General features: G+C 58.4%; 115 protein-coding genes and 1 tRNA gene (2 of these 116 cut by a window edge). 30 read left to right on the top strand and 86 right to left on the bottom strand.

The window, feature by feature from the left end; genetic code table 11:
- The 3 genes from DHN10_RS13575 to DHN10_RS13565 form a co-directional block, all read right to left on the bottom strand.
- Positions 1-186 carry the 5' portion of a sarcosine oxidase subunit delta gene (locus tag DHN10_RS13575; protein WP_108815885.1) on the bottom strand. 144 nt of this gene lie to the left of the window's left edge, so only the first 186 of its 330 coding nucleotides appear in the window; it begins with the start codon at positions 184-186; its stop codon lies beyond the left edge, outside the window.
- Positions 187-327: 141 nt separating this feature from the next.
- Positions 328-552: a hypothetical protein gene (locus tag DHN10_RS13570; protein WP_108815884.1), complete on the bottom strand. Its 225-nt coding sequence runs from the start codon at positions 550-552 to the stop codon at positions 328-330.
- 313 nt (positions 553-865) lie between these two features.
- The gene (locus DHN10_RS13565; protein ID WP_108815883.1) at positions 866-2,110 is read right to left on the bottom strand and encodes a sarcosine oxidase subunit beta family protein; all 1,245 of its coding nucleotides are present in this window, start codon (positions 2,108-2,110) and stop codon (positions 866-868) included.
- A gap of 203 nt (positions 2,111-2,313) precedes the next feature.
- Between DHN10_RS13565 and ccmI the strand changes: the two genes are divergently transcribed.
- From ccmI to DHN10_RS13550, 3 genes are read left to right on the top strand one after another with little or no spacing between them, the layout of a single operon-like run.
- Entirely contained in the window at positions 2,314-3,510 is a 1,197-nt protein-coding gene (gene ccmI / locus DHN10_RS13560) for a c-type cytochrome biogenesis protein CcmI (RefSeq protein ID WP_108815882.1), read from the top strand.
- A complete protein-coding gene (gene ruvX, locus DHN10_RS13555) occupies positions 3,507-3,983 on the top strand; it encodes a Holliday junction resolvase RuvX (protein WP_108815881.1) in 477 nt (158 codons plus the stop codon). The genes ccmI and ruvX overlap by 4 nt, the downstream gene beginning before the upstream one ends.
- Positions 3,980-4,222 carry a DUF1289 domain-containing protein gene (locus DHN10_RS13550; RefSeq protein WP_108815880.1) on the top strand — a complete coding sequence of 81 codons (243 nt, stop codon included), beginning with the start codon at positions 3,980-3,982 and terminating at the stop codon, positions 4,220-4,222. The genes ruvX and DHN10_RS13550 overlap by 4 nt, the downstream gene beginning before the upstream one ends.
- Before the next feature lie 30 nt (positions 4,223-4,252).
- Here the strand turns inward: DHN10_RS13550 and epsE are convergent, their stop codons facing one another.
- The 4 genes from epsE to DHN10_RS13530 form a co-directional block, all read right to left on the bottom strand.
- The gene (gene epsE / locus DHN10_RS13545; RefSeq protein ID WP_234417131.1) at positions 4,253-5,455 is read right to left on the bottom strand and encodes an exopolysaccharide biosynthesis GT4 family glycosyltransferase EpsE; all 1,203 of its coding nucleotides are present in this window, start codon (positions 5,453-5,455) and stop codon (positions 4,253-4,255) included.
- 147 nt (positions 5,456-5,602) lie between these two features.
- Positions 5,603-6,673, bottom strand: a complete 1,071-nt coding sequence (locus DHN10_RS13540) for an ABC transporter ATP-binding protein (protein WP_108815879.1) — start codon at positions 6,671-6,673, stop codon at positions 5,603-5,605.
- Between the two features lie 72 nt (positions 6,674-6,745).
- Complete coding sequence (locus tag DHN10_RS13535) at positions 6,746-7,864, bottom strand: hypothetical protein (protein WP_108815878.1); 1,119 nt, start codon at positions 7,862-7,864, stop codon at positions 6,746-6,748.
- Positions 7,864-8,643: an SDR family oxidoreductase gene (locus tag DHN10_RS13530; RefSeq protein WP_108815877.1), complete on the bottom strand. Its 780-nt coding sequence runs from the start codon at positions 8,641-8,643 to the stop codon at positions 7,864-7,866. The genes DHN10_RS13535 and DHN10_RS13530 overlap by 1 nt, the downstream gene beginning before the upstream one ends.
- Before the next feature lie 124 nt (positions 8,644-8,767).
- Here DHN10_RS13530 and DHN10_RS13525 point away from each other — a divergent pair, with 124 nt between their 5' ends.
- Entirely contained in the window at positions 8,768-9,730 is a 963-nt protein-coding gene (locus DHN10_RS13525; protein ID WP_108816070.1) for a Hint domain-containing protein, read from the top strand.
- A 19-nt stretch (positions 9,731-9,749) separates the two neighbouring features.
- Here DHN10_RS13525 and DHN10_RS13520 read toward each other — a convergent pair whose 3' ends face one another.
- Positions 9,750-10,358 (bottom strand): hypothetical protein, encoded by a 609-nt coding sequence (locus tag DHN10_RS13520; protein ID WP_159087001.1) that lies wholly within the window; start codon positions 10,356-10,358, stop codon positions 9,750-9,752.
- 99 nt (positions 10,359-10,457) lie between these two features.
- Here DHN10_RS13520 and DHN10_RS13515 point away from each other — a divergent pair, with 99 nt between their 5' ends.
- From DHN10_RS13515 to DHN10_RS13495, 5 genes are all read left to right on the top strand, one after another.
- Positions 10,458-12,053 (top strand): peptide chain release factor 3, encoded by a 1,596-nt coding sequence (locus DHN10_RS13515; protein WP_108815875.1) that lies wholly within the window; start codon positions 10,458-10,460, stop codon positions 12,051-12,053.
- Positions 12,054-12,140: 87 nt separating this feature from the next.
- On the top strand, positions 12,141-12,587 hold the full coding sequence (locus DHN10_RS13510; RefSeq protein WP_108815874.1) for a hypothetical protein: 447 nt from the start codon (positions 12,141-12,143) through the stop codon (positions 12,585-12,587).
- Positions 12,565-13,209 carry a hypothetical protein gene (locus DHN10_RS13505; protein WP_234417130.1) on the top strand — a complete coding sequence of 215 codons (645 nt, stop codon included), beginning with the start codon at positions 12,565-12,567 and terminating at the stop codon, positions 13,207-13,209. Before DHN10_RS13510 ends, DHN10_RS13505 begins: the two co-directional genes overlap by 23 nt.
- Positions 13,210-13,262: 53 nt before the next feature.
- A complete protein-coding gene (locus DHN10_RS13500) occupies positions 13,263-13,994 on the top strand; it encodes a hypothetical protein (RefSeq protein ID WP_108815873.1) in 732 nt (243 codons plus the stop codon).
- A gap of 144 nt (positions 13,995-14,138) precedes the next feature.
- Entirely contained in the window at positions 14,139-15,593 is a 1,455-nt protein-coding gene (locus DHN10_RS13495; RefSeq protein WP_108815872.1) for a DEAD/DEAH box helicase, read from the top strand.
- Positions 15,594-15,779: 186 nt separating this feature from the next.
- Here the strand turns inward: DHN10_RS13495 and DHN10_RS13490 are convergent, their stop codons facing one another.
- The 43 genes from DHN10_RS13490 to DHN10_RS13280 all read right to left on the bottom strand — a co-directional run bounded on the left by DHN10_RS13490 (position 15,780) and on the right by DHN10_RS13280 (position 51,841).
- Complete coding sequence (locus DHN10_RS13490) at positions 15,780-16,133, bottom strand: hypothetical protein (protein ID WP_199910681.1); 354 nt, start codon at positions 16,131-16,133, stop codon at positions 15,780-15,782.
- Between the two features lie 147 nt (positions 16,134-16,280).
- Positions 16,281-17,945, bottom strand: coding sequence for a ribonuclease J (locus tag DHN10_RS13485; RefSeq protein ID WP_108815871.1), 1,665 nt, complete (start codon positions 17,943-17,945; stop codon positions 16,281-16,283).
- On the bottom strand, positions 17,942-18,715 hold the full coding sequence (locus DHN10_RS13480; protein WP_108815870.1) for a type III pantothenate kinase: 774 nt from the start codon (positions 18,713-18,715) through the stop codon (positions 17,942-17,944). Before DHN10_RS13480 ends, DHN10_RS13485 begins: the two co-directional genes overlap by 4 nt.
- A gap of 17 nt (positions 18,716-18,732) precedes the next feature.
- Entirely contained in the window at positions 18,733-19,494 is a 762-nt protein-coding gene (locus tag DHN10_RS13475; protein WP_108815869.1) for a biotin--[acetyl-CoA-carboxylase] ligase, read from the bottom strand.
- Positions 19,484-20,920, bottom strand: a complete 1,437-nt coding sequence (gene nuoN, locus DHN10_RS13470) for an NADH-quinone oxidoreductase subunit NuoN (RefSeq protein WP_108815868.1) — start codon at positions 20,918-20,920, stop codon at positions 19,484-19,486. Before nuoN ends, DHN10_RS13475 begins: the two co-directional genes overlap by 11 nt.
- Before the next feature lie 12 nt (positions 20,921-20,932).
- Entirely contained in the window at positions 20,933-22,474 is a 1,542-nt protein-coding gene (locus DHN10_RS13465) for an NADH-quinone oxidoreductase subunit M (RefSeq protein WP_108815867.1), read from the bottom strand.
- Positions 22,474-24,612 (bottom strand): NADH-quinone oxidoreductase subunit L, encoded by a 2,139-nt coding sequence (gene nuoL / locus DHN10_RS13460; protein WP_108815866.1) that lies wholly within the window; start codon positions 24,610-24,612, stop codon positions 22,474-22,476. Before nuoL ends, DHN10_RS13465 begins: the two co-directional genes overlap by 1 nt.
- A 4-nt stretch (positions 24,613-24,616) precedes the next feature.
- Positions 24,617-24,922, bottom strand: a complete 306-nt coding sequence (gene nuoK / locus DHN10_RS13455; RefSeq protein WP_008235370.1) for an NADH-quinone oxidoreductase subunit NuoK — start codon at positions 24,920-24,922, stop codon at positions 24,617-24,619.
- Positions 24,923-24,973: 51 nt separating this feature from the next.
- Positions 24,974-25,411 carry a hypothetical protein gene (locus DHN10_RS13450; RefSeq protein ID WP_234417129.1) on the bottom strand — a complete coding sequence of 146 codons (438 nt, stop codon included), beginning with the start codon at positions 25,409-25,411 and terminating at the stop codon, positions 24,974-24,976.
- A 35-nt stretch (positions 25,412-25,446) separates the two neighbouring features.
- Complete coding sequence (locus DHN10_RS13445; protein WP_108815864.1) at positions 25,447-26,052, bottom strand: NADH-quinone oxidoreductase subunit J; 606 nt, start codon at positions 26,050-26,052, stop codon at positions 25,447-25,449.
- A complete protein-coding gene (locus tag DHN10_RS13440) occupies positions 26,049-26,447 on the bottom strand; it encodes a carboxymuconolactone decarboxylase family protein (protein WP_108815863.1) in 399 nt (132 codons plus the stop codon). Before DHN10_RS13440 ends, DHN10_RS13445 begins: the two co-directional genes overlap by 4 nt.
- Positions 26,444-26,938, bottom strand: a complete 495-nt coding sequence (gene nuoI, locus DHN10_RS13435) for an NADH-quinone oxidoreductase subunit NuoI (RefSeq protein WP_108815862.1) — start codon at positions 26,936-26,938, stop codon at positions 26,444-26,446. The genes DHN10_RS13440 and nuoI overlap by 4 nt, the downstream gene beginning before the upstream one ends.
- On the bottom strand, positions 26,939-27,235 hold the full coding sequence (locus DHN10_RS13430; protein ID WP_108815861.1) for a hypothetical protein: 297 nt from the start codon (positions 27,233-27,235) through the stop codon (positions 26,939-26,941).
- Entirely contained in the window at positions 27,235-28,275 is a 1,041-nt protein-coding gene (nuoH, locus tag DHN10_RS13425) for an NADH-quinone oxidoreductase subunit NuoH (protein WP_108815860.1), read from the bottom strand. Before nuoH ends, DHN10_RS13430 begins: the two co-directional genes overlap by 1 nt.
- A gap of 11 nt (positions 28,276-28,286) precedes the next feature.
- Entirely contained in the window at positions 28,287-30,308 is a 2,022-nt protein-coding gene (gene nuoG / locus DHN10_RS13420) for an NADH-quinone oxidoreductase subunit NuoG (protein ID WP_108815859.1), read from the bottom strand.
- A gap of 137 nt (positions 30,309-30,445) precedes the next feature.
- A complete protein-coding gene (locus DHN10_RS13415; protein ID WP_108815858.1) occupies positions 30,446-30,850 on the bottom strand; it encodes a DUF5333 domain-containing protein in 405 nt (134 codons plus the stop codon).
- A gap of 104 nt (positions 30,851-30,954) precedes the next feature.
- On the bottom strand, positions 30,955-31,398 hold the full coding sequence (locus tag DHN10_RS13410; protein WP_159087000.1) for a DUF3291 domain-containing protein: 444 nt from the start codon (positions 31,396-31,398) through the stop codon (positions 30,955-30,957).
- A gap of 73 nt (positions 31,399-31,471) precedes the next feature.
- On the bottom strand, positions 31,472-31,876 hold the full coding sequence (locus DHN10_RS13405) for a hypothetical protein (RefSeq protein ID WP_108815856.1): 405 nt from the start codon (positions 31,874-31,876) through the stop codon (positions 31,472-31,474).
- 117 nt (positions 31,877-31,993) lie between these two features.
- Positions 31,994-32,227, bottom strand: coding sequence for a hypothetical protein (locus DHN10_RS13400; protein WP_108815855.1), 234 nt, complete (start codon positions 32,225-32,227; stop codon positions 31,994-31,996).
- A gap of 9 nt (positions 32,228-32,236) precedes the next feature.
- Positions 32,237-32,641, bottom strand: a complete 405-nt coding sequence (locus tag DHN10_RS13395; protein ID WP_108815854.1) for a hypothetical protein — start codon at positions 32,639-32,641, stop codon at positions 32,237-32,239.
- Entirely contained in the window at positions 32,638-33,924 is a 1,287-nt protein-coding gene (gene nuoF, locus DHN10_RS13390; RefSeq protein ID WP_108815853.1) for an NADH-quinone oxidoreductase subunit NuoF, read from the bottom strand. Before nuoF ends, DHN10_RS13395 begins: the two co-directional genes overlap by 4 nt.
- Positions 33,924-34,154 (bottom strand): DUF5337 domain-containing protein, encoded by a 231-nt coding sequence (locus DHN10_RS13385; protein WP_108815852.1) that lies wholly within the window; start codon positions 34,152-34,154, stop codon positions 33,924-33,926. The genes nuoF and DHN10_RS13385 overlap by 1 nt, the downstream gene beginning before the upstream one ends.
- 15 nt (positions 34,155-34,169) lie before the next feature.
- A complete protein-coding gene (locus tag DHN10_RS13380; RefSeq protein WP_108815851.1) occupies positions 34,170-34,832 on the bottom strand; it encodes an NADH:ubiquinone oxidoreductase in 663 nt (220 codons plus the stop codon).
- 187 nt (positions 34,833-35,019) lie between these two features.
- On the bottom strand, positions 35,020-36,090 hold the full coding sequence (gene nuoE, locus DHN10_RS13375; RefSeq protein ID WP_108815850.1) for an NADH-quinone oxidoreductase subunit NuoE: 1,071 nt from the start codon (positions 36,088-36,090) through the stop codon (positions 35,020-35,022).
- A 120-nt stretch (positions 36,091-36,210) separates the two neighbouring features.
- The gene (locus DHN10_RS13370; RefSeq protein WP_108815849.1) at positions 36,211-36,519 is read right to left on the bottom strand and encodes a hypothetical protein; all 309 of its coding nucleotides are present in this window, start codon (positions 36,517-36,519) and stop codon (positions 36,211-36,213) included.
- 43 nt (positions 36,520-36,562) lie between these two features.
- Positions 36,563-36,769 (bottom strand): hypothetical protein, encoded by a 207-nt coding sequence (locus DHN10_RS13365; protein WP_108815848.1) that lies wholly within the window; start codon positions 36,767-36,769, stop codon positions 36,563-36,565.
- Positions 36,766-38,004, bottom strand: coding sequence for an NADH-quinone oxidoreductase subunit D (locus DHN10_RS13360; RefSeq protein WP_108815847.1), 1,239 nt, complete (start codon positions 38,002-38,004; stop codon positions 36,766-36,768). Before DHN10_RS13360 ends, DHN10_RS13365 begins: the two co-directional genes overlap by 4 nt.
- A gap of 4 nt (positions 38,005-38,008) precedes the next feature.
- Positions 38,009-38,902, bottom strand: coding sequence for a sulfotransferase (locus DHN10_RS13355; RefSeq protein WP_108815846.1), 894 nt, complete (start codon positions 38,900-38,902; stop codon positions 38,009-38,011).
- Positions 38,903-38,950: 48 nt separating this feature from the next.
- Positions 38,951-39,385: a GFA family protein gene (locus DHN10_RS13350; RefSeq protein WP_108815845.1), complete on the bottom strand. Its 435-nt coding sequence runs from the start codon at positions 39,383-39,385 to the stop codon at positions 38,951-38,953.
- Positions 39,385-39,996, bottom strand: a complete 612-nt coding sequence (locus DHN10_RS13345) for an NADH-quinone oxidoreductase subunit C (RefSeq protein ID WP_108815844.1) — start codon at positions 39,994-39,996, stop codon at positions 39,385-39,387. The genes DHN10_RS13350 and DHN10_RS13345 overlap by 1 nt, the downstream gene beginning before the upstream one ends.
- Positions 39,993-40,523, bottom strand: coding sequence for a NuoB/complex I 20 kDa subunit family protein (locus DHN10_RS13340; protein WP_055293137.1), 531 nt, complete (start codon positions 40,521-40,523; stop codon positions 39,993-39,995). The genes DHN10_RS13345 and DHN10_RS13340 overlap by 4 nt, the downstream gene beginning before the upstream one ends.
- Positions 40,514-40,879 carry an NADH-quinone oxidoreductase subunit A gene (locus DHN10_RS13335; protein WP_108815842.1) on the bottom strand — a complete coding sequence of 122 codons (366 nt, stop codon included), beginning with the start codon at positions 40,877-40,879 and terminating at the stop codon, positions 40,514-40,516. Before DHN10_RS13335 ends, DHN10_RS13340 begins: the two co-directional genes overlap by 10 nt.
- Positions 40,880-41,000: 121 nt before the next feature.
- Positions 41,001-41,942: a hypothetical protein gene (locus tag DHN10_RS13330; protein WP_108815841.1), complete on the bottom strand. Its 942-nt coding sequence runs from the start codon at positions 41,940-41,942 to the stop codon at positions 41,001-41,003.
- A gap of 82 nt (positions 41,943-42,024) precedes the next feature.
- A complete protein-coding gene (locus tag DHN10_RS13325; protein ID WP_108815840.1) occupies positions 42,025-42,795 on the bottom strand; it encodes a crotonase/enoyl-CoA hydratase family protein in 771 nt (256 codons plus the stop codon).
- Complete coding sequence (locus DHN10_RS13320; protein ID WP_108815839.1) at positions 42,792-43,652, bottom strand: hydroxymethylglutaryl-CoA lyase; 861 nt, start codon at positions 43,650-43,652, stop codon at positions 42,792-42,794. Before DHN10_RS13320 ends, DHN10_RS13325 begins: the two co-directional genes overlap by 4 nt.
- 76 nt (positions 43,653-43,728) lie before the next feature.
- Positions 43,729-44,376 (bottom strand): glutathione S-transferase family protein, encoded by a 648-nt coding sequence (locus tag DHN10_RS13315; RefSeq protein WP_108815838.1) that lies wholly within the window; start codon positions 44,374-44,376, stop codon positions 43,729-43,731.
- Positions 44,373-46,283: an acetyl/propionyl/methylcrotonyl-CoA carboxylase subunit alpha gene (locus tag DHN10_RS13310; RefSeq protein ID WP_108816067.1), complete on the bottom strand. Its 1,911-nt coding sequence runs from the start codon at positions 46,281-46,283 to the stop codon at positions 44,373-44,375. Before DHN10_RS13310 ends, DHN10_RS13315 begins: the two co-directional genes overlap by 4 nt.
- 5 nt (positions 46,284-46,288) lie before the next feature.
- A complete protein-coding gene (locus DHN10_RS13305; RefSeq protein WP_108815837.1) occupies positions 46,289-47,851 on the bottom strand; it encodes a carboxyl transferase domain-containing protein in 1,563 nt (520 codons plus the stop codon).
- A complete protein-coding gene (locus DHN10_RS13300; protein ID WP_108815836.1) occupies positions 47,848-48,141 on the bottom strand; it encodes a hypothetical protein in 294 nt (97 codons plus the stop codon). Before DHN10_RS13300 ends, DHN10_RS13305 begins: the two co-directional genes overlap by 4 nt.
- A complete protein-coding gene (locus DHN10_RS13295; RefSeq protein WP_108815835.1) occupies positions 48,138-48,662 on the bottom strand; it encodes a hypothetical protein in 525 nt (174 codons plus the stop codon). Before DHN10_RS13295 ends, DHN10_RS13300 begins: the two co-directional genes overlap by 4 nt.
- Positions 48,659-49,822: an isovaleryl-CoA dehydrogenase gene (locus DHN10_RS13290; protein WP_108815834.1), complete on the bottom strand. Its 1,164-nt coding sequence runs from the start codon at positions 49,820-49,822 to the stop codon at positions 48,659-48,661. Before DHN10_RS13290 ends, DHN10_RS13295 begins: the two co-directional genes overlap by 4 nt.
- Before the next feature lie 82 nt (positions 49,823-49,904).
- A complete protein-coding gene (locus DHN10_RS13285; RefSeq protein WP_108815833.1) occupies positions 49,905-51,110 on the bottom strand; it encodes a DegT/DnrJ/EryC1/StrS family aminotransferase in 1,206 nt (401 codons plus the stop codon).
- 65 nt (positions 51,111-51,175) lie between these two features.
- Positions 51,176-51,841 (bottom strand): HAD-IA family hydrolase, encoded by a 666-nt coding sequence (locus DHN10_RS13280; protein WP_108815832.1) that lies wholly within the window; start codon positions 51,839-51,841, stop codon positions 51,176-51,178.
- Positions 51,842-51,968: 127 nt separating this feature from the next.
- Between DHN10_RS13280 and glmU the strand changes: the two genes are divergently transcribed.
- From glmU to DHN10_RS13265, 3 genes are read left to right on the top strand one after another with little or no spacing between them, the layout of a single operon-like run.
- Positions 51,969-53,312 carry a bifunctional UDP-N-acetylglucosamine diphosphorylase/glucosamine-1-phosphate N-acetyltransferase GlmU gene (glmU, locus tag DHN10_RS13275; RefSeq protein WP_108815831.1) on the top strand — a complete coding sequence of 448 codons (1,344 nt, stop codon included), beginning with the start codon at positions 51,969-51,971 and terminating at the stop codon, positions 53,310-53,312.
- A 3-nt stretch (positions 53,313-53,315) separates the two neighbouring features.
- Positions 53,316-55,139, top strand: coding sequence for a glutamine--fructose-6-phosphate transaminase (isomerizing) (gene glmS / locus DHN10_RS13270; RefSeq protein WP_108815830.1), 1,824 nt, complete (start codon positions 53,316-53,318; stop codon positions 55,137-55,139).
- Positions 55,136-55,819, top strand: coding sequence for a DNA alkylation repair protein (locus DHN10_RS13265; protein ID WP_108815829.1), 684 nt, complete (start codon positions 55,136-55,138; stop codon positions 55,817-55,819). The genes glmS and DHN10_RS13265 overlap by 4 nt, the downstream gene beginning before the upstream one ends.
- Here DHN10_RS13265 and DHN10_RS13260 read toward each other — a convergent pair.
- Positions 55,816-56,295 (bottom strand): D-galactarate dehydratase, encoded by a 480-nt coding sequence (locus tag DHN10_RS13260; protein WP_108815828.1) that lies wholly within the window; start codon positions 56,293-56,295, stop codon positions 55,816-55,818. The genes DHN10_RS13265 and DHN10_RS13260 overlap by 4 nt on opposite strands.
- Before the next feature lie 86 nt (positions 56,296-56,381).
- Here DHN10_RS13260 and moaA point away from each other — a divergent pair, with 86 nt between their 5' ends.
- Positions 56,382-57,386, top strand: a complete 1,005-nt coding sequence (gene moaA, locus DHN10_RS13255; protein WP_108815827.1) for a GTP 3',8-cyclase MoaA — start codon at positions 56,382-56,384, stop codon at positions 57,384-57,386.
- Positions 57,387-57,481: 95 nt separating this feature from the next.
- Complete coding sequence (locus DHN10_RS13250; RefSeq protein WP_108815826.1) at positions 57,482-57,898, top strand: VOC family protein; 417 nt, start codon at positions 57,482-57,484, stop codon at positions 57,896-57,898.
- Between the two features lie 72 nt (positions 57,899-57,970).
- On the opposite strand, the gene DHN10_RS13245 is transcribed toward DHN10_RS13250, so the two are convergent.
- The 5 genes from DHN10_RS13245 to argE form a co-directional block, all read right to left on the bottom strand.
- Positions 57,971-58,156, bottom strand: a complete 186-nt coding sequence (locus DHN10_RS13245; RefSeq protein WP_108815825.1) for a hypothetical protein — start codon at positions 58,154-58,156, stop codon at positions 57,971-57,973.
- On the bottom strand, positions 58,146-58,340 hold the full coding sequence (locus tag DHN10_RS13240) for a hypothetical protein (protein ID WP_108815824.1): 195 nt from the start codon (positions 58,338-58,340) through the stop codon (positions 58,146-58,148). The genes DHN10_RS13245 and DHN10_RS13240 overlap by 11 nt, the downstream gene beginning before the upstream one ends.
- Before the next feature lie 168 nt (positions 58,341-58,508).
- The gene (locus DHN10_RS13235) at positions 58,509-59,672 is read right to left on the bottom strand and encodes a M20 aminoacylase family protein (RefSeq protein ID WP_108815823.1); all 1,164 of its coding nucleotides are present in this window, start codon (positions 59,670-59,672) and stop codon (positions 58,509-58,511) included.
- Positions 59,673-59,729: 57 nt separating this feature from the next.
- Positions 59,730-61,070 (bottom strand): NAD(P)/FAD-dependent oxidoreductase, encoded by a 1,341-nt coding sequence (locus DHN10_RS13230; RefSeq protein WP_108815822.1) that lies wholly within the window; start codon positions 61,068-61,070, stop codon positions 59,730-59,732.
- Positions 61,067-62,254, bottom strand: a complete 1,188-nt coding sequence (gene argE, locus DHN10_RS13225) for an acetylornithine deacetylase (protein ID WP_199910679.1) — start codon at positions 62,252-62,254, stop codon at positions 61,067-61,069. Before argE ends, DHN10_RS13230 begins: the two co-directional genes overlap by 4 nt.
- A 190-nt stretch (positions 62,255-62,444) precedes the next feature.
- On the opposite strand from argE, the gene DHN10_RS13220 reads away from it, so the two are divergent.
- From DHN10_RS13220 to DHN10_RS13200, 5 genes are all read left to right on the top strand, one after another.
- Entirely contained in the window at positions 62,445-63,449 is a 1,005-nt protein-coding gene (locus DHN10_RS13220) for an ABC transporter ATP-binding protein (RefSeq protein ID WP_108815820.1), read from the top strand.
- Positions 63,442-64,500 carry an ABC transporter ATP-binding protein gene (locus DHN10_RS13215; protein WP_108816066.1) on the top strand — a complete coding sequence of 353 codons (1,059 nt, stop codon included), beginning with the start codon at positions 63,442-63,444 and terminating at the stop codon, positions 64,498-64,500. The genes DHN10_RS13220 and DHN10_RS13215 overlap by 8 nt, the downstream gene beginning before the upstream one ends.
- The gene (locus tag DHN10_RS13210) at positions 64,497-66,218 is read left to right on the top strand and encodes a peptide ABC transporter substrate-binding protein (RefSeq protein ID WP_108815819.1); all 1,722 of its coding nucleotides are present in this window, start codon (positions 64,497-64,499) and stop codon (positions 66,216-66,218) included. The genes DHN10_RS13215 and DHN10_RS13210 overlap by 4 nt, the downstream gene beginning before the upstream one ends.
- 78 nt (positions 66,219-66,296) lie before the next feature.
- Positions 66,297-67,304 (top strand): ABC transporter permease, encoded by a 1,008-nt coding sequence (locus tag DHN10_RS13205; protein WP_108815818.1) that lies wholly within the window; start codon positions 66,297-66,299, stop codon positions 67,302-67,304.
- Positions 67,297-68,259 (top strand): ABC transporter permease, encoded by a 963-nt coding sequence (locus tag DHN10_RS13200; protein WP_108815817.1) that lies wholly within the window; start codon positions 67,297-67,299, stop codon positions 68,257-68,259. The genes DHN10_RS13205 and DHN10_RS13200 overlap by 8 nt, the downstream gene beginning before the upstream one ends.
- Positions 68,260-68,333: 74 nt before the next feature.
- On the opposite strand, the gene DHN10_RS13195 is transcribed toward DHN10_RS13200, so the two are convergent.
- The 3 genes from DHN10_RS13195 to DHN10_RS13185 form a co-directional block, all read right to left on the bottom strand.
- Positions 68,334-69,851 (bottom strand): NAD(P)(+) transhydrogenase (Re/Si-specific) subunit beta, encoded by a 1,518-nt coding sequence (locus tag DHN10_RS13195; RefSeq protein ID WP_108815816.1) that lies wholly within the window; start codon positions 69,849-69,851, stop codon positions 68,334-68,336.
- 12 nt (positions 69,852-69,863) lie between these two features.
- Positions 69,864-71,444 carry a Re/Si-specific NAD(P)(+) transhydrogenase subunit alpha gene (locus DHN10_RS13190; protein WP_108816065.1) on the bottom strand — a complete coding sequence of 527 codons (1,581 nt, stop codon included), beginning with the start codon at positions 71,442-71,444 and terminating at the stop codon, positions 69,864-69,866.
- A gap of 103 nt (positions 71,445-71,547) precedes the next feature.
- Positions 71,548-71,997, bottom strand: a complete 450-nt coding sequence (locus tag DHN10_RS13185; RefSeq protein ID WP_108815815.1) for a methyltransferase family protein — start codon at positions 71,995-71,997, stop codon at positions 71,548-71,550.
- A gap of 80 nt (positions 71,998-72,077) precedes the next feature.
- On the opposite strand from DHN10_RS13185, the gene DHN10_RS13180 reads away from it, so the two are divergent.
- From DHN10_RS13180 to kynU, 3 genes are read left to right on the top strand one after another with little or no spacing between them, the layout of a single operon-like run.
- On the top strand, positions 72,078-72,836 hold the full coding sequence (locus DHN10_RS13180) for an SDR family NAD(P)-dependent oxidoreductase (protein ID WP_108815814.1): 759 nt from the start codon (positions 72,078-72,080) through the stop codon (positions 72,834-72,836).
- Positions 72,836-73,189: a DUF1304 domain-containing protein gene (locus DHN10_RS13175; RefSeq protein ID WP_108815813.1), complete on the top strand. Its 354-nt coding sequence runs from the start codon at positions 72,836-72,838 to the stop codon at positions 73,187-73,189. The genes DHN10_RS13180 and DHN10_RS13175 overlap by 1 nt, the downstream gene beginning before the upstream one ends.
- 9 nt (positions 73,190-73,198) lie before the next feature.
- Positions 73,199-74,392, top strand: a complete 1,194-nt coding sequence (kynU, locus tag DHN10_RS13170; protein ID WP_108815812.1) for a kynureninase — start codon at positions 73,199-73,201, stop codon at positions 74,390-74,392.
- Here the strand turns inward: kynU and DHN10_RS13165 are convergent.
- Positions 74,389-75,255 carry a YihY/virulence factor BrkB family protein gene (locus DHN10_RS13165; RefSeq protein WP_108815811.1) on the bottom strand — a complete coding sequence of 289 codons (867 nt, stop codon included), beginning with the start codon at positions 75,253-75,255 and terminating at the stop codon, positions 74,389-74,391. The two genes, kynU and DHN10_RS13165, sit on opposite strands and share 4 nt — an antisense overlap.
- A 199-nt stretch (positions 75,256-75,454) precedes the next feature.
- Here DHN10_RS13165 and DHN10_RS13160 point away from each other — a divergent pair, with 199 nt between their 5' ends.
- Complete coding sequence (locus tag DHN10_RS13160) at positions 75,455-76,093, top strand: nucleoside/nucleotide kinase family protein (RefSeq protein WP_108815810.1); 639 nt, start codon at positions 75,455-75,457, stop codon at positions 76,091-76,093.
- On the opposite strand, the gene DHN10_RS13155 is transcribed toward DHN10_RS13160, so the two are convergent.
- From DHN10_RS13155 to DHN10_RS13140, 4 genes are all read right to left on the bottom strand, one after another.
- On the bottom strand, positions 76,086-77,396 hold the full coding sequence (locus DHN10_RS13155; protein WP_108815809.1) for a TRAP transporter large permease: 1,311 nt from the start codon (positions 77,394-77,396) through the stop codon (positions 76,086-76,088). The two genes, DHN10_RS13160 and DHN10_RS13155, sit on opposite strands and share 8 nt — an antisense overlap.
- The gene (locus DHN10_RS13150) at positions 77,393-77,932 is read right to left on the bottom strand and encodes a TRAP transporter small permease (RefSeq protein ID WP_108815808.1); all 540 of its coding nucleotides are present in this window, start codon (positions 77,930-77,932) and stop codon (positions 77,393-77,395) included. The genes DHN10_RS13155 and DHN10_RS13150 overlap by 4 nt, the downstream gene beginning before the upstream one ends.
- 6 nt (positions 77,933-77,938) lie before the next feature.
- The gene (locus DHN10_RS13145; protein ID WP_108815807.1) at positions 77,939-78,973 is read right to left on the bottom strand and encodes a TRAP transporter substrate-binding protein; all 1,035 of its coding nucleotides are present in this window, start codon (positions 78,971-78,973) and stop codon (positions 77,939-77,941) included.
- Between the two features lie 71 nt (positions 78,974-79,044).
- A complete protein-coding gene (locus DHN10_RS13140) occupies positions 79,045-79,731 on the bottom strand; it encodes a fumarylacetoacetate hydrolase family protein (RefSeq protein ID WP_108816064.1) in 687 nt (228 codons plus the stop codon).
- Positions 79,732-79,972: 241 nt separating this feature from the next.
- Here DHN10_RS13140 and DHN10_RS13135 point away from each other — a divergent pair, with 241 nt between their 5' ends.
- From DHN10_RS13135 to DHN10_RS13120, 4 genes are read left to right on the top strand one after another with little or no spacing between them, the layout of a single operon-like run.
- Complete coding sequence (locus tag DHN10_RS13135; protein WP_234417128.1) at positions 79,973-80,479, top strand: paraquat-inducible protein A; 507 nt, start codon at positions 79,973-79,975, stop codon at positions 80,477-80,479.
- Entirely contained in the window at positions 80,449-81,081 is a 633-nt protein-coding gene (locus DHN10_RS13130; RefSeq protein ID WP_108815805.1) for a paraquat-inducible protein A, read from the top strand. Before DHN10_RS13135 ends, DHN10_RS13130 begins: the two co-directional genes overlap by 31 nt.
- Positions 81,078-83,171 (top strand): PqiB family protein, encoded by a 2,094-nt coding sequence (locus DHN10_RS13125; RefSeq protein WP_108815804.1) that lies wholly within the window; start codon positions 81,078-81,080, stop codon positions 83,169-83,171. The genes DHN10_RS13130 and DHN10_RS13125 overlap by 4 nt, the downstream gene beginning before the upstream one ends.
- Before the next feature lies 1 nt (position 83,172).
- Positions 83,173-83,730, top strand: coding sequence for a PqiC family protein (locus tag DHN10_RS13120; protein WP_108815803.1), 558 nt, complete (start codon positions 83,173-83,175; stop codon positions 83,728-83,730).
- Here the strand turns inward: DHN10_RS13120 and DHN10_RS13115 are convergent.
- The 13 genes from DHN10_RS13115 to DHN10_RS13055 all read right to left on the bottom strand — a co-directional run bounded on the left by DHN10_RS13115 (position 83,727) and on the right by DHN10_RS13055 (position 95,904).
- The gene (locus DHN10_RS13115; protein WP_108815802.1) at positions 83,727-84,869 is read right to left on the bottom strand and encodes a Gfo/Idh/MocA family protein; all 1,143 of its coding nucleotides are present in this window, start codon (positions 84,867-84,869) and stop codon (positions 83,727-83,729) included. The two genes, DHN10_RS13120 and DHN10_RS13115, sit on opposite strands and share 4 nt — an antisense overlap.
- Positions 84,870-84,957: 88 nt before the next feature.
- Positions 84,958-85,749, bottom strand: coding sequence for a substrate-binding domain-containing protein (locus tag DHN10_RS13110; protein ID WP_108815801.1), 792 nt, complete (start codon positions 85,747-85,749; stop codon positions 84,958-84,960).
- A gap of 59 nt (positions 85,750-85,808) precedes the next feature.
- Positions 85,809-86,660, bottom strand: coding sequence for a metal ABC transporter permease (locus DHN10_RS13105; protein WP_108816063.1), 852 nt, complete (start codon positions 86,658-86,660; stop codon positions 85,809-85,811).
- 2 nt (positions 86,661-86,662) lie between these two features.
- The gene (locus DHN10_RS13100; RefSeq protein WP_159086998.1) at positions 86,663-87,514 is read right to left on the bottom strand and encodes a metal ABC transporter permease; all 852 of its coding nucleotides are present in this window, start codon (positions 87,512-87,514) and stop codon (positions 86,663-86,665) included.
- Positions 87,514-88,380, bottom strand: coding sequence for a manganese/iron ABC transporter ATP-binding protein (locus tag DHN10_RS13095; protein ID WP_108815799.1), 867 nt, complete (start codon positions 88,378-88,380; stop codon positions 87,514-87,516). Before DHN10_RS13095 ends, DHN10_RS13100 begins: the two co-directional genes overlap by 1 nt.
- Positions 88,377-89,249, bottom strand: coding sequence for a metal ABC transporter substrate-binding protein (locus tag DHN10_RS13090; protein ID WP_108815798.1), 873 nt, complete (start codon positions 89,247-89,249; stop codon positions 88,377-88,379). Before DHN10_RS13090 ends, DHN10_RS13095 begins: the two co-directional genes overlap by 4 nt.
- A gap of 174 nt (positions 89,250-89,423) precedes the next feature.
- Complete coding sequence (locus DHN10_RS13085; RefSeq protein ID WP_108815797.1) at positions 89,424-90,353, bottom strand: AEC family transporter; 930 nt, start codon at positions 90,351-90,353, stop codon at positions 89,424-89,426.
- Positions 90,354-90,363: 10 nt separating this feature from the next.
- Positions 90,364-91,167, bottom strand: coding sequence for an MBL fold metallo-hydrolase (locus DHN10_RS13080; protein ID WP_108815796.1), 804 nt, complete (start codon positions 91,165-91,167; stop codon positions 90,364-90,366).
- Positions 91,164-91,952 carry a TatD family hydrolase gene (locus tag DHN10_RS13075; protein ID WP_108815795.1) on the bottom strand — a complete coding sequence of 263 codons (789 nt, stop codon included), beginning with the start codon at positions 91,950-91,952 and terminating at the stop codon, positions 91,164-91,166. The genes DHN10_RS13080 and DHN10_RS13075 overlap by 4 nt, the downstream gene beginning before the upstream one ends.
- Positions 91,953-91,962: 10 nt before the next feature.
- A complete protein-coding gene (locus DHN10_RS13070) occupies positions 91,963-93,069 on the bottom strand; it encodes a DNA polymerase III subunit delta' (RefSeq protein ID WP_108815794.1) in 1,107 nt (368 codons plus the stop codon).
- Entirely contained in the window at positions 93,066-93,674 is a 609-nt protein-coding gene (gene tmk / locus DHN10_RS13065; protein ID WP_108815793.1) for a dTMP kinase, read from the bottom strand. The genes DHN10_RS13070 and tmk overlap by 4 nt, the downstream gene beginning before the upstream one ends.
- The gene (locus DHN10_RS13060) at positions 93,671-94,837 is read right to left on the bottom strand and encodes a D-alanyl-D-alanine carboxypeptidase family protein (protein WP_234417146.1); all 1,167 of its coding nucleotides are present in this window, start codon (positions 94,835-94,837) and stop codon (positions 93,671-93,673) included. Before DHN10_RS13060 ends, tmk begins: the two co-directional genes overlap by 4 nt.
- A gap of 38 nt (positions 94,838-94,875) precedes the next feature.
- Positions 94,876-95,904 carry an SPOR domain-containing protein gene (locus tag DHN10_RS13055; RefSeq protein ID WP_234417127.1) on the bottom strand — a complete coding sequence of 343 codons (1,029 nt, stop codon included), beginning with the start codon at positions 95,902-95,904 and terminating at the stop codon, positions 94,876-94,878.
- A gap of 223 nt (positions 95,905-96,127) precedes the next feature.
- On the opposite strand from DHN10_RS13055, the gene DHN10_RS13050 reads away from it, so the two are divergent.
- A tRNA-Ser gene (locus tag DHN10_RS13050) sits at positions 96,128-96,217 on the top strand.
- A 64-nt stretch (positions 96,218-96,281) separates the two neighbouring features.
- Here DHN10_RS13050 and DHN10_RS13045 read toward each other — a convergent pair.
- A complete protein-coding gene (locus DHN10_RS13045) occupies positions 96,282-101,915 on the bottom strand; it encodes a VWA domain-containing protein (protein ID WP_159086997.1) in 5,634 nt (1,877 codons plus the stop codon).
- Positions 101,915-104,206, bottom strand: a complete 2,292-nt coding sequence (locus DHN10_RS13040; RefSeq protein ID WP_159086996.1) for a hypothetical protein — start codon at positions 104,204-104,206, stop codon at positions 101,915-101,917. Before DHN10_RS13040 ends, DHN10_RS13045 begins: the two co-directional genes overlap by 1 nt.
- Positions 104,207-104,408: 202 nt before the next feature.
- Between DHN10_RS13040 and DHN10_RS13035 the strand changes: the two genes are divergently transcribed.
- Both DHN10_RS13035 and DHN10_RS13030 read left to right on the top strand, forming a co-directional pair.
- Positions 104,409-105,944 carry an acyl--CoA ligase gene (locus DHN10_RS13035; RefSeq protein WP_108815789.1) on the top strand — a complete coding sequence of 512 codons (1,536 nt, stop codon included), beginning with the start codon at positions 104,409-104,411 and terminating at the stop codon, positions 105,942-105,944.
- Complete coding sequence (locus DHN10_RS13030) at positions 105,941-106,918, top strand: 2-dehydropantoate 2-reductase (protein WP_108815788.1); 978 nt, start codon at positions 105,941-105,943, stop codon at positions 106,916-106,918. The genes DHN10_RS13035 and DHN10_RS13030 overlap by 4 nt, the downstream gene beginning before the upstream one ends.
- 34 nt (positions 106,919-106,952) lie before the next feature.
- Here the strand turns inward: DHN10_RS13030 and DHN10_RS13025 are convergent, their stop codons facing one another.
- The 6 genes from DHN10_RS13025 to DHN10_RS13000 all read right to left on the bottom strand — a co-directional run.
- Positions 106,953-108,473, bottom strand: coding sequence for a tripartite tricarboxylate transporter permease (locus DHN10_RS13025; protein ID WP_108815787.1), 1,521 nt, complete (start codon positions 108,471-108,473; stop codon positions 106,953-106,955).
- 35 nt (positions 108,474-108,508) lie between these two features.
- On the bottom strand, positions 108,509-109,012 hold the full coding sequence (locus DHN10_RS13020; protein ID WP_108815786.1) for a tripartite tricarboxylate transporter TctB family protein: 504 nt from the start codon (positions 109,010-109,012) through the stop codon (positions 108,509-108,511).
- 58 nt (positions 109,013-109,070) lie between these two features.
- Positions 109,071-110,042, bottom strand: coding sequence for a Bug family tripartite tricarboxylate transporter substrate binding protein (locus DHN10_RS13015; protein ID WP_108815785.1), 972 nt, complete (start codon positions 110,040-110,042; stop codon positions 109,071-109,073).
- 412 nt (positions 110,043-110,454) lie between these two features.
- Positions 110,455-111,411, bottom strand: a complete 957-nt coding sequence (locus DHN10_RS13010; protein ID WP_108815784.1) for an ABC transporter ATP-binding protein — start codon at positions 111,409-111,411, stop codon at positions 110,455-110,457.
- The gene (locus DHN10_RS13005) at positions 111,408-112,385 is read right to left on the bottom strand and encodes an ABC transporter ATP-binding protein (RefSeq protein ID WP_108815783.1); all 978 of its coding nucleotides are present in this window, start codon (positions 112,383-112,385) and stop codon (positions 111,408-111,410) included. Before DHN10_RS13005 ends, DHN10_RS13010 begins: the two co-directional genes overlap by 4 nt.
- Before the next feature lie 4 nt (positions 112,386-112,389).
- Positions 112,390-112,826 carry the final stretch of an ABC transporter permease subunit gene (locus DHN10_RS13000; protein WP_108815782.1) on the bottom strand. It continues 457 nt past the right edge of the window, so 437 of the gene's 894 nt are visible here — the last part of the coding sequence; its start codon lies off the right edge, out of view; the stop codon is at positions 112,390-112,392.

Raw genomic sequence — 112,826 nt, 5'->3', positions numbered from 1 at the left:
GCAGCCAAAGGCATGGCGCCAGCGTTCAAAATGCACCCCTTTGGGGTTTTCGCGCATAAAGAGGTAGTCCTCAAAATCTGCGTCCGAGGATCCCGGCCCTTCGCGCTTGAGATGCGCCTGACCTTCGCCGTGCAGATCGGTTTCATCGACATCGACGCCGCAATATGGGCAACGCAGAGTTAGCATGGGCAAGCCTCGGATGTTGGAGGGATCGTAAGGGGCACCAAGCGGGCGCAGGCCGTCCACACGGCATGCATACCCGACACAACAAAGGCGGACGCATGACTGCGCCCGCCTAAGCGGTTTCCAAGGTGAGTGGGGTTTGGGCTAGTTGTCAGTCGCCGGGGCGACAGGTTGGGTAGGTGCGGTTTCTTCCAGCGCTGGTGCGGCTTCTTCTGTGGCACCAACTGTTGCGGGATCAGCCGTAGGGCTGACGGAACCGCCAGCAAAAAGTGCATAAAGCAAGACAAGCACCACGATAACGGCTGCGACCAGAAAGCCGATACCACCGCCATTTGAGGTGCTGGGTGTAACGCGACTGAATTCATCCATGATGCGTCCTCCTTTTCAGACAAGTCCAACATCGCATGGGACTTATGAAAAGGAAGGTCGGCGGATTTCCCCGCCAAAAATGGGCGAACGGTGGCCATTTCCGCCGAAACCCATCGGCCATCTGCCGCCGGGGTTGGCGTGTACGGGGCCTGTGTTAGCACTGCCATATGGAACTGCTGTTGATCATTGTTGGGACATTTCTGTCGGCCGCCATCATTTCGATGCTGGTGGATCGGGTGTTCGGCGACGGCTTTGAAGAGGATGAAGACGGAGCGGACTAAAGTCGCTCTGCCCGCGTGCAATTGACGTGTCATCAATGCGCCACCCCTGCCGCCACGCTTTCATCAATAAACTTACCTTCACGGAAGCGGAACATGCTGAATTCATCCGTCAGCGGCGATTGGCCCTTGGCCATCAATTCGGCCATCGCCCAGCCAGAGCCGGGAATTGCCTTGAACCCGCCAGTGCCCCAGCCGCAGTTCACAAAGATACCCTCCACCGGTGTTTTGGATAGAATCGGAGACCTGTCCCCGGTGACATCCACGATCCCGCCCCATTGCCGCAGCATTTTCAGCCTTGCTATCATTGGGAAGGTTTCGACCAAGGCGCGCACGGTTTCCTCGATATGGTGGAACGATCCGCGCTGGGTGTAGTTGTTGTAACCGTCTGTGCCGCCGCCAATCACCATCTCGCCCTTATCGGACTGGGACATGTAGCCGTGCACCGTATTGGCCATCACAACGATATCCATGCAAGGCTTGATCGGCTCTGACACCAGCGCCTGCAGGGCTACGCTTTCAATCGGCAGCCGGAAGCCCGCCATCTGTGACATGACACCAGAGTGGCCTGCCACAACCATCCCCAGCTTATCGCAATCAATCGGCCCTTTGGTGGTATCGACGCCTACAACCTTGCCGTTTTCCTGCCGCACCCCCTGCACTTCGCATTGCTGGATCACATCCATGCCCATGTCAGAACAGGCTCTGGCATAACCCCATGCGACAGCGTCATGGCGTGCTGTGCCGCCGCGCGCTTGCCAAAGACCACCCAGAACCGGATAGCGCGGACCATCGATATTCATGATCGGGCACAGCTCTTTGACGCGGGCGGGTTCGATCCATTCGGTGGTGACACCCTGCAAGGCATTCGCATGTGCGGTGCGCTTGTAGCCCCGCACCTCGTGTTGGGTCTGGGCCAGCATGATCACGCCACGCGGACTGAACATGACGTTGTAGTTAAGGTCCTGAGACATCGTCTCGTAAAGCGAACGGGATTTTTCATAGATCGCGGCAGACGGGTCTTGCAGGTAGTTAGAGCGGATAATCGTTGTGTTCCGGCCTGTGTTACCGCCGCCCAGCCAGCCCTTTTCAAGAATCGCCACATTGGTGATCCCAAAGTTTTTGCCCAGATAATAGGCCGTCGCCAGCCCGTGCCCGCCAGCGCCCACGATGATCACATCATATTTCTTCTTGGGTTCCGCCTTGGCCCAGGCGCGATCCCAACCAGTATGCTGGCGCATGGCTTCACGAGCGATGGCAAAGGCAGAGTAACGTTTCATCGGGCTAGAATCCTTAGCTGAGTGCGGCGGTGCCGCTGCTATCCTATCTGTACCGGACCACAACGAAAGAGGATACTCAGAGCGGCGTCTGGCTGGCATTTTACGACATGTGTACGCTCGCGTGAAATGCCGGATCGTCGCAGGCTCTTTTCACGCCTGATGCAGAGGGTTATGTGAACCTCATCTGAGTAAAGTGAGGCGTGATGCTGTTCTGGATTGTCTGTGCTGTTTTGACCCTGAGTGTGACCGCGCTGATGGTGACGCCTTTGCTGCGTCCCAAACCCATTGGCAATGACAATCCCGATGTCGCGATCTATCGCGCGCAGCTTGATGAGATTGACCGCGATCTGGAACGCGAATTGCTCGCCCCTGATGAGGCCGAGCGCGCCCGTACAGAGGTTGCCCGCCGCCTGCTGGCCGCCAACAATGCCGCGACCGCGCCAGCCGCAGGGTTTGCACCCACCCGTGGTCTGTCGCTGACTGTGGCGGGTCTTATATTGGGACTGAGCTTTGGGCTTTACTGGATCACTGGCGCGCCGGGATACCTTGATGTGCCGCTCAGCGCCCGCTTGGCCGCCAGCGAAGAGATGCGCGCCAACCGCCCCGATCAGGCCGCCCTAGAGGCCGCAGCCCCCGCCCCGCCCGCCGCAGATCTGCCCGAGGATTACCTAACCGCCGTCGCCCAACTGCGCGAGATCGCCCCGACCCGCCCCGATGATCTGGAGGTCTGGTGGATGCTGGTCCGTCACGAGGTCGAAATGCGCGACTTTAGTGCCGCCGCCGCCGCACAGGCACAAATCCTTGCCATCAAGGGCGATGCGGCGACGACGCCCGACCACGAACGTCTGCTTGATTTGATGGTTGTGGCCGCTGGCGGCTATGTTTCGCCCCAAGCAGAGCGGCTGATCCGCGATATTCTGGACGGCAATGACGCCAACACCGTGGCGCGCTATTATCTGGGTGTCCTGTATAACCAAACCGACCGTCCCGATCTGGCGCTGCGCCTGTGGCGCGCCATCATCGAAACCGGCGATCCGAATAATTTCCACGTGGCCAATGCCCGCGCGCAAGTCGCCGATGCGGCCTTTCGGGCGGGTGTAGACTATGCCCTGCCCGAGGTCCGCGGCCCGTCATTCGCCGATATGGATGCCGCGGCAGAACTGTCACCCGAAGACCAACAAGCCATGATCGGCGGAATGGTCGCAGGACTGGCCGACCGGCTTGCGACCGAAGGCGGCACAGCGCAGGAATGGGCACGGTTGATCCGCGCCTATGGCGTGTTGGGTAACAAAGAGGCCGCAAATACTGTCTGGATCGAAGCACAGCAGGCTTTTGTCAGCAGCATGCGCGGGATGGAAATCCTGACCAATGCTGCACGCGATGCAGGCGTTTTGGAATGATCTGCGACACGCCGGAGGCCTTCGTTGCGGAGATCCCCGATATGGGTGCCCTCGCCGGGCTTGATCTGGGGACGGTGACCATTGGGGTGGCGTTGTCGGATGTGCTGCGGTCGGTGGCGACACCGGCAGAAACAATCAAACGCAAGAAATTCGGCGTTGATGCGGCCAAATTGCTAGAACTTCTGACCCACCGAATGGTGGGCGGCATCGTGCTGGGCCTGCCGTTGAACATGGACGGCAGCGAAGGCCCGCGCGCGCAAGCCACGCGCGCCTTTGCCCGCAATCTGGAAAAACTGACGCCCCTGCCGATCACCTTCTGGGATGAACGATTGTCGACTGTCGCCGCCGAACGTGCCCTACTTGAGGCGGATACGTCACGTAAACGTCGCGCAGAGGTGATCGATCACGTCGCCGCAGCGTATATTCTGCAAGGTATGCTAGACCGCATGGCGCATCTAAGGGGACAGACGTGACGAAACCTGAAAATACAGATCACATCTGGCAAAGGGCCGAAATCGAAAGCCCCTGCGTCAAAGTCTGTGTGATCCACCCCGAAAGCCGCCTGTGCACAGGGTGCCTGCGGTCCATCGATGAAATTGGTGCCTGGTCACGGATGAGCGCCGAAAACCGGCAAGCCATCATGGCTGAACTGCCCTCACGTTCTGGCAAGGTCACAAAACGGCGTGGCGGGCGGGCAGCGCGGGTGAAGTAATCGCCGGTTTCATCTGGTCCAATCCGATCATCAGATTTGTTCGATCGCCAGTTTCAGCACTTCAGCACTGCGGTTTGATCCAAAGCCGGTCACGATCCTGTCCCGCCCTGCGGATGCAAGCCGTTCAGCAAGCGCCTTGTCGCGGGCCAGCCGCACGATCTCGTCCGCGAGGGCCTGCGGGTCTTTGGGTTCAACCAGCAGCCCGTCGATCCCGTGATTGATCAGTTCTGCAACGCCGCCCGCATTGGTGCCGATGGTGGGGCGGCCACAGGCCATCGCCTCCATATAGGCCACGCCAAGCGGTTCGTGCATGCTGGCCATCACGTAGGCATGCGAGCCGTGAATATGTTCGCGCACCGTTGCCCCATCAACGGCTCCCAGCAAAGTGACCTGATCAGGCACCGTGCTTGATGCGATGATCGCCTCGAGGTTTTTGCGATAGCCGGTCCCGCCAAGATCGTCCTCTCCGGCGATGGTCAGATGCGCCGTCACGCCGGATGCCTTGAGCAGCTCCAAGGCGGCAACGACGGTCTGATGTCCTTTGACGATATTGAGCCGGGCACAGGTAAAAAGACGCAATGGTTCGTCACCATCCCACGGCTGATAGGTGCCTTCCGGCTTATACACCTCTGTATCGACGCCCATCGGACCCATATGAAGTTTGGGCGGCGCGGCATCACCGAGTGTTTCGAGGAAGGCCGCCTCGAGCACCTTGGTGATCATGATCCCAAACTGCGCATGTGCCCATTTGAAAGGCTGTGCAGGGCCGTAGTCAACAAGCGGGCCATGCAATGTGATCGAATAAGGTGGGCCACCGGCAAGGTGGCAAAGTGCTGCAATCATTGCACTATTCGCGGCAGAATGCGCGTGAACATGCGTGATGCCACGCTCTGCGCAGGCCTTTTTGAGCGCGATGGCCGCAGGTGCAGACATCGCCGCACTTTTGCGCGCGCCGGACGTCTTTTCATGCTTGGCCACTGCCCTAAGCCAACCGGGCAGACGCAAGGTCGCACTGACCTTGTCGCGCAGGCTGCCAAGCCCAAGGTAGGTTGTGCGTGCTGCGCCTGCGTCCGACCAGTCATGCGCTACCAGCGTTTTGACGGGGGGGCGTGTACTGAACAGATGCACCTCAACGCCCAAGCGTTCCAGCTCTTTGATCTCATTCCAAAAGAAGAGGTGGGTTTGCCCCGGAAACTGCGGGATCACGATCGCAATCTTCAATTTATCGCTCACATCAACATCTCACTCATCTCTCGCGCCAAGGGGCAAATCATTACATGGGTCAGGCCAAAGTGCTTGCGCGTTTGACGCCTGATCAAACTGCTAAATTTCAAAGGGACTATGATTGCCCGCATGGGATAACTCAAGAATTTGCTGTGCTTACTTGCTGGCAAAGACAAAACATCGGTCGCGGCGAATCATCAGCCACAGCGGCGTACCGGGTTTGGGCAAAAAGACCGACGGCACCACGGCACGCAGGATCGAATTGTCAAAATCCATCCGGAATTCCACAAGACTAGAGGCCCCCATGAACCGCGCGCGTTCGACAACACCGCGTGCAGCAGTGCCTTCGGCGGGTGTTGGGCTGGGGCCGCGCCCGGCGCGATCAAACTCGATCTTGATGTGCTGCGGGCGGATCACGATATCAACATCCGTCCCATCCGGCACGCCGGGGGCAAGGAATTGACCAAAGGGTGTATTGGTCAACGCCCCTTCAACTTTGCCGTGGATCACATTGATATCACTAAAGAATGCCGCCGCATCTAGATCGGTTGGCGCATTGTAGATATTGTAAGGCGCACCACGCTGGACGATCCTGCCGTCGCGCATCAGCGCGATCTCATCGGCCATGCGCATTGCCTCGCCCGGTTCATGCGTGACCAGCAGAACGGCTGTTCCTTCGCTTTTGAGAACATCCAGCGTCTCATCGCGGATATCGTCGCGCAGGCGGTCATCAAGTCCGGAAAATGGCTCGTCCATCAGCATGATGCGCGGTTTCGGCGCCAGCGCACGGGCCAAGGCCACGCGCTGTTGTTCGCCACCTGAAAGCTGATGAGGATAGTCGCGCGCATGGCGCGCCATGCCGACCTTATCCAGCAGCAGGTTCACCCGCTCTGCCGACCCTGCCCCTTTGAGGCCAAACCCCACGTTCTGTGCCACCGTCAAATGCGGGAACAGCGCGAAATCCTGAAACATCAGGCCGATGTTGCGCCGTTCGGGGGGCAGTCGGAACACCGTGTCACAAACCAGTTTCCCATCTACATGGATGGTGCCGCTGTCCTGCATCTCGACCCCGGCGATGATCCGCAGGGTTGTTGACTTGCCGCAACCCGAGGGCCCCAGCAGGCAGGTCACCTGTCCGGGGCTGACCGTCAGACTGACGTCATCCACCACCCGGCGGCCGCCAAAGTCTTTGACGATGTTCCTGATCTCAAGGCGGGGGGACTGCATGGGCAGGTAAGAATCCCTGACGAAAACAATTAGGTATCAGGCATCTAACAACTGCAACACCGCAGGGCAAGGTCAGGTCAATGTGAAGCCTTGCGTCCCGATGATCCGCCCGTTCACCTGCACATTGGCACGATGCGCGCCGGGATGCAGGGTAAATGTGGTGGCATTGTCCTTAAAAAGGTGGCGTTTGGTCAGCGTGACAGGTTTACCTGCCTTTGCGTCCAATACCTTGAACTTGAACACTTTGGGCGCCAGCGTGCCGTTGGCCTTCACAAAATCAATCACGTAATCGACGATCAGCGGTGCATCGTCCTTGGTGGTCAGCGTGACCGCGACTTGTACCGCGTCACCGCGTGCGATGCTGGTGGGTGTGATGCTGAAATTGTTCAACGTGACATCCACATTCGGCTGATAGCCCAGGTGTTCCATCGCCCCGGCGTGCCCCGCCTTGATCAGCCCACGCAGCGCGTGTTTGCGCATCCAAAGCAGTTCTTTCGCATCCTGATCGCCTTGGCGTTGCCATGCCTTCAACCGCTCCAGCACCAGTTCAGGTGCGGATTTGGTGATATCGTTAAGGTGATTGGCCACGGAGCGCGTCACAAAACGCGTGTTATCGCTATGCAAGCGGTCCAGCAGCGGCAGGGTTTGCGCAGTAGTCAGCCCGATCCCCTGCCCCCATGGCAGTTTCGGACGTGTCCCTTCGCTGACCAATCGGCGCACGTGATAGTGGTCGTGGTTGCGCCATTCATCCATGCGCGCCAGTGTTTCATCCGGCCAGCGGTTCAGGAACGCACGGATCGAAAACTCCATCGAAAACCGCTGCGTGACAGCTTCCAACAGATCAAGACTGCGATCCAAGTGATCCTCAAGCCCATGATTTTCCACATAAACGCCCAAAGGCGCATAGATGAAATGGCCAAAATCATCATCACGCAGCGTCGGGTCCAACGGCGGAGGGAGCGCTGAAGTGATCGCCTGTGCCGCGCCGGGAAAATCCTGCGGCAAATGGTTTGCAAGCACCTGCGCAATCCAGTTGATCCGCGCCTTCAATTCTAGCGGAGCCATCCCGGCAAGCACTTCTGACACGAACGGCGCGGCGTCAAAGACGCCCGCCTTTTCAAAGTACTGCCCCAGACGGCCTACCGTTGTAGGATTGAACAAATCGTCCTTGAGGCTGAATTTCTCGGCCATCAGATGGTTGCGTTGATTGCGCCACCGTCCAGAACGATGTTCTGGCCCACGATAAAGCCGGCGTGCTGTGAACATAAAAACGCGCACATCGCCCCGAACTCTGCCGCTGTGCCATAGCGCTTGGCGGGGATCGTTGCCTGCCGGTTGGCGCGGGCAGTGTCGATATCAATGCCTTGGGCCTTGGACACGCCCGTATCAAGACTGACCGCGCGGTCCGTGGCGTGAATGCCGGGCAGCATGTTGTTCACATTCACCCCGAATTCGGCGACCTGCCGTGCGGTCCCTGCGGCATAGCCGGTCAGACCGGCGCGGGCGGAATTGGACAGGCCCAACTGCGGGATCGGTGCTTTGACCGACCCGGACGTGATGTTCACCACCCGCCCCCAGCCTTTGTCGATCATACCGGGCATCAGTGCCTTCATCAGCGCGATGGGTGCCAGCATATTTGCATCAAGGGCCGCGATAAAATCATCACGGTCCCAGTCAGACCACAAACCGGGCGGTGGGCCACCTGCATTGTTGACCAGAATGTCGACACCTGCGGCGGCCTCAAGCAAAGCAGCGCGCCCGTCTTCAGTTGCGACGTCCGCCGCAACGGTGACCACATCAACGCCGTAGGTGTCGCGAATGTGGGTGGCGGTTGTTTCCAACGCATCCGCCCCTCGCCCGTTCAACACCAGATCCACACCGGCTTCGGCCAGAGCCTCTGCGCAACCGCGCCCCAGACCCTTTGATGATGCGCAAACCAATGCGCGTTTTCCCTTGATACCCAGATCCATGACGCGTCCTCCAGAATTGTGCGTTGGTATTGGACCTAGCACTGCCCCCTGCCCACGGCAATTCCGCGCCCGTGGGTTTTCTTTCAACCTTGGCGCGGCAGCATCCTGCGTGTATCGCTGCGGTATGCCCAACACACCCATGATCATCGAGGTTTATGCAGCCGCTGACGTCACCACGACCGAGGGGGTGATGAAGGGCGAACCTTTGTCATTTGCCGATGAACTGGTCATGGATGACGTGTTGCAGATCAATGCAGTCGCGCAAACCCACACCTTGTCACTTTCAACAGGCCCCGGTGGTTTGACCCGCACCGAAGGCGCGCAGAACGCTGTGCATCTGGACTGCTGCCTGACGCTGATTGCCCCCGATGGCGGCACCTACGAGGCGCTGGTGCTGGTTGAGGTGGACGATAATACCGTTGCCGATATCTTTCTGTTGCCCTTGGGTGAGCTATTGCCCCAGATCGGCTATCGCCTTGTTGGGGTTGAACGGCACACCGCGACCAAACGCTTTGCTGAGGCCGCCAGCGGTTCATTTGCCCGTGGGACAAAAATCACCATGGGTGACGGGCAAATGCGGGCCATTGAAGCGCTGCAAGCAGGTGACATGGTGCTGACCCGTGATGCGGGCAAGCAGCCGGTGCGCTGGTTACGCCAGTCCACCTTGCGGGCCACGGGCAGTTTTGCGCCTGTCGTGATCACAAAGGGGGCCTTGCACAATGAAAATGATCTGGTGCTGCGCCCCGATCATCGGCTGTTCGTCTATCAACGGCAGGACCATCTGGGGGCCGGACGCGCCGAGGTTCTGATCAAGGCCCGCCATCTGGTGGATGGTCACACGGTTGTACGCAGGCGCGGTGGTTTCATTGACTATTTTCAGCTGATCTTTGACGAACACCACATCATCTATGCGGAAGGAATTGCAGCCGAATCGCATCTTGTGGATCACCGGACGCGCGCCGCTTTGCCAGAAGGGCTTGGCGCGCAAGACCACGCACACCGCCCGCATCTGGATTATGAAGTGAAGGACAATCTGATCCCCTTTGCTAAAGCTGCCGCACTGCTGCGCAAGGCCTCTGCCGGTTAGGGGTGTTTAGGCCAGACGCCTAAGGCGCGCCAGAGGCTTCCGTCACCACAACAATCGCGGCGTCGCTGGCACTGCCACCTGAAATCGCACTCGCCTCCAAATCCGATGCGGTCAGGGCTTCTGCGGCGGGGCCGAGCAACACAGCGTTCAACGTACCGTCAAAGGCTAGCGTTGCCCCGCCGCCGGTCAATGCCCCGGTGTAGTCCAGCGTCAGGTCCTGCGCTGCCTCGGTGCCGCTTAGCGCGATCGCACCGCCATATTCCGACACCGCCCCGCCCGCCGTGGTGCCAAAGAAATTATCCATTTGCCCAGTGGTCGATGTTGTCTCGAAATCAACACGCACCGTGGCATCGCCGTAAAGGATGACCGGCGTTGTGCCCTGCACCCGGATCGTTGCGGCACCTACATAATCTACCATCCCGGCAGTCGGCACATCCATCGCGTCTGTGACCGGCATGCCCATGACGCCCGCACCGGGATCACCCAGCACGCGCAGTTTCTGCGCCTCATAGATATCAAGCCGGGCAAGTCGCGGGTCTATGCTGCCGCCGGAACCACCACCGCCGCCGCCGCCACCGCAGGCGGCCAGCCAAAGCAGAACCACATATGCGCCGATCGTCCGTCCCATCTCGGCCCCCCGCCAAGGACATACAGCGCAATCGCAAATCATCCGTTAAGGCCAACGGCCCGATTGCCCTTTGCCGCCCAACCGCATAAAGCGTGACCCATGACAAATCGCCCCGCCCTTCCCCCTGAAATTGCCCGCCGCCGGACGTTCGCGATCATCTCGCACCCCGATGCCGGCAAGACCACATTGACCGAGAAGTTCCTGCTTTATGGTGGTGCCATTCAGATGGCCGGTCAGGTCCGCGCCAAGGGCGAAGCTCGGCGCACGCGGTCGGACTTTATGCAGATGGAAAAGGACCGGGGCATCTCTGTGTCGGCCTCTGCGATGTCATTTGACTTTGAAAGGTACCGCTTTAACCTTGTTGATACGCCCGGCCACTCGGACTTTTCCGAAGATACTTATCGTACGCTGACGGCTGTGGATGCCGCCGTCATGGTCATTGACGGGGCCAAGGGTGTGGAAAGCCAGACCCAGAAACTGTTTGAAGTTTGCCGCTTGCGCGATCTGCCTATCTTGACATTTTGCAACAAAATGGACCGCGAAAGCCGCGATACATTTGAAATTATTGACGAAATTCAAGAAAACCTTGCAATTGACGTCACGCCTGCCTCTTGGCCCATTGGGGTGGGTCGCGAGTTCATCGGCTGCTACGATATTCTGCGCGACAAGCTGGAACTGATGGACCGTGCCGACCGCAACAAGGTCGCCGAAAGCGTCCAGATCAGTGGCCTTGATGATCCTAAACTGGCCGAACATGTGCCTGCGCATCTGCTGGAAAAATTCCTTGAAGAGATCGAGATGGCCAAGGAATTGCTGCCCACGCTCGACCCTGAGGCGCTGCTGAATGGTTCCATGACGCCGATTTGGTTTGGCTCTGCGATGAATTCTTTTGGGGTCAAGGAACTGATGGACGGGTTGGCCACCTATGGGCCCGAACCGCAGGTGCAAACCGCCCAACCGCGCAACATCGCACCCGAAGAAACGAAGGTCGCGGGTTTTGTCTTTAAAGTGCAGGCCAATATGGACCCCAAGCACCGCGATCGCGTGGCATTCGTCCGCATGGCCTCAGGTCATTTTCAGCGTGGCATGAAGCTGACCCATGTGCGCTCGAAGAAACAGATGGCGATTGCCAACCCTGTGTTGTTCCTTGCCGCTGATCGTGAATTGGCCGAAGAGGCCTGGGCAGGCGATATCATCGGTATTCCCAACCATGGGCAGTTGCGCATCGGTGATACGTTGACCGAGGGCGAAGCGATCCGCGTGTCTGGCATCCCATCCTTTGCGCCGGAACTGCTGCAAACCTGCCGCGCGGGTGACCCGCTCAAGGCCAAACACCTTGAAAAAGCCCTGATGCAATTCGCCGAAGAAGGTGCCGCCAAAGTGTTCAAACCGACCTTTGGATCAGGCTTTATCGTGGGTGTTGTGGGGGCATTGCAGTTTGAGGTGCTCGCCAGCCGGATCGAGATGGAATACGGGCTGCCCGTGCGCTTTGAGGCCTCGCAATTCACCTCTGCCCGCTGGGTGTCGGGCGACAAGGACGCGGTCGATAAATTCGCCGACGCCAACAAACAGCACATCGCGACCGACAATGACGGCGACACGGTTTACCTGACGCGGCTGCAATGGGACATCGACCGGGTGGATCGCGACTATCCAGACGTGAAATTGACAGCAACCAAAGAGATGATGGTGTAAGGGTATTTCCGCGTATCTGCGGTTGGGCGGCTGGACGGCGTGATCTCGTGTGTTATTTTCCGACCAGCCACAACTAGGAGGTCTTCGATGTCGTTGCCCAAGTCTGTCACCCTGTCCACCGCAGCCCTTGCCGCGGCATCGCCCGGCTTGGCCGAAACCATCGACAGCGCCGCATGGGATACCCTCGCCGCCATCGAGATCGAAGAGATCGTGACAGAGACCTCTTATCAGGTGCGCAAGATCTTCCCGGCCGAGATCAAAGACGGTGTGGCGCAGTTCGACATCACAGGCTTTGCCGTGCCTTTGGGTGACACGCGCAATGTGCGCGAATTCATGCTGGTGTCTGACATCGGTTTTTGCCCATTCTGCGGTGATCCCACCCATGGCACAGCATTGCAGGTCACCCTGGCCGCACCTTTGGATTTTGTCGAAGAAGGCACGCGCCTGTCCTTGCGCGGCTCACTGGAGACCATTCAGGACGATCAGACCTGGCAATCCGCAATCATGCGCGATGCCGTGGTTATCGACGGGTAGCCCCATCCCCCTTCAAAACCGCGTCCTGCCCAGTGGCGAGATTGTCGCCATTCCCGCACGAGGAGATTTCACCGGCAACCGGGGAATCATTCATGTTGCGGACAAGGAACTGGGCACGTCTCGCTGGTCCCATCACGCCTGGATTTGCTGCACGCTTGACTGGCAGGGCCGCAAGCGCGCTGTGATGACGGGGCGCAAATGGACCGAGCTGTTTTTTCTGGATGAAGCCGTCGCTATGGCCGCAGGCCATCGTCCTTGTGGCTATTGCAGGCGCGCCGACTATCAGCGGTTCGTTGATGCCTGGACCGCCGCCGTAGGCGCCAAACCCAGCGCCAAGGCGATGGACCGGGCACTGCATCAGGCGCGGATCATCAAAGGCACCCGCCAGCAAAAACGGCATCATTTGCCCGTCGATGCGCTGCCCAATGGGGTGATGATCTGGCACGCCAATCAAGCCCATCTGGTGCAAGACGACACCATCCTTCCTTTTACATCAACCGGTTACACCTCTGCTCGCCGCCGACCTCAACACGCGGTCGCCGATGTGCTGACACCCGCCCCCATGGTCGCAGCGCTTGAGGCAGGCTATCAATCTGCACTGCATCAAACAGCGCACTTGTAAGACGGCGTTTGCACGCGGATACTTTACCAAGACAACCATTGCAGGCACGCCTGATGACCCTCAAAGAAACCTTTCCCGGCGGCATCGCGAACCTGCTGCCCCAGTACCGCAACCGGCGCGCCCGACTGACGGGTGAAGACCTGCCACCACTGAACGTTGATTTTCGACCGCTGGCTGCAATTGCTTTGCCACCGCAGGACATCCCTCGGCCAGAAGGGCTGACACGTGTGCAAAAGAAGCGCCACATGCTGCTGGGAGAGCTGGCAGGACATAGCGAACTCGCCCTGCTGCACGGTCTGCTGATTTCGCATTTGCGCAAACACACCTACCCTGACACTGCGCCTGCGCTTTTTCTTAGGCTTTGGAAAGAAGAAGAAGAGTGGCTTCTTGACACGTTGCCCACGCGGTGGCTCATCTCGGCGGCAATCACTTTTGCAGAGCATGGTGAAACGGAAGAAGACCGCAACCTTGCCGCTCGAATGAACATTCTGTTTTCGCTGATGAAGATACTTGAGGCAGAGCGGTGCTTTTCTGGCTTGCACCCTCAGGAACCATTTCACATTCGTGATCGCCAAAAGGCCCAATTGCCCATGGGAATGCAGGGGTTTTCTGTTCTGAAGGGTGATCTCGAAGCGCATCTTCTTGCCCCGCTTTGGCGGGACGCTGGCAAGGCTCCGGGTTGTGGCCCGTTGGTTCGGCAGCTCTTGCACCTGCTGAACGAAGACGACGGCACCGTCTTTCGACGGTTTGCCCATATGCGCGAAAAAGCCGCAGAAGCGCGCTAACCCTGCGGAAAATCACGGTTTGCTTGACCATTTCGCACTGATCGGCTATCCGCGAACCACTGGCCCGTTGGCCATTTGACGCGGGACGCGCGGAACATGCGTCCTTTCACGAATTGCGGACCGATCCGCATGTATAGGACGTATATGACCAAGTTCACTGATTTGAACCTTGCCCCCAAGGTTCTCAAGGCTGTAGCCGAAACCGGCTACGACACCCCCACCCCCATTCAGGCCGGCGCGATTTCCCCCGCCCTTGAAGGCCGCGATGTTTTGGGCATTGCCCAGACCGGCACTGGTAAGACCGCAGCCTTTACCCTGCCGATGATCACACTGCTGGGCCGTGGCCGTGCGCGCGCGCGCATGCCCCGCTCGCTGGTGCTGGCCCCGACGCGAGAACTGGCCGCCCAAGTGGCCGAGAATTTCGACGCCTACGCCAAATACACCAAACTGTCGCGCGCCCTGCTGATCGGCGGCACCAGCTTTAAGGATCAGGACAAGATCATCGACAAAGGCGTCGACGTGCTGATCGCAACGCCTGGTCGCCTGCTGGACCATCTGGAACGTGGCAAGCTGATCCTTACCGATGTCAAGATCATGGTGGTGGATGAGGCCGACCGCATGCTCGATATGGGTTTCATCCCCGATATCGAAGAGATTTTCAAGCGCACGCCGTTTACCCGCCAGACGCTGTTCTTCTCGGCCACGATGGCGCCAGAGATCGAGCGGATCACCAATACGTTCCTGTCAAACCCTGCCAAGATCGAAGTGGCGCGTGCAGCCACAACGAACACCAACATCAAGCAAGGTGTTGTGATGTTCAAAGGCTCTGCCAAGCCAAAAGAGCCGTCAGAAAAGCGCGAATTGCTGCGCAAATTGATCGATGCCGAGGGCGAAGCCTGCACCAACGCGATTATCTTCTGCAACCGCAAGTCGGATGTGGATATCGTTTCGAAGTCATTGAACAAATACGGCTATAACGCCGCCCCGATCCACGGCGATCTGGACCAGTCCCACCGGACCAAAACGCTCGACAAGTTTCGCGATAATGAATTGCGCATCCTTGTGGCCTCTGACGTGGCCGCGCGCGGATTGGATATTCCGGCCGTGACACACGTTTTTAACTTCGACGTGCCCAGCCATGCCGAAGACTACGTCCACCGCATCGGACGCACCGGTCGCGCGGGGCGTTCCGGCACCGCGATCATGATCTGCGTGCCACGCGACGAGAAGAATCTTGAAGATGTGGAGCGTCTGGTAAAAGAGACGATCCCGCGTTTGGATGCGCCTGGTGGTAAGACTGACGCGGCCCCTGCTGAGGCAGAGAAGCCGGAAGAAAAGCCCAAGCGGACACGGAGCCGTCGCAAGCCCGCGCCGAAAGATGACGCAAAGGCAGAAGAGGTCAAACCTGCTGAGGCTGAAAAGCCCGCCGAGACCCCAAAGGCCGATGTGAAGGCAGAGGAAAAACCCCGCCAAGAGCGCAACCGCGGCGGACGCGGACGTGGCAATGATAGGCGTGACAACGGCCCCAAGGTTGTTGGCATGGGGGACGAACCGCCTGCGTTTATCGCACTGAGCTTTGCGGAGCGGGCGAAGGGGTAGTCTCGCGTCGGGGTGAACCCCGATTTACGTTATCTCGCGCCCCATCATCAAAACCTACCGCCCGGTTAACCCGGATCCCCCTCCGGGGGAGGTCGGACGCTACCCTCGCGCAAGGACAGGCACGTTGCAGGGGATCGAACTTTGTCGGCACCCGCATCTGGCAAGATGCCGACAGTTTCAGACGCTCTACCGGAAGGTCACTGACGCGACAGAGCAAACGTTGACATTGTTCAAAACCTGACCACCGCCATCGCGGAACTCTGCTTTCATGTCGAACATGCAGGCGCCGGTGCCGTCATCAAAGTTGATATTCACTGAACTTCCATTGGACAGCACTGTGGACCCAAGAATATCTTCTTCCCAGGATGACGTGCTTGTACGTGAACCATACAGACGCCAGATCGTGCGGCCGGTGGCGTTTTGGATCGTGACCCAACGGTTGGCCGATGCCCCCGAAGACGACACATTGGTTGTTTCGACGCAGGCACTAAGGGCCGCTGCAGCGACGCCTGCCGCAATGAAGGACTTAAAATGAAACATCTTACTGGCTTCTCCTAATCTTTTTTGAACAGCTGCCCAAAATGGCAGACATACTGATGGGCACGTAAAATCTGTGCGCTGCTAAAAGAGTCGGGCAAATTGGCGATTATGGGGCCAAAAAGCGTGCTTTATGCGAAATTGGGTGATTCACCCCAACCTGCTCACAATCACCGTTACCTCTGGTTTCTTGCCGATCTCGCCTTGTGCTGACTTGCGGGCAATCGACTTCAGTTCTTTCTCCAGCTTCACATCATCGCGCAGCGTCTTGGCCTTGGCGCGGTTCACGAATTGGCTCAGGTCTTCTTCGACGACCTCAACCAAGGCCGCGTTGTTGCGTCCCGTCTCGGCCAGACCCGAGGTTTCAACCCAAGGGTCGCCCAGCGGTTCGTCGTTTTCATCAATGATCAGCGTCACGATCAGATGCCCGTTCAACGCCATGCGGATGCGGTCGCGTACAACCCCGTCCAGCGCGCCGACTTGTACCGATCCATCCAGATAGGTCCGCCCGGTTTCGATATATTCGGCGACCGTCGGCTGGTTCCCGGACAGATCAATCATCATCCCGTTGACTGCGACGATGCCCGATAGACCCGACGCCGCGCCCAGCTTTACGTGTTCGCGCAGATGTCGGTGTTCGCCGTGCATCGGGATCAGGGTTTGTGGTTTGGTGATCTGGTGCAAGCGCGCCAGATCAGGGCGGTTCGCGTGGCCGGACACGTGGAACTTGCCGCCCGCGTCGTCAATCACATCAACGCCCAGTTCGGACAGTTGGTTCATGATACGGATCACACCGCGTTCATTGCCGGGGATAGTCTTAGAGGAAAACAGGAACGTATCCCCCTCCTTCAACTTCAACCCCAGATACGACCCTTGCGATAGCTGGGCAGAGGCCGCACGGCGTTCGCCCTGTGACCCCGTGACCAGTAGCATCACGTTTTCACGTGGCATTTGCAGCGCGTCTTCGGGTGACACCACCGATGGGAACCCTTTCAGAATACCCACTTCGGTTGCCGCTTCGACCATGCGGCGCATCGCGCGGCCCAGTAGCACGACAGAGCGGTCAGCCTTTTGTGCGGCAATCGCCAGCGTCTTCAATCGCGCGATGTTGGAGGCGAATGTGGTCGCCACGACCATGCCGGTCGCTTCTTTCATCATGTCCGCAATCGCATCGCCGATGGATGCCTCTGACCGTCCCGGATCGCGCGAAAACACGTTCGTGCTGTCACAGATCAGCGCCTTGACGCCGTCCTTTGACACTTCTTCCCAAAGCGCCTCATTCCACGGATCACCCACAACCGGGGTTTCGTCGATCTTGAAATCGCCAGAGTGCAGCACGCGCCCGTCAGGCGTGTCGATCAGCAGACCAGCGCTTTCGGGGATCGAGTGACTGATCGGCAGATAAGACACCGTCATCGGCCCACATTTGATCATCTCGGGGTAAACATCGACGACCTTGACCACCGATGGCGGGTGCCCATGTTCATCCAGCTTGCGCCGGGCGATATTGGCCGTGAAGGGACGTGCATAGACAGGCGCGCCCAGCTGTTCCCAATAGTGGCCAATCGCACCCACGTGGTCTTCGTGCGCGTGGGTGATAAAGATGCCTTCGATCTGCGCCTTGCGCGCCTCAAGCCAGGCAATATCGGGCAGGATCAGATCCACCCCCGGCGTGCCGTCCATATCCGGAAAGGTCACGCCCAGATCGACCACGATCAGCCGCTCTTTGCCGGGCTTGCCATAGCCGTAAACATAGGCGTTCATGCCGATTTCGCCGGCACCCCCAAGGGGTAGATAGATCAGGCGGTCGCTCATGCGTTGTCCTTGTTGTATTTGTGGATCACGGTCAGCCCGTGGATCGTCAGATCGTCCTCAAAGGCGTCAAACAACGGCTCGGACTGTTGGAAAAGCGGGGCAAGGCCGCCGGTCGAGATGACCTGCATTGGCACGCCACGCTCGGCCTTGATGCGCGCACATATCTCGCGGACCAGCCCGATGTAACCCCAAAAGACACCCGATTGCATGCAGGCCACGGTATTGGTCCCGACCACGGCTTGCGGTTTTGAGATATCAACATGGGGCAAGGCGGCAGCGGCATTGTGCAGCGCCTCTAGTGACAGGTTCACACCCGGCGCGATAACCCCGCCGACATAGGCGCCGTCTTCGGCCACCACGTCAAAGGTGGTTGCGGTGCCGAAGTCCACAACGATCAGATTGCCGCCATGCCGGTCATATGCCCCTGCTGCGTTGACCAGGCGGTCAGGGCCGACCTGCGTGCCTTCATCCACCCGTGGGTTGGCAGGCAGCAAACAATCCGGCTTGCCGACAACCATCGGACGGCAGTTGTAATACCGATCTGCAAAGACCCGCAGGTTCCAGACCACGCGCGGCACGGTTGAACTGATGATGACGGCGTCGATCATGACGTCGACCTCCTGAAATCGCATCAGGGTCGAAAGCCAGACATAGTATTGATCCGCCGTGCGCTGCCATTCGGTGCTGGTGCGCCACGTGGCGATGAATTCACGGCCGTCCCAAATCGAAAACACCGTGTTGGTGTTACCGCAATCAATGGCGAGAAGCATAGGGTCGCCTCCTTCTATCAGAAAAACACGTCTGCCGCCGGGATCGCGCGCGGGCCCGTGCCGGTGATCAGGACGAGGTTGCCGTCACGGTCGATACTGTCGAAAATGCCGGTGATGTCCTCGCGCCCGGTATGGGCGGTGATGACCTCGCCGAGCCGAGCGGCATGGGCCATCCAATCGTCGCGGATGCGGTCAAAACCGAGGCGCAGCAGTTTGGCCTCTTGCGTGGCGTAGGCATCAGCAAGGGTTGAAAGGAAATCTTTGGGGGAAACGTCATCGCCCCTTGCCGCCGCCAGACTGGTTGGTGCGAAACTTGCGTCTGTTACCCCTTCGGGCGTGTGCCGCAGGTTGACGCCAATCCCGATAGAGAGCCAATCAACGAAAGGCCCCTGCCCGCCGCTTTCCAGCAGGATACCCGCAACTTTTCCGCCTGAGAGAAGCACATCATTGGGCCATTTCAGCGACAGTTTCTCAGCAGGAACATAAATCGCCAGCGCCTGAAATAGGGCATTGGCCGCAAGGAAGGATCGTTTTGAGGCTTCCATCGCCGTCGCCTCTGGCCGGAAAATCAACGTGGCGTTCAGGTTACCCGGCGGCACCACCCATTTGCGCCCGCGCCTGCCGCGCGCCGCCGTCTGGGTTTTCGCCATGATCCATGTGGGGCGTTCAATATCGCGCGCACGTCGTGCGGCCTCTGCCATCGTGTTATCAATTGTATCCAGCACGACGCAGTCGTAGCCTTCCGGCCACGGCCCATGTCCTGAAGCGTCAGTTGACAAGCGTTGCTGCCGCTGCCGCTGCTGCGGGCTCGATCCCGAAAAGGTTCACAACACCCAGCAACATTACTGCGGCAGACCCCATCAGGAATGCCCAAAGCACGGGGTTGATCTTACCATCAAGGTGCTCACCTTCTTCACCGAAGTACATGAAGTAGACGATGCGCAGGTAATAAAAGGCGCCAATCACCGATGCGATCACACCAGCCACGGCCAGCCAGGCCAGCCCGCCATCATATGCCGCGCGCAACACGTAGAATTTGCCAAAAAAGCCAACCATGGGTGGCACACCAGCAAGGCTGAACAGCAGGATCAGCATCGCCAGAGCGCGCAAAGGCTGTTGTTTGGAATACATCTTGAGGCTGTCGATGTTTGTCACAGGCCGCCCGTCACGCTCCATCGAGAGAATAAAGGCAAAGGTCCCGATGTTCATCGTCACATAGATGGCCATGTAGATCAGCATCGCCTGCACACCAAAGGCCGTACCAGCGGCCAGACCCATCAGGGCAAAGCCCATATGCGCGATCGAGGAATAGGCCATCAGGCGTTTGATGTCTTTCTGCCCAATGGCAGCAATCGCCCCAAGGAACATGGAAACGACCGACAGGAAGGCCACAATCTGTTGCCAATCGCCGACGATCCCGCCGAAAGCGTCATGCACAACGCGGGCGAAAAGCGCCATCGCAGCAACCTTTGGCGCCGTTGCAAAAAAGGCCGTGACTGGCGTGGGTGAACCTTCGTAGACGTCCGGCGTCCACATGTGGAAAGGCGCGGCAGAGACTTTGAACGCAAAGCCCGCAATCAAGAAAACAAGACCAAAGAGCAGACCCAAGGAAGGCTCATGCGCTGTTGCTTCGATGATGCCCGCAAAGAGCGTCGTGCCAGCAAAGCCGTAGGTCAGCGATGCACCATAAAGCAGCAAGCCAGAGGAGAGCGCGCCAAGAACGAAATACTTGAGGCCAGCTTCGGTGGATTTCACGCTATCGCGACGCAGTGATGCAACCACGTAAAGCGCGAGGGATTGCAATTCGAGCCCCATATAGAGCGCCATAAGGTCGCCCGCGCTGACCATTACCATCATGCCGACAACGGCCAAAGCAACGAGGATAGGATATTCAAACCGCAACAACCCGCGTTGTTGCATATAGCTTTCTGACATCAACAGGACCGCTGCGGCAGACACCAGAATCGTGATCTTGGCAAACCGCGCGAAACCGTCATCGACGAACATGCCGCCAAAGGCCGCGTTCGTTCCCTGCCCGTTGATCCCAATCCAGACCGCCAGCAGAACAAACAGACCCGACGTCGCCCAAGTGAGCAACGGCGCCATGCCGTCTTTCGTCGTGTAAACTGCCGCCATCAATGCGCCCATGGCGTAAACCGCCAGCACGACCTCAGGCATTAGGATTTGGATATCAGCGCCAATCATAACGGGCTTTCCTTAATTCGAAGCAAACTGCGTGGCGGCCTCAAAGGTCGCCAACGCCGTTTCATAGTTGCCGACCAATGCGTTCACACTTGGGCCGATAATGTCGAGGACAAGGGCGGGATAGGCGCCCAACAGCAGGGTCATCGCAACCAATGGCGCAAAGATCACCCGCTCGCGCGTGCCCATGTCTGTAATCGTTTTCAGGCTTTCCTTGATCAGGTCGCCGAACACAACCCGGCGGTAAAGCCACAGTGCATAGGCCGCCGACAGGATCACACCGGAGGTCGCGAAGACGGCGATCCATGTGTTCACCTGGAAAATGCCCATCAGCACCAAGAATTCACCGACAAAGCCCGATGTTCCCGGCAGGCCGACGTTCGCCATCGTGAAGAACATGAAGATCAGCGCATAGGCGGGCATCCGGTTCACGAGGCCGCCATAAGCGTCAATCTCGCGTGTGTGCATCCGGTCGTAGATCACGCCGACACACAGGAACAAAGCACCAGAGATAAAGCCGTGGCTGATCATCTGGAAAATCGCACCGTCAATGCCTTGCTGGTTCACCGCAAAGATACCCATCGTGACATAGCCCATGTGGGCCACGGAGGAATAAGCAATCAGCTTTTTCATATCTTCCTGCACCAACGCGACCAACGACGTATAGACAATCGCGATAGCAGATAGCGTCAGCACCAACGGCCCCATAACCTCGGACCCGACAGGGAACATCGGCAAGCTGAAGCGCAGAAAGCCATAGCCGCCCATTTTGAGCAGGATCGCCGCCAGCACCACGGACCCAGCCGTTGGCGCTTGGACGTGGGCGTCAGGCAACCACGTGTGGACCGGCCACATCGGCATTTTGACGGCAAAGCTGGCGAAGAATGCAAGCCACAGGAGCGTCTGCATTCCACCGATGATTTGCACACCGAGGATGCTGAAGTTTTCAGTCTTGAAAGTGAAGTTCATCAATGTCGGGATGTCCGTTGTGCCGGCGGCAGAAAACATCGCGACCATCGCCACCAGCATCAGGACAGAACCTAGGAAGGTGTAAAGGAAGAACTTGAAGGACGCGTAAATCCGGTTCTTGCCGCCCCAGATGCCGATGATCAGGAACATCGGGATCAGACCGGCCTCGAAGAACAGGTAGAACAGCACCAGATCAAGGGCAAGGAAGACGCCCAACATCAGTGTTTCAAGGATCAGGAACGCGATCATGTATTCCTTCACCCGCGTTTTCACATCCCAGCAGGACGCGATCACCAGTGGCATCAGGAAAGTGGTCAGCATCACAAAGAGGATCGAAATGCCATCGACGCCCATCTTGTACTGCAAACCCAACAACCAATCGCGGGTTTCCACCATCTGGAAACCGGTGTCGGCAGGGTTGAAATTCGTCAGGATAAACAGCGAACAGATGAAGGTCACAATGGTCGTGACCAGCGCCACCCATTTGGCATTGCGTTGTGCCGCCTCATCATCGCCGCGCAGGAAAAGCGCTAGAATGACAGCGCCCAACAAAGGCAGGAACGTGGTGAGTGAGAGAATATTGCCCATTAGTTCGCTCCCCCAAACAGCGTCATCCAGGTAAGTAGAACCGCGATGCCAATGACCATCGCGAAGACATAGCTAAAGATGTAGCCCGACTGCGCACGGCCAGCGAGCCGTGTCAGGAAGGGCACGATGCCCATGGCCAGGCCGTTGATGCCGCCGTCGATTGTTTTGGTATCCCCCTGCTTCCACAGGATGCGGCCCAAGGCGAATGCCGGGCGCACGATCAAGAAATCGTAGATCTCGTCAAAGTACCATTTGTTCAGCAGGAACTGGTACAGCGGCGCTTGCTGTTCGGCCAGTTTTGCGGGCCACTCGGGGCGACGAATATACATCTGATATGCCAAAGCAAAACCAGCGAGCATCGCCACGAATGGCGACAGTTTGACCCAGACAGGGACTTCATGGGCGTCATTCAGCACATGATTGTCAGGGCTGTTGTGAATAGCCCCCTCGCCCGGTGCGCCAACAAGGTTGTAGTGAGCTTTGCCGTGGCCGCCCTCTTGCTTGCCGTGATCACCTGCGTCAGCGTGATCATCGCCGTGGCTGTCCTCGGCCGCGTGATCATCGCCATGGGACGCTTCCGCGTAAGGCACACCAAAGAACTTGCCGACCTTATCGTTGGACCCAAAGAACGACCCGTACCAGACCATGCCCGAGAGAACCGCCCCAACAGCAAGAATGTAGAGCGGGACCAGCATTGAATTTGGCGCTTCATGCGCGTGCTCATGCGTGTGGGCGTCGCCGCGTGGGGTGCCGTAGAAGGTCAGGAACATCAGGCGCCAGCTGTAGAAACTGGTCATGAGCGCGGCAATCACCAGCATCCAGAAGGCGTAGCCGCCAGCGGTGCCTGCATAGGCGCTCTCGATGATGGCGTCTTTTGATACAAAGCCCGCGAAACCAATCGGGAAACCGATATAAAGCAGCGGGATGCCGACGCCTGTGATGGCGAGCGTACCGATCATCATCATCCAGAACGTCTTGGGGATCTTATGGCGCAACCCGCCATAGTTCCGCATGTCCTGCTCGTGATGCATCGCGTGAATGACGGACCCGGCCCCAAGGAACAACATCGCCTTAAAGAACGCGTGTGTCAGAAGGTGGAACATCGCGACCGAATAAACACCAAGGCCCGCAGCCACGAACATATAGCCCAGCTGCGAACAGGTAGAATATGCAATGACGCGCTTGATATCGTTCTGGACCAGACCAACGGTGGCGGCAAAGAACGCGGTAGTCGCGCCGAGGAAGACGATGAAATTCGTGGTTGCCTCGGCATATTCCATCAACGGCGACATGCGGCAGACAAGGAAAACGCCGGCTGTGACCATGGTTGCCGCGTGGATCAGCGCCGACACAGGTGTTGGGCCTTCCATCGCGTCGGGCAACCATGTGTGCAGGAAAAGCTGCGCCGATTTACCCATTGCACCGATAAACAGCAGGAAGGCGATCAGGTTCAAGGTGTTCCACTCGCGCCATGCGAAAGTCATCGTGTGATCCTGCAGGTCAGGGATCGCGGCAAAGATATCCTCAAAGCGGATGCTATCGGTCACGTAATAAAGCGCAAAAATACCCAGCGCGAAACCAAAGTCACCGACGCGGTTGACGACAAACGCCTTGATCGCGGCAGCCCCAGCGCTTGGTTTGCGGTAGTAGAAACCGATCAACAGGTAGGACGCGACGCCCACGCCTTCCCAGCCAAAGAACATTTGTACAAGGTTGTCGGCTGTCACCAGCATCAGCATCGCGAAGGTAAAGAACGACAGATATGCAAAGAAGCGCGGGCGATAGCTTTCGCCTTCTTTGAAGTTCTCGTCATGGGCCATGTAACCGAAGGAATACAGGTGGACGAGCGCGGACACGGTGTTGATCACAATCAGCATGATCGCGGTCAGACGGTCCATGCGAATGGCCCAATCAGTGGACAGCGTGCCGCTTTCGATCCAGCGCAGGATGTTGACGGTGTATGTGCCGTTGGGATGGGCAGACGGATCAAGCGTCAGGAACACAACCCAAGACAGGATCGCAGCCAGGAAAAGAAGGCTCGTCGCGGTCCATTGGGCCGCGGTTTCACCGATCAGTTTCCAGCCAAATCCGCAAAGGATGGCACCCACCAGCGGGGCAAAAAGGATGATGGTTTCCATTGAATTAGCCCTTCATCACGTTGACGTCTTCAACGTCGATGGTCCCGCGGTTGCGGAAGAAACAAACAAGGATCGCAAGGCCAATCGCGGCCTCGGCGGCAGCGACCGTCAGCACAAACAGGGTAAACACCTGCCCCACCAGATCACCCAGATAGCTGGAGAAGGCGACAAGGTTGATGTTCACCGCCAGCAGCATCAATTCGATGCTCATCAGCAGGATGATCACGTTTTTACGGTTCAGGAACAGCCCGAAAATGCCGATCACAAACAGCGCGGCGGCCACCGTGAGATAATGTTCAAGTCCGATCATTCATTCGTCCCTCTGGGGCTTTGGCCCCGGTCTTTGTTCGTTCGCCCGCCGTTACCCGGCCAGCATAAATTCCGTCTTCTCACCACGCAGCTCTGGATAAGCAGCACCACAGGCGCAGTTTTCCGTCGCAAGCGTCGCGATTTCCACATCACGGGCGATATTGTTCAGGTCCGCCGCGATCCGCTCAAACGTGGCAAAGACGCGCGCACCCGATTGGTGGCGTTCCAGCACGGCGAGCGCGTCATCGGTACGGTCAAAGGCATTGCGACGGCCCATGTTCTCTTCCGCGGCAAGCAAGCTCAGCGTCTGACCCGTGGCGCATTCAGCCAGAACAAACGCCGTTGCGGTGCCTTCCTGGCTCCACCAATCGCGCCACATCACACGGCCCTCGCCCAGATCAACATGATCGGCCTGACCGCCATGGCTGATGTGGGTCGTGCGGGTGCAATCGGCGAGGGTCAGGGCGCTGGCCTGTCCCGCGATCAGCATCGCAACGGTTGATATGATGGCGAGGTTGCGCAAGTTTACAGCCCCTGCCCCGGTTTCACGTCCTTGAGTTCCATTGCCTTGGCTGGGTCACGGTACATCTGCGCCAGCACGTTCTGGCGCTTGATGTCGACGCGGTGGCGCAGCGTCAGCACAATCGCCCCGATCATAGCGACCAGCAGGATCAGACCCGCCAGTTGGAACAGCAGAATGTATTTGTCATAGATCAGCAAACCCAGCGCGCGGGTGTTTTCCAGTTCACCAGCAGGGGCCGCGATCCGGCCTTCAACACCGTCCGAGTAGCCCCAGACGCCAAGGGCCAACGCCAGTTGCATCAAGATCACCACGCCAATCAGCAGCGCCAAGGGCAGATATTTCGTCATTTCCGCCTTCAACTCGGCAAAATCCACGTCCAGCATCATGACCACAAAGAGGAACAGCACCGCAACGGCGCCCACGTAGACGATGATCAGCAGCATCGCGACGAATTCCGCGCCCAAGGTCACGAACAACCCGGCTGACGACAGAAACGCAAGGATTAGCCAAAGCACCGAATGCACCGGGTTACGGCTGACAACGGTCATCAGGCCACCCGCAACGGTCGTCACGGCAAAAAGGTAAAATGTGAACGCGAAAACACTCATGCGTTGTCGTCCTTTTCTAAGACTTCGGTGGCCAGTTCCATCGCTTTGGTCATGGCCGGGACGCCTGCGAACATGCCCATCTGGGCAATCGCTTCGGCGATTTCTTGTTTCGTGGCCCCTGCTTCCACCAAATGGCGGACGGTCAGCCTGATCTGCGCCTCGGCCTGCGCACCCAACACGGTAAGACCCGCAAGGGTCAGATACAGGCGCGTTTTGGCATCAAGGCCGTCTGGATTGGCCCCTTTGCCAAAGAACATCTCCATCGTCTCGGCGGGCATCGTGGGCCACAGGTTTTCAAACCCTTTGGGTGTGAAGGCATCCATATCGACATTCATCGATTTGGCCCAATCCTGGGACATCTTCATCATCGCTTCAAAGGGGTTCTGATCACTCATCTGTAAGGCGCGTCCAGTTCGAGGTTGCGCGCAATTTCAGATTCCCAGCGGTCACCGTTTTCCAACAGTTTTTCCTTGTCGTAGTACAGTTCTTCGCGCGTTTCGGTGCTGAATTCGAAATTCGGACCTTCGACGATGGCATCAACGGGGCAGGCCTCTTGGCAGAAACCGCAATAGATGCATTTGGTCATGTCGATGTCATAGCGGGTCGTGCGGCGCGACCCATCATCGCGTGGTTCCGCGTCGATGGTGATAGCTTGGGCCGGGCAGACAGCCTCGCACAGCTTACAGGCAATGCAGCGTTCTTCGCCGTTGGGATAACGGCGCAGGGCGTGTTCGCCACGGAAACGCGGGGAAAGCGGCCCCTTTTCATGCGGGTAGTTCAGCGTGGCCTTCGGAGAGAAGAAATACTTCAACCCTAGACGAAAGCCTTGCCAGACGTCCTGCAAAAGGAAGTATTTCGCGGCGCGGTTATAGTCGATTTGGGTCATTCAAGATGCTCCCGAATTTAAGTCAGTGGTTTGACGGGCGGACGCAACAAGGCTCTTCATTCGAATCAGATCAATGACCCAAATCACGGTGAGTGCTAAAGAAACCGCCAGCACAACAAAAAATGTGATTTGAGATGGAGCAGCAAGCCAAATCGCGAACGCGAATATGATTGAACCGCTCATGACAATCGCAGAGCCACCCCGTTTTATATAGAGGTTGTACAATCCTAATTGCCCTGTGAGCAAGGTAAGGAAATACGCAAGCCAAAGCTTTGGATGAGCGGCTGTATCGCGCATTACGCCCCCACTGCCCAGCGGGCCCAAAAGCCCCCCAGAACCTCATATTTCGCCAGAAACGACACCAACACCACCCAAGCCAATGACATCGGCAAGAACACTTTCCAGCCGATCCGCATCAGCTGGTCATAGCGGTAGCGCGGCGTGATCGCCTTGACCATCGAGAAGACAAAGAAGCAGGCGGCCATCTTGAGGATCATCCACAGGATGCCGTCTGGCAGGCCCGGAATGGGCGACAGCCAGCCACCGAAGAACAACAGCGAGATCAGCGCGCACATCAGCACCACGGCCATCAATTCGCCAATCATGAACAGCAGGAACGGGGTGGATGAATATTCAACCTGATAGCCCGCAACCAGTTCTGATTCTGCCTCGGGCAGATCGAACGGTGGGCGGTTGGTTTCCGCCAAGGCGCTGACGAAGAACAGGAACAGCATCGGGAAATGCGCGACCCAATACCAGTTGAACAAGCCCGCGTTGCCATCTTGCGCGGCCACAATCGCCCCAAAATTCATTGATCCGGTCGAGATAATCACACCGATGATGATCAACCCGATAGAGACTTCATAAGAAATCATCTGCGCGGCAGACCGCAGCGAGCCAAGGAATGGGTATTTAGAGTTCGACGCCCAACCACCCATGATCACGCCGTAAACTTCGAGAGAGCCAACGGCCAAGATAAACAGGATCGCCACGTTGATATCCGACAGCACCCAGCCATCGTTGAACGGGATCACCGACCACGAGATCACCGCCAAGACAAAGGCAATCATCGGAGCGAGAAAGAAGACAGCTTTGTCCGCGCCAGCGGGCACAACGATTTCTTTGACGATGTATTTCAGGAAATCAGCAAAGCTTTGCAACAGGCCGAACGCACCAACAATATTGGGCCCTTTGCGCATCTGCACGGCGGCCCAGATCTTGCGGTCAGCGTACATCAGGAACGCCAACGCCACCAGCAGCGGGATCAGCACCAGTAAACACTGCCCAAGGATCAGCAGAACGATGCCAAGGTTGGTGTTGGTAAAGAATTCAACCATTGTCGTCGTCCTTATTCCGCAGCCAGTGGCGCGGATTTACGTGCCTTTGCGTTCGCGCTGAGTTCAGCCATCAGGCTGGAGGCGCGTGCGATGGGGTTCGTCAGGTAGAAATCAGTGACCGCGTTGCGGAAATCAGCCTTGCCCGGTTTCTTGACGGGCAGCGGCTGCCATGCGTTCTCGGCCACCTCATCGATGCGGCCCAGATGCTGGTGTGCCGCAACCAGTGCCTGACGCAGCTGCGCCATGCTGTCAAACGGCAGCGTCGCATCCAGTTCGGCCGAGAGCGCCCGCAGGATCGCCCAGTTTTCCTTGGCCTCACCCGGAGGGAAGCTGGCGCGCAGCGCCAATTGCGGGCGGCCTTCGGTGTTCACGAACAGCCCGTTTTCTTCGGTATAGGCCGCAGCTGGCAGGATGATATCGGCGCGATGCGCGCCCCGGTCACCATGGCTGCCTTGGTAGATGACAAAAGCACCTTTAGCGACGTCAACTTCGTCCGCCCCAAGGTTATAGACGACCTCTGCCCCGTCCAAAGCGGCCTCAAGCCCGCCTGTCGTCACAGCACCCACATCCATCGCACCAACGCGACCAGCGGCAGTATGCAGCACCAACAGTTTGGAATTGCCAAGCTCTGCAACCTTCATGGCCAAAGCAAGAACGGCTTCGCCATCAGCCTCATTCAAGGCACCTTGGCCAACCACGACAATACCGGGCGTCTCTGCACCATCGGACAAGCCTTTGTCATCGACCAGATTTGCAAGCGCTGTCCGGTCGGTCCCGAGGTGGTAGTAGTCAAACGTCAAATCAACAGCTTCGCCCAGCAGGGCAACATCAGCGCCGTTACTCCAGGCGCGTCTGACACGCGAATTCAATACCGGCGCTTCGGTGCGTAGGTTTGTTCCAATCAGCAGGATGCGTTTGGCATCATCGATATCTTCGATGGAGGCAGTGCCAACGTAGGCTGAGCGATTGCCAATCGGCAGTTTCGCCCCATCGGTACGGCATTCGACGTTGCCGCCCTGCCCTTCGATCAGTTGTTTGAGGGCAAATGCCGCCTCTACCGGGGCCAGATCACCGACCAAACCGGCAACCTTCTTGCCCTTCATCGCAACCGCCGCAGCCGAGAGCGCTTCGGGCCAGCTTGCTTTGCGCAGCTTGCCGTTCTCGCGAATGTAAGGCGTATCTAGGCGCTGCTTGCGCAGACCGTCCCACACAAAACGTGTCTTGTCGGAAATCCATTCCTCATTCACGCCGTCATGGTTACGCGGCAAAAAGCGCATGACTTCGCGGCCTTTGGTATCAACACGGATGTTGGCGCCAAGGGCGTCCATCACATCGATTGATTCTGTCTTGGTCAGTTCCCAAGGGCGGGCGGTAAATGCATAGGGTTTGGACACCAGCGCGCCAACGGGACACAAATCAATGATGTTGCCCTGCATATTCGAATCGAGCGTTTCACCCAGATAGCTGGTGATTTCCGCATCTTCGCCGCGGCCCGTTTGGCCCATCTGGTGAATGCCCGCGACCTCTGTGGTGAAGCGCACGCAGCGGGTGCAGGAAATACAGCGGGTCATATGGGTTTCGACCAACGGGCCTAGGTCCAAATCATCGGTCGCGCGCTTAGGCTCGCGGAAGCGGCTGAAATCGACGCCGTATGCCATTGCCTGATCCTGCAAATCACACTCGCCACCCTGATCGCAGATAGGGCAATCAAGCGGGTGGTTGATCAGCAGGAATTCCATCACGCCTTCGCGGGCCTTCTTGACCATGGACGAATTGGTTTTGACAACGGGGGGCTGACCTTCGGGACCGGGGCGCAGATCACGGACCTGCATCGCACAAGAGGCGGCAGGTTTCGGCGGGCCGCCCACGACTTCAACCAGACACATGCGGCAGTTGCCAGCGATGGTAAGCCGTTCGTGATAGCAAAAACGCGGGATTTCGACACCCGCCTCTTCACAGGCCTGTATAAGGGTCATGGCCCCGTCAACTTCGACCTCATTTCCATCAATGACGACTTTGCGTAGATCAGACATGGCGTGCCTTATTTATTCCCGGTGACGCCTGTTGCCACAAAGGGTCAGGCGCGTCGCACCGGGTTTAGCGCGGCTGGGGCCATGATGCCAGTCAGATTGAGAAAAAAGTCAGCGAAATACGCGCTAATCGACGGGCTTTAGCGCAGCAACCAACCGACGCGGGTGTTCGCTTCGATTTGTTGGCGGCCAGCAGCACAATAGGTGGCCTCATTGCCCTCCACGACGCCAAGGCGCTCCAGTTGCGCGCGAGCTAACGCTTCCAGTCGATCTTTTTCAGCATTATCATCGATGTAGGCGTCAATCTCCGCATCAGAATACCCCAACTGGCGGGCATGGTTTTTCAGCGATTGCAGAAAACTGAGCCCTCGGAACAGCCGCGCAGAAAGATCGCCGCATTGCTCGGATAACTCATAAGCCATGCCGACATGCACAATCCCGTCCCTGACACGGGTGACATCCCTTAGCTCTGTTTGCGCAGAGGCATAGCCCGCGCCCATCACGGTCGCCGCCATCAGGGCTGTCGATATCAGAAATCTTTTCATTTGCTCATTCTCCTGCCTCGGCCAGTTCAGATGCTGCCGGTTGCAGATCAGACATTGCGATTTCGCACGCGATATTCAATATCAGCGCAATGTCATCGGTGTGTTTATGCCGGTTCGGCCAATGCAAGGGCCTTTAAGCGTTTGGCAGAGAACAGATTTTCGAGTTCACCGCCGGACTGCAACATGTGCCACTTGGCCATGCCTTCTGCCACGGTTGGCTGCGTGCCCTCGGGCACCCACCAACAAACCAGATAACCGCTGTCGTCGGGTGCGAACCAATCGGGCGCCCCTTTCATGATCCGGGAATGGAATGTCTTGGCCACAAACTGGTAAAGGGCCGCAAGTTTTTCCCAGACCGACAAGGTGGAGGCGGTGTTTGGCCGATCGGCCAATGGGCCGTGCGGGTCTTCCTGCACTGCCTCCATCACATCGTCCGGCATACGCCAAACGAAGCCAGGGCTGCGCGCACCAAGGGCATTGACCTGTTCAACTGCGTTTTTGGAATCCGGTACTCCGCGGATCACCCCAACGATAGCGCAACGTGCCAAAGTTGAATTCGGCAAGATGCATCGTTTCCATCCGATCTCCGCCCACCGGCGGTCGCTCAGCGCGAGGTGTCCCTTAGATGAGCATCAAACCCAGCGCTGAATTCGAGCTCTGCTCGACGCTCATCGCTCGGCAGAATTCGGCGTCGTCGTCAATATCGATGTTATGCTTGCGCTCGAACCCGACCGAATAGGGTATGAGCCAACCGAAATCACGTTCCAGCCCTACAAACATCGCATCAATCTGGGCCATAGAATAACCTGCGTTGATCATCTCAACGAGAGCATCCTCTGTTTGCCGCTCCACCATTTCTTCATCAACGGTCAGATCCTCACAGATGAAATCTGCTTCGAATGCCAATGCCGTATTTGCGGAAAGGTCTTTGAGCGTTGCAGGTGTGTCGCGCGGGGCAATCGCCGGGGCACAACCGGCAGCCACTACAAGGGCCAAAATGGCCGGTCCAACAAATTTACGCGACATAAAATATCCACTTTCAATGATCTATGTGAGCCTCGGAGCCACAGCAACTTGACCGTCTTTCGGCCCAGATTCGTCGCCACCTTACAACCTAGAGTGTTGCACGCAAGCGCCGAATGGCTACCGTCTTCGCTGCCGCGTGGGGGCCACACCGGCCAGACCTTTACGCAGGAAGGCGACCGTCAAGATCAACCCAACCACGCCAATCGCAGCTGCTGCCCCATAGGCCCACGTCGGCGCAAGGCCCGCCCTGACAGCCACGACCGTAAACCAGGCAGGCACGCCGCAGATTGCAGACGTGACAAGGGCCGCGCCAAAGCTCGCGGCCCCATCCAAAACATTGCGAAACGCCATTACTGGCGCTTAGGCCGGGATCAGCAAGGCGCTGATCGCAGAGCCTTCCAGCGTTTCCGCATCCCCTGCCGCACACAGATCATCTGACCCAAGCACAACATCATGCTTGGCCTGAAAACTGCGCTGTGCGACGTCTGTTTCCAGATCAATCGCGCGCCGCAGGCTGTTGGCCGACAGCGAACCGCGCCCAACCTCGTTGCGTGCTTCGTTCATTTGCGCATCCAGCGCGCTGTCATAGCTGTAGCGGGCGCAGCCCTGTGCCACCTGGCTGGCCAGATTCTGGCTGGCGTAATACATCGGCGTCGACAGAGTGAAGAGCTTTTGCACCGACGGATCGTCAAACGACCGTCCGCCACCGGTTGCACATGCGGCCAAGGTCAAAGCCGCGCCAAACATCAATCCCAGTTTTTTCATTCTGCTGCTATCCCCGCCATGCGTTTGTCTTTGATGCGGTCCTCGATCTCGTCCCGGAAATTCTTGATCAACCCCTGGATCGGCCAAGCCGCCGCATCGCCCAATGCGCAAATCGTATGTCCTTCGACCTGCTTTGTCACGTCGAGCAGCATATCGATTTCTTCGACAGATGCATTGCCTTCGACCAAACGTGCCATAACGCGCATCATCCAGCCGGTGCCTTCACGGCAAGGCGTGCATTGGCCGCAGCTTTCGTGCTTGTAGAATTTAGACAGACGCCAGATCGCTTTGATCATATCGGTGGAGTTATCCATGACGATCACCGCAGCCGTGCCAAGGGAAGACCCTTTTTCCTTCAGCGCGTCAAAATCCATCACCGCATCGCGCATGTTTTCGCCGCGCACACAAGGCACGGATGATCCACCGGGGATCACCGCCTTGAGGTTATCCCAGCCGCCGCGAATACCGCCGCAGTGCTTTTCAATCAGCTCTTCAAAGGAAATCGACATTTCCTCTTCGACGACACATGGGTTGTTCACATGGCCCGAGATCGCAAACAGCTTTGTGCCTGCGTTATTCGGACGGCCCATGCCCGCAAACCAGTCGCCACCACGGCGTAGAATGGTCGGTACAACAGCAATGGATTCCACGTTGTTCACCGTTGTTGGGCACCCATAAAGGCCCGCACCCGCAGGGAAAGGCGGCTTCATGCGCGGCATACCCTTTTTGCCTTCAAGGCTTTCCAGCAGTGCGGTTTCTTCGCCGCAAATATAGGCGCCAGCGCCGTGGGTCAGGTAGATATCGAAAGGCCAGCCGGATTTGGCGGCATTCGGACCAACGAGGCCCGCCTCATAGCATTCATCAATCGCCGCCTGCAGCGCCTCTTTCTCGCGGATGTATTCGCCGCGAATGTAGATGTAGCAGGCATTGGCGTTCATCGCGAAAGACGCGATCAGGCATCCTTCGATCAGCGTATGCGGATCGTGGCGCATGATCTCGCGGTCTTTGCATGTACCGGGTTCAGATTCGTCAGCGTTAACGACCAGATACGCCGGACGCCCATCGCTTTCCTTAGGCATGAACGACCACTTAAGGCCCGTTGGAAAACCGGCCCCGCCCCGGCCACGCAGGCCAGAGGCCTTCATTTCGTTGATGATCCAGTCCCGGCCCTTTTTGATGATGCCTGCTGTGCCATCCCAATGGCCTCGCGCCTGCGCGCCTTTCAGCGTGCGGTCATGCATCCCGTAAAGGTTGGTGAAAATCCGGTTCTCATCTTTGAGCATTACTCATCGCCCTTCTCATCCTGACGCGCACGCCAGAGCCTAAATGTCTGCCACAGGGCAAACCCGAAACCGGCGAGCGCTGCAAGGTCAAAAAACGCCCTTGTCCGCATTGACCAGCCGTATTCCGCCCCGATCATTGTCACCAGAACCCAGAAAACACCAACCCCGGCCATGAACAACGCGACGCGTTGTCCTGCCCGGGCTTCGTTTGTTTGTCCATGCTGGGCCATCGTGGGTGCCCTGTTCTAGTAAACGCCGCCCTTGTCGACCTTCTTGGAAAACTCGGTTTTGCCACCTGCGGCAAGTGTTTTTGCCTGCGAAACCCATTCGTCACGAGACGCACGGCCTTTGAAGCCCGCAAGGTTGTCATCCATCCAGGATTGCTCCTTGGGGCCCCAGCTTGCGATCTGGTCAAAGTGGTAGATGCCCATACCGTGCAGGGTTTTTTCCAGTTTGGGGCCAACACCTTTGATCTGTTTGAGATCGTCCGGGCCACCCTCGCGCGCTTCGCTCAGGAATTCAGGTGTGCCATCAGCAGAAGCCGCAGCTGCGGGTGCTGGTTCCGGCTTGGGCGCTGGTGCAGCTGCGGCTTTTGGCGCAGGTGCAGGTTCTGCCTTTGGCGCCGGTGCAGCTTCAGCTTTAGGCGCAGCGGCAACCGGTGCTGCTGCTGCGGCCGCCGGTGCAGGCGCTGGTTTTGGCGCTTCAGCAGGCTTTGGCGCAGGAGCGGCCTGAGGTTCACGTCGGCCAAGGAGCAATACAATCGCAACGATAATGGCGACGATCAGGCCGATAAAGAATGATCCAAAGAAGCCATATCCAAAAAGAAAATAGGCCACCCCTAAGGCGATAACGCCGAAAAGGGCGGCAACGGCCAGAATACCCGAACTGATTGGTGCTGTATCTTTCATCGCAATTTTTCTCCCTCATGTAGCCGATTTTCCGGCCTTGCAGACGTCGGACGACATGCCTTTGCACATCGCCCCAGAAGTATATCCCAGATACCTCTACCCGAAACACAGGCAATGGGTAAAGAAATACTGGCCCGGTGGCTGGTCGCGCCCCGAGATTCCCGCAAAAGCCGTGAAATTCAGCAAATTAGGAGGCTTTGGCCAGCGCCGTCGCCTGCCCGATCCAATCGTCGCGTTCGATACGGCCCTTGAACTTCAGGCGGCTATCGACCCAAGCGATTTCATCGGTGGTCCATTTGGCGATCTGATCAAAGTGATAGAACCCAAGATCATTCAGCACGCCTTCCAGCTTGGGGCCAACACCGCTGATCTTCTTAAGATCATCCGCCCCACCGGCCCGTGCTGTCTTGAGCGTTTCAGGCTGGCTTTCGGTTGCTGCAGCAGGTGCCGTTTCGGCGGCAGGTTTCGCCTTTGGCTTGGCGGCGGCAGGTTTTTTTGCTGCCGGTTTGGCTTTTGCAGGCGTCTTGGACTTCGGCTTGGTCGCTGCACTATCTTTGACCCAAGGGGCAAGGAACGGCACTTCGGTGCCATCGATACGCTTGACCGTATCACCAATGTCTGCCGCCAACTGCGCGCTGGCGTTATATTTGGTTTTGCCGCTGTCATAGTCGCGCAGGCTGGTCAGCCCTTTGAGCGGTTCGGCGGCAAAGCGGCCGTTCTGCGGGCCCGGTGTCGGGACGCGGCCCGCGGCCAGTTCGTCGATAATCTCGCTCAGACGTTCGGTGGTGAGGTCTTCGTAATAGTCCTTGCCAATCTGTGCCATCGGCGCGTTGGCACAGGACCCAAGGCATTCGACCTCTTCCCATGAAAACTTGCCATCAGCCGACAATGCGTGCGGCTTGTCCGCAATCTTGTCCTTGCAGACACCGATCAGATCCTCTGCCCCGCAGATCATGCACGACAACGTGCCGCAGACCTGAATATGAGCCACAGCGCCCACGGGCTGCAGTTGGAACATGAAATAGAACGACGCCACTTCAAGCGCACGGATGTATGCCAGATCAAGCATCGCAGCCACATATTCAATTGCCGGGCGTGTCAGCCAGCCTTCTTGTTCCTGTGCACGCCACAGGATCGGGATAATCGCCGAGGCCTGACGGCCCTCGGGGAATTTCTTCATCTGGGCCTGCGCCCATTTGAGATTATCAGGCGTGAAAGCAAAGGTTTCTGGCTGGTCGTGATAAAGGCGGCGTAGCATTACATTATTCCGGTTAACATCATAGCAGTGGTGGACAGCGCGAAAACAGCGGCAGGGATCACCCCAATGGGATTGGGGCCATCACTAACACAAGCACAAGGTCGGGCAAGCCCAATGTCATTATGCGCAGGCTCCGGTTGTGACGCGGAAGGACCGCCCGTCGGCTGCAATCTCACCAAGCCCTTCGGCACGTAGCTCTGTCATGATCCGTGCAAGGTCTTCGACCGAAAGGGTCGCCCCGGCAAGGATCGCAGGCGAAGTTGCTTCGTTCACAACACAGCCGTTGGCCTCTGCTGCGGCTACAAAACGGGCCTTGGCAGAGTTGGGCGTCACAGGGGCAGCGACATCTGGCGTTGGGGCAGAAACAGGCACCGCTGTGGCACAGGCGGTGAGGGCAAGAATGGGTAGGATTGTTGCTGCGCGGATCATTGGGTCGGTCTCCTCAAAGCTATCTATTCATGTGCATTCGCACTTAGTTTGACGTCTCGTTGACCATATCGGGGGCCGTCGGAAACAACTGTTCCATCCCGTAAAACAGCATCGCAACTGACACTGCCAGACCGGCAACACCCCCAATGATGATCCCTGTCATGCCGCGCCGAAACAGCCGCGAAACAGCCGCCGAGACGAAAAAACCCGTCACGATCAGCAGTCCCAGCAGGATATCACCCATGGTCATCTGTCGATCTCACCAAACACAACATCCATCGTGCCGATGATCGCACTCACGTCAGCCAGCTGGTGGCCTTTGCAAATGTAATCCATCGCCTGCAGGTGAAGAAAGCCCGGCGCACGGATCTTAGCGCGATACGGCTGGTTTGTGCCGTCGGCGACCAGATAAACGCCGAATTCGCCCTTGGGGGCCTCAACCGCAGCATAAACTTCGCCTTCGGGCACGTGGAACCCTTCGGTGTAGAGTTTAAAGTGGTGGATCAGCGCCTCCATCGAGGTTTTCATTTCACCCCGTGTCGGGGGGGCCATCTTGCCCCGCGCCATCACATCACCCTTTTCATGGCGCAGTTTTTCGCAGGCCTGACGGATGATGTGGACAGACTGACGCATCTCTTCCATGCGGCAGAGATAGCGGTCATAGCAGTCGCCGTTTTTGCCCACTGGGATCTGAAATTCAAACTCGTCGTAGCATTCATAAGGCTGCGCGCGGCGCAGATCCCAGGCAAGGCCCGACCCGCGGACCATAACGCCAGAGAAGCTCCAATCCTGAATGTCTTCCTCGGTTACGATGCCAATATCCGCATTGCGCTGTTTGAAAATGCGGTTTTCCGTCAGCAGCCCATCAATGTCTGCCAGCACCGTGGGGAATTCAACGGCCCATGTATCGATATCCTCGATCAGTTCATCCGGCAGGTCCTGATGCACACCACCGGGGCGGAAATATGCGGCGTGCAGGCGCGCGCCACAGGCACGTTCATAGAACACCATCAGCTTTTCACGTTCTTCAAACCCCCAAAGCGGTGGTGTCAGCGCGCCGACGTCCATTGCTTGGGTTGTGACGTTCAGCAGGTGGTTCAGCACGCGGCCAATCTCGGAATACAGAACCCGGATCAGCGACGCGCGGCGCGGCACTTGCGTGCCTGTCAGCTTTTCAATGGCCAGACACCAGGCGTGTTCCTGATTCATCGGGGCCACATAATCCAGCCGGTCAAAATACGGCAAGTTTTGCAGATAGGTGCGCGATTCCATCAGCTTTTCAGTACCGCGATGCAGCAAACCGATGTGGGGGTCGCAGCGTTCGACAATCTCTCCGTCCAGCTCTAGCACCAGACGCAAAACACCGTGGGCTGCAGGGTGTTGCGGTCCAAAGTTGATGTTGAAATTTCTGATCTGCTGCTCATCAGTGGCCGCATCAGATGATCCATCATCGTAAGTGTTCACACGGATATCGCCGTCCATCATGGCTTTAGGCCCTCGCTCGGTTGTCTAGCCACCGTTGTGGCAGGGGGCCGACATTGCGGGCCACCCAGTCGTAGTGTTCGTTCAGCAGGCCCAGCGCACGGGGCCGCAGTTTATCCAGCATCACCACCTCTGGCCCGGTATGGACCCGATCTGGCAAAGCAGGTGTTATCGCCTCAATATCAAGGAAGCTGCAAAGTTGCGAGAGCCCATGTGGGGTCTGCAGGTCTTCTGTGAACAAAATTTGCAACCGATCTTCGGGGATCACCCGGCGCAGCTTGCGGATGATCTTGGGATAATCGCCCCGTTCCAGAATATGCCGCTCATCACCCCGGTTGAGGATGCGGTAAAGGATGTTGTTCGATTTCTTCTCATAGACTTCATGTGCCTGGCGCTGACGGCGGGCCTGCATGCGGATGTGCGACCACAGACGGTCCAGCGGGTCGCGAATCAGAAAGTTGAATTTGGTTGCGGGGGTGAGGTCGCACATCCGCATTAGCACTTCATCTGGCAAGGTTGCGTAATTGGGCGTCATATCCGCAACCAGACTTGCACCTTCGCGGTCCTGCAAAAGCCAGTTGGCATAGCGGGTATCATCCGCGCGGTCCCCGTCCAGCACTGCAATCAGGCGCTTCATCTCGCCAATGCGGCGGGTCATATTGTCGACCTTCCAGCCCTTCCCTGCGTCTGCGGCACCATCCTTGGCCGCGCGCAATTCGTTCAGACGGACACGGTAGGCAGCCACCTGTTTGTCGCGGGTATCAGCATCAAAGGTGTCCCAATAATGTGCCTCTTTCACCGCAGGCAGCATGCAATCGGGGTGATCATGCAGATAGCGATAAAGCCACGATGTGCCCGCTTTGGTGGCCCCGACGCCAAAAAGGATGGAAGTGTCAGTCATTGACCGATGCGGTATTGAAACAGATCAACGCGAGATCGACGCGTGTGATCACGTCGCACCGCCATCCGGCGCATATTTCGCAAAAACCTCAGCCTCGGTCATATCCTCGGTCTGATTGGCCAGCGCATAGCAGCCCGGTTTGCGATCCGTGAATATCTGGGTGGCGAGGGTAAATTGCGACGGATCTTCAAATGCGTGGACCGCGACACTTTGATGCGTGCCGTCTTGCATTTGCCAAACCAAAGATGAACCACATGCCTTGCAAAAAATACGTTCGCCCCATGCGCTGCCCTTGTACGACCCGAGCGGTGCGCCTGCGTCAAACACAACTGAATTGCCGCAGTAGACGTTCACGAACATCCCGCCCGACCATTTGTTGCACTGGCCACAATGGCAGACGCCCGCGTCAGAGGATGTCGGCGTGGCGGTGAAGGTGCTTGCCCCGCAAAGGCAGGCGCCTTTCAGGGGAAGCACAGCGGTCATCAGCCCTTCGCCTCTTCCTTCTTTTCATCTCCCGGCAGGATGTATTCGGCACCCTCCCATGGCGACATAAAGTCGAACTGACGGTATTCCTGCACAAGGCTGACGGGTTCATAGACAACGCGCTTTTGCACCTCGTCATAACGGACCTCGGTATAGCCTGTGGTCGGAAAATCTTTGCGCAGCGGATGCCCGCGGAACCCATAGTCAGTCAGGATGCGGCGCAAGTCCGGATGGCCGGAAAACAGAATGCCGAACATATCGAACACTTCACGCTCAAACCAATTGGCAGAAGGATGCACGGACATGATGGACGGCATCATATCCTCTTCGCGGATCTGCACCCGCAAACGAATGCGCTGGTTCTGATACATCGACAAAAAGTGGTAGACGACATCAAAGCGTTTCGCCCGGCTGGGGTAGTCTACAGCAGTGATATCTATCAGCGACGAAAACTTGCAGGTCGCGTCATTCTTGAGAAATTCAACAAAGCTGACAAGCGATGATGGGGCAACATTCACTGTCAGCTCATCATGGGTGACGTCCCAGGAAAGCACACAATCGGTGCGCTTGAGTTCAAGATGGGTGCCAAGTTCTTGCAGGGCTTCGGTCATCTCACAATTGTCCCTGTCCGGCGCATTTTGCGTTGCAGTTGAAGGATACCGTACAACAGCGCCTCTGCCGTTGGCGGGCAGCCGGGTACATAGATGTCCACCGGCACGATACGGTCACAGCCGCGCACGACCGAATAGCTGTAGTGGTAATATCCACCACCATTCGCACAGGACCCCATAGAGATCACATAACGCGGCTCTGGCATCTGGTCATAAACCTTGCGCAGCGCGGGGGCCATTTTGTTGGTCAGCGTGCCCGCCACAATCATCAGGTCAGATTGACGTGGGGATGCGCGCGGTGCCGTGCCAAACCGTTCAAGATCATAGCGGGGCATAGAGGTGTGCATCATCTCAACCGCGCAGCAGGCCAGACCAAAGGTCATCCAGTGCAAGCTGCCGGTGCGCGCCCAGTTGATGATGTCAGCGGTTGAGGTCACAAGGAAACCCTTGTCCTGCAGCTCTGAATTGATCAGCTGCGCGCCGTGCTCTTTGTCGGCGCCCACTGCTGTTCCTGTCATCACTCCCATTCCAGTGCCCCCTTCTTCCACTCATAGGCAAAGCCGATCGTCAGCACCGCCAGAAAGACCATCATTGACCAAAAGCCCACCATGCTGATGTCGGCAAAGGCCACCGCCCATGGAAACAGAAACGCCACTTCCAGATCAAAGATGATGAACAGGATCGCCACCAGATAAAAGCGCACGTCAAACTTCATACGTGCATCATCAAATGCGTTAAAGCCGCACTCATAAGCGGATACTTTTTCCGGATCGGGGTTGCGCACGGCCACAACCGCCGCCGCCAAGATCAGGATCAGGCCAAGCGCGATCGCCAGTCCCAGAAAAATCATGATCGGCAGATATTCTGTCAGCATTTCCTGCACAGGGGCTTTCCTTTCGTCTCGGCACCGGAAACCGATGCGCGAAGTTGGCTGCGGCATGCATATCCCCGCTACCCGAGGGGGTCAACCAAACGCGAAGGCTCTGATCAGGATTTTGAGGAGGTTATTTGGCGCGATCAACGACAGGCGTCTGCGGTGACAACAGCGTGCCCGCCACCGACAAAAGTGACACACCATGGGCCAGACCATTTGCGCGTGCCTCCTGCCCGATGATGACGTCTGTCGTCTCGGTCAGATTGTCCGCCTGCTGATCGGTCAACCAGAACATCGCATGCATCCCAAGAGTGAAATCACCGGGCATGTCAGACACCGCGATCTGGCATCCACCATCCACAGCGGTAAACCGTTGCGACGTCACCGTGACTGAACCGTTTTGCAAAACCATCATCACATCATGGTGCTCTGGCGTGCTTTCAAGCACCTTGGCAACCAATTTGACGATCAGCGGATGATCGGGCTGCTCAGGATCGCTGTGATGCGGTGCGACGACCGCTACATCAAAGAAACCATCCTCATCCGCCTGCCCGGTCAGTACGCGGCCGCGCCGTGTCTGCGGTTGCATGGCACATTGGCGATGGGCAACGGTGGGTGAGCAAGGCACAAACAATGTTGTCTTGAGACGCAACCGTAGCGCCGGGCCCGCATAGACCAGCGCATTTAGCCCAATCTGCAGGATCGCCATCACCACACCCGTCAGCGCCACAGCAAACACAATCAGGATCACAAGTGCTGCCGACGCATGCTCGGCCGGTGCCCATTGGGCGACGGCCTTGATCCACGGCACAGAAATCACAAGAAAAGAGACCGAAAGCGAAAGGCTGATCGTCTCAAGCGTTACATTGGGGAACAATGCGATGTGGCCCACAACTAGCACGGCCATGGCCACCGCAGCCAATGTCGCACGATCCGCAGGCAGCGAGATCGGATCAATCGAAGCCGCCACAAACAAAACAATCACGGGCACCATCACCGCCAAGGCTACCAAACGGCGCAGGCGCGCAACGCGATACATCATTTCATCTGCTGTAGGCCATTCAAAGGGCATAACGGGTCTCCTGTCCAACCCTGAGATGACCCGGCAATTCCGTCAGAACTAAGACAGCAATCTGTCAATAAACCCGTAATACCTATTCCCAACGGGGCTTGCGGCGGTCAAAAAAGGCAGAAATGCCTTCTTTTGCCTCGTCGCCGTCCCATTGCGCGATCAGCGCATCAATCGAATGGCGCACGGTCGATTCGTCGATGGTGGGGCCCAGACTGCGGGCAAAGGCTTTGGCCGCGGCAACAGCGCCGGGCGCGCAGGTCAGATAGGGTGCAACCTCAGCTTCAACGGCCGCATCCAACGCCTCGGCGGGGACCGCCTTGGCGACAATGCCCAGCGTCGCGGCCTCAGCTGCATCAAAGACCCGCGACGACATGAACACCCGCCGCGCGGCAGCTTCGCCCATGCGCGCAAGCACGTAAGGGCCGATCGTTGCCGGGATCAGGCCCAGTTTGGTTTCGGTTAGCCCAAACTTGGCGTGATCCGCCGCAATCGCGATATCGCAAACGCAGGCCATACCCACGCCACCGCCCAGCGCATTACCCTGCACCCGGCCAATCACAGGCTGCGGCAAAGTGTTCAGCGCGCCCAGCATCCCGGCAATCGACTGTGCTGCGGCGCGTTTCATCTGCGCATCCCCCGCCATCTGATCCTGCATCCAACCCAGATCACCACCTGCACAGAACGATTTGCCCTGCCCCATTAGAACAACAACGCGAATGCTCCGGTCCGCCGCAATCCGGGTTGCCGCGTCACGCAGGGCATCAATCAGCGCCTGCGACAAAGCATTGTGTTTCTCAGGTCGGGCCAGCGCCAGCGTGGCGACGCCCCGGTCATCCACAGTCAAATCAATCATCGCATTCCCCTTGCCATCTCTGCGGCTTGTGCAATCACATCGCGGTCCACGCCGGTTTCAAAGCCGCGGCGCGCCATCAGGTCCAGAACCGCCTCAGTCGCTACATTCCCCGGCGCACCGGGGGCATAGGGACACCCACCAAGCCCCCCCACCGCGCTGTCAAAAATGCGCAACCCGTGATCAAGAGCGACCGCGATATTCGCCAATGCTTGCCCGCCGGTATCATGAAAATGACCGGCCAGTTCCGCCACGGGAATTTCAGCCGCCACCGCCTCTAACATGGCAGCAACACGCGCAGGCGTGCCCTTACCAATCGTATCACCCAAAGAGATTTGCATCGGTGCTACGTTTCGCAAACGGGCCGCAGCGCGGGCCACCTGATCGGGGGCAATCGGCCCGTCAAAAGGGCAATCGGTGACACAAGACACATAACCGCGCACTGGCACGCCCGCCTCCTGTGCCGCTGCAACAACTGGCGTCAGGCGCGCCACGGATTCCGCCACCGAACAATTCAGATTGCTCTGCGAAAACCCTTCAGAGGCTGAGATAAACACCGCCACCTCATAGCGCACATCAGGCTGGCGGGCAGCGACAAATCCTTCCCAGCCACGCATATTGGGCACCAACACACCAAAAGAGACACCGGGCGCCGGGGCCATACCCGCCAAAACGGCCTCAGTATCGGCCATCTGCGGCACCCATTTGGGGCTGACAAAACTGCCTACCTCGATGTCGCACAAGCCAGACCGCGCCAGAAAATCAATCAACGCCACCTTACGATCAACCGAGATCACGCCGGGTTCATTCTGCAACCCATCACGCGGACCAACCTCATAGATGCGCACAGCCTCCGCCATCAACCCGTCCTTCTTTTGTTCAAAAATATCTCGGGGGAGCGCAGCGGGGGCAGAGCCCCCTTCAACATTGGCCGCATCACGACACCTCCCAAGGCGGGTAAAACGACTGGGCATAAAGCGCCGGCGCATCAGGCAACGATGCCTTATACCCCGCCCGCGCCTCCAGCCGTGCGTACCACGCCGCGGCCTTTGGCAACGCATCCAAAGTCACGAAATGACGCGCCATATAGACCGCCTGCCCAACCCCGATGTCAGCGGCAGAAAACGACGACAGCAGATAGTCGCCCTGCAACCCCTGCTCCAGCGTGCGCAGCGTCTTGGCCAATCGCGCTGCCTCCAGCTTCATCACGATGGGCGAACGCATCGCATCATCATAAAGGGCAATATGCTGCTGGGTCAGGGCGGCGGTATGCTGCGATATCGTCTCGGCGAAATGGATCCAATTCAGAAATGCGGGCCATTCCGCGTGACTTGGGTCTCGACCCAAGCCCCTCTGTGGAAAGCGGGCGCAAAGGTATTCGGCAATCGCACCGCTTTCCGTTAGCACCACACCGTCTATTTCCAGCGTCGGCACACGGCCTGTGGGGTTAAGGCTGCGGTAGGGTTCCTCGCGCAGGGTCTTGTCGAACGGGTACTCCTGCATCTCAAAGTCAACGCCCAACTCATGCAGCAACCAAAGCGAACGCATCGAACGCGTTTGCGGACAATGATGCAGGCGGATCATGCCTCCGGCTCCAGGCTGACCATCAAGGCACCGGCGGTCACCTGATCGCCGGTTTGCACTGCCACGCTGGCGACAACCCCGTCGCGTGGGGCGCGCAAGACATGTTCCATCTTCATCGCCTCCAATACCACCAGACGGTCACCGGCCAGCACATCCTGTCCCGGCACGACCGCCACGTCGCGGACCAATCCGGGCATCGGGGCCAGCACCGTATCGCCGCCCGCCTGTGCGGCGGCGCGGTCCAACAGGTCAACCACGTCAAATGTCAGCGTTTCAGCACCAAAAACGGTCACGCGTGCGCCATGGCACACAGCAGCCTGCCCCCAATGCGCGCCACGCCAGTCCAACGACACCACATCTTCGCCGACCGAGACGTCACAACGCGCGGCACCGTGTACCGTCAGACGCGCCAAATGGGTCTCTTCGCCAAAACGCAGGGCAATGTCGCGTACCATCGGCTGCCACAAGGTGAACCCGGTCATTGGCGTCCGTGCAATATCAGCGGCAACCACCGCAGCTATGGCAATGTCGCGAACCGTCGGCTGCGGTGCGGCGCATAAAGTCTCGGCCTCGCGGGCAATCAGCCCGGTATCCACCATACCCGCAGTAAACCCCGTCTCGCGCGCCAAACGGCGCAGGAAACCCAGATTGGTCACCGTGCCGGCCACTTGCGTTGCATCAAGGGCCGCTGCCAATGAACGCAAGGCGGTGGCCCTGTCAGGACCATGCACCGTCACCTTGGCAATCATCGGATCATACCAAGGCGAAATCTCGGACCCGTCGCGCACACCGCTGTCAATCCGCGCCTCTGGCGGAAACACCAGATGATCAATCACGCCGGTTGCAGGCAGGAACCCCGCAGGGACATCCTCTGCATAGAGCCGCGCCTCAAAGGAATGGCCACTGATCCGCAACGCCTCTTGAGGCATCGGCAAGGGCTCACCGGCCGCAACACGCAACTGCCATTCCACCAGATCAACGCCCGTAATGGCCTCGGTCACCGGATGCTCGACCTGCAAGCGCGTGTTCATCTCCATGAACCAGAATCCGTCCGCGCGCAGCCCGTCGCTGCCATCCACGATAAACTCAACCGTGCCCGCCCCGGCATAGCCAATCGCCTTGGCCGCCATGACCGCCGCCTGCCCCATCGCGGCACGCACATCCTCAGGCATACCGGGTGCCGGTGCCTCTTCGATCACCTTTTGATGGCGGCGCTGGAGTGAGCAATCACGCTCAAACAGATGCACCGCGTCCGCGCCATCACCGAAGACCTGCACCTCAATATGGCGCGGACTTTCAATATACTTCTCGATCAGCACATCAGCATTGCCAAAGGCGGTCTGCGCCTCTGCCTGGGCCGAGGCCAGCGCCTCGATAAAATCCGCCACATCTTCGACCAAGCGCATGCCTTTGCCGCCGCCACCGGCGACAGCTTTGATCAACACAGGATAGCCAATCAGCGCGGCCTGTTTGGCCAGAAATCCGGCATCCTGATCCTTGCCGTGATAGCCCGGCACAACAGGCACCCCAGCCTTTTCCATCAGGGCCTTGGCGGCATCCTTGAGGCCCATCGCCCGGATCGCATCCGCAGACGGGCCGATGAAGATCAGGCCAGCCGCCTCGACCGCATCGACAAAATCAGGGTTCTCGGACAGAAACCCATATCCCGGATGGATCGCCTGCGCGCCTGTGTCCAAGGCGGCTTGCACAATCAGATCACCACGCAGGTAGCTGTCGGCTACGGGCGCTGGACCAAGGCGCACGGCCTCATCCGCCTGCACCACATGCAGCGCTTGGGCATCCGCATCGGAATAAACAGCCACCGTGCGGACACCCATCTTGCGGGCAGTCTGGATAACACGGCAAGCGATTTCGCCCCGGTTGGCGATCAGGATTTTATGGAACATCATCATCACATCCGAAACACGCCAAAGCGTGTCTCCTCTATCGGGGCATTGCAGGCCGCCGCCAATGACAGCGCCAACACCTCGCGGGATTTGCGCGGGTCGATTATGCCGTCGTCCCACAGCCGGGCAGAGGCATAGAGCGGGTGCGATTGTTCTGTGAACATATCAATGGTCGGCTGTTTGAAAGCGGCTTCCTCCTCTGCCGACCAATCGCCGCCTTTGCGTTCGATCGCGTCACGTTTCACCGTTGCCAGCACGCCTGCAGCCTGTTCGCCGCCCATGACCGATATCCGAGAGGTTGGCCAAGACCACATGAAATGTGGGCTGTAAGCCCTTCCAGACATGCCATAATTTCCGGCACCGAATGAGCCGCCGACAACCATCGTGATCTTAGGCACCTTTGTTGTGGCCACGGCTGTGACCATCTTGGCCCCATGCCGGGCAATGCCTTCGTTCTCGTACTTCTGCCCCACCATAAAGCCTGTGATGTTCTGCAAAAACACCAGCGGGATTTTGCGCTGGCTGCACAGTTCTACGAAATGCGCGCCCTTCTGGGCGCTTTCCGAAAACAGCACCCCATTGTTGGCGATGATCCCGCAGGGCCAACCATCGATATGGGCAAAACCGCAGACCAGCGTTTCGCCGAAACGTGCTTTAAATTCATCAAACCTTGAGCCGTCGACAATACGCTTGATCACCTCGCGAATGTCGTAGGGCGTGCGCAGATCGGCGGGGATCACATCAAAGAGTGTCGCCGGATCAAGCGCGGGAGGTTCAGGACGTAACCGTTTGACTTCAATTGTGTTATCAAGTGCGCAAGACGCTACAGCCTGCCGCGCCAGCGCCAGCGCATGGGCGTCATCCTCGGCCAGATAATCGGCCACACCGGACAGGCGCGTATGCACGTCGCCACCGCCCAGATCCTCGGCCGAGACCACCTCTCCGGTGGCCGCTTTCACCAAGGGCGGTCCGGCCAGAAAGATCGTTCCCTGCTCGCGCACAATGATCGAGACATCGGCCATCGCGGGCACATAGGCCCCACCTGCGGTACAAGAGCCCATGACCACAGCGATTTGCGGGATGCCTTTGGCGGACATCTGCGCCTGATTATAGAAGATGCGACCAAAGTGATCACGGTCGGGGAACACCTCGTCCTGATTGGGCAGGTTCGCCCCGCCACTATCGACCAGATAGACGCAGGGCAGATGGCAGGCTTCTGCGATTTCCTGCGCTCTCAAGTGTTTCTTGACCGTCAGGGGGTAGTAAGTACCTCCCTTCACAGTGGCGTCGTTGCAGACGACCATGACTTGCTGACCGTTTACGCAGCCCACACCGGCCACTACTCCGGCGCAGGGGGCAGCCCCGTCATACATGCCGTGGGCCGCCGTCGCGCCAATTTCCAGAAACGGACTGCCGGGGTCCAGCAAGCCAGCCACACGGTCGCGGGGTAACATTTTGCCGCGTGACACATGGCGCACACGCGATGCCTCACCGCCGCCCAATGCTGCGGTTTGGGCGGCTTGCGCAACATCGGCCAAGGCTGCTTCGTGTAGGGAACGATCACTCATGCACCTGGTCCTAGCGGTTGGGGCAGCGCTTCACCACGCGGCCCGGTGAAATATGTCGTGGTCAAACCAAAGGGATGGACACAGTTGATCACCATACGAATAGCGTCATCTGGATGCGGGGTTGCTGCGCAATCGGTGGGGGATGCACCGGTCGGGGCGATCTCAAGATAGGCCGCAGCATAGCGGTTGATAATCTCGGTGTCCGAGGGGGGCTGGCCACGCTGCCAGCCAAGGTAGGCGGCAAAGGCGATGAGGGCCGCGAGGGGGAGGAAGATGTATACGCGTCTCACGAAACACCGCTTGGAATGATGTTAAACGCAGAATACAAATTGGTAGCGCCTGCGATCAGACAAATTAAAAACAACAATACTATTAGATGAGGCAGCCAAAACGTCCAACCCATCCATTTATTGACTCGCGTGTTGGAAGCCTTCAGCTTCAATAAATCGGATGGATCGTCCAAGAATTCGCGTTTATGAGATGATCTGATATTGATGCGCTCAATTTCATAGATTTGATCCCAAGCCAATTCATGCAACATCCAGTTGATATGGATCAAGTAGTTCCCGACAAGCGCCAAAAGCACTGCGCCTGCAAAGAATAGTCCGGCGTCGTATGCGGCCGCGATCTCGACATCGGCCGATAACCCAACCATCGCTGGGATGAAAAATAGCCCACCTCCTGCAACGAGAAATGCATTCTTTGCGACAAGTAAGCCATACTCATATGCGCGAGTCGAAGCACTTAAGCCATGTGTAGTGTAGCGCCAACGCGCATCGTCCATAGCGGTCTTGAAGTTCTCTTCGCTCATCCCATCGCCCCCATCATCTCGCGGCCCACAAGCATCCGTCTAATCTCTGACGTCCCTGCCCCGATCTCCATCAGTTTGGCATCGCGGAACAGCCGCGCGACCGGCGCGTCATTCAGGAAACCCGCCCCGCCCATCGCCTGCACCGCTTGGTGGGCCTGTTTCATCGCTTCCTCGGATGCATACAAACAACAGGCCGCCGCATCCTGACGCGTCACTGTGCTCCGGTCGCAGGCCTTTGCCACCTCATAGACATAAGCGCGCGCAGAGTTCATTGCCGTATACATATCCGCAATCTTGCCCTGCATCAGTTGAAAGTTCCCGATGGATTCGCCGAACTGTTTGCGGGTGCTGATATAGGGCATCACCTCGTCCAGACAGGCGGCCATAATGCCCAGCCCGATGCCCGCCAGCACCACCCGTTCGTAATCAAGGCCAGACATCAAAACCCGCACGCCTTTGCCCTCTTCGCCCAGCACGTTTTCAAACGGCACCTGCACGTCATCAAAGATCAGCTCTGCGGTGTTAGACCCGCGCATGCCCAGCTTGTCGAAATGCGGCGAGGTGCTGAACCCGGTCATTTCCTTTTCGATCAGAAACGCCGTGATCCCTTTGGAGCCTGCATCAGGGTCGGACTTGGCATAGACCACCAGCGTGTCGGCGTCCGGCCCGTTTGTGATCCAATATTTGTTGCCATTCAACCGGTAGTGGTCGTTGCGCTTTTCGGCCCGCAAGGACATTGAAACAACGTCGGATCCGGCCCCCGCCTCTGACATCGCCAGCGCGCCAACGTGATCGCCCGATATCAGGCGCGGCAGGTATTTCGCTTTCTGTTCGTCAGTGCCATTCAGTTTGATCTGATTGACGCAAAGGTTGGAATGCGCCCCATAGGATAGCGAAACCGAGGCGCTGGCCCGCGCGATTTCCTCAACCGCGACCGTATGCGCCAGATAGGACATGCCTGCCCCGCCGTATGTGTCATCAACGGTCACACCCAGCAGACCCAGATCACCCATTTCTTTCCAGAGCGGTGCGGGGAATTCGTTGCTGCTGTCAATCTGCGCTGCCATCGGCTTGACCCGCGTTTGCGCCCAGTCATGCACCATATCGCGCAGCGCATTCACATCTTCGCCCAGATCGAACTGCATGGACGCATGAAACATTGGGGGTCTCCAATTTAATTGAACGATCGTTCAATAATAGGACACCCACCCTGACCCTGTCGAGTCATTTTCGCACAGCATCTTATTCGGTCACCGCAGTTCCCTGATATACCGCCGACACCTCGGCCTTGATGATCCGGGCAAGCAGCGCGCAATCCTCGTCGCTAAAGGTCAGCGGCAAGCGCATGTCGATCACACCTGCCAGCACGCGGTCGGACGCGGGCATCGGTTCAGAAGGCGCATAGCGCCAACTGTCATAGCGCGAGGTAAAGCCTGTGGGCTCTGCCCCTCCGAACCATTTCAACTCGACCCCGCGCGCCGCACAGCGCCCCAGCACGTCGGCCACAGCCGCTGCGTTCCAATCCAAAAGCAGGAATTGGAATGATGAGGCCACAAATTGTTCTTTGTCGGGGCGCGGGATCAGACGCAGGCCGGGGGTATTGGCCAAACCATCCTCCAACACGCGATACCGCGCGTTCCAGCGTGCCGCCTGTGTGCCAAGATCGCGCAATTGCGGGCGCAGGATCGCGGCCCGCAAATTGTCCATGCGGCCAGAGATATTGGGAGTTTCAAACTTGATCTGAGCAAATGTTTCCAAAGGCGGCGCGGCCCGGTGTTTTTCAAACAGCATGTAACTGCCCGAAAGCATGATCGCGCGTGCCATGTCTGCGGGATCATCTCCGATCAGCAGGCCACCTTCGCCCGAATTGATGTGTTTATATGTCTGTGTGGAATAGCAGCCAAACCGCCCCCAGCGCCCCGAAGGCACACCATCCCAAGCGGCCCCCATGGTATGGGCGCAATCCTCGATCACGGTCACACCTGCGGCATCACACAGCGCCATCAGCCGGTTCATGTCACAGATATGCCCGCGCATATGGCTTAGCAGCAGCACTTTTGCCTGATCCAGCTTTGCCGCCAGATCATCGAGATCAATCACCAGATCCTCGGTCACGCCGACAAAGACCGGCACGCCACCCACCGCCGCAATCGCGCCGGGGACCGGGGCCAACGTGAACGCATTGGTCAGCACCCTGTCGCCGTGCCCGACACCACAGGCGCGCATTGCCGTTGTCATCGCATAGCCACCAGAGGCCACGGCGAGGCAATATTTCGCGCCGACACTGGCTGCGAATTCCTCTTCCAGTCGTGCGGCTTCGGAAACTTCATCCCCGCTGGTGTTGTAGCGGTGCAGACGCCCCGATTGCATGACAGCATTGGCCGCTGCGATCCCTTCATCAGGGATCGGTTCTTGCTGGGTGAAACTGCCTTGGAAACGCTCTGTCATGGGAGCAAAATGCGCGGCCTGCGCCCTGTGGTCAACGGTCCAGATGGCCAGACAGATAGGTCCAATTAGCCAATCAAACGGCTGACCACATCGTCCAGCTCTTCGTAGCTGTCAATGGTTGCTTCGGGATCAAGTGCCAGAACATCCTCGCGCCCCGGTCCAAAGGTCACCAGCACGGACGGCACACCTGCGTTGCGCGATGTATTGCGGTCAGTCGCGGTGTCACCCACCAGCAGCGACCGGCGGGGGTCGCCACCGGCACGGCGCACCGCCTCAAAGTGATGTTCGGGGTCCGGTTTGCGCACGGGCAGTGTATCTGCCCCGATCAGCGAGGCAAAAGCGTCGCGCACCCCAAGGCTTTGCATCAAAGTCTCGGCCAGCCCTTCGGGTTTGTTGGTGGCGATGCCCACAGCGTAGTCAGCACTTTGCAGGCGCGCGACCGCCTCCATTGCGCCGGGATAAAGCACCGTGTGCGTGTCGATATTGGCACCATATGCGGCAAGCAGCGCGGGGTATTGCGCATCAACCTCGGTCTGCCCAAAGCCATCAACCCGCGAAAAGCCAAGGGTCAGCATCGCGCGCCCACCCTTCAGGGCTGTGCCTGCATCCTGCGCGGGGTCAAGCAGATCACCCAACCCCAACCCGCGAAAACAAGTATTCGCCGCAGCAATCAAATCACCGCTGGTGTCGGCCAAGGTCCCATCAAGATCGAAAATCACCGTGCGCTTCATCGGGCACCCTTTGCATCATGTCCTTGTCTTTCTGTAACGCCATGTAAACTGATGTGAACCCCCAAACACTTGTGATAATCGCAAAGGGCGGTAGAAGGCTGGCAAAACAACAAGGTTCGAGGCGGCAATGGCGATTGCATTGATCATATTGGGCGCGGGCATGGGCACGCGTATGAATTCCGATCAGCCCAAGGTGCTGCACCCCATTGCGGGCGCGCCCATGCTGGTTCACGCGATGAAGGCCGGGGCCTCGCTTGAGCCTGCGAAATCCGTTGTTGTGGCAGGCCACGGGGCCGCCGCTGTAGAAAAGGCCGCTCTGGCCTATGATCCCGCAGCGCAGGTGGTGATCCAGTCAGAGCAATTGGGCACTGCTCATGCCGTCGCCCAAGCGCAGCCCGCCCTTGATGGGTTTGAAGGCGATGCGCTGGTGCTTTATGGCGACACACCCTTTATCCGCCCTGAAACGCTTGCTGCTATGACAGCCGCGCGGCTGACACATGACATTGTCGTGCTGGGGTTCGAGGCGGATGATCCCGGTCGCTATGGCCGGTTAATCATGCAGGGCGATCAGTTGGATCGCATTGTGGAATTCAAAGACGCATCTGATAAAGAACGCGATATAAATCTTTGTAATAGCGGTGTTATTTCTGCAAAATCATCTGTTCTATTCGATCTGATCGACGCTGTTGGCAACGACAATGCCGCTGGGGAATACTATCTGACCGATATCGTGGGCATTGCCCGTGACCGCGGATTGAAGGCAACGGTTGTACGTTGCGCAGAGGCCGAAACGCTTGGCATTAACTCTCGCGCTGAACTTAGCGGGGCCGAGGCGCTGTTTCAAAGCAATGCCCGTGCCGCTGCACAGGCTGACGGTGTCACGCTGGCAGCTCCTGACACGGTTTTCTTTGCCCATGATACCGTCATCGGCCGCGACACGGTGATCGAACCCAATGTGGTTTTTGCCCCCGGTGTCACGGTTGAAAGCGGTGCGACGATCCGCGCGTTTTCGCATCTGGAAGGCTGCCATGTGTCGCGCGGTGCCGTTGTTGGCCCCTATGCCCGCCTGCGCCCCGGTGCAGAGCTGTCCGAGAATGTGAAGGTCGGCAATTTCGTAGAAATCAAGAACGCCCAGATCGCTGAAGGGGCCAAGGTCAACCACCTGTCCTATGTGGGCGACGCGACTGTTGGCGCGCGCAGCAATCTTGGGGCGGGCACGATTACCTGCAACTACGATGGCGTATTCAAGCATCACACAACGATTGGTGAGGACGCCTTTATCGGGTCCAACACCATGCTGGTTGCCCCAGTGACGGTGGGTGACGCGGCGATGACCGCCAGCGGTTCAGTGATCACACGCGATGTACCGGGTGGCGATCTGGCCGTGGCCCGCGCCAAGCAGGAAAACAAGCAGGGCTTTGCCGTGCGCCTGTTTGAAAAACTCAAATCCAGAAAAGCAAAAGGGTCTTAAGCCATGTGTGGGATTGTTGGTGTATTGGGTGATCACGAAGCTGCCCCTTTGTTGGTAGAGGCCCTCAAGCGGCTTGAATATCGCGGCTATGACAGTGCTGGCATTGCGACGATCAATGACCAGCGCCTTGACCGGCGGCGGGCGGTTGGCAAACTGGTGAACCTCTCTGACGCGCTGGTCCATGATCCGCTGGCGGGTAAGGCGGGTATTGGTCACACCCGCTGGGCCACGCATGGCGCACCCAATGTCGGCAATGCACACCCGCATCGTGCCGGTGGTGTGGCTGTTGTGCATAACGGGATTATCGAGAACTTTCGCGAGCTGCGCAGCTTTCTGGCCGATCAGGGCGTGGGCTTTGAAACGGACACCGACACAGAAACTATTGCGCTACTGGCCAATCACTATCGCGATCAAGGGCTTAGCCCGCGTGACGCGGCCCAGAAAACCATTGCCCGGCTCGACGGGGCTTATGCGTTGTGTTTCCTGTTTGATGGCGAGGATGATCTGTTGATCGCCGCGCGCAAGGGGTCGCCATTGGCCATCGGCTATGGCGAAGGTGAGATGTTTGTAGGCTCTGACGCCATCGCACTTGCCCCCCTGACCGACCGGATCAGCTATCTAGAAGAGGGCGACTGGGCCGTCATCACCCGTACTTCCGTCGAAATTCGCGATACCAACGGCACAATCGCCAACCGGGCGATCAAAACCATCCAGATCGACACAGCGCGCGTCGATAAGGCCGGGTACAAGCACTTTATGGCCAAGGAAATCGCCGAACAGCCGGTCGTGCTGCAAGGGGCCTTGGCGCATTACATCAATGCAGGTGGTGATGCCGTCACCCTGCCCGATCCGGGGTTGGATTTCAGTAAAATTGAACGGCTGACCATGGTGGCCTGCGGCACGGCGTTCTACGCCTGTCTGGTGGCCAAATACTGGTTTGAGCAGCTTGCGGGCATCCCGGTTGAGGTCGATGTCGCGTCCGAGTTCCGCTATCGCGAACCACCCGTGACCGCAGGCACGGTCGCCCTTTTCGTCAGCCAATCCGGCGAGACGGCAGATACTTTGGCCGCCCTGCGTTATATGGAAGGCAAAGCCGACAAGATCGTGTCGGTCGTCAATGTGCCTGAAAGTTCCATCGCGCGCGAAAGCGATCTGCCCTTGCCGATCCTTGCCGGAACCGAAATTGGCGTGGCCTCGACCAAGGCCTTCACCTGTCAGCTGACCACCCTCGCAATCCTTGCGTTGGATGCTGCCAAACAACGCGGCAAAATCAACGATGCGACACTGGTGCAGATGCTTGCCAACCTGCGCGGCCTGCCGGGGCTGATGAACCAGGCGCTGGGGATCGAGGATAAAACCAAGGCCGTGTCCGCCAAACTGGCCGAGACCCGCGATATTCTGTTTCTGGGGCGCGGTGCGATGTATCCTCTGGCGCTTGAGGGCGCATTGAAACTGAAAGAAATCAGCTATATACACGCCGAAGCTTATGCATCTGGCGAACTCAAGCACGGGCCTATCGCCCTGGTGGACAAACATGTGCCGGTGATTGTCATGGCGCCTCGCGACGGTCTTTTCGACAAGACCGTTTCAAACATGCAAGAGGTCATGGCGCGTGGTGGCAAGGTGCTGTTGATCACCGATCACAAAGGTGCAGAAGAGGCTGGTGCCGGTGTCTGGGACACGATCATCATGCCAGAGATTGACCCGTTTCTGGCCCCCATTCTTTATGCGATCCCCGCACAATTGCTCGCCTATTACACAGCCGTTGCCAAAGGCACCGACGTGGATCAACCCCGCAACCTTGCCAAATCGGTGACAGTCGAATGACCCCCAAAACAGCCATCGCCCAACTGCGCACCCTTGGTGACGCTGAAAAAGCCGCCGAGATGCACCGTTATCACAAGATCGACCGCCCTTATCTGGGTGTCGCCAACCCCGTGATTGATGCTCAGGTCAAGGAATGGCGGGCGGCCGTGGACCTTGATGAACGGCTGGCACTCGCCAAGGGCTTGTGGAAAGGCAATACCCATGAAGGGCGCGTCGCGGCCGCCAAGCTGCTGACACAAGCGCGGATCAGACCGGATGATGCGGACGCGTGGGAATTGATCGTGTCCTGGGTGCCCGACTTTGATGCTTGGGCGGTGGCAGATCATGTAAGTATCGCAGGTCAGAAACGTCTGGTTGCCGATCCAAGTCGGTTGGATACCGTCGAAACCTGGATCACGTCAGATCACATGTGGACCCGCCGTGCCGCCCTTGTCATGACATTGCCATGGACCAAACAGAACAACCCCAAACCTGACGATCTGGCAATCCGCGACCGGGTACTGGGCTGGGCTGCAACATACGTCACAGACCACGACTGGTTTATTCAAAAGGCGATTGCATGGTGGCTACGCGAGTTATCCAAGCATGACCCCGACCGGGTGCGCGGCTTTCTGGCCCAGCATGCGGATGTCATGAAGCCATTTGCAGTCAAAGAGGCCGGGCGCAAGCTGCCCGGCTAAGGTGCGACTGCAAACACCGTCAATTCCGGCAGACCTGTCAGCGGTGCCGCGATCAGGCGCATCGCCGCAAGGCTGATCTGACTACCTGATCCGGCAGCCCCACCCGATGGGCGCAATTCGACGTTGATCGATTTCCCCTGATAGTCAATCCGACCCGGTGTCAGCGCTGTTACCAAAGGTGTCTCCAACCAGATGCCCGGCTGTGCAGGCGGGCCTAATGTGGCAATTGTTGTGCCCAATGCGCGGTCACCCGCGGCTGTTTCGGTTATCACAGCGGCGTCGCGCTCTTCCTGACTGGTGGTGTCAAACTGCTCTTGCGTGACCGCATTTGCAGGGGGCGCCGGTGGTGGCGTTGGGTTCAACGTCGGTGCAGGTGCTACGGCAGGTGCGGTTGGCGCAGGGCCAAAGATGCCTTGGAACGATGGCGTGGTGCAGGCCGACAGGGCCGCGACGGGCAGGATCAGGATCAGTCTCATGCCCCTACCCTATGTCGGCGATTCTCGGGGTGCAACGGGGCTGATGCGCCTTGCGCGCCGCTCCGCGCGCACATAGGCTCACGTTTATGACACAGCCACTGATCGACCCATTTGCGCGCGCCATCTCGTACCTCCGGGTGTCGGCGACGGATCGCTGCGATTTTCGCTGCGTTTATTGCATGTCCGAAAACATGACGTTCCTGCCAAAGAAAGAACTGCTCACGCTCGAAGAGTTGGACCGCATGTGTTCGGCCTTTGTCCGCCTTGGCGTGCGCAAGCTGCGCATCACCGGGGGCGAACCTTTGGTGCGCCGCGAGATCATGACATTCTTTCAGGCAATGTCGCGGCATCTTGAGGCAGGCACACTGGATGAATTGACCCTGACCACCAATGGCAGTCAGCTGGCGCGCTTTGCCGATGATCTTTATGCCGCAGGCGTGCGGCGCGTGAATGTCTCGCTTGATACGCTGGATGAAGGCAAATTCGCAGACATCACCCGCTGGGGCCGCCTGCCGCAGGTGCTGCGCGGTATTGATGCTGCCCAAAAGGCGGGGCTGCGGGTCAAGATTAACACTGTGGCCCTCAAGGGCTTCAACGAGGACGAGTTGGAAACGCTCACCGATTGGTGTGCGGAACGCGACATGGACCTGACCTTTATCGAAGTCATGCCGATGGGTGATTTAGGTAATGAAGATCGGTTTGGGCAATATTGGTCACTCAAGGATCTCCGCGCGCGGCTCGCTGCGCGTTCCGAGCTGACAGATTTGCCAGAAAAAACAGGCGGGCCAGCGCGTTATGTCCGTGTTGAAAATACCGGCCAGAAGATCGGGTTCATCACCCCGCTGAGCCACAATTTCTGTGAAAGCTGCAACCGCGTGCGGATCACCTGTACCGGCGAGATTTACACCTGTCTGGGTCAGGAAGGCCATTCCGACCTGCGCGCACCCCTGCGCGCGTCAGAGGCGGACGCAGAGTTGGAAGACGCCATTCGTGCGGCCATTGCGCTGAAACCCAAGGGGCATGATTTCGACTATTCGCGCCAACAGGTTGATGGGCAGGTCAGCCGACATATGTCGCACACCGGCGGGTAAATATTTGAAACGATTCTCGGTTGGTATCTACTGTGGCATACCGCAGATAGGCAAAGGCGCTGCCAACACCAAACATCAGCGAAAGGCCTCTGAGAATGATTGCTTATGTGACCGTTGGCGTTGATGACATCAAACGTGCCGAACGCTTTTACTCGGCCTTCCTGCCAAGCCTCGGCTACGGGCTGGAAACGTATCATGGCGACCTGAGTTATGCGCTACCGGTAGCGCCGGGGCAGTCTCCCGTTCAGCCAGAGTTCTACGTCAAAGCACCCTTTGATGGACAAGGCGCTTCGGCCGGGAACGGGGCGATGGTTGCGTTTGAGGCGGGTAGCCAAAGCGAGGTTCGCGCGCTTCACGCCGCGGCACTGGCCGCAGGCGGTTCTGACGAAGGGCAACCGGGCTTTCGCGCCTCATATGGGGCGCATTTCTATGTGAGTTACCTGCGCGACCCACAAGGCAACAAGATCGCATTGTTTTCTAGCAACCCAAATGAGCCGGGGCGAGATGGGTAACACCTACGCGGCTGACCATTTGCGCCATAGGGTCAATGGGCGGGTCAGTCGGCATATGTCGCATAGGGGCGGTTAACCAGAAGACGGGCGCTGCCGGTAGTCGGTTACTTGCGCGGAAGCCTGCGGGTCGGTGACATCTTCACCCATGCGCAGTTGCGCCTCTTGCCCCAAACGGTCAATCAGATCGCCGCCAACAGGCGCCAATGTCGCAGTCCCGGTATCTAGCGGCGTAGCACCTTTTTTATGATCATTCGCCATAGCCGATCCCCACGCGCAGCGCTGTGATCGCTGTCATCAGGGCGAAAACGATCGCACCGCCGAGGCCATAAGCCGTCGCCGCCAGCAAAAGATCGCCCCAAAGCTGAAGCGTGAGCAGCGAAAGCATGGCCGCGCCGAGGATGGAAAGCAAAAGGCAGGCGACAAACGTGACATCGGTATTCATGACAGTCCTCTGGGAGGTGAAGAGTGCCCAATGCCTAATTCGAACCCACAGGTTGTGCCTATGGGAATAAGCGCGCGGTGTTCCCCAGTCGTAACGTCACTTTCGCGGTGTCTTGACGCCTAAGATCAGGCGAATCGCACGAAACGGCGCTCGTGGGTTTCCCCCACCCTACGCGGCTGGCATCCGTTGTTCGACAATCTCTGCCCACCAGCTGCATCCGGCGGGGATGGCTTCATCGGTGAAATTGTATTCTGGGTGATGCACTGACGCCGTATCGCCATTGCCAACCAAAATATAGGCACCGGGGCGTTCTTCGAGCATGAAGGCAAAATCTTCGCCACCCATCACAAGGGGAGCATCCGCGCAATCGCCCGAGACCGATTTGGCAACGGCTGCTGCAAAATCGGTCTGTTCTTCGCTGTTCACCATCACAGGGTAGCCGCGCATGTAGTTGACATCGGCGGTCGCGCCAAATGTTGCTGCTGTGCCATTGGCGATTTCAACCAGACGCTTTTCGGCCAGATCACGCGTTGCCGCCGACAGCGTCCGCACAGTGCCGCGCAGTTTCACGGTTTGCGGAATGACATTGTGGGCTTTGGACGACGTCTCAAAGCTCGTGACTGAGACGACGACTTGTTCAACCGGGTCCACATTCCGGGAGGCAATCGTTTGAAGCGCAATCACGATATGGCTGGCCACAACGGTTGTATCGATTGTTTCCTGCGGTTTGGCAGCATGGCCGCCCTTGCCTTCGATCACCATCTCGAACTGATCTGCGGCAGCAAAAAACGCACCGGGCCTAATCGCAAAACTGCCCACAGGTTTGCCGGGCCAGTTGTGCATGCCGTAAACCTCTTGAATGCCCCAGCGGTCCATCATGCCGTCATCGCACATCTCTTTGCCGCCACCGCCGCCTTCTTCGGCTGGTTGGAAAATGACCACAACCGTCCCATCGAAATTGCGCGTCTCTGAGAGGTATTTCGCGGCCCCCAAAAGCATCGCCGTGTGCCCGTCATGCCCGCAGGCGTGCATCGCACCATCAACTTTTGATTTGTAATCAAGGCCCGTCTGTTCGTGGATCGGCAGCGCATCCATATCGGCGCGCAGCCCGATGACCTTGCCGGACGTATCCGTCTTACCTTTGATCACGGCCACAACGCCCGTGCGTCCGATCCCGGTTGTGACCTCATCACAGCCAAACGCCGCGAGTTTCTCTGCCACAATGGCAGACGTCCGGTGCGTCTCGAACAGGACTTCAGGGTTTTCGTGCAGGTCATGCCGCCATGCGGTGATTTCCGGCAGCAGTTCGGCAAAGCGGTTCTTGACGGGCATACGAGGACCTCTGGTTTGATTGGTTCAAGGCGAGCATAACCCGAATTGGCCGGGTTACTAGAGGCTGGGTCCGGGCAAAAGCCGACTGCCATCGTAAAAACGTGAGAGGCGGAACCGCGTCAGGTCGTGCCCTGCCCCCTGCCCTGTGGCCAGCGCTGCCGCGACGCGCCCCATTGCGGGTCCAATACCAAAGCCGTGTCCTGACATGCCAGTACAGATCGTCAGGCCGGGCAACGCGTCGCACCTATCAACCACCGGCACGATGTCAGGCATCGTATCGATCATGCCCGCCCAGGCGGTGTTCACCTTTGTTGCGCCCAGTTGCGGGAACGTCGCGCTGAAATCCTGTGCGAGCCGCGCAACGCGGGATGCATTGGGCGCCGGGTTCAGAATGCGCTGGCGCTCAAACGGGCTGACGGTATCTCCGGACCAGCGGCGTTTGATGCCCCAACTGTCGGGATAGTCGCGCGGGGCCGCAGGCAAAAGCCGCGTGCCAAGCGGATCTTTGATGAGCTGCCCGGCATAGCGCGGCAAGGCGCGCACTGCATCAGGCCCGATGAAAAGTTCATGAAATCCTGACGGGGCCAGCGTGTAGCCGCCATCCTCGCGCCGTCGCCATGCAAGCCTGCCGTCCACAGCGCCTCCGGGGTGGATGTCGGGCATTGGTGCGGTTTGCACGACGGTCGCCCTGACGGATAGCTGCGGGATGGCCACTCCGTGACGGCGCAAAAACAGCGACGACCACGCGCCGCCGGCCAACACAACGGAGCGGGTCTTGATCGTCCCTGTTTCGGTGACAACGCCAGTGATGCGCCCGCCCTCTGTGTCTAGCAAACGCACAGCGCAGTTTTCGATAATCGTCGCACCCGCCGTTTGTGCGGCTTTGGCGCAGGCAGGAACCGTTATCCAGGGTTCGGCACGCATGTCGGACGGTGTATAGAGCGCGCCTTTCCACTGATGTGCCGCAGCGGGCATCAGGTCTGACACATCCTTGGCCGAAAGCATCCTGCTGCTCACCTGATAGGGTGCCGCACCATCCAGCCAGTCCTGATAGCGCGCCAGATCATCGCCAGTGTCAGCCAGATAAAGCGTGCCGGTCTGGCGCAAGCCGATATCACCTGTTGCTTTGGCAATCTCTGGCCACATGCGCTGCGCCTCAAGCACAATTGGCAGTTCGGCCAGATCGCGCCCCTGCGCGCGGATCCAGCCCCAGTTGCGCGAGGATTGTTCGCCCGCGATACGTCCCTTTTCCAGCAGAACCACAGGCGTGCCAGATTTGGCCAGCTCCCACGCGGTCATCGCCCCGATGATGCCGCCGCCGATCACCACCACTTCGGTCGTTTTTGGTAGATCACCGCAAAACGCTGGCGGCAGACCTTCGTGGATCGGGAACGTCATGCAGCAAGCATATCTACCAGACGGGCGATAAACGCCTCGCCTTGCTGGAATTGGTCAACGCTCACAAATTCGTTTGGTTGATGGGCCTGTGCGATATCGCCGGGTCCACAGATCACAGCAGAGTATCCGCGCTCCTGAAATTGTCCCGCTTCAGTGCCGTAGCTGACAACATTGCTGGCGTTTTCGCCGGTCAATTGCCGCACCAGTGATTCGGCCTTGCCTTGATCTTCGGGCACGAGGCCGGGTACGTGGAAATATTGCTGCGCGTCGATGCCTGCCTCGGGGCGGACTGCTTTCATCTCGGCCTCAAGTGCTGCGACTTTGGCCATGAAACGGGCCTGCCATGCCGCGATATTCTCGCCCGGCACAAGCCGGAAATCAAAGCCGAAACGGCAGTCTTTGGCGGTGATGTTATGGGCAGTGCCGCCGCTAATCGTGCCAACATGCAGTGTTGTATATGGCGGCACGAAATCAGCCGCCAGTTCGCTGATCGGCTTGGCTGCGTTTTCGTCGTTCACCTCATTGGCCCAGTTGATCAGCTTTGCGGCCATCATGACCGCGCTGACGCCTGTCGGGGCGAGTGAGGAATGCACCTCAAACCCTTTGAAATGCATGTGGTAGCCGATGCCACCCTTGTGGCCAGTCACGATTTTCATCATCGACGGCTCGCCCACCAGTACCGTATCGGCGCGCGGCATGCCCATGCTGACCATGTGGTCAATCATGGGTGGGGCGCCAGTGCAGCCGACCTCTTCGTCATAACTTAGCGCGATTTGCAGCGGGCGTTCAATGCCCCGCTCAAGCGCCAAGGGCACCGCGGACAACGCAAGCGCATCAAAGCCCTTCATGTCACAGGTGCCCCGACCATAAAGCCTGCCATCGCGTTCGGTCACCTTGAAGGGATCTGTATCCCAGGCCTGCCCGTCCACAGGCACCACATCGGTATGCCCCGACAGGACAACGCCGCCGTCTACCTCCGGCCCGACATGGGCATAAAGGGCGGCTTTGGTGCCGTCTTCGTTGGGCACGCGGGTCGATTTGACGCCAAGGTCACTTAGATACTCCTCAACAAAATCAATGAGTTCAAGGTTGCTATCGCGACTTACTGTCGGAAATCCGACAAGACGATCCATCAGGTCTCTGGCGGTCAGGGGCATTGGCGTCCTTTCAAGCGTGGCTGGCATTCGCGCATCCTACGATCACAACCGTGCAATCGATAGGCATCCCTACCTTGGCCCGTCCTTTCTTCCGCCGCAAACAGGAATCGGGTTGCGGGATCGAAATTAGATGATACCGTCTGGCCTTAACGCAATCGGCCACACCAATGAGCCGGGCGAAAAAACAAGACGAATGAGCCACTTGGGAGGTTCCTATATGCCCGATGGGGCGCTGCCAGTCCTGGATGTCCGGGACCTCAAAACTGTGTTTCAAACGCGCGGTGGTGAAGTTCATGCTGTAAATGACGTGAGTTTCTCTCTGAAGCCGGGAGAGCTGCTTGGCGTGGTCGGCGAAAGTGGATCCGGCAAATCGGTAACCATGATGTCGCTGCTTGGGCTTTTGCCATCACCCCCTGCGGATGTGCGCGGAGGTACTGTTAACTTTGATGGGGACAACCTGCTTGATGTATCGCCCGAAAAGCTTCGCTCTGTGCGGGGCGGCAAGATCGGGTTTGTATTTCAGGATCCGATGACATCACTCAATCCTGTGTATCAGGTCGGGTTTCAGATCATGGAACCCCTGCGCAAACATATGGGGATGAACAAACGCGAGGCGGCCAACCGCGCACAGGAATTGCTGGAACTTGTCGGCATTCCCGATGCCAAGCGTCGCCTTGATGATTACCCCCACCAGTTTTCCGGTGGCATGCGCCAGCGTGTCATGATCGCCATTGCACTGGCCTGTGATCCGCAGGTTCTGATCGCGGATGAGCCGACAACCGCGCTCGACGTGACCATTCAAGCGCAAATTCTGGAACTAATGAAAGAGCTGCGCGACAAGCTGGGCATGGCGGTGATCTGGATCACCCATGATCTGGGCGTGATCGCAGGTATCGCGGATCGGGTGTTGGTGATGTATGGCGGGCAAGTTGTTGAACATGCGCCAGTGCAAGACCTGTTTGGTGACCCACAACACCCCTATACGCGCGCCCTGCTTAAGACGATTCCCAGCATTGCGGGGGAACGCGCGGCACGCCTGACCATTATCGAAGGCCAACCGCCGATAATGGCCGGCGCCCCCACCTCTTGCCCGTTCCGTGACCGCTGTGATGTGGCAATGGACCGTTGTGCGGTTCAGAACCCGCCGCGCTATGATCTGGGGGATGGCCATGACGCGGCTTGTTTCTATGACGCCCGCACCGGAGGGCCGCGCGATGCTTGATGAGGGCAAGAAACCACTGGTCTCGATCAAGGACCTTAAAATGCATTTCCCGATCTTTGCGGGGCTGCTGCGCCGCCGGGTGGGCGAGGTGAAGGCCGTTGATGGTGTCAGCTTTGACGTCATGGAAGGTGAGACGCTGGGTTTGGTTGGCGAATCGGGTTGCGGGAAATCCACCTGCGGCCGCGCTGTGCTGCGGCTCTATGATATTACCTCAGGCTCGATCGAGATTGACGACCGCGAAATCGGTGCGACGCCACAAACAGAATTGCGCGATATGCGCCCCACCATGCAGATGGTGTTTCAGGACCCGCAAGCGTCACTGAACCCCCGCATGACGGTTGAAGATATCATCAAAGAGCCATTGGACGAGCACACCAAGCTGTCGGACGCCGAAAAGCGCGACAAAGTGGGTGAGCTGATGGATGCGGTGGGCCTGAACCGCAAGTTCGCCAAACGCTACCCCCATGCGTTCTCGGGTGGTCAGCGACAGCGGATCGGGATTGCACGCGCGCTTGCACTGAACCCCAAGTTTATTGTTTGTGATGAGCCAATTGCGGCTTTGGATGTGTCTATTCAGGCCCAAGTCGTGAACTTGCTGGAAGATCTTCAGGAACAGTTTGGTCTGACGTATCTTTTCATCAGCCACGACCTGTCCATGGTGCGCCATATCGCAACGCGCGTGGCCGTCATGTACCTTGGCAAGATCGTGGAACTTGCCCCGCGCGAGGCGCTTTATGCCGAACCATTGCACCCCTACACCAAGGCGCTGCTGTCGGCGGTGCCCGAGCCGGACCCAAGCCTTGCCCGCACAACCGAGCGGATCATTCTGCAAGGCGACGTCCCCTCGCCCTCTAACCCGCCACAGGGCTGTAATTTCTGCACGCGGTGCCCCTCCGTTATGGACATCTGCAAGCGCGTGGAACCCGAATATCGTGAAGTCCAGCCGGGCCGGTTTACTGCCTGCCACCTGTACAACGATACAAACGACACTGCCGGGCAAACGGCAGGTCATGAGGCACAAGAGCTAACCAACAAGGAGAACTCAACATGAAACTCAAAACAGCCCTAATGGGCGCTGTTGCGACCGTTGCCGTAGCGCAGATGGCTTATGCCGATGCGCATGAAGGCGAACGGGGCCGCGATGGCGAAGTCAAAATCATCTATTGGCAAGCCCCGTCCATCCTGAACCCATTCTTGTCAGGCGGCACCAAAGACGTTGAATCTGCGTCCCTGATCATCGAGCCTCTGGCCCGTTATGACCCACAAGGCGCGCTGATCCCATGGTTGGTTGACGAAGTCCCAACAGTGTCAAATGGCGGCGTTTCTGAAGATCTGATGTCCATCACATGGAAAATCACCGAAGGCATCATGTGGTCCGATGGCACACCGTTCACGTCTGCTGATGTGAAATTCACCTATGAGTACTGCACCGACCCAGAGTCCGGCTGCGCGCAGGTGACCAAGTTCGAAGGCGTGTCTTCCGTCGATACACCTGATGATCTGACCGTTGTTGTCACCTTCGACAGCCCGACACCATTTCCCTACGGCCCGTTCGTTGGTGGTGAAAGCCCAATCATTCAGGCCGCACAATTCGCGAACTGCATGGGCGCCAAGGCGCCAGAGTGTACGGATGAAAACTTTGGCCCGATCGGCACCGGTCCTTTCGTTGTCACTGAATTCCGCACAAACGACGTGATCCAGTTGGTCGCCAATGAAAACTACCGTGAAGCAGGCAAACCTGCCTTTGCATCCGTGACCTTCAAAGGTGGCGGCGACGCAACGGCTGCTGGTCGTGCCGTCATGGAAACAGGCGAGTTTGACTATGCCTGGAACCTGCAATTGGCGCCCGATGTGATCGCTTCCATGCAAGAAGGTGGCCTTGGTTCACCTGTCGCTGGCTTTGGTCCATTGGTTGAGCGGATCATGCTTAACAACACGAACCCTGATCAGTCCTTGAGCGCGGAAGAGCGGTCAGTGATCCGTCCACACCCGTTCCTCAGCGATCCGGCGGTCTACAACGCGATGTCCCTGGCCATCGACCGTCCGCTGCTGGTTGAAGTTGGCTATGGCCAAGCCGGTAAAGTGACCTGTAACTGGGTGCCTGCACCTGCTGCGGTGAACTCTGACACGTTCACATGTGACGTGCAGGACATTGCTGCCGCGAACGCAATGCTGGATGAAGCTGGCTATCTGGACACAGATGGTGACGGCGTTCGCGAAGCAAACGGCGCGCCAATGGCGATCCTGTACCAGACGTCCACAAACGCTGTGCGTCAGGATTTCCAGGCTCTGATCAAAGAGTGGTGGTCTGAAATCGGCATCGACGCCGAGCTGCGCAACATCGACGCATCTGTGTTCTTTGGTGGTGACCCAGGTTCGCCTGACACTTTCCAAAAGTTCTATGCTGATGTGGAAATGTACGCCAACACGTTCAACGGCACCGATCCGCAGTCGTATCTGGCAAACGGGTTGTGCGACAAAGCACCGGCGCCAGACACACAGTGGCAGGGTGAAAACATCAGCCGTTTCTGCAGCGAAGAATATGACGCGCTGCATGCACAGTTGACCGCAACAGCGGACGCTGACGAACGTGCGTCGATCGCACGTCAGTTGAACGATCTGATCGTGTCCGAAGGCGGGATGATCCCACTGGTTCACCGTGGTCGTCTGTCGGCACATGCCAACAGTCTTGGCGGTGTTGACCTGAACGTCTGGGACAGCGAGCTGTGGAATGCAGCTGACTGGTACCGCACTGGCGACAACCGCTAATTTAGCGTGACAAAACCTGTAGGGCGGGATCACCCCGCCCTACACATTCACCAGAACCATTAACCAAGGCGTCCCTTTATGCTGAACTACACGATCCGTAGATTGGTCCTGTCGATCCCGACGCTTTTGTTCATTGCTTTGGTGATTTTTCTGCTGCTGGAACTGGCACCGGGTGATCCGATGGGATCCATGCCGCTGACCATTCCCGATGACGTCAAACAGCGGATGCGCGAGGCTCTGGGGCTGGGAGAGCCTTGGTACACACGCTTTTACCTTTGGCTTTATCAGTTCTTCATCGTCGAGCCGCAGTATTGGATTGACGGCGCATTCGGCACCAACTTTGCCAATGATGCCCAGCGCATCATCAGCTTTCAGTCCCGCAGCCCGGTGTTTGACACCATTGCTGAGCGTTTGCCCCAAACCCTGTGGGTGGTTGGCATGTCCTATGTTGTGGGCGTAGCCATTGCCCTGCCAATCGGCATCATCAGTGCTTATAAGCAATACTCTGTCTTTGACCAGGCGGGCACATTTGTCAGCATGATCGGGTTTTCCGTCCCACCATTCTTTTCGGGTGTGTTGGTCATCGTGATCTTCTCGGTACAGTTGGGCTGGTTGCCCTCGATCTATGACACCACCCATGAAGTCGTGGACTGGCAGACCTTCAAATACCAACTGCAACAGATGATCATGCCGGTGATGGTGCTAGCCCTGCAAACCACAGCACAGGTTAGCCGCTACATGCGCGCCTCCATGCTCGACAATCTGGGGCAGGATTATGTCCGCACCGCCCGTGCCAAGGGCATGACAGAAAGCGTCGTGGTTATGCGCCATGTGCTGCGTAACTCCATGATCCCCGTTGTGACGGTGATCGCCCTTGGTATCCCGTCCATTTTTGGCGGTGCCATTATTACAGAGCAGGTGTTCAAGGTGAACGGCCTGGGTCAGCTGCTGATCATCGCGTTGCAGGGCAATGACATCCCGATGGTCATGACAATCACTTTCCTGCTGGCCGTGCTGATCGTGATGATGAACCTGATCGCTGACATCCTTTACGGCGTGCTTGATCCGAGGATCCGCTATGACTGATATCTCAACCCAGGTGCAGCCGCCTGTCGAAACGCCAGAGAAAGTGCGCAACCAGTGGTGGGACGTGTGGGAGCAGTTCCGCAGCCACAAGGGTGCTATGGCGGGTCTGATCTTTCTGATCTTTATCACGCTGTTTTGCATGCTTGGTCCGGTCGTCTGGGACGTGGACCCCGGCAAGCTGGATATTCGCAACAAGGATGTGCGCCCGATCTACACCGCGATCTGGGATGGCGATGCCAAGACCAGCTGGGCGCGCCCCATGGGCACCGACCATCTGGGTCGTGATATCATGTCCAACATCATGCAGGGCGGGCGGATTTCGCTGGCTGTGGGCTGGACCGCGATGATACTTGCCATTCTTATCGGGACGCTTGTGGGCGTGCTGTCGGGGTATTTCCGCCGTTTGGATTGGGCGTTGATGCGCTTTACCGATCTGGTGCTGTCGCTGCCGCTGTTGCCTTTGCTATTGGTCATGATGCTGCTATTCCGCGATCCCCTGCGGGCTGCTTTTGGGCCAGAGAATGGCATCTTTATCCTCATCGTCTTTGGCATCGGGATCACATCATGGATGCAAACCGCACGGATCGTGCGTGGCGACGTTATGGCGCTGAAAGAACGCGAATTTGTCCTCGCCGCCCGCTCTATCGGAACGCCACCGCGGCGGATGATCACGCGGCATGTGCTGCCCAACGTGCTGTCGCCGATCATGGTATCGGCAACGCTGGGCCTTGCCACAGCAATCATCACCGAAAGCGCGTTGTCCTTTCTTGGCCTTGGCTTTCCGTCTGACTTTCCCACATGGGGCAAGATACTGTTTGACAGTGTCGACCGCATGACCGCCTTCCCCGAACGCGTCCTCTGGCCCGGTCTGGCGATTTCGCTGACTGTGCTGGCTGTGAACTATATCGGTGACGGGTTGCGCGATGCGCTGGATCCACGGATCAGAGGGCTCTGAAAATCAAAAAGCCCCGCTCAGCAGAGCGGGGCTTTTTTGTTGTAAGGTGGATCAAGATCCACCTTACTTTCCGATTAGTCGATCTTTGGCAGCAGCGTATCCAGTGATGCCTTCGCATCGCCATAGAACATCCGCGTGTTGTCCTTGAAGAACAGCGGGTTCTCGATACCCGAATAGCCCGTCCCCTGCCCGCGCTTGGACACAAACACTTGCTTGGCTTTCCAGCATTCCAGTACCGGCATGCCAGCAATCGGGCTGTTGGGATCATCCTGTGCGGCAGGGTTCACGATGTCGTTGGAGCCAATCACAATGGCGACGTCCGTATTAGGAAAGTCTTCGTTGATCTCATCCATCTCCATCACGATGTCATAAGGCACCTTAGCCTCGGCCAGCAGCACGTTCATGTGGCCGGGCAAACGCCCTGCAACCGGGTGGATCGCAAAGCGCACGTTCTTACCCTGCGCGCGCAGTTTGCGTACCAATTCAGATACCGCCTGCTGCGCCTGTGCCACGGCCATCCCGTATCCGGGAATGATGATAACGCTGTCGGCATCGTTCAACGCGCTGGCGACACCGTCCGCGTCAATCGCAACCTGCTCACCTTCAACTGCCATCTGCTCGCCCGCAGGGCCGCCAAAACCGCCCAGGATGACCGATACAAAGGACCGGTTCATCGCCTTACACATGATGTAAGACAAGATCGCACCAGAGGAACCCACAAGTGCGCCCACGACGATCAACAGATCATTGCCGAGGCTGAAACCAATCGCCGCAGCCGCCCAACCGGAATAGCTGTTCAGCATGGACACAACGACAGGCATATCCGCGCCGCCGATGCCCATGATCAGGTGATAGCCGATAAACAGGCCCGCCAGCGTCAGCACGACCAACGCCCAAGAGCCGCTACCGCCCATATACATGAACAGCAAAATGACCGAGAGCGCGGCAGCACTTGCATTCAACAGATGCCCGCCGGGCAGCTTGTTGGCACCTGTGTCCACCTTGAACGGCAGCTTGCTAGAGTTGCCCGCCAGCTTGGCATAGGCAATCACGGAGCCGGTGAACGTCACCGCACCAATCCAGATACCCAAAACCAGTTCGACCCGCAGGATGCCGATCTCAACACTGGATTTCTTGGCGATCAACTGACCAAAGGCGCTGAGGCCCTCATAAGCTTCTTTCGGCAAACCAATGACGGTGTAGCCGTCCGCTGCAACCGCACCAAGCACTTGGCCGCTGTCTGCATAGATACCGCCGATGTAGTTGATCATCAGATCAGCGTTAAAGCCCACAAAGACCGCCGCAAGGCCAACCATAGAGTGCATGATCGCCACAAGCTCTGGCATTTGTGTCATCTCAACCTTGGTGGCCAGTTGATAGCCGACCATACCGCCAAGTGCGATCAGGATGATCGACAGCAGCCCAAGCCCGGCACCGGGCCCAACCAGCGTGGCAAGCACTGCCAGCGCCATGCCTGCGATGCCGTACCAAACGGCCCGCTTTGCGCTTTCCTGGCCTGACAATCCGCCCAGAGACAGGATGAAAAGAATAGCTGCGACGACATAGGCCGCGATTGTGAATGCGTTTTCCATTGCCCTGCCCCTTTAAGACTTTTGGAACATGGCGAGCATGCGCCGTGTCACGAGGAAGCCGCCGAAGATGTTCACGGCCGCCATAAAGATACCAAGTGCCGCCAATATCGTGATCAACGTGCTGGTCGATCCGATCTGAATAAGCGCACCCAAGATAATGATCGAGGAAATCGCATTGGTCACAGCCATCAGCGGTGTGTGCAACGAGTGCGCTACGTTCCAGATCACCTGGAAGCCGATAAAGACCGACAGCACAAAGACGATGAAATGCTGCATAAAGCTGGCAGGCATGCCCGGGATCAACCCGATGCCAAGGATCAATGCGGCACCGGCAGCCAAAAGACCGACTTGCGTCTTGGTCTCGTTTTGGAAGGCGGCCACTTCTGCGGCGCGCTTTTCTTCTGCCGTTAGTTCCTTTGGCGCCTCTTTCTTTGGTGCCGCTGCAATCGCGGCCACCTTGGGCGGCGGCGGTGGGAAGGTAATCTCACCTGCATGCGTCGCGGTCGCCCCACGGATCACGTCGTCTTCCATATTGTGGTTTGGCGTGCCGTCTTTATCTGGCGTCAAATCCGTCATCATGTGACGGATGTTTGTCGCATAAAGGGTCGAGGATTGTGCGGCCATCCGGCTTGGGAAATCGGTGTAACCCACGATGGTCACGCCGTTGTCGGTGACAATCTTTTCGTCTTTGACGGTCAGCTTGCAGTTGCCGCCACGTTCGGCAGCAAGGTCAATGATGACCGAACCGGGTTTCATGCTTTCGACCATATCTTTGGTCCACAGCTCTGGCGCGTCGCGGCCAGGGATCAGCGCCGTTGTAATGACGATGTCCATTTCCGGTGCGATTTCGCGGAACTTGGCAAGCTGGGCCGCCGCAAATTCCGGAGAAGATACAGCCGCATAACCACCTGTCGCCGAGCCGTCCTGCTGTTCTTCCTCAAAATCGAGGAAAACAAATTCGGCACCCATGGATTCGACCTGCTCGGCCACTTCGGGGCGCACGTCAAAGGCGTATGTGATGGCACCCAGTGAGGTTGCGGTACCAATTGCGGCCAGGCCGGCCACACCGGCGCCAACCACAAGAACTTTGGCAGGTGGCACTTTACCAGCGGCCGTGACCTGCCCGGTAAAGAAGCGACCAAAGTTGTTACCGGCCTCAATAACGGCGCGATAACCAGCGATATTGGCCATGGAAGACAGGGCATCCATCTTCTGGGCACGCGAAATACGCGGCACCATGTCCATCGCGATGACGGTGGCGCCTTTCTTGTTGGCGGCCTCCATCAGTTTTTCATTCTGTGCAGGGTAGAAGAACGAAATCAGGGTCTGGCCTTCGCTCAACCGCTTGATTTCCGCATCTTCCGGAGGGCGCACCTTGACGACAATATCAGCCGCTTTATAAAGGGCGGCCGCGGTCTTGACGACCTCAACACCTGCATCCTTATAAGACTGGTCCGAAAACCCAGCCGATACCCCGGCTCCGGTCTCAATGACGCAGTCATACCCGAGCTTTTGCAGATCCTTGGCCGAGGCCGGTGTCATTGCAACCCGGTCTTCGCCTTCAAATATCTCATTTGGTGTGCCGATTTTCACGGACCATCCCCCATATCTGTGCTTGCAGTCAGGATGCATTATCGCGCGAAAGAATATTTCACAAGGGAGTGGCTTACTGAAACCCTATGTCATGCGCTAACAGTCACACCCAACGTCGCGTCCTTTGGCAATAGCGGGCAAAATCTGCGCGAAATTTGACGCGTAGTCGGTTTTCTTCGGGAATGATAAAGCGCTGTGTGATCGTGCCCATGAAAAGCGGCACAAGCAAGAGCGCCACTGGCACCTCCCAACGCAGGGCAAGTCCGGCCAGAACCAGCGCATCACCAAGGTAGATCGGGTTACGGCTGCGCGAGAAAATGCCCGTGGTGACAAGGTGATCTGCCTCCATATGCGGGACAATCGTTGTGCGCTGCTTGCGCATCTCAATGGCGGCCAGCAGCATCAGAACGACCCCGCCACCCACCAGCAACCCGCCGGTCAGTTGCATCACCGGCCCGCCAAAACGCAAGGTATCCGGCTGCAACACGGCAATCCACCATGTGAAGACAATAGCAAGTAGTAACCAGACAGGCGGGATATCGATCCATTTCATGCCTGACCTTGTGCCTTAGTCGCTTTGCCCTTGTCCATGTCCATGACACCGCTAGCATGCCTTCAACGAAAGGATTGATCATGGAACATGCAGGCAAACACGCGTTGGTCACCGGCGGCGGCACGGGCATCGGCGAAGCGATCGCCGTGGCGCTGGCAAAGGCCGGTGCTGAGGTCACGATCACCGGACGGCGCGCTGACAAACTCGCAGCGGTGGCCGCACAAAGCCCACGCCTTCACGCGCTGGTCATGGATGTGGATGATGAAACATCCCTGCGCGACGGCATCGCAGCAGCAGCCAAGGCGCGCGGTCCGATCCAGATCTGTGTGGCCAATGCAGGCATTGCCGAAGGTGGCCCGTTTGAGCAAACAACCCTCGCCCAGTGGCGTAAGATGATGACGACGAACCTTGACGGTGTGTTTTTGACGTTTCAGGCGGCGATGGCCACGCTGGCCCCTGCCACCCCTGCCCGCATGATTGTCATCAGTTCCATCGCGGGTGTGCGGGGCCTCAAGAATGCGATTCCCTATACTGTCACCAAACACGGCGTCATCGGATTGATCCGTGGGCTGTCCGAAGAATTCATGCGCCGCCCGATCACATTTAACGCGCTTTGCCCCGGCTATGTCGATACCGACATTGTTCGCAACCAACTGCCCGGCCTGATGAAACGCTTTGATGTGGATGAACAGGGCGCGATTGCCGCCATTGCCAAGGGCAATCGGCATCATCGATTGCTTGAGGTTGATGAAACAACCGCTGCGGCAATGTGGCTTTGCTCTGAGGGTGCGCGCAGCATCAACGGGCAAACCATCCAGATTTCAGGGGGGCAGGTCTGATGCTCGCAACCATTCTGATCGCGCTTGTCGCCCTGATCCACGCCTATTTTCTGGTGTTGGAGATGTTCCTTTGGGAAGGCCCGCGCGCGCGGCGCGTCTTTGGCCTGACACCCGAATTTGCCACTGAAACAAAGGTGCTGGCCGCTAATCAGGGGCTTTATAACGGGTTTCTGTCTGCGGGTCTTATCTTTGGCCTGATCTGGGGCGCTACGGGCATGCCGATGACGGCCTTTCTGCTGATCTGTGTCATTGTCGCCGGGATCTACGGCGCGGTGACAGCGACAAAGGCTGCCTTTGTTGCACAAAGCATCCCCGCAATTCTTGCGCTGATTGCACTTTTTACAGGTTTCTAAGGACGCACCATGACTGATTTCGTCGCCACCAAAGCCATGTTCCACCTGCCTGAGGGGATGATCTACCTTGACGGTAATTCGCTTGGACCCCTGCCCAAGGCCACTGCCGCACGGGTCGAGCAATCGATCACTGCCGAATGGGGTGAAAAGGTCATAACCGGTTGGAACCGTGCCGGGTGGATGGCGCAGCCGACTGCCCTTGGTGACCGGATCGGGCGGTTGATCGGGGCGGAACCGGGGCATGTGGTGCTGGGTGATACCCTGTCGATCAAGGTCTATCAGGCGCTGGCTGCTGCGATTGATCTGGTGCCCGACCGCCGTGTGATCCTGACCGACAATGGCAATTTCCCCTCTGACATCTATATGGCCGAAGGGCTGATCAAATCGCTTGGGCGCGGGTATGAATTGCGCGTCGTCGATCCCGAAGATGTAGAGAACCACATCAATGATGATCTGGCCGTTCTGATGCTGACACAGGTGGATTACCGCACTGGGCGTCTGCATGACATGCAGGCGTTGACCGCCATGGCGCAAGCGGCAGGTGCTGTCACGGTCTGGGATCTTGCACATACCGCCGGTGCGATGGCTGTTGATGTCAAAGGGTACAACGCTGATTTCGCGATTGGTTGCACCTATAAATACCTCAACGGTGGTCCCGGCGCACCGGCATTCATCTATGTCGCACCCCGGCATATCGACAGCTGCCAGCCTGCCCTGTCAGGCTGGTTGGGGCATGAGGCCCCGTTCGCCTTTGACCTCGATTATCGCCCCGGCACAGGGATTGAGCGTATGCGTGTTGGCACGCCGCCGGTTTTGCAGATGGCCGCACTTGATACATCGCTGGCGATTTGGGATCAGGTTGATATGGCGGCCCTGCGTAAAGCGTCCATCGCCCTGACAGAGCAGTTCATTGCTGGGATTGAGGCACAATGCCCGATGATGACCCTCGCCAGCCCGCGCGACCCCGCGCAGCGGGGTAGTCAGGTGTCGTTCCACTTTGAACATGGCTACGCCGCGATGCAGGCCTGCATCGCGCAGAACGTCATCGGCGATTTTCGGGCACCTGATATTATGCGATTTGGCTTTACGCCCTTGTTCATTGATGCCGCCGACGTAGATGCCGCCGTCGCTGTGATCAGCGATGTGATGCGCAACCGGCGCTGGGATGATCCGACATTCAAACAGGTCTCTCGCGTGACCTAGCCTTCGTCCAAGAAGGTTGTGTTTTCGCGCGGGGCGTCGCGGTCAAACCCATGGACCTCAACGTTCAGTGCCGCCCCCAGCAGGATAAGATAGGCGCTGACATAAAGCCATAGCAACAGGCCAATGACCGCCCCGATTGAGCCGTAAATCTCGTTATAGCTGGCGAAATTGGTCAGATAGAACGACAGCCCCGCAGAGGCCGCGACCCAGAGCACCACCACAACAACAGAACCCACTGTAATCCAGCGCCCACGACTGCCGTGGCGGGCGGGGCCAAAGCGGTAAAGCAGGCTCAACCCCATCATCAGCACGCCCAACGCGACCAGCCAGCGCACGCCCTCTAGCAACCACGCCGTTGAATTGGCCACCGGGATGAAGGCCAGCCCGATTGGCACCACAACCACAACCGTCAATGCAATGATCGCCAGCGTCACCAAGGCCACCGTTAGCATCAGGGCAACCATCATTTGCCAGATTCCGTTGCGCATCCGCTGCCCTGCAATTGCATTCAGCCCTCCGATCAGCGCCGCCACCCCGGCCCGGCATGACCACAGCGCCAGCGCAATCGACACACCCGTGGCCCAGCCCAAGGCCCCGGAAGGCGCCGCAACCAGACGAAACACCTGGCTGGCAATCAGGTTATATGCATCCGGCGGAATGATATCCTCCATCAGGGCCAATTGTTCAGCGATCACAACAGGATCGGCGATCAAACCAAAGATGGCAATCACAGCGGCGATCCCCGGAAAAATGCCAAACATGCCAAAAAAGGCCACACCCGCAGCGATCAACCCTAGGTGCTTTTGGCCTGTTGTGTTCCAGACAGCGACCAGTATTCGCCATATCCGCCAAATGGCCGCCATAGGGGTATGCACCGTGCTTTCATTCCAAATCTGACATCTTGTTAGGGCACCAAGGATCAAATTGCCACGTCTGTGCGCATTTCCGCACAGCCTGGCAGGCGAAACCGCCATGGGCGCAAAAACCTATCGCCTGTTCAGTTGACCTTTGGTAACGTAGGAAAAAAACAGGGCAAAGCCCGAATATGAGGCACGTGGCAGAGTGAATATACTGACTGAACATGTAAACACCGTGGCTGAACATCTGCTGGCGGTTGAACAGGATCGTTGTCTGGTTGCGATCACCGGCGCGCCGGGCTGTGGCAAATCCACCATCGCAAGCGAGCTTGCGCGGCGGCTGAATGCGCAAGGGCGCAAGTCCACTGTTGTGCCTATGGATGGGTTTCATCTTGATAATGCTATCCTTGAGGCCCGTGGCCTGCGCCCGCGCAAAGGCGCGCCTGAAACTTTTGATGCGCCGGGGTTTGTGCGCATGGTCGAAGCTCTCAAATCAGGGAAAGAAGTTTTCGCACCATCCTTTGACCGCACCCGCGATATTGCAATTGCCGGGTCTGTGGCCGTCCCCGCCTCTGCACGGTTTGTCATTGTCGAGGGCAACTACCTGATGTTTGATGAGGCCCCCTGGCGGGACCTTGCCCCCTTATGGGACGTTACCGTGCGCCTTGATGTGCCCATGCCCGAACTACGCGCCCGGCTGATCCAGCGCTGGCTGAGCCTGAATTACACCCGTGCGGTGGCCACCCAGCGGGCAGAAGGCAACGACATCCCCAATGCCCAACGTGTGATCGACAAGGCTCTGCCCTGTGATTTCACGCTGAACGGCGAACCGGGCCCTAGATAAAGACGAGGGTGATTGCCGGGAACGTCAACAGAATGAACACCCGCACCACGTCAGAGCCAACAAAAAACAGCACCGACCGGTAGGTCGCTGTCATCGGCGTCTCTTTATCCATGCTGTTGATAATAAACAGGTTCATACCCACCGGCGGTGTGATCAACCCGACTTCGACCACGATCAGAACCATGATCCCGAACCAGATCGCTAGCTCCTCAGTTGTCAGGCCAAAATCAAGGCCCGAGATGACCGGCCAGAAGATCGGCACCGTCAGCAGGATCATCGACAGGCTGTCCATCAGGCAACCCAAAAGCAGGTAGAAGACCAGAATAAGCACCATGATGGTCCAAGGGCTGAACCCCTGATCAGTGACCCAACCGGACAGTTCTTGCGGTACTTGCGTGAGCGCCAGAAACCCGTTGTAGAACCCCGCCCCCAGCACGATGAAAAAGATCATCCCTGTGCCTGTTGCCGTCTCAGTGATGCTTTCGCGCAGCACCGCCCAATTCAAAGAACGGGAAAAGAACGCAATCAGCCCAGTGCCCATCGCCCCCACCGCGGCACCTTCCGTCGGTGTGAACCAGCCGTTGTAGATACCGCCAACCACCAAACCAAAGACAACCAGCACCGGCCAGACAGCGCCCAACGCCTTGGCCCGTTCGCCGTAGGGCATGCGTTCTTTTGTGCCGGCCTGATCAGGGTAAAGCCGCACATAAATCGCAATGGTCAGCATATAGCCCAAAGCGGCCAGAATGCCGGGGATAAAAGCGGCGGCAAATAGCTTGGCGATGTTCTGCTCGGTCAGGATCGCGTAGATCACAAGGATCACCGAAGGCGGGATGAGGATGCCCAAGGTGCCGCCCGCCGCCAAAGTCGCCGTCGAAAAGCCGCCCGAATACCCGTATTTGCGCAACTCCGGCAAAGCGACCCGACTCATCGTGGCCGCAGTCGCCAGCGACGATCCGCAAATCGCACCAAACCCTGCGCAAGCCCCCACCGCCGCCATGGCCATACCGCCCTTGCGATGGCCTAACCATGCCTCTGCTGCGCGAAACAGGGCGCGCGACATGCCCGAATGGGTCGCGAATTGGCCCATCAGCAGGAACATCGGGATGATCGACAGATTGTAGTTTGAGAAGGTGGAATAGACCTCGGATTTGAGCCGCGCCATGAAAACGGTTGTGCCATCCGTGGCAAACCACAGCCCACCAATACCACACAGCAGCATTGCCAACCCGATGGGCGCGCGCAGGAAGATCAGCAGCAAGAGAAACGGGAACGATAGATAGCCCAGTGTAAGGTCACTCATGCGATACGCCGACCCATGACGCGCATGACCGCGCAGTAGATGCTCACTATGCTAGTGGCGATGGCAGCGGCGAAACTCGCGGCATAGGCCCACCAGATCGGGAATTGGATCAGATAGGTCGTCTCATTATAGCGGATTTTGTCCTGCATCCCGACAAACAGCCGCCACGTGATCAGGACAATGATTACAGCCATGACGATGCTCCAGAATGTGGCGAGCGCGTTGTTGACACGCGGCCCCAAGCCAGAGGTAAAAACATCAACGCGCGCATGGGCACTGCTGAGCTGGGTCAGTGGCAGAAACGCGAAGATGGCAAAGGCGATGCCTGCCTCTACCAGTTCAAAATCACCCAAGATTGGCCCGACACCAAGATCAAGCAACCACACGCCCACTGCACCAATCATGCCGGAATGGGCCGCATCGCCCAATTCACGCCCGGCCACGCTGACGCAGACCAAGATCACAAGCAGGCACAAAACCACGCCGCCCAAGAGCGCCATGATCTGTGCCAGCCGTGCGATCAGTGAATGCAGCACCGGGGTTTAGTTATCCGCGTTATGCTTTGCGATCAGCGCCTGCGCTTGCGCATAAAGGCCGGTGCCATCGATCCCGGCAGCGTCAGCCTCGGCAATCCAGTTGGCAATGGTTGGTGCGCTCGCTGCGCGCCATGCCGCCACCTGTTCGGGGTTGAGCGTGATGATGGTGTTGGCTTGCGCCTCTGCCAGCGCGCGGCCCGGTGCGTCGTACTCTTGCATCGTGCGGCCCGCGAAGGCTGAAAACTCTAGGCCAGAGTTGGCATCTATCACGGCCTGCAAATCTGCGGGCAGCGCGTTATAGGCGTCAGGGTTCATCGCCATGATAAAGGCGGTCGTATAAAGCGCCTCGCCGGGGAATTCGGTGTGGTTGCTAACAAGTTCCTGCACCTTCAGCGCTGGGACGACCTCCCATGGGATCACCGCACCGTCGATCACGCCTTTGGACAATGCCTCTGGCACCGCAGGCACAGGCATGCCGACGGCCGTAGCGCCAAGTTCAGTGAACAGTGTTGTTGTCGTGCGGGTGGGCGCGCGCAGTTTCAAGCCGCGCAGATCAGCCACGTCCGTGACGGGGCGGTTGGTGTGGATCACGCCAGGGCCGTGAACCCACAGGCCCAGCGGCTTGAACGCGGCAAAATCGGTGTCCATCATCCGCTCTTCTGCCATTTCCCAGAACGCGCGCGATGTGGCCTCGGCATCCGGCGACAGGAAGGGCAGTTCAAACACTTCCAACTGTGGGAAACGGCCGGGCGTGTACCCTGCGACCGTCCAGATAATGTCTGCCACGCCGTCAATCGCCTGATCGATCAGTTGTGGCGGCGTGCCACCCAGCTGCATCGACGGAAAGCGGTCAATCTTGATGCGGCCATCGCTGTCAGCCTCTACCTTGTCGGCCCAGACATCCAGAATATGGGCGGGCACATTGGCCTGCGCAGGTAGGAACTGGTGCAGGCGCAGCGTCACCTCCTGCGCGCTTGCCGTTGTGGCAAGCCCGGCGGCGGCCAAAAGGCCAAGGACAGTGCGGCGTGTGGTGGTCAACATGATGATCCTCCAATGGGATAGTTCGGTTAAATTCGATCGCCAGCGCGGCGATGTGTGTTGATCAGCTTAGATCAGATGATACGGGTGTTCACTGGGGCAAAATCGCCAATCCGTCCGCACAATACGTCACCCGTCACAACCTGACCAACGCCGGCAGGTGTGCCGGTCATGATCAGATCACCGGGCAAGAGCGTATAAAGCGATGACAGATCGGCGATAATCTCGGGGATGGACCAGACCATATCGGACAGCTGCGCCGATTGACGGGTCGCATCGTTGACGTCCAGCGTGATAGCCAGATCGCTGATATCGCCCAGCCCTTCGGCGGGGGTGAGAGTGCCAAGAATGGCCGCATTGTCAAAATCCTTGCCCGTATCCCACGGCCTGCGCTTGGCTTTGGCGGCGGCCTGCAAATCGCGACGGGTCATATCAAGGCCACAGCCGTACCCGAAAACAACCGACATGGCGTCAGCGATGGCGATGTCCTTGGCCTGCGCGCCCAGGGCCACAACAAGCTCCATCTCGTGATGCAAATCTGCGGTGCGGGGCGGATAGGGCATGTCGTTGCCCGACAACAGTACGGAATGGGCCGATTTGGTAAAGTAAAACGGGGCTTCCCGATCAACTTCATGCCCCATCTCGGCTGCGTGATCGGCGTAGTTGCGCCCGACACAAAAGATTCGGCCAACCGGAAAACCGGCCTGCCCTTTCACGGGGATAACCGGCGTTGGACGGGGTGGAAAAACGGTATCAGTCATCAGCTTCTCATTGCGTGCCGTTGTCGCGCGGCCAAACGTAGCATATCTAGCATGGACGCGATAACCTTGCGCCATGATCGGGGCAAGCCCCCGTTGTCAATCTGGAGTGTTCAAACACGTGTCCGCCGCTTTGCCACCATTGGACGATCTGGTTGCATGCCCGCAGTGCGATACGCTGCATCGCGCTGCAAGCATTCCGACGAATGCACGCGCGCATTGCAAACGCTGCGGCATTGTTTTGATGACCTCGCAACCGGCGGCCATGGCGCGGATCCTCAGCCTTGCGCTGACGGCATTCATCATGATGATTGCCGCCGTCAGCTTTCCCTTTCTGACGCTGGATGCAGGCGGGTTGCACAATGCGACCTCTGTTATCGACGCTGTGCTGGCGTTTAACGATGGCTATGCCCTCCCGCTGGCCGTGGCTGTGGCGTTTTTCATCGTTGTGATCCCACTGATCCGGCTTGGTGCGTTGATTTATGCGCTCGACCCGCTGGTGCGCGAACAAAAGCCGCGCAGTGGCGCGCACAAAGCATTTGGGCTGGCCGAACGCTTGCGACCATGGAGCATGGCCGAGATTTTCATCGTCGGTGTCACCGTGGCGCTGATCAAAGTGGCGGGTATGGCCGCCGTGACCATCGGCCCCGCGTTCTGGGCCTTTTCGGGGGTTGTGGTGATCACAGTTCTCAAAGATCAACTGATTTGCAGGTATTCAATTTGGGAAGCATTGGACAGGGCGGCGCGCTGACCACTGCGCGCGAGGCAGGATTAGTCGCCTGCCAGCGCTGCGGGCAGGTACATGCGATGCAGGACACGATCTGCAAGCGGTGCAGCGGTGCGCTGCAAAGCCGTGACACCGAAAGCCTGCAAAAGGTCTGGGCCTGGTTGCTGGCGGGAATGATCGCTTATTTGCCAGCCAACCTTTACCCAATGCTGCTAACATCCACCCTGACAGAGCGATCCGAAAGCACCATCATCGGCGGTGTTGTTGAATTGGTCGAATATGGCTCACTTGGGATTGCGGCGATTGTTTTCATCGCCTCTGTGATGATCCCCGTTGGGAAATTCATTGCCATTGCCTATCTGGCGATCAGCGTACAGCGGCGGTCAATGGCCAGCCAGCATGAACGCCACAAGGCCTATGAGGTGGTTGAATTCATTGGACGCTGGTCGATGATCGATGTCTTTGTCGTTGCAATCCTGTCGGCACTTGTGCAACTCGATACTATTGCCACGATCAATCCGGGTATTGCTGCTGTGAGTTTTGCGTTATCAGTGATCTTTACCATGCTTTCGGCACAAGCCTTTGACTCGCGTCTGATTTGGGACGCCGACAGGACGCAGCAATGAGTGATACCCCCCCCACCAACCCGGCAGAGCTTGATATCCGGCCCGTCAAACAGCGGATCTGGAAGCGGCTGTCGCTGGTCTGGCTGGTGCCGATTGCGGCGCTTTCGATTTCGCTTTGGGCGGCGTGGCAGAATTACAGTGATCGCGGCACGCTGATCACCATCAGCTTTGAAAATGCATCTGGTATTCAGGCCGGTGAAACGGTGATCAAATATCGCGACGTCACAGTGGGCGAAGTTGAAAGCGTCGAATTCGCCGAAGGCCTGACCGTTGTGCTGGTTCATGCCCGCGTTGACAAAACCGTCGCCCCTTATCTGGATGATGACGCCCAGTTCTGGGTGGTGCGCCCTGATGTATCCGTGCGCGGGATTACCGGCCTCGATACGGTACTGTCTGGCGTCTATATTACAGGAAATTGGGATACCGAAGCCGACGTAGCGCAGTTTGAGTTCACGGGGCTTGAACGGCCCAACCTGACAACGGCAAGCCAGCGAGGCACCGCCGTCATCTTGCGCACCTCGGACGGTGGCAGCATCACCGCCGGTGCGCCAGTGCTGCACAAAGGCATTCAGGTCGGCTATCTGGAAAAGCCAGAATTGTCCTTTGATGGCGATCAGGTTGTGGTTAACGCTTTCATCGAAAGCCCCTATGACCGCCGCATCACCACCAGCACGCGCTTTTGGGACACATCGGGGTTCAGTGTTTCATTCGGGGCCGGTGGTGTTTCGCTTGATGTCAGTTCACTTGCGTCGCTGATCGAAGGCGGGATTGCCTTTGACACTGTCGTTTCTGGTGGCGCGCCTATTCGGGACGGTCACCGGTTTGATATCTTCCCTGACAATGCTTCGGCTCGCGATAGCCTTTTTACCGATCCTAACGCCGAGGTTCTCGAAGTTGCGGCCTTGTTCGAGGAATCCGTGACCGGTCTGACCGCCGGGGCCGACGTGCGCTTTCAGGGTATTCGCATCGGCGAGGTCAGTGACATCAACGCGATTGTTGTCGGTGACGGCGACGACGCCCAAGTGCGCCTGCAAGCGGTACTGGCGATAGAGCCTTCGCGGATCGGTTTGGGTGGCGAAGCCACGGCTGATGATGCGCTCGCGTTGCTGTCCGAGTTCGTGGCCCGTGGTCTGCGCGCACGCATGGTGACAGGCAATATTCTGGCAGGCACGCTTTATGTTGAGCTGATCGAATTGGAAGAAGCCCTGCCCGCCATCGTGACGCTGACCTCTGGCCGGTATCCGGTGATCCCCACAACGGAATCGCAGATTTCTGATGTCGCGGCGACGGCCGAGGGGCTGCTTGCACGGATCAATGCGCTGCCGGTTGAGGACCTGATGGATGGGGCTATCGATATGATGGATAGCATCGAACGTCTTGCCAATGATGAGGCGACGCGCGGTGTGCCTGCCTCAATCGTGGCACTCGCCGATGAAACCCGTGCACTTGTGCAGTCGGATGATTTGCAGGCGATCCCGAATGATCTGCGCAACGTGATTGCCGACCTCAACGGATTAGTGACCGAGGCCGAGGAAACCGGATTGATTGCCGATTTTGATCTGGCCATTGAAACCGCCACCGCGGCTGCCAAGAACATCGAAGTGGCCACCCAGAACCTGCCCGCCATAACGGCAGAGATTGAAGCACTGACCGCCAAGGCCAACAGTCTTGAGTTTGAGGCCTTGGTCACATCAGCAACCGATACCCTTGCCGCCATCGACGGGTTTATCGGCACAGAAGAGGCCGTGGCCCTGCCCGGTTCGCTGAACGGGGCGCTGGAAGAAATGCGCGGTTTCCTTGCCGAAGTGCGCGAGGGCGGCGCGATTGAGAACGTCAATGATGCACTCGCCTCGGCCAATGAGGCCGCGCGCGCGATTGAGGATGCCGTCAGCACCCTGCCCGCCCTTTCTGCGCGTGCCAACCGTTTGGTAGCCCAGACCGAAGCCGTCATCGAAAGCTACAGCGAGCGGTCGCGCTTTGGTGCCGAAACGCTGCAAACCTTGCGTGATATCCAAGAGGCCGCCGATGCGGTTTCGGCCCTGTCGCGGCAAATTCAGCGAAATCCCAATTCCCTGCTAACAGGACGGTAGTATGCCCAAGACGTTTTTCTTTGTGATTTTCGCAGCCCTTGCCGCCTGTTCCCCGCCGCTTGACCGGCTGGCACTGTCACCCATGCCATCCGCCATCCAACTGCGCCCCTTGGTGGGCAGTGCTATGGTGCGCACCGTGTCCTTGCCCAGTTATGCAGCGGCTGAGGAAGTGGCGCGCGAATTGCCTTCGGGGCTGATCGCGGCCAACCCTGATGTCCTCTGGGCCGACGCGCCGGAACGGGCTGTCACCCTTGTGCTGACCCGTAACCTGTCGGACATTCTAAACGCTGATGTGGGGCCAGAGCCTTGGCCCTTTATCCGCCTGCCCGATGTCGCCATTGATGTGCGGGTTGAACGCATGCTGGCCGGTGCGGATGGATCATTCCACCTGACAGGTCAGTTCTTTGTGGGAGGTGACAGGATTGATTACCGCAACACCTCTGACCGGTTCGAGATCAGCATCCCGATGCCGGACCAAAGCCTGCAGAGCATTTCCAATGCGCAATCGGCGGCTTTGCTGAACCTCTCGGAACAAATCGCGCAGCGTCTGGGCCGCTAGCCCAGCTTGACCCAGGCCCCGTCACGCTGGGACGAACGCACGCAGGCTTCGACGAACTGCATGCCTTTCATGCCGTCCTGAATGGTCGGGTAAAGCAGATCATCTGGCACCGGCGCGCCCGCGCGGTGGGCCGCAATCGCATCCGCGGCCTCGCGGTAGATCGTGGCGAAACCTTCCAGATAACCTTCGGGGTGGCCTGCGGGAATGCGCGTCACCCGCGCGGCGGCATCCGTTGTGCCAGCCCCACCACGTGTCAGTAATTGCTTGGGTTGCCCAAAGGGCGTGAACCACAGCTGGTTGGGGTTTTCCTGCATCCATTCGATGCCCCCGTTTTCACCGTAGATACGCAAACGCAGCCCGTTCTCATTTCCCGGCGCAACTTGGCTACACCACAGCATCCCGCGTGCGCCTCCGGCAAAACGCATCATCACATGGGCGTTGTCGTCCAACTGGCGACCACTGACAAAAGACTGCAAATCAGCCGAGAGCATTTCCAACTCCAGCCCCGACACAAAGCTGGCCAGATTGAACGCATGGGTGCCAATGTCGCCCGTCGATCCACCCAACCCCGAGCGCGCAGGGTCGGTGCGCCAGGCCGCTTGTTTGACGTCTTCATGCTGGGTCAGCCAATCTTGGGCATATTCCACCTGCACCAAACGGATCTGGCCCAGATCACCGCGCGCTATCATCTCGCGGGCCTGCCGTATCAAAGGATAGCCAGTGTAATTGTGGGTCAGCACAAAGAGTGCATCGCTGGTCTCAGCCGCCTTCACCAGCTTTTTGGCATCCGCCATGGTTGATGTCAGTGGTTTGTCGCAGATCACATGGATGCCGCGCTTGAGGAACGCGCGCGCAGCGGCATAGTGAATATGGTTGGGGGTCACAATGGCAACGGCTTCTATCCCGTCTTTCAGACGCGCCTCGCGGATCGCCATCGCCTTGAAATCATCGTAGATGCGCGCGGGATCCAGACCAAGGGCCGCACCAGAGGCTTGGGCCTTGTCCGGCGTTGACGACAGCGCGCCCGCGACAAGACGAAACCGTCCGTCAATGCGCGCAGCGATGCGATGCACACCGCCAATAAATGCGTCGTTACCGCCGCCAACCATGCCCAACCGAATTGGTCTGTCATCGCTCATTGTTCAAATCCTCAGCTTCTTGCGGTTCATGACATCTGCACGCCTGTGTTGCCAGCATCGCATGCCCACACAGCAGACCGAGGCAGGGTCAAGGTTCGGCGTTGAAGGTAAACAGTATTTCGCCGTTGATCTGATAGCCATCAATTAACTGCGCCGCGCGCGCAGAGGTCAGCCAATCTTCAAGCGTGGCTGCCAATGCGACCTTTACATGGCCATGCCGCGCGGGGTTCACCGGGATATAGGCGTATTGGTTGAAAAGCACCGGATCGCCTTCAAAAACAAGCGCCAACCCCGCCTGATTGCCAAAGTTCAACCAGCTTGCCCTGTCCGCCAGAATATAAGCGTCCATCCCCGCAGCCGTCAGCAAAGCTGGCCCCATGCCTGCGCCCACCTCACGATACCATGCGCCGCCCGGCGCAATGCCTGCAGCGTCCCACAGTGAAAGCTCCTTGCGGTGTGTCCCGCTGTCGTCGCCGCGACTGACAAAAGGCACTTGGGCCTGTGCAACCGCCGCCAGCGCTGCTGCTGCGGTCTGTGCATCCGCGACAGCGGCGGGATCGCTTTCAGGGCCAACAACCACAAAGTCATTATACATGATCTCGCGCCGGTGCGTGCCATGCCCCGCTGCGACAAATGCGTCTTCTGCCGCACGGCTATGGACAAGGATCGCATCCACATCCCCCGCTTCGCCCAAGCGCAAGGCCTGCCCTGTGCCAACCACCAACAATTGCACGGTGATCCCGGTGTCTTCTTCAATCGCAGGCAATAGAACGTCCGACAGCCCGGAGTTCTGGAACGAGGTCGTTACGGCGACCTTCAGTGTCTCAGCGCTTGCAGCGGTGCCAAGGCAGATCAACAGACTGGCAAGAAAACGGATCATTCCACGATATCCCCTTGTAGATGCATTCGCCTTGTCTTGCGTATGGTTTCACGACGGCCCTAGCCGTTCAACGCGGAATCCGACGCATTTGCCGTCGATTTGCGCGTCACCATATTGGCGCGGACAAATGCGGCGATGAAAATTGCCGTCAGCACCAGAATGACGGTGGGTGCCGGGGCGCTGTCGATCACGAAACTGATGTAGACGCCCAGAAACCCCGACAGCAGTGTCACGCCAACGGCTATCGGCAGCATCACGGCAAAACGCTTGGTCAACAAAAAGGCGATGGCACCGGGGGCAATCAGCAGGCCAATGGCAAGGATGATGCCCACGGCAGACAGCGTCGCCACAATCGTCAGTGAAATCAACGACAGCAACCCATAGTGCAACCACCCCACGCGCAGCCCGACGGCCTGTGCCTGTACAGGATCAAACGCATGCAACATGAACTCGCGCTGTTTGGTCAGGATAACCACAGCCACAAGAACCGCGACGCCAGCTGCGGTCCACAGATCCTGCGCGCTGACCCCCAGCATGTTGCCAAAGAGGATATGATCAAGATGCACATCAGTGCTGATCTTGGTATAAAGCACCAGCCCAAACCCAAACATCCCCGAAAACACGATCCCCATGATCGTGTCCTGCTTTACCCGGCTGTTTTCAGCCAGAAAACCAGTGCTGAGTGCGCAGAACATACCCGCCGCAAAGGCGCCAGTGATCAACGGGATATTCAGGATATAGGCCAGTACGACGCCGGGTAGCACTGCATGGCTGATCGCGTCGCCCATCAACGACCAGCCCTTCAGCACCAGATAACAGGACAACAGGCTGGTCGGAACCGCGATGATGGCCATCATCAGAAAGGCTTTGTTCATGAACGCAAACTGGAAGGGGAAAAACAGCGTGTCCATCATCACGCCTCCAATGCACGGGCGGCCCGTCTGCGGGCGGCCAGATAGCCGTGTTTGGGCGCAAAGAAGAACGCCACAAGAAAGATCAGCGTTTGCAGGCTGACGATGATCCCGCCGGTCGCACCATCGGCAAAGAAGCTCAGGTAAGCGCCGACAAAACTGGTGGTGGCCCCGATGAAGACGCTAAGCGCCAGAAGACGCGGAAAACGGTCCGTCAACAGATAGGCCGTGGCCCCCGGTGTGACCACCATCGCAATCACCAAAAACGCGCCCACGGTTTGCAATGCCGCCACGCAAGAGGCTGATAGCAATGTGAAAAAAACGACCCGCAGCAAATCAGGCCGCAACCCGATAGAGCGCGCGTGGTTTTCATCAAAAAACACCACCATCAGGTCTTTCCATTTCGCCAGCAACACGGCGAGCGTCACAAAACCGATGATCGCCAGTTGCAACGTATCTGACGGGGTGATGGCCAGAATATTGCCCATGGTGATCGTCTGCACGCTGACCGAGGTGGGCGAGAGCGACACCATGAACAGGCCCAAGCCAAAGAACGAGGTAAAGATCAGCCCGATAATGGTGTCTTCTTTCAACCCCGAGCGTTGGTTGAGAAACAGCATCGTGCCTGCGGCCAATCCACCGGCGGCAAATGCGCCCAGCGCAAAAGGCAGCCCCAGCATATAGGCCCCGGCCACCCCCGGCACGATCGAATGGCTAAGCGCGTCCCCAATCAGTGACCACCCCTTGAGCATCAGATAGGCCGACAGAAACGCGCAGACCCCGCCCACCAATGCGCTGACCCACATGGCATTGAACATATAGGCATAACCGAAGGGTTCGAGCAGGGTTGCCATCACTCTGCATCTTCCTTGGCAGATTCTTTGCGGTCCTCATCGCCATAGACAATAAAGGGCCGCTCATCATCCGTAATGACCCGGATCTGGCGGTTGTCGTCGTCATCGTGCAGGTCCGCACCACCCAACACAAAGTGTCGCAGCACGCCACCAAAAGCGCGTTCAAGGTTGTCATGGGTGAAGGTGTCTTTGGTCAGCCCGTAGGCAAGCACAGTTTTCTTGACCAAAACGGTGCGGTCGCAAAACTCTGGCACAGAGCCAAGGTTGTGCGTCGATACAAGGATCACCCGCCCCTCATCGCGCAGATCGCGCAGCAGCGCGATAATGGCATCCTCGGTTTGCACATCAACGCCAGTGAACGGCTCATCCAGCAGGATCACCTGCCCCTCTTGGGCCAATGCGCGGGCCAGAAACACCCGCTTGCGCTGACCACCAGACAGCTCGCCTATCTGGCGATGGCGGTATTCGGTCATGTTCACACGGTTCAATGCCTGCGTCACCGCGTCGTGGTCTGTCTGCTTTGGCCTGCGAAAGAACCCCATGTGGCCGTAGCGGCCCATCATTACCACGTCTTCAACCAACACCGGGAAGGTCCAGTCGACCTCTTCGGATTGGGGCACATAGGCCACGATGTTTTGGCGCAATGCCTCTTTCACGGGCATGCCCAGCACCGATATTTCGCCGCGTGCGGCAGGCACAAAACCCATGATTGCTTTGAACAACGTCGATTTCCCGGCCCCGTTCACGCCCACCAACGCCGTGATGGTGCCGGTCGGTATCTCAAAGCTCGCATCATGCAGGGCGGTCAGCCCATTGCGATAGGTCACCGTCACATTCTGCGAGATGATACCGGGGGTTGGCGTCATTCAGTCAGTCCCGCTGCAATGGTTTCAGATGTGACACGCAGCAGATCAAGGTAGGTCGGCACGGGACCATCTGCCGTGGTCAGGCTGTCCACGTAGAGCACACCTGCATAGTCGGCATCCGTCTCGCGGGCTACCTGTTCTGCCGGGGCCTGACTGACGGTGCTTTCGCAGAAAACCGCCGGAATGCTGTTGTCGCGCACGGTGTCGATTACCCGCCGCACCTGCTGGGGTGTGCCCTGTTGGTCGGCATTGATTGGCCAGAGGTACAATTCCTGCATCTGGAAATCGCGGGCCAGATAACTGAAAGCACCTTCGCAGCTGACCAACCAACGCTGGTCCTCGGGCACTGCAAGGATGGCATCGCGCAGGGGTGCAATGGTGGCGGTGATTTCGGCCTTATAGGCTGCGGCGTTGGCGGCATAGATCGCTGCATTCTGTGGATCATGTGTGCTGAATGCATCGCGGATATTGTCGACGTAGATCAGCGCGCTCTCAAGGCTCATCCAGGCGTGGGGGTTTGGTTTGCCGTCATATTCACCTGACGAGATGCTCATCGGGGTGATCCCGTCGCTGAGCGTCGCACTGGGCACGTCAGAGAGGTTCTGAAAGAATTGTTCAAACCACAGCTCTAGGTTCAGCCCGTTCCACAAGATCAGGTCAGCGCCCTGCGCGCGAATGATATCGCGCGGTGTGGGCTGATAACCGTGGATTTCGGCCCCTGCTTTGGTGATGCTTTCCACGATGGCCGCATCGCCCGCCACGTTCTGCGCCATATCGGCAATCACGGTAAACGTCGTCACAGCCTTAAAGCGGTCGTCCTGTGCTGTGGCGGCGGTCGAAATAATGACGGCGCTCAATGTTCCAATCATCCGTTTCGTCAGTGTCAAAACAGTTTCCTTCCCAGGTTATCGTCGTATTCTCTTAGAATGCATATGAGAATTATTCGCAACTGTAAATCGCATGACTTAGATAACAATTGGTCTATGCAATGCAGCAGACCATCTGCGGGCCGTCCAGAACAAACGCAGCAAGATGAAAAGGGTCTAAGGCAGCACCGCCAGCCATAGCCAGACAGTGAGGATCGACAACCCCGTCGCCATTAAAACTGACGATGCGGCGACCCGCCGCGCCTTGCCGTACATATTGGCAAAAACATAAGCGTTGATCCCCGGTGCCATCGCCGCCGTGAGGATCGCAGAGCGCAGGGCGGTGTCTGACAGGTCGTTCGCCTTGGCCAGTCCCCAGACCAGCAATGGTTGCAAGATCAAGGACACGGCCACGACAAACATGATCGTACGCATATCTCCTTCGGGGCGATAGCGATAAAGCACGCCGCCCAATCCAAACAGTGCCGCAGGCAAGGCCGCCCGCACCATCAGATCAAGCGCATCAGTCAAGACCACGGGCATCGGAATGCCACCAAGATTAACCACAAACCCAAGGCTGATCCCGACGATCAGCGCGTTATGGAACATCGCGTTCAGCACTTTGCCGGGCAGCGTTGCGATGTTGCCACCGCGATTGCGCACAATCTCCATCGCGGTGATGCCAACCGCATAGCAAAACGGCGAATGGATCGCGATAATGGCATAGTTGGCCTCTAACGCGCTAACGCCATAGGCGCGCTCGGTGATCGGCAGGCCCAGCAGCAGAGAGTTGGCAAAAAGGCAGCAAAAACCGATTGCAACGCTGTCTTCCCAATCGCGCCCAAAGATGTACCGCGCGCCCAGCAGGCCCACAACAAAGCAAGCAAAAGCCGCCGTATAGTAACTCCCCATCAAGGCCAGATCAAAGTTCTGCCCCAGATCAAGCGTGGAAATCGCCCGAAACAGCAGGCAGGGGATTGCAAAGCCTTGGGTGAATTTCATCAGCCCATCAACGCCCGCGTCGCTGAAGTACCCTTTCCAGACAGCCAAATAGCCAAATCCGATCACAAAGAAGACCGGCAGAATGACATCGATGAGGGCGGTCATTCGCGACTCCTTAAGGCAGATCGATCGTGATCGTCATACCGTCATAGGCGGGGCGGATATGGTCGGGGGTTTCTGCGGCGACGGTCGCATAGTCCAGATCATTGTGCATATTCGTCAGCACGGCCTGACGGGGTGCCGCGCGGTTGATCCATTCCAGCGTATTGGCCAGATGCGAATGTGTTGGATGCGGCTCGCGGCGCAGCGCGTCAACAATCCATGTGTCCAACCCCTGCAGCTTGTCCCAAGCCGCATCGGGGATCGTGGAAACATCCGGCAGGTAGGCCACATCACCGATACGGAACCCCAAGGCGTCGATGTTGCCGTGTTCGACCTCAAACGGTTGCAGCACGATATCGCCCCCTGCCCCGCTGACGGTGATATCGCCCTTGATCGTGTTCAGATCACAGATCGGTGGATAGTTTGATCCTTTGGGCTGCACAAAGGCGTAGCCAAAGCGCCCCAGCAGATCATTGGTCGTATCGCCATCCGCCCAGACCTGCAGGCGCGCGCGCATGTTGAAAACAATCATGCGCAGATCGTCGATGCCATGCACGTGATCGGCGTGACCATGGGTATAGACCACCGCATCAAGCGTACCGACATCGGCCGCCAGCAGTTGCGCGCGCATATCTGGGGTGGTGTCGATCAAAACGCGGGTGATCTGATCGCCAGATGTTCGCGTCACAAGAAGCGAGCAGCGCTGCCGGTGGTTTTTCGGGTTGGTTGGATCGCACGCCCCCCAAAGCCCGCCCAGACGCGGCACGCCCCCCGATGAACCGCAACCAAGAATGCGAAAGCTGATCTGGTCGGTCATTGCGCCGCCTTCCAGAACAGCCGGTCGAAATTCGCCGTCGTCTGTGTGGCGAAATCTTCATAGGACAGACCAAACACCTCTGCACCCACCTTGGCGGTATGGGCGGTATATGCGGGCTCATTGCGTTTACCCCGATAGGGCGGCGGGGCCAAATAGGGGCTGTCAGTTTCGACCAGCACACGATCGACCGGCGCCTTGGCAAAGATATCGCGCAGCTCCTGACTTTTGGGAAAGGCTGCGATGCCCGACATAGACAAATAGAACCCCATCTCCAGCGCAGCCTCGGCCAAAGCGGCACTGCTTGAGAAGCAATGCATCACGCAAGTATAGGCGCCTTTGTCGAATTCCTCTCGCAGGATGCGGGCCATATCATCGTCCGCTGCACGGGCATGGATGATCAGTGGGAGTTTGGTTTCGCGTGCCGCAGCAATATGAACGCGCAGCGATTGTTGCTGAATATCGGCACTTTCGGCGGTGTAGTGATAATCTAGGCCAGTCTCACCGATGCCAACGAATTTTGGATGATCTGCTAGTGCGATCAATTCTTCAACGGTGGCCAGAGGTTCGTCTGCCGCGCTCATCGGGTGGGTGCCTGCGGCATAGAACACCGGCGCATAGGTCTCTGCGATGGCGCGGACCTGTGGTTCCAACCGCAGCCTTGTGCAGATTGTCACCATGCGGCTGACCCCAGCCTCTAGCGCGCGCGCAATCACATCATCGCGTTCTGCGTCAAAGTCCGGGAAATCCAGATGGCAGTGACTGTCTACGATTGTGGCTTGGGTCATGACGCGGCTTTCAGGCTACGGCTGTACCTTGCGCCGTCTCTTCAATCTTGAAAACCATATCAAGGATGAGCGCCGCAGGGTCAAGGTTCACCGCACGGCCATGGCGCGACCGGTCCGTTAAATCCTGTTGTACCTGCGCCCAGCGGCGGGCGGCACGATCATCCGGTGCGATCCGGGTCAGCAGGCGCGCTTCACCCGGTGCGCCCTGCGCTGTTGGTTCGCCCATCAGCCCGGCACGGGCCGCGCGGGACAAAAACAGATCAATCAAATCCAGCGTTAGCCCAAAGCGCACGTCAGCGCCCCGCCCGGCACAGCTTTCGGCCAGTCGCAGGGCGGCGGGCCTGTCAATATGCGGCAGACCTTCGAAGGTTTTGATCAGCTCTGCATAAAGCACCAGACCATCGTGATTAAGCAACCGGATCGCATCCCCCGCCGATCCCCCCGCCAAAGTGGCAAGGCTTTCGGTCTGATCCGACGGATGCCCCGCCTGCACAAGCGCCTTTTGCAGAGCGTCCGGCGACAACCGCGCACAGCGCAATTCGCGGCACCGCGACCGGATCGTGGGCAGCAGACGTGACGGTTGATGCGAAATCAGCAGGATGGTTGTGTTTGCTGGCGGCTCTTCCAGTTCTTTGAGGATGGCATTCGCGGCGTTGCGGTTCAGCTCATCCGCGGCATCCACAATCACCACGCGCCGCCCACCATCAGCTGCGGACATATGAAAGAACGACTTGAGCCGACGCACCGCATCCACGGTGATATCGGCACGCAGTTTTTTGGTTTGTTCATTCCATGGGCGCCGAATAATGGACAGACGCGGATGCGCGCCCGCATGGACAAGCCGTGCGTCAGGATGTTCAGGGTCAACCGCAAGGGTTAGATCACCGAAAAGCCCCGCCTCTTGATCCGCCAAGAGAAACGTCGCGATTTTCCACGCAAGGGTTGCCTTGCCTACGCCGCGCGGCCCGGTGATCAGCCAGCCCGAATGCAGCCGCCCGGCCCCAAACGCATCCAGAAAATCTGCCTGCGCCTTGTCCTGACCAAACAGCACAGGTGTTTCGCGCGGATGCGGCGCACCTGCGATCCGGTCCGGCTCTGGGATATCGTCGTCGCTCATGCGTAGGCCGCGATTTCGCTGGCGATCTGATCGGCGGTGCGGTTGCCATCAATCAGCACGCAGCGGTCGGTGTTGGCATGCGCCAGTGCAAGGAACCCGTGGCGCAGCGTTTCCTGAAACGCGAGGCCAAAGTCCTCGAAGCGATCCTCGCCTGACTTACGGGCCAAGCCACGCTCTAGCGCAGTGGCAGGGTCCATATCGATGATGAACGTCAAATCAGGCTCGCGCCCGATCATCAGGCTATGCAGTTTGTCCACCATCTCGCGCAGGTCACCGCGTGTGGCACCCTGATAGATCCGCGTGCTATCGGCAAAGCGGTCCGAGACCACGGTTTTATCCAGCGCCAGCGCCGGCTGAATGGTCTTTTCCAGATGATCACGGCGCGCGGCGGTAAAGAGCAAAATCTCGGTTTCTGCGGACCAGCGATCGGTATCGCCTGTCAGCAGAAGCTGGCGAATTTCTTCGGCACCGGGGCTGCCGCCTGGCTCTCGGGTCAAAACGACATCGCCACCCTGCCCGCGCAGATGGTCAGCGAACCGGCGTGCCTGGGTCGATTTACCGGAACCGTCGATCCCCTCAAATGTAATAAAGCGTGGCTTGCTCATGCCTCTTCTGGCACCTCGTTCCCGCTACCGGGGCCAAACTTTTCCCACAACACAAGGGCAGCTGTGCGCAAACGGGTGGCAAAACCACCGCGCGCCACGTCAGCGTCCGCCACCAGCGGAATACGCTTTTCTGGCAGGTCGTTGAGAGTGATCACCAGTTCGCCAAGGGGCTGACCTGCCGTGATCGGTGCCTCGATGGGACCTTCAAAAACAACGTCTGCGTCGATCTCTCCTTGATTCAGGATCGGCACCAGCAGGGACAAGTCCTCGGCCACTGTCAAACCGACCGTCGGCATTTCCCCCATCCAAACGTCAGCCGTGGCGATCTGCGTGCCCGCTGCAACAACGTCTTTTTCTGCAAACTGACGAAAGGACCAGTTGATGATCTTAGCACTTTCTTCTGATCTGGCCTCTGAACTGTCCAGCCCGGTGATCACAAAGATCACCCTGCGATCACCCTGTTTGGCCGAACCAACCAGACCATAACCCGCCTCTTGCGTATGCCCGGTCTTGAGCCCATCAGCACCCAGCCCCATGGTCAGAATGGGATTGCGGTTGCTGGAATTGGAAGGCACGCGGCCATCAAAGGCAAATTCGGTTTCGGCAAAAAGCGGATAGAATGTCGGGAAGTCGCTGATCAGACGGTCGGCCAGAATGCCCAAATCCTCCATCGACATGCGATGTCCGACAGCGGGCCAGCCGTTGGAATTAGCAAAGGTCGAATTCATCATGCCCATCTGGCGGGCGCGTTCGGTCATCATGCGGGCAAAACCGGCCTCACTGCCATCAGGTGACAAGGCTTCGGCCAGCACCGCACTGGCATCATTGCCCGACAGCACGATCACGCCGCGCAGCAAATCCTCGACCGTGACGCGGTCGGTGGTGTCCAGAAACATCGAAGACCCGCCATAGCCCGCAGCGTGTGAGGATACGGTGAGTTCTTCGTCGATGACCAAGCGGCCATCGGCCACAGCCTCAAACGCCATATAGATTGTCATCAGCTTTGACATCGACGCAGGCGGCAAAGGCTCCTGCGCGTTCTTGGACAACAAAACGGTGCCTGTTGTCTGATCAAAGATGTAGGCGGCCTGGGCCGCGGTCTCAAACGCGGATGCGGTGATCGGGGCGATCATCACACAAAGCGTCAGAACCGCGCGGCGCATGTATCCGACAAACATGACGTTTTCCTTTCGGTGCAGGGTTATTCTTCGGCGGCGTCGTCACCATCATCATCAACGATGAATGCATCGACAAAACCCATGGCTTTGAGTTGCGACACCGCGCTGTCATCTGCCAAAGGACCGGCGACGACACGCCAGACGGTGCGCCCGCCCACTTCTTGGGCAAAGACATTGGCGGGGATACCCGCATCGATAATCTGCTTGGCCGCAGCACCGGCGTTGGCCTCGACACTGTAGATGCCAACCTGCGCAATCGTACCGGGTGGCAAGGGTTCTGGTGGGGCCGCAATAACGGCAGAGACATCCACGGCCTCATCAACCTCTTCCGCCGCTTCAGCTGTGTCAGAGATCACATCGGCCGTCTCGGCAGCAATCGCAGCACCTGCGGTCGCGGCAGCGGCGGCACCGGCTTCAACGGCATTGGACGCAGCCGCGCCAGCTGGCGGCAGGACAACGGCGACTGGCGCATCATCTTCAGCGCTTTCCTCAGATGCAGGTTCAACCGGGTCAAGCGCTTCGGATTCTACGGCAACTGGGGCGGCAAGGCTGGCCACGACTGGGTTTTCCTGTGGTGTTGCTTCGACTTCGACCTCTTCACGGCGCAAGGCAACAACGCTTAACTCGGTCGGCGCGCCCGCCAGAATACCAAGTTCTTCGGCGGCATCCGAGGACACCTGCAACAACGGACCAGGATTTTCACGCTCGCGGCGGAACAAGGCGCCCACAATTTCACGCCCATTTTCGGTGTTCACGATCATCACACGTTCGGGATCTTGCGCATCGGGATGCGCGACCCAGACCCCGCCCAAGGACGGGCGACCATCCCAAAGGCCACGGTCTGTCACCTCAAAGATATCGGGGCGTTCCACATCGCGTTCTGACTGAACAGTCTGGTTGGGCGCATTGGCTGGCAGCGGCTCTGACGCGTCTTCCCCGGCCGTCGGCAAGGCAAATCCGCCATTTTCATCGCAAGCTGCCAGTCCCATCGCCGCAATCAACGCCATGGACATACGCCACCGCGAAGCGTTCATAAACACTGTGCCCGTCATATCTCGCCCCTATATTGCGCCCCGGTTTGCGGGGAAAATCAGCTGTTTTTCAGCCGTCTTTGTTGTCGCTCACCGCCTGCGGATACTGAGAATTCGCAGGATTGCAGAGACGATAGCGCCCGATGGCCTGATTTGAAAGAGTCTAGCGCATTTTGTCGGCGGATTTCCCCAAAGCATGAACCTGCTTTTCGAATCAGAAACGAGGCGCTAACAGGGCGTTGTCGGAGGAGTGGCAGAGTGGTTGAATGCACCGGTCTTGAAAACCGACGTAGGTGAAAGTCTACCGTGGGTTCGAATCCCACCTCCTCCGCCAGCATTCACGATCAGGTGTTTGTTGCCAGCGCGATGCGCAAATCATCGTATCCCAACGATAGATCCTAGTTCGCCGACAACCCACTGACCGGGTCATAGATCAGCTGCAAGTTGTCCCCCGGTGCCAAGCGCCGGGTCAGGCCGTCACCTGCTGCAATGCTTTCTGGTAAAATCTCGATCTGGCCTGCGGGCACGGTCAGCATTTCGCCGGGGACAAGAGTCCCCAACGCCTCTACGTTGCCATCCACATAGCGGCGCTGCAGCGCAAAGGCGGGCGTCAAGGCGCGGTCCACTGCGGCGTCAAGAGCTGCGGAATCGCGGGCCTCAAAGTAGGTCCCGCCACCGGCCCTTGCCCAATCCGCGAATGTGGCGGCGAGTGCGGCGTCATCAATGGCAAAACCCACGATATTCACTCGCACATCGAAACCACTGGCGCGGATGGCCGCGATGGCCGCCTGAGGGTCGCCGTCGCAGGTTTCTTCGCCATCGGTGACAAGGACAATGACGCGCGGCTCTCCGGCGTCTGCCAAATCACTGGCCGCAGCCGTCAGGCTGTCCGCAATCGCCGTGCGTGCGTTGTTGATCGCAGGCACATCAAGAATCGCGCGGCGTGCGGCGCTGCGATCCAAAGGACCCAGCGGCGTGCGCAATTCGCTCAGGCAGGCGTCCGCCTCCAGTCCGAACGCACGGAAGGCAAAGGGAATGCCGTCCGGCAGCGTGTCCGTCACCAGCCTTGAGAGCGCCTCGTGGGCCACTGTAATCCGGCGTTGCCCATCCAGCCGTTGCAGCATGGAACCAGAGGCATCGAGGATTACTTCCACAGCGCCCGACGGGGCTGGTGCGGCACCCTCGTCCAGCTCTGCCAGCGTGATTGTGATGGTTGCCTCGCCTGCGGGTTCTTCGTAGGGCAGCAGTGTCAGGGTCATGTCATAGGATTTGGGCGCCCGAAAAAGCGCCGCCGCCATATCAAGCCCATCGGCAAGCCCCACCGCCCCAACAACCCGCTGAAAACGGCCCCGGTTGAGGTTGGCCCAATCCATCATGATTGCTGCATTCTGCCGACTGTCACTGTCGATTGACAGTGCTACGACACGTGGTCTGGCGCGCAACAGATTTGGCCAAAGGCTCAGATCCGGGCCGCTTTCGGCATCGGTGATGATCACAACACCGCGCGCGCCGTCCCGCCTGGCCAAAGCATCAGCCGCATAGGACAAAGCCGGTTCCGCAGAGCTGGAGCCGGTCGTCACAAGGTCGCGAAGTGCCGGTGCGACGTCTTCGGGCGTCTCTGCCCAGTCATCAAGGATGAATGCGGGTTCATTGGCGAAGGGCAAAAGTTGCAGCACGTCACGCCCCGGTACAAGCGATTCCGACCACAGCCGCACCGCAGCCAGCGTTCGTGGAATATAAGAGGCCACGCTGCCGGATGTATCCCAGGCGATCACAACAGATCGCGGTGGTTCATAGACCCGCAGGTGGTACTGGCCCGGCCCCACAAGCGTCGTCATGCGCGTGGATGTGTCCATCTCGGTCTTTTCCAACGGCAATAGGGCCCCGTCGGCGCCCATAAGTTCGACTGCGACCTCCAGCGGGACGGTTTGGAAGTCGACATGCACCTCTTGAACGGGGCCATCGGGTACGGTCAGGCGCCACCAGTCTTCATTACGTTCCAAAAGTACGGAGGATGTGACCCCACCCCCCTGTTGCAGCTCAACCGCGCTGTCCCGATCCGCCCCGCCTGATGGTGCAACCGCAACCACCGCCCCTGCCCCATTTGCAGCCTCGAACGCGGCTTCGGGTCGATCGTCTTCCCAAAGCCCAACAACCGAAGCGCCGGGCGCTTCAATGATCTCTAGCGCGTCTGGCCCGCTGGGTTTTGTATCGGACGGCAACAAAAAGGAGACGCGCACATAGCGCGCCCATGCTGGTGTATCGAGACGCAACTCGCTGCGCTCTTCACCGATAGCAGGTGGCACCAAGGCGCCGATTTGGACCCAAGGACCGGCGGGGCCTGTCAGGCTGGCTTCGACAATTGCTGTATCCGGGCGCGCTGTATCGATCGGATTTCCAATCCAGACCACACGCTCTACCAATGCGGCGCGGTTTTGGTGAAAGCCGATCACGGCGCGGTAGTTTTCGTTGCGTGTCTGCCAACCGGCGTTGCGTGCATCCGCGTCGGCCTGCAACAAGGAAATGTTCCAGTTTCCGCCTTGGTTAAGCGTGCTGTAGATGACGTGCCCGCCCAGATCGGGGTCAGCCGCATTCACCGCAGGCCAGCCGTCGGGATGCGTGCCCGGCACGCCAATGGCCTGAAGCTCTTGCAACGCAACCCTGTTGCACCTGTCGGTGGGGCAATTGGGGAATCGAAACCTGACATAGCTGGCCCCGAGAGGTGCTGCAAAGATGGCGTATTGCGGTGTCATCGCGCGGTGCAATTCACCTGTCGCGCCGCGGGTCCAGGATATCCCGTCGTCAGAGACGTAAACCTCGTAAACTGTCGGGAAATTCAGCGGGTTGGCCGTGCTGCGCAAGTGGATCATCGCCCCGGCGACCTCTGCCGGACCGGGTAGCGCAAAGGTCAGATCACGCGCGATATCACGAACCCCGGCATGGGGTGCTATGCCATCGTGCAGGTGCGCGCGCCCGTCCGCATCGCGCGCCGACACCTCTTTCCCTTCAGCCTCAACCAGCCTTGCGCCAAGCCCGTAATGCAACAGATTCAACCCGCCGCGCAGTGCCTGCGGTGCATCAAAATAGACTAAAGCACCCTGTGTCGGAGCGTCTGTGGCCACATCAATTCCAAGAACCCCTGTCGCAAAACGTGACCCGGATGTGGCTGTCAGCGTGACACTCGGAGGCACCACCGGGCTGAGCCAGGGCGGTGCGGTCAGTTCCAGCATCGCGCTCCCGGTTGCACCGGGACCAAGTTCCAATGTGTCAGGTGACGTCATGACGTCCCAGCCTTGGCCCGCCGCATCGCCCGACACTGTGAAGGTCATCGCCGCATCGCTTGAATTGATCAGCTTTGCCGACACGCTCAGACGCTGCCCGGCCTGCGCATAGGCAGCCACCGGTGGCGGCGTGTCAAACGTGATCGCAAGCGGCAGGTCACCGGACGGCAACGTGGCAGGCGGCACCAACGCCAGCAGCGCATCCAGCGACGGCGCCGTGCCCAACAGGCCGGGGCTGCCTTCTGGCAAAGCCGGTGCCGCATCGGGCGGTGTCGTCAACGCTGCCAGATCGCCCAGATCGGCAAGGCGTGGCAGATCGTCCATGCCCAACATGGCACAGCGCCACGCCGCCTCTTCTCCCTCAGCCAAGGACGCCCGCATTTCGACCCCCGATGCAGGACCGGCCCGAAAGGCCACAAAGGGGGCAATCGCCGCATGATCCAGCAGTGTCAGATCACGCGGACGTAAGCCGCGCGCAGCCAGCGCATCCCCGTTTCCATCGAAACAGGCAACAACCCCATAAGCCCTTTCTGACAGGTCAAAAGCGATGAACTGGCGCGAGGTCTCAGCCGTCAACGTGCCACTAAGGTGCGCACCAGAGCGCAGTGTGATTTCTTCTGCGGCAGAGGCGGCGGTTGCCGTGGGCAGCGCGTCCGGCCCTGGCGGGAAACGCACGCCGCAGGCATAGTCACGGTCCTGTTTGTCACCTGTCACCACAATGCGCACAGCACCACCGTTGTCAGCGGTAGGGTCTGTGATGCTCATGTTGCTGCGCGGGCTTTCGATCTTGCGGCCGCCGGACCATGGCCAAAGGCTCCACCCTGCCCCATCACAAGTGATGAACGCCGCGCGTGACGTCGCGGGCAGGCGCACAAGGAAATGATCCTCTGCATCGAAGGCCCCGACCTGCCCGGTCACATCACCATCAAGCGGCACAAGCTGTGCTGTAGCGGGGGTATCATCGGGCCGCATGCCAGACACTTCAGGGGTGCGGTCAACCGACACGCGATACGTCCCACGGGTCAGATTGGACCGCGCCCTGAGTTGGATGAACCAGTCACCAGCAGGCAGCTTGCCTTGAAAATGGTAAGGACCGCCGCCAGCCACAAAGTCGCGGTTCTGTCCCCAGCGGGCATTACCCAGCGACAGCTGTGCGTCCATCGGTCCGTCGCCTGCAGGGGTAATGCTGATTTCAACCGGCGTTTCCGCACCCAGCCGAAACTGAAAAAGATCAACATCTTCACTGCCGGAAAATGCGCCCGTGAACGCCTCACCAAAACGCAGCAGTTGGGCGTTGACGGGGGTGTTGTTGGGCTCTGCCTCATGGGTGGCGGGCCGTTCACCTAGGTCCAGCACACGGAACGCATAATCGGCATTGCCCCGTATCTCGACCGCATAATCGCCCGGCGCAAGCGCTAGCGCATCCGCGATGGCCCGCCCATCGACGGCGGAAACATCAGTGATCACACCAGTTGGTCCGGTGAGGATCAAACGTTCTGCATTCAATGCAAACACCCGCCAAAGCCGATTGGGGGCTTCAACGGCAAATGACACAAAGTCGATATCATCTGACGCGACCGCGCCCCGCAAGGTACCTGCCTCTGACAGTGCTGTTGCGGCTGTGATATGGTCGTTCGGCTCAGCCTCGCGCCCAGCGTCTGCTGCGTTGGTTGGCGCAAAGGTCAGCGTATAGCCAATCGCACCATCGTTGGGATTATCCCCGGCAAGTTCCAGTATGTATTCGCCCGCCTCCAGATGAACTGGCGTCGGTGGCAGCGCGCCTCTGACCGAGGTGCGCCGCAATACAGGTACATTTTGCCCGTCAATCTTTTGTTCGAGAACAACAGCATAATCCGCCCAAAGCGCATCAGTTGCGACGCCAAGCGTCAGATCGCGCGCTGCGGGCAATGTGAACTGCATCCGGTCACGATCATTGCCAAGCAACAAAAGCCCTTGGAACGGGCGATCAACATCCAGCAGGTTGGGTGCACTGCGGTTTGGTTCGGTTTCATCAAGGGGCACACCGAAGGGTGCGATGCGGATCAGCGTCAGCGGGTCTGGCTGCCCTTCGGGGATCTTGGCACGCAGGTTCAGGCGTGTGTCTTTGTCTGGATCAAAAGGTGCAATAAATCGGGTGATGCCGGACCCATCAACATCAGATCGAAACTCTGCCCGAGGTTCTGCCCATGTCTCGACCCGTGCGGGGCTGTCAGGATCAGTGATTTGCAGGCGCAAATCTCCGGCATGGGCAATCAGGTAATCTCCGGTTCCCAGCAAGCTATCCTTGTCCGGTGTTGGTATCGGCGCACCAAAGGTTTCAAGCTGGGTCAGTGTCAGGGTGGCCGGTCCGGTGGCGTTGATGCTGAGAAGATAGGGCCATCCCTGGGCCAACAGAAACGGCCCGATCTGGGGCCCGCCATAGGCGTTGGCGGCTTCAACAATCACCCGCTCGGACGTTTCGCCATCAAAGCGCCCACTTGCATTGGGAAATGTCGACATCCGAATGGCACCGGGGCCATCAATCGACAAGCTGTAAAGCCCGGTCGCATCCGGTTCGATCCAGAAAAACTGTCCCGTGGCCGGGGCGACATCGATCGGGGTGTCACCCACGTTCAGGACAGGGCTTTGCTCTAATATCGCGGCAGTGCGCGCCATTTCGGCCAACTGCTCATCCGTCTGGGCAGACACCGCTGTGAACTGCGCAAAAACGAACAAACAGGCGACAAGAAACCCACGAACCAAAGCAGGCATCAGCATGGCCCCTGATAAGGGTTCCATCCAGTCCCTGACATGCCCGCACCGGCGGCCAAACCGACCCAGCCAGAGGCCGCAGCCCCTAGGCGCGTGAAGGTCTCCAGCCCTTTGCCTACCACCCCCCAGATACTGAAACCCACTGCGCCCCAGGCGACATTGGCGGCAAGACAGCAGGCCGCGTCGCCGCCCGCCTGCGTGCAACTGATCGACCCATAGACCACAAATGTTTTGGTGATCACTGCGTCCAACACGACGATGTACTCGGCGGATTCGCCGCCATTGCCCAGCCCATCAACACCAATCGCAGCGCCGGTTACGCCGTCCACCCGCCACCATGCCGGGCCGTCTTCGGCATAGGCAAGGATCTGACCACGGTCGATCTCGGCTGCCATTGCATCTGCGACCGTCGGGGCATCCTCGGGTAACGCCGATTTGGCGGTCACCGGGCGCAGGTTCGTCGCAGCCGTGAGCGCGTCCCAGCTGCCTGCTGTGTCCGCTGCGGGTTGCCCGATATTGACGGCAATTGCGTCGGCCATCACACGCTCGGCCAAGGTTTCTGCCACGCCAGCGGCAAGGGCGGCCACAGGGCGCGGTGCGCCATCAGGGCCGATCGCGCGGCGTCCCGTCATCAGGATGTCAATGGCAGAGCGTTGCACCAGATCCGTGTCGGTTTGGTGATAGGTTTGGCTGGTGATCAGAACACCGGGCGCACCCCGGTAGGTCCACCCGTCGTGCAAAGCGGCACCTGCCTCTGCCGCGGTATCAAAAAGCGCTGTCATCATCGCCTGCATTGCCGGGTTCGACACACCCAATCCACCAAACTGATCATCCCCGGCAGCCACAGCAGGCGCCATATCGCGCAGCCTGTCGATCTGTCGGTAAAGCAATTCGGCCTGCCCGATACCTCCGGTCTGGATCATCACCATCCACTGGCCCAGCATGGCTGTCTCGGCGGGGGTTGCATACATCGGGGCGAAAACCTGACCTTCGGCGCGCAGACCCGCTCCGATCCGGTCAACCAATGGTCGGCGGATGATCTGCCGCTCTGCGCCCGGTGCTTGCACCGTGACCACAGCCCACAGACCGATAACTTCGCGCAAGGGGGTGTTTGGCGGCAGGTCACTCTCATCTTCATCTGCACCCAGCGAACTAAGCACCCCGCCCGCCTCGGACAGTTTTCCGGCACTGGACGCGACAACCGACGCCATACCGTTGCTGAGCAAGACATTATCGGATGACGCCGTCAGCCCGTCGGCGGTAAAGGCCACGCCACGCGGGGCCAGTTCTCCGTTCAACAGCGGGAAATGGAACGTCGTGTCTGGCAGCGCCCCTGCCACAGTTTCCGCATCGCCAATCACGCCATCGGGCAAGATGGTCAGGACAATCGGGCGGCGGGCAAGTGTATGTGTGTCCATCTGCAACTCATCCATCAAAGGCAGAAGCGTGAGCTTGTCGCCTTCGCGGATTTCGAGTTCAAATTTCACACGCACGTTATGTGTCAATTCCTCGGGCAGTGGCGCGGCAACGAACATGTCTGGCGCGATGGCTGTTTCTGGCTGGAAGGCAGTATGCAGATCCTGCCATTCCTGCGTTCCGAAAAGGCGGGTCTGCACCCAGAAGTAATCACGCGCTTCTGCCATCAAGGTTGCTTGCAGGGCCGTGCCGTCTGGCAGTGCTTCGCCAAGGGCGGCGGCAATCCTGTCAGTCTCGACCGCTATCGCATTGGGCAATGGGTCGGTTGGTGGGTCGCCGTTCAAAATTCCACGCAGCCCGGAGAGCAAACCCGGCTCGCCCGCGGCCTCTTCCAATTGTGTGATTGCAAGATCGCCTGCTGCGTCTGATGCAAATATTGCCCCCCGGCTGACCGGCGTTGCAGCGGCCAGAAGTTGCACCGCTAGATTATCATCAAGCTGCGCGCGGGCGATGCGGGCCTCTTGGCCAGCGTCGATCAGCAGACTGTGCAGCAAAAGCGCCTGATCCAGACTGTTGCCGGCCCCTGCCCGCAATGTCCCCTCGGCGCCACGCAAGGCACCTGCATAGATATGCGTGGCAATCAGCGTATCGACCCGGTCGGCAATCAGGTCCGGCGTCTCAAGTGCGAGGTCAAATGCCAGCGCTTCGCGGTCGAACTGTTCATGGTGGATCACATCGCGCAGCGCGGTTGCGGCCTCCATATAGGTGGCAAAACTATCCTGCGCGGGCGTCTGGGCCGCAACGGGGGCCGCAGATATGGCAACAAGCGCAGGTGCAATCAATTTCCAGAACTTAAATCGAATGAGAGAAATCATCGTGTTCTCCTTACAATATCGAAAGGCTAGCATGATTCCTTTCGCTTCGCTATTTCGCGAAATCCGGTTCAAAGCCTGCCCATACTCCGGCGCCAGCGTCGCATTCCTCCAGACAACTCCAAGCGCAATATCATGCCAGTATCCGTTGCAAGCAGATGCATGTGCGCTATGGTTGTGTAGATCATTTGACTGGAGAAATTTTGTGTCAGACACGCTAAAAAGCCTACTTCACAGCCACGTCGAAACCGCCCCCGCAATCGGAGCACCCGATCGCGACTGGATGAGCTATGGTGACTTGCGCAATCTCGCCGATACTGTTGCCGCGTCATTGCATGGTGCAGGCATCGGGCGCGGGGATCGTGTGGCCATTGTTCTGCCCAACGGACCAGAGATGGCTGCGGCCTTTATTACCATCGCGCAGGCCGCCGTAACCGCCCCGCTGAACCCCGCCTACCGCGCGGATGAATTCGCTTTTTATATCGACGATCTAAAAGCCAAGGCCGTTGTCCTGATGGCAGGCGACGAAGGTCCGGCCTATGCCGCCGCCCAAAAACTAGGTGTGACGATCCTGCGTCTAACCGTCGACGCAGGCGCGCCCGCAGCACATTTCACCCTACACACCGATGCCACCGGCACCTGCGATCAAAGCGCGCCTGACGCAAGCGATGTTGCCTTGATCCTGCACACATCCGGCACCACGTCCCGGCCTAAGATTGTGCCGCTGCTGCAATCCAATGTCGCGGCGTCGGCCCATAACATCGCGCATTCGCTTGCGCTGACGTCTGACGATCGCTGCATGAACGTCATGCCTTTGTTTCACATCCATGGGTTGCTGGCCGCTGTCTCTGCCACTTTGGCAACCGGTGGGCAGGTCTGGTGCGCGCCGGGCTTTGACGCGCTGCGCTTTTTCGGCTGGCTGCGTGATGCGGACCCCACGTGGTACACCGCTGTGCCGACGATGCATCAGGCGATCCTGTCGCGGGCCCCGCGCAATGCGGACATTATCGAAGCCGCTCGGTTACGCTTTCTGCGCTCTTCCTCGGCCTCTTTGCCCGGCCCCGTTATGGAAAAACTGTTTGAGACCTTCGGCGCCCCTGTCGTCGAAGGCTACGGCATGACCGAAGCCGCCCACCAGATGTGTTCAAACCCGTTGAAACCCGGCACACAGAAACCCGGTGCTGTGGGCCTGCCCGCGGGCCCCGAAGTGCGCATCGCACATGAGGTTGAACCCACGCTCACTGAGGGCGGCGTCGGAGAGGTTGTGATCTGCGGTCCCAACGTCACGCCGGGCTATGAAGGCAACCCTGACGCCAACGCCAAGAACTTCTTTGAGGCGGACGGCAAACGCTGGTTCCGCACCGGCGATCAGGGCACATTTGACAGTGACGGCTACCTGACATTGACCGGTCGCCTGAAGGAAATCATCAACCGTGGCGGTGAAAAAGTTAGCCCGCTTGAGGTCGATGGTGTGCTGTCCGCGCACCCGGCGATTGCGCAGGTTGTCACCTTTGCATTGCCGCATCCCAAGCTGGGCGAAGAGGTTGCCGCAGCCGTGGTCTTGCGTGAAGGCGAGGATATCAGCGACCGCGACGTGCGCGACTTTGCGTCAGAGCGGCTGGCTGATTTCAAGGTACCGCGCAAGGTGATCATCCTTGAGGAAATTCCCAAAGGGGCCACAGGCAAACTGCAACGGATCGGGTTGGCCGAAAAGCTGGGCCTTGTGGATACGCCATCATGAAGATCTGTATTTTTGGCGCCGGGGCCATTGGCGGCTATATGGGGGCGAAACTGGCCAAGGCCGGGGCAGACGTCAGCCTTGTGGCGCGCGGCCCGCATTTGGCCGCGATGCGCGACAACGGCCTGACCCTGATCGAGGATGGCGTGTCTGAAACGCTGCCTGTCACTGTGTCCGACAACGCCGCCGATTTGGGGCCGCAGGACTATGTCATTGTGACGCTCAAGGCGCATTCGGTGCCGCCGGTAGTTGACAAGATGCAGCCGCTGATCGGCGACGAGACAACCATCGTATCCGGTGTGAACGGCGTGCCATGGTGGTATTTCCACAAGATGGACGGTGATCTGGAAGGCACGCGCCTTGCCAGTGTTGATCCGGGTAACGTCCAATGGGACGGCTTTGGGCCGGATAATGTGCTGGGGTGTGTGGTCTACCCCGCCGCAGAAGTCAGCGAACCGGGTGTGATCAAACATATCGAAGGCAATCGGTTTTCGCTGGGCGAGCCCTCGGGCGAGAAATCCGAGCGCGCCTTGCGCCTGTCCAAAGCGCTAAGTGCGGCGGGCCTCAAAGCACCCGTGCGGCCAAAAATCCGCGATGAGATTTGGGTCAAACTTTGGGGGAACCTGTCGTTCAACCCGATCTCGGCCCTGACCCATGCAACGCTGGATGTGCTGTGTACCGAACCCGGCACACGAGAGGTTGCGCGCAACATGATGCTTGAGGCGCAGACCATTGCGGAAAAGCTGGGAGTGAAGTTCCCCATCGATGTGGATCGCCGCATTCAGGGTGGTGCCGACGTGGGCGCGCATCGCACGTCAATGCTGCAAGACCTTGACGCCAACCGTCCGATGGAAATCGACGCGCTTGTAGGGTCCGTGCAAGAACTGGGGCGGGTCACCCAAACGCCCACCCCCACCATCGATACGGTGCTGGCGTTGGTCCAATTGCGCGGCAAGGTGGCTGGTCTTTACAGCTAACCCGGAGGTGTTGCGATAACTTACAAAGCCCGCGTTACGACGCGGGGTTTTTGCTTTTGGCTGGACTGCGACGCAGGAACTTTAGCGCGGGCAGGAAGATCAGGATCAAGGCGACAACTGTGATTGGCCCCGCCACAGGGCGGGTGAAGAAAATCGATGGATCGCCTGACGAGAGCAGCAATGACTGGCGCAGTGTCGGCTCTGCAATGGGTCCCAGCACGATGGCCAGCACGGCGGGTGCCAGCGGATAGTCAAACTTCCGCATGAAGAACGCGCCAATGCCAAAGACCACCATCAGCCAGATATCAAACATATCGCGGGTCGCGGCATAGCCGCCAGCGATGGACAGCACAAAGATCATGGGCGCGAGGATGGTGAAGGGCATCCGCAACATCCAGATGAACACCGGAATGAACGCAAGGTTGATCAGCACCGCTGCCACGTTGGAAATGTAAAACGACCCGATCAGGCCCCAGACAAACTGTTCCTCGTCCACAAACAAGCGCGGACCGGGTACTAGGCCCCAAATCACCATGCCTCCCAGCAGGATCGCTGTGGTGGGCGAACCGGGAATACCCAACGTCAGCATCGGCAACATGGACCCGGTCGAGGCAGAGTTGTTGGCGGCCTCAGGTGCGGCAACGCCATCAACCGCCCCTTTGCCAAATTCTTCTGGATTGCGCGACACAATCTTCGCAACGCCATAAGACATCAACGACCCCGGTGTCGCCCCTGCCGCAGGCAAGATACCAACAAAAAATCCCAGCAATGAGCCGATAGCAGTGCCTTTCCAACCGCGCTTTGTGGCTTCCTTTGCGTCTGCGGCTACCCCTTTCATTGTCATCTTGGGTGTCGTCGCGGTCACATCACCGCGGGTCTGGTCGATGGTCCAGAGCATCTCTCCGATGCCGTAGACGCCAATAGCCAGCACAAGAAATCCGATCCCTTGCAGAAAACCGTTGTAATCGAACAAGACAAGGCGCGGCGCGCCGGAAATCTGATCAAACCCAACGGCACCCAGCACAAGGCCAAAGCAGATGGAAAAGATGGTTTTTGGAATATCATCACCACCAAGACCCACAAAGGTGGCAAAGGCCAGCAACATCAGGGCAAAGACCTCTGGCGGGCCAAAGGATAGGGCCACGCTCGCCAGCAAAGGCGCAAATAGCGTGAACAGGATATTGGCAACAGTGCCCCCCACAAATGAGGCCAAGGCGGCCGTCACAAGTGCAAGGCTGGCGCGGCCTTGCTTGGCCAGTGGTCTGCCGTCAAAGGTTGTGGCCACCGCCGTTGATGCGCCAGGAATACCCAGCGTAATCGAGGACACAGCGCCGCCGTACATGGCCCCGTAATAGATCGCGGCGAGGAAGATAATTGCAGAACTCGGCGGCACCAGAAATGTCACCGGTAGCAGGATCGCCACACCATTCACCGAACCCAGGCCGGGCATCGCCCCGATGAACAGGCCCAGCGTCACCCCGATAATGATCATCATCAGGTTCAGCGGTTGAAGCGACACCAACATGCCATCAGCAAGCAGGAGAAGGACGTCCATATCAGGGGCCTCTTTCGCGGCGGTGTGTCATGGCGTCAGTAGATGATGTCATAGAGCACGTTGAACACAGGGTCAGTGAATGGCAGGCCGGATGGCATGGTGATCTGCATCGCGCCTTCAAAGAAGAAGAACAGCGCGATGGGTGTGACCAATGAAATCGTCAGGCTCAATAACAGGCCGTGCCGCCCCAGAAACCACAGGTAGTAGAACAGGAACACGGCAATGCCACCGTACATCGAAATGATGCTGATCAACGCCACAAAGCCGATGATGCCCCCACCAACAAAGATCAATGATCTCCAGCCGTGACTGTCTAGCACCGGCTCTTCAGAGCGCGAAGCCGGTGTTCTGCCCCGCCACCAGTTGAAGGCGGTGCAAAAGCAGCAGATCAGCATGATTGCAGACAGCCAGAACGGCCAAGCGCCCCCGCCCGGACCTGTTCCAGAGATGTACCCGATGGGCAGCTCGGAGCTTTTCCACATCAGGTACAGGGACAGAAGGGCCAGAAAACCCGCAGTTAATAGTTCGCCTACGCGCATCTGGCCTCCCTGAGGATCAGGGCCCGTCTGTCCGGGCCCGTGTCACATTTGCCTTGGGTTATTCGCCCAATGCCGCCAGAAGGTTCTGGTGGTTTTCGACCTGAAGCGCCCAATAGTCGCGCTGTTCCGACGCATCCATCCAAAGCGGTGAAAGGCTCTCAGAGGTTAGATACCCCTGCCACTCGTCGCTTTGATAGATGGTTGTGAACAGGTCCTGATAATAGGCAGCCGCTTCGTCAGACATGCCCGGCGCGCCAACAACGGCCCGCTGGTTGTAGTAAGAGAAGTCGTGACCCATTTCCTTGATCGTTGGCACGTCAGGATAGGCTGGCATACGCTCGTCCGAGAAGGCCAGAAGCGGGACGAAATCACCAGCTTCATAAAATCCTTTGGCCTCGGCGGGGTTGTTCACCGTTGCCATGATTTGCTGACCAGCAAGGTCTTTGGCCACAGCACCACCGCCATCATAGGGGATATATTTGATATCAAGGTCATAGGCGCCGGACATATAGGCGATGACGATGCTGTCTTCCTGACCGGCACCGGTGCCGCCCATGACGAATTCACCGTCCATCTCCTGGACCTTGGCGACGTAGTCGTCAAACGTCGTGATGCCGCTGTCCTTATGCACCCAAAGCACAAATGGATCGACGCCCATCATCGCAACCGGTGTGAATGTCTGGATATCAATCCCAAGGTTTTCCTGACGCAGCGGTGTCGTAAAGAAGGAATTGAGTGTCACCAGAATGGTGTGATCGGGGTCGTTGGCCGTGTTGACGTGGATCAGCGCCTCGGCACCGGAACCGCCACCTTTGTTGTTGGGCACCAGCGGGCGTGTCGTCAGATCCTGTTGCTCTGCAACGGCCTGAATGAACCGTGCAATCTGATCAGCACCACCACCGGCACCCGCCATGATCACAAAATCGATCGGCTTGCGAGGTTCCCAGTCCTGAGCGAAGGCTTGAATTGGCGCGGTTGCGAGCATCGTTGCTCCAACAAAACCAAAAAGCGTGCGTTTTGACATCTTCATTGAATGCTATCTCCCTATTTCGACAATCTATGTTGGGCCGTCGGCGTAGGCACAACTCCCAACTGCAATTTTAAAAACACTTCAACTAATACGCTCTATGATTAACTTGATATTAATGCTGTTCTCAAGGAAAACTTCCGTATACCGGCAATGAATACCTTAGTGTACGAAAACAACCAGAATTTATAATTTAACAACAACAACTTGCGCGCTTCCGCCAAAGAAGGTTTTACGGTCGTGATTTTGCCGAAAAGTCCCAATCAACAGCTGACCCGCACCCAGCTCTGCGATCTTGTTCAACAGTGCTTAGCCGGATTTCGGGCCTCAAAAAGGTGGAATCCTGCGGTAATCCCTTGATGCCTGAAATAAGCGATCAAATCTTCAGCGTGGCTCCCTGCGGCGCGCCTTTGGATTAGCCTTCGGGAAAAAAGCAGGCCGCCCGATGTGTGTCGCCGGACAGTGTGGGCAATTCTTGCCTGCACTTGTCTTTGACCTTCCAGCACCTTGGTGCAAAGGCGCATCCTTTGGGCACATCCAACGGCGATGGCAGCTCGCCACCCAGTTTGATACGATCACGGCGGGCGTTTGGCTCTGCACTTGGCGTGGCTGACAGCAGCGCACGGGTATAGGGATGCTGCGGCGCGTCAAAGACCTGGGTCTTTGATCCGACCTCAACCGCGCGACCCAAATACATCACGATCACATCTTGGGCGACGTGGCGCACGACGCTCAGATCGTGACTGATGAACAGATAGGCCAGCTGCAAGCGGTCCTGCAGTTCCGTCAGCAGGTTCAGGATGGCACTTTGGATCGACAGATCAAGCGCCGAGACCGGTTCATCCAGTACCAGCACCTTAGGATCAAGCATCAAGGCACGGGCAATCGCGATGCGCTGCCGTTGCCCACCAGAGAACATATGCGGATAGCGGTCGTAGTGCTCTGGTCGCAGGCCAACCATATCCAGCATCTTGCGGGCGCGCGCCTCGCGCTCGGCCTTGGGCAAATCGGGGCGGTTGATGGTCAGCGGTTCTTGCAGGATCGCGCCGATCCGCTGGCGCGGGTTGAGGGAACCATAAGGGTCCTGAAACACGATCTGCACAGACTGCCGCAAATCGGCCCAGTCGGTTGGAGACACCGGTTTGCCGTCCAGCGTCAACACCCCATCCGTTGGGGCCTCAATCATTGCGACCATGCGGGCCAGCGTTGATTTCCCGCAACCGCTTTCGCCGACAACGGCAAGGGTCTTGCCCGCGTGCAGTTCGAAATCAACACCCGCGACCGCCCGTAGCGTCCGGGGTTTGCGCAGCATCCCACCGCTGACGGAGTAATGCCTTATCAGCCCTTCGGCTTTGATCACAGCTTCGCTCATGACGCGGTACTTTCGACAAGGTTCAACGGATAATGGCAGCGGACATCGCCCTGATCAGGCCCACCCGGTGCAGGCGGTGTGCCCCGGCAAGTGTCATCGGCAAACTTGCAACGCGGTGAAAACAGACACCCTGACGGTCGGTCAAACTGCCCCGGAACAACGCCGGGAATAGTCGGCAACAGCCGGTCGGTTGCGCGTTCCGGCAAAGCATCAAGCAATGCCGCAGTGTAGGGGTGGCGCGGGCGCGCAAACAGCGGGCCGACAGGCTGTTCCTCGATCTTCTGACCGGCGTATTGCACGCTGACCCGCTCTGCGGATTCTGCGACAACGCCCATGTCATGGGTGATCAGCACCAGCCCCATGCCTGTCTCGCGGCGCAGGTCTGTCAAAAGGTCAAGAATCTGCGCCTGAATAGTCACATCCAGCGCTGTCGTCGGTTCATCCGCAATCAACAGCTTGGGCTTGCAGGCGATGGCCATGGCGATCATCACCCGCTGGTTCATGCCCCCCGACATCTGGTGAGGAAAGGCCTGTAGGCGCTTTTCAGGGTCAGGGATGCCCACCTGCTCGAACAGCTCAATCGCGCGTTTTTGGCGCGCGGAACGATCAAGGCCAAGGTGGATGCGCAGTGCCTCTTTGATCTGCCACCCAACAGTGAAACAGGGGTTCAGCGCCGACATCGGCTCTTGAAAGATCATCGCCAAATCATTGCCGATAATCCTGCGGCGCGCGGATTTGTCGATATTCAACAGGTCGATACCGTCAAAGACGATCTCATCCGCCGTCACGGTCGCCGTCCAAGGCAACAGCCCCATCAGGGCTAACATGGACACCGATTTGCCCGACCCGCTTTCGCCGACAATGGCAAGGATTTCGCCAGCATCAACGTCAACATTGACCCCATCCACCGCCCGGAATGCACCGGACGCGGTTGAGAACGAAACGCTGAGATTGCGTATGCGTAACAATGACATAGGCTCAGCTCCTCTTGAGCTTGGGGTCAAGCGCGTCGCGCAGCCCGTCGCCCATCAGGTTGATGGCAAGCACCGTCACAAGGATCGCCAAACCGGGGAAAGTCACGACCCACCACGCCCGCAAGATAAACTCGCGCGCCTCAGCCAGCATCGTGCCCCATTCGGGCGTGGGCGGCTGTGCCCCCATCCCTAGAAAGCCCAACGCGGCGGCATCAAGGATCGCGGTCGAGAACGACAAGGCCGCCTGCACGATGATCGGTGCCAGACAGTTTGGCAGCACCGTGATGAACATCAGACGCGGCAGCCCTGCACCGGCCACTTTGGCGGATGTCACATAGTCCTTTTGCCGTTCAGACAACACGCTGGCCCGCGTCAGACGCACGTAGTGCGGTTGCAGCACAATCGCGATGGCAATCATCGCATTGGTCAGCGACGGCCCAA

The organism is Loktanella sp. Alg231-35 (genome assembly GCF_900143545.1).
Lineage (GTDB): Bacteria > Pseudomonadota > Alphaproteobacteria > Rhodobacterales > Rhodobacteraceae > Yoonia.
This window is presented reverse-complemented; position numbering and strand designations above follow the sequence as displayed.

Excerpts from the sequence above, each read along its gene's own strand:
- DHN10_RS13480 (WP_108815870.1), bottom strand. The coding sequence starts at position 18,715 with ATGCTTCTCGCCATTGATTGCGGTAACACCAACACGGTGTTTTCGATT.
- DHN10_RS13195 (WP_108815816.1), bottom strand. The coding sequence starts at position 69,851 with ATGGAAAACGCATTCACAATCGCGGCCTATGTCGTCGCAGCTATTCTT.
- DHN10_RS13305 (WP_108815837.1), bottom strand. The coding sequence starts at position 47,851 with ATGAGTGATCGTTCCCTACACGAAGCAGCCTTGGCCGATGTTGCGCAA.
- DHN10_RS13365 (WP_108815848.1), bottom strand. The coding sequence starts at position 36,769 with ATGACCATGGGTGATATCCTGCTGGGACTGCTGATCGTGACGGGTTTT.
- DHN10_RS13185 (WP_108815815.1), bottom strand. The coding sequence starts at position 71,997 with ATGAAATGGATCGATATCCCGCCTGTCTGGTTACTACTTGCTATTGTC.
- nuoK (WP_008235370.1), bottom strand. The coding sequence starts at position 24,922 with ATGATCGGACTTGAACATTATCTCACGGTGGCCGCCGCGCTGTTTGTG.
- DHN10_RS13525 (WP_108816070.1), top strand. The coding sequence starts at position 8,768 with ATGCCCAACACACCCATGATCATCGAGGTTTATGCAGCCGCTGACGTC.
- DHN10_RS13405 (WP_108815856.1), bottom strand. The coding sequence starts at position 31,876 with ATGTCGCGTAAATTTGTTGGACCGGCCATTTTGGCCCTTGTAGTGGCT.
- DHN10_RS13445 (WP_108815864.1), bottom strand. The coding sequence starts at position 26,052 with ATGAGTGTTTTCGCGTTCACATTTTACCTTTTTGCCGTGACGACCGTT.
- DHN10_RS13530 (WP_108815877.1), bottom strand. The coding sequence starts at position 8,643 with ATGGATCTGGGTATCAAGGGAAAACGCGCATTGGTTTGCGCATCATCA.
- DHN10_RS13110 (WP_108815801.1), bottom strand. The coding sequence starts at position 85,749 with ATGATCCGTTTTCTTGCCAGTCTGTTGATCTGCCTTGGCACCGCTGCA.
- DHN10_RS13230 (WP_108815822.1), bottom strand. The coding sequence starts at position 61,070 with ATGACGTTCCCGATCCACGAAGGTCTGCCGCCAGCGTTTTGCGGTGAT.
- DHN10_RS13040 (WP_159086996.1), bottom strand. The coding sequence starts at position 104,206 with ATGATTTCTCTCATTCGATTTAAGTTCTGGAAATTGATTGCACCTGCG.
- DHN10_RS13025 (WP_108815787.1), bottom strand. The coding sequence starts at position 108,473 with ATGGACGTCCTTCTCCTGCTTGCTGATGGCATGTTGGTGTCGCTTCAA.
- DHN10_RS13500 (WP_108815873.1), top strand. The coding sequence starts at position 13,263 with ATGACCCTCAAAGAAACCTTTCCCGGCGGCATCGCGAACCTGCTGCCC.
- moaA (WP_108815827.1), top strand. The coding sequence starts at position 56,382 with ATGACACAGCCACTGATCGACCCATTTGCGCGCGCCATCTCGTACCTC.
- DHN10_RS13135 (WP_234417128.1), top strand. The coding sequence starts at position 79,973 with ATGACCTCGCAACCGGCGGCCATGGCGCGGATCCTCAGCCTTGCGCTG.
- DHN10_RS13070 (WP_108815794.1), bottom strand. The coding sequence starts at position 93,069 with ATGAGCGACGACGATATCCCAGAGCCGGACCGGATCGCAGGTGCGCCG.
- ruvX (WP_108815881.1), top strand. The coding sequence starts at position 3,507 with ATGATCTGCGACACGCCGGAGGCCTTCGTTGCGGAGATCCCCGATATG.
- DHN10_RS13400 (WP_108815855.1), bottom strand. The coding sequence starts at position 32,227 with ATGGCGTTTCGCAATGTTTTGGATGGGGCCGCGAGCTTTGGCGCGGCC.
- DHN10_RS13075 (WP_108815795.1), bottom strand. The coding sequence starts at position 91,952 with ATGACCCAAGCCACAATCGTAGACAGTCACTGCCATCTGGATTTCCCG.
- DHN10_RS13310 (WP_108816067.1), bottom strand. The coding sequence starts at position 46,283 with ATGTTCCATAAAATCCTGATCGCCAACCGGGGCGAAATCGCTTGCCGT.
- DHN10_RS13120 (WP_108815803.1), top strand. The coding sequence starts at position 83,173 with ATGCCCAAGACGTTTTTCTTTGTGATTTTCGCAGCCCTTGCCGCCTGT.
- DHN10_RS13340 (WP_055293137.1), bottom strand. The coding sequence starts at position 40,523 with ATGGGAGTGATGACAGGAACAGCAGTGGGCGCCGACAAAGAGCACGGC.
- DHN10_RS13415 (WP_108815858.1), bottom strand. The coding sequence starts at position 30,850 with ATGAAAAGATTTCTGATATCGACAGCCCTGATGGCGGCGACCGTGATG.
- DHN10_RS13540 (WP_108815879.1), bottom strand. The coding sequence starts at position 6,673 with ATGCAGTCCCCCCGCCTTGAGATCAGGAACATCGTCAAAGACTTTGGC.
- nuoF (WP_108815853.1), bottom strand. The coding sequence starts at position 33,924 with ATGCTCAAAGATGAGAACCGGATTTTCACCAACCTTTACGGGATGCAT.
- nuoN (WP_108815868.1), bottom strand. The coding sequence starts at position 20,920 with ATGATTGGCGCTGATATCCAAATCCTAATGCCTGAGGTCGTGCTGGCG.
- DHN10_RS13330 (WP_108815841.1), bottom strand. The coding sequence starts at position 41,942 with ATGCCCTTTGAATGGCCTACAGCAGATGAAATGATGTATCGCGTTGCG.
- DHN10_RS13285 (WP_108815833.1), bottom strand. The coding sequence starts at position 51,110 with ATGACAGAGCGTTTCCAAGGCAGTTTCACCCAGCAAGAACCGATCCCT.
- DHN10_RS13385 (WP_108815852.1), bottom strand. The coding sequence starts at position 34,154 with ATGGCCCAGCATGGACAAACAAACGAAGCCCGGGCAGGACAACGCGTC.
- DHN10_RS13535 (WP_108815878.1), bottom strand. The coding sequence starts at position 7,864 with ATGGCCGAGAAATTCAGCCTCAAGGACGATTTGTTCAATCCTACAACG.
- DHN10_RS13490 (WP_199910681.1), bottom strand. The coding sequence starts at position 16,133 with ATGTTTCATTTTAAGTCCTTCATTGCGGCAGGCGTCGCTGCAGCGGCC.
- DHN10_RS13005 (WP_108815783.1), bottom strand. The coding sequence starts at position 112,385 with ATGTCATTGTTACGCATACGCAATCTCAGCGTTTCGTTCTCAACCGCG.
- DHN10_RS13280 (WP_108815832.1), bottom strand. The coding sequence starts at position 51,841 with ATGAAGCGCACGGTGATTTTCGATCTTGATGGGACCTTGGCCGACACC.
- DHN10_RS13245 (WP_108815825.1), bottom strand. The coding sequence starts at position 58,156 with ATGGCGAATGATCATAAAAAAGGTGCTACGCCGCTAGATACCGGGACT.
- DHN10_RS13155 (WP_108815809.1), bottom strand. The coding sequence starts at position 77,396 with ATGAGTGACCTTACACTGGGCTATCTATCGTTCCCGTTTCTCTTGCTG.
- DHN10_RS13520 (WP_159087001.1), bottom strand. The coding sequence starts at position 10,358 with ATGGGACGGACGATCGGCGCATATGTGGTTCTGCTTTGGCTGGCCGCC.
- glmS (WP_108815830.1), top strand. The coding sequence starts at position 53,316 with ATGTGTGGGATTGTTGGTGTATTGGGTGATCACGAAGCTGCCCCTTTG.
- DHN10_RS13240 (WP_108815824.1), bottom strand. The coding sequence starts at position 58,340 with ATGAATACCGATGTCACGTTTGTCGCCTGCCTTTTGCTTTCCATCCTC.
- DHN10_RS13510 (WP_108815874.1), top strand. The coding sequence starts at position 12,141 with ATGTCGTTGCCCAAGTCTGTCACCCTGTCCACCGCAGCCCTTGCCGCG.
- DHN10_RS13140 (WP_108816064.1), bottom strand. The coding sequence starts at position 79,731 with ATGACTGATACCGTTTTTCCACCCCGTCCAACGCCGGTTATCCCCGTG.
- DHN10_RS13485 (WP_108815871.1), bottom strand. The coding sequence starts at position 17,945 with ATGAGCGACCGCCTGATCTATCTACCCCTTGGGGGTGCCGGCGAAATC.
- DHN10_RS13180 (WP_108815814.1), top strand. The coding sequence starts at position 72,078 with ATGGAACATGCAGGCAAACACGCGTTGGTCACCGGCGGCGGCACGGGC.
- DHN10_RS13045 (WP_159086997.1), bottom strand. The coding sequence starts at position 101,915 with ATGCCTGCTTTGGTTCGTGGGTTTCTTGTCGCCTGTTTGTTCGTTTTT.
- DHN10_RS13320 (WP_108815839.1), bottom strand. The coding sequence starts at position 43,652 with ATGGCGGAGGCTGTGCGCATCTATGAGGTTGGTCCGCGTGATGGGTTG.
- DHN10_RS13215 (WP_108816066.1), top strand. The coding sequence starts at position 63,442 with ATGCTTGATGAGGGCAAGAAACCACTGGTCTCGATCAAGGACCTTAAA.
- DHN10_RS13080 (WP_108815796.1), bottom strand. The coding sequence starts at position 91,167 with ATGACCGACCAGATCAGCTTTCGCATTCTTGGTTGCGGTTCATCGGGG.
- DHN10_RS13015 (WP_108815785.1), bottom strand. The coding sequence starts at position 110,042 with ATGAAGATGTCAAAACGCACGCTTTTTGGTTTTGTTGGAGCAACGATG.
- DHN10_RS13350 (WP_108815845.1), bottom strand. The coding sequence starts at position 39,385 with ATGACCGCTGTGCTTCCCCTGAAAGGCGCCTGCCTTTGCGGGGCAAGC.
- DHN10_RS13250 (WP_108815826.1), top strand. The coding sequence starts at position 57,482 with ATGATTGCTTATGTGACCGTTGGCGTTGATGACATCAAACGTGCCGAA.
- DHN10_RS13010 (WP_108815784.1), bottom strand. The coding sequence starts at position 111,411 with ATGAGCGAAGCTGTGATCAAAGCCGAAGGGCTGATAAGGCATTACTCC.
- DHN10_RS13115 (WP_108815802.1), bottom strand. The coding sequence starts at position 84,869 with ATGAGCGATGACAGACCAATTCGGTTGGGCATGGTTGGCGGCGGTAAC.
- DHN10_RS13355 (WP_108815846.1), bottom strand. The coding sequence starts at position 38,902 with ATGACTGACACTTCCATCCTTTTTGGCGTCGGGGCCACCAAAGCGGGC.
- DHN10_RS13290 (WP_108815834.1), bottom strand. The coding sequence starts at position 49,822 with ATGTTTCATGCGTCCATGCAGTTCGATCTGGGCGAAGATGTGAATGCG.
- nuoG (WP_108815859.1), bottom strand. The coding sequence starts at position 30,308 with ATGTCTGATCTACGCAAAGTCGTCATTGATGGAAATGAGGTCGAAGTT.
- DHN10_RS13200 (WP_108815817.1), top strand. The coding sequence starts at position 67,297 with ATGACTGATATCTCAACCCAGGTGCAGCCGCCTGTCGAAACGCCAGAG.
- nuoH (WP_108815860.1), bottom strand. The coding sequence starts at position 28,275 with ATGGTTGAATTCTTTACCAACACCAACCTTGGCATCGTTCTGCTGATC.
- DHN10_RS13085 (WP_108815797.1), bottom strand. The coding sequence starts at position 90,353 with ATGACCGCCCTCATCGATGTCATTCTGCCGGTCTTCTTTGTGATCGGA.
- DHN10_RS13090 (WP_108815798.1), bottom strand. The coding sequence starts at position 89,249 with ATGATTGGAACATTGAGCGCCGTCATTATTTCGACCGCCGCCACAGCA.
- DHN10_RS13565 (WP_108815883.1), bottom strand. The coding sequence starts at position 2,110 with ATGAAACGTTACTCTGCCTTTGCCATCGCTCGTGAAGCCATGCGCCAG.
- DHN10_RS13175 (WP_108815813.1), top strand. The coding sequence starts at position 72,836 with ATGCTCGCAACCATTCTGATCGCGCTTGTCGCCCTGATCCACGCCTAT.
- DHN10_RS13570 (WP_108815884.1), bottom strand. The coding sequence starts at position 552 with ATGGATGAATTCAGTCGCGTTACACCCAGCACCTCAAATGGCGGTGGT.
- DHN10_RS13055 (WP_234417127.1), bottom strand. The coding sequence starts at position 95,904 with ATGACGGGCACAGTGTTTATGAACGCTTCGCGGTGGCGTATGTCCATG.
- nuoI (WP_108815862.1), bottom strand. The coding sequence starts at position 26,938 with ATGACCCAAATCGACTATAACCGCGCCGCGAAATACTTCCTTTTGCAG.
- DHN10_RS13020 (WP_108815786.1), bottom strand. The coding sequence starts at position 109,012 with ATGCGCGTAGGCGAACTATTAACTGCGGGTTTTCTGGCCCTTCTGTCC.
- DHN10_RS13105 (WP_108816063.1), bottom strand. The coding sequence starts at position 86,660 with ATGGACACGCTGTTTTTCCCCTTCCAGTTTGCGTTCATGAACAAAGCC.
- DHN10_RS13440 (WP_108815863.1), bottom strand. The coding sequence starts at position 26,447 with ATGAGTGATCAGAACCCCTTTGAAGCGATGATGAAGATGTCCCAGGAT.
- DHN10_RS13125 (WP_108815804.1), top strand. The coding sequence starts at position 81,078 with ATGAGTGATACCCCCCCCACCAACCCGGCAGAGCTTGATATCCGGCCC.
- DHN10_RS13515 (WP_108815875.1), top strand. The coding sequence starts at position 10,458 with ATGACAAATCGCCCCGCCCTTCCCCCTGAAATTGCCCGCCGCCGGACG.
- DHN10_RS13260 (WP_108815828.1), bottom strand. The coding sequence starts at position 56,295 with ATGAGACTGATCCTGATCCTGCCCGTCGCGGCCCTGTCGGCCTGCACC.
- DHN10_RS13315 (WP_108815838.1), bottom strand. The coding sequence starts at position 44,376 with ATGATCCGCCTGCATCATTGTCCGCAAACGCGTTCGATGCGTTCGCTT.
- ccmI (WP_108815882.1), top strand. The coding sequence starts at position 2,314 with ATGCTGTTCTGGATTGTCTGTGCTGTTTTGACCCTGAGTGTGACCGCG.
- DHN10_RS13265 (WP_108815829.1), top strand. The coding sequence starts at position 55,136 with ATGACCCCCAAAACAGCCATCGCCCAACTGCGCACCCTTGGTGACGCT.
- nuoL (WP_108815866.1), bottom strand. The coding sequence starts at position 24,612 with ATGGAAACCATCATCCTTTTTGCCCCGCTGGTGGGTGCCATCCTTTGC.
- DHN10_RS13220 (WP_108815820.1), top strand. The coding sequence starts at position 62,445 with ATGCCCGATGGGGCGCTGCCAGTCCTGGATGTCCGGGACCTCAAAACT.
- DHN10_RS13370 (WP_108815849.1), bottom strand. The coding sequence starts at position 36,519 with ATGATCCGCGCAGCAACAATCCTACCCATTCTTGCCCTCACCGCCTGT.
- kynU (WP_108815812.1), top strand. The coding sequence starts at position 73,199 with ATGACTGATTTCGTCGCCACCAAAGCCATGTTCCACCTGCCTGAGGGG.
- DHN10_RS13505 (WP_234417130.1), top strand. The coding sequence starts at position 12,565 with ATGCCGTGGTTATCGACGGGTAGCCCCATCCCCCTTCAAAACCGCGTC.
- DHN10_RS13395 (WP_108815854.1), bottom strand. The coding sequence starts at position 32,641 with ATGAAAAAACTGGGATTGATGTTTGGCGCGGCTTTGACCTTGGCCGCA.
- DHN10_RS13430 (WP_108815861.1), bottom strand. The coding sequence starts at position 27,235 with ATGCGCGATACAGCCGCTCATCCAAAGCTTTGGCTTGCGTATTTCCTT.
- DHN10_RS13495 (WP_108815872.1), top strand. The coding sequence starts at position 14,139 with ATGACCAAGTTCACTGATTTGAACCTTGCCCCCAAGGTTCTCAAGGCT.
- DHN10_RS13030 (WP_108815788.1), top strand. The coding sequence starts at position 105,941 with ATGAAGATCTGTATTTTTGGCGCCGGGGCCATTGGCGGCTATATGGGG.
- DHN10_RS13060 (WP_234417146.1), bottom strand. The coding sequence starts at position 94,837 with ATGCGCCGCGCGGTTCTGACGCTTTGTGTGATGATCGCCCCGATCACC.
- DHN10_RS13235 (WP_108815823.1), bottom strand. The coding sequence starts at position 59,672 with ATGCCCGTCAAGAACCGCTTTGCCGAACTGCTGCCGGAAATCACCGCA.
- nuoE (WP_108815850.1), bottom strand. The coding sequence starts at position 36,090 with ATGCTACGCCGCCTTTATCACGACCAGCCAGAAACCTTTGCTTTCACG.
- tmk (WP_108815793.1), bottom strand. The coding sequence starts at position 93,674 with ATGAGCAAGCCACGCTTTATTACATTTGAGGGGATCGACGGTTCCGGT.
- argE (WP_199910679.1), bottom strand. The coding sequence starts at position 62,254 with ATGCCAGCCACGCTTGAAAGGACGCCAATGCCCCTGACCGCCAGAGAC.
- DHN10_RS13210 (WP_108815819.1), top strand. The coding sequence starts at position 64,497 with ATGAAACTCAAAACAGCCCTAATGGGCGCTGTTGCGACCGTTGCCGTA.
- DHN10_RS13205 (WP_108815818.1), top strand. The coding sequence starts at position 66,297 with ATGCTGAACTACACGATCCGTAGATTGGTCCTGTCGATCCCGACGCTT.
- DHN10_RS13165 (WP_108815811.1), bottom strand. The coding sequence starts at position 75,255 with ATGGCGGCCATTTGGCGGATATGGCGAATACTGGTCGCTGTCTGGAAC.
- DHN10_RS13095 (WP_108815799.1), bottom strand. The coding sequence starts at position 88,380 with ATGACGCCAACCCCCGGTATCATCTCGCAGAATGTGACGGTGACCTAT.
- DHN10_RS13450 (WP_234417129.1), bottom strand. The coding sequence starts at position 25,411 with ATGCTGATCGCGGGACAGGCCAGCGCCCTGACCCTCGCCGATTGCACC.
- DHN10_RS13295 (WP_108815835.1), bottom strand. The coding sequence starts at position 48,662 with ATGAGCGAAGAGAACTTCAAGACCGCTATGGACGATGCGCGTTGGCGC.
- DHN10_RS13325 (WP_108815840.1), bottom strand. The coding sequence starts at position 42,795 with ATGATTGATTTGACTGTGGATGACCGGGGCGTCGCCACGCTGGCGCTG.
- DHN10_RS13100 (WP_159086998.1), bottom strand. The coding sequence starts at position 87,514 with ATGGCAACCCTGCTCGAACCCTTCGGTTATGCCTATATGTTCAATGCC.
- DHN10_RS13465 (WP_108815867.1), bottom strand. The coding sequence starts at position 22,474 with ATGGGCAATATTCTCTCACTCACCACGTTCCTGCCTTTGTTGGGCGCT.
- glmU (WP_108815831.1), top strand. The coding sequence starts at position 51,969 with ATGGCGATTGCATTGATCATATTGGGCGCGGGCATGGGCACGCGTATG.
- DHN10_RS13360 (WP_108815847.1), bottom strand. The coding sequence starts at position 38,004 with ATGATGGACGGCGATATCCGTGTGAACACTTACGATGATGGATCATCT.
- DHN10_RS13380 (WP_108815851.1), bottom strand. The coding sequence starts at position 34,832 with ATGAAAGATACAGCACCAATCAGTTCGGGTATTCTGGCCGTTGCCGCC.
- DHN10_RS13345 (WP_108815844.1), bottom strand. The coding sequence starts at position 39,996 with ATGACCGAAGCCCTGCAAGAACTTGGCACCCATCTTGAACTCAAGCGC.
- DHN10_RS13145 (WP_108815807.1), bottom strand. The coding sequence starts at position 78,973 with ATGTTGACCACCACACGCCGCACTGTCCTTGGCCTTTTGGCCGCCGCC.